Here is a 111,346-nt window from a genome sequence, read left to right on the forward strand (position 1 = left end):
AACACCATCAATGTGAGGGACGACCGCCCGCCTTCCAGGCAGGTCGCGCGAAGCGCGCCACCCAACACCGCCGTAGCAAGCGCGGCTTGCCTGGAGGGTGGACCGGGGCCCGTTACCCCATCTACGAAACTTAGGTGCTCACGCGACGACGCGGGGGTCTACGTCCTGCGAGTAGTCGACGCTGTCGATGCCAAATCCGAACAGGCGAAGGAATTGGCTCCTGTATTCTTCAAGGTCCGCCAACTCGCCGAGCGTTTCCGTGGAGAGCAGCGGCCATCGGCGTGACACCTCCGTCTGAACTTCGGGCGAAAGCTCCCAGTCGTCGATCCGAAGGCGCTGCGCCTCGTCGACTGCGGCATCCGGGCCAAGACGGGTCCGGAACAGGCGATCGATCTGTTCGATACAGCCTTCATGATTGCCGAGCTGCTTCATGACCTTGAACAGCACCGTGCCATAGAGCGGCACCACCGGAATTGCCGAACTCGCCTGGGTGACCACGGCCTTCAGCGCCACCACGCGGGCCGCGCCCTGGCCGAGGCGGCTCCGGATCGCTTCCGCCTTGTTGTCGAGATCGACCTTGGCGCGCCCCAGCGTGCCCTTCCAGTAAATCGGCCAGGTCAGTTCGCTACCGATATAGGTGTAGTTCAGCGTCCGGAAGCCCGGCGCCAACACACCGGCGTCCGCGAGTTGATCGATCCAGCGCTTCCAGTCATCGCCGCCCATCACCGCGACCGTGGCGGTCGCTTCATCCTCACTCGCCGGCGCAATGGTGGTCTCGTAGACCTCGCCGGTTTCCGTGTTGAGGGTCTTGATCTCGACGGGGTCGCCGAGCGGCTTGATCGCCGAACGATAGGTCTTGCCCGTGACCGGATCGGTACGGACTGGCGCGGCCATGCTGTAGACCAGCATGTCGAGCTGGCCGAACTTTTCGCGCACGCGCTCGATGAAGGTCTTCTTCAGCTCGTCGGAGAAAGCATCGCCCTCAAGCGTGAGTGGAGACCGTCCGATCTTTTGCGCCTCGATCTCGAAGGCGCGGTTGTTGTACCAGCCGGCGCTGCCTGTTCTGGTTGCGGTGGGCTCGCGCTCCAGCGACACGCCGATGGTCTCTGCTCCGCCTGCGAAGGTCGCAACGATGCGGCTCGCGAGGCCGTACCCCGTTGAACATCCCAGCACGGCGACGCGCTTGGGGCATTCCGGAACAGCCCCCTGGCGGAGAACATAGGCGATCTGCTCGCGGACATTTTTGGCGCAGCCGACAGGATGTGCCGTCGTGCAGATGAAGCCTCGCACGCGCGGTTCGATAATCATGCCTACCCCGTTTCGGATTGTAGCAAAGTCCCCCTCCGCTGCTTGCCTACCTCTTGCCGCAAGCGAGGAGAGATAAAAGCGAAATCAAGCATCCATCCGCTTGAATACCAGCGTGGCGTTGGTGCCGCCAAAGCCGAAGGAATTCGACAGCACGGTGCCTAGCTTGGCGTTGTCGATGCGCTTGCGCACGATCGGCATGTCGGCGAAGACAGGATCGAGTTCGGTGATATGGGCGCTCTCGCAGATAAAGCCGTTGTTCATCATCAGAAGCGAATAGATCGCTTCCTGCACGCCGGTGGCGCCGAGCGAATGGCCAGTCAGCGCCTTGGTCGCCGAGATCGGCGGGCACTTGTCGCCGGTGCCGAACACCTTTCGGATCGCCTCGATTTCCGGGGGATCGCCGGCCGGCGTCGAGGTCGCGTGCGGATTGATGTAATCGATCGGAGTCTTCACGGTAGACATCGCCATGCGCATGCACCGCTCGGCGCCTTCGCCCGACGGCGCCACCATGTCGTAGCCATCGGATGTCGCGCCATAACCGACCACTTCGGCATAGATGCGCGCACCGCGCGCCTTGGCGTGCTCGAGTTCTTCCAGCACAACGACGCCGGCGCCGCCGGCGATGACGAAGCCGTCGCGGCCGATGTCGTAGGGGCGCGAGGCGGTGGCGGGCGTATCGTTGTACTTCGAGGACATCGCACCCATCGCGTCGAACAAGACCGACAGCGACCAGTCGAGCTCCTCGCAGCCGCCGGCGAAGATCACATCCTGCTTGCCGATCTGAATCGTCTCATAGGCATTGCCGATGCAATGATTCGAGGTCGCGCAGGCCGACGAGATCGAATAGTTGACGCCCTTGATCTTGAACCAGGTCGCAAGCGTCGCAGACGCCGTCGATGACATTGCCTTCGGTACCGCGAACGGCCCGACACGCTTCGGACCCTTGGTGCGGGTGATGTCGGCCGATTCGACGATGGTGCGCGCGGACGGTCCGCCCGAACCCATGATGATGCCGGTGCGGACGTCGGACACTTCCGCCGGCGTCAGGCCGGAATCCTGGATCGCCTGCTCCATGGCGATGTGATTCCACGCCGCGCCCTCGCCGAGGAAGCGCATCGCGCGCCGATCGATGACGTCAGCCGCATTGATGGTCGGCGCGCCCTGCACCTGCGAACGAAAACCCATCTCGGCGTATTTCTCCGCGCGCTTGATGCCGGATTTCGCGTCGTGAAGGCTCGCAAGCACTTCCTGGGTGTTGTTTCCGATGGACGAGACAATGCCCATCCCCGTAATGACAACCCGCTTCATGATCGCCTCGCCCTACCGTTTCGTTCGCCTGTGAAGATATGTTCGTTGCGCAATCGCGCCGCTCAGCCTGGCGCGGTGCCCTGCTTGAACAGCCCGACTTTCAGATCCTTGGCGCGATAGATAATCTCGCCATCCATGGAAAGCCAGCCGTCGCCGACTCCAAGCACCAGCTTTGAACGCATCACGCGCTTCATGTCGATGTTGTACACAACCTTGCGGGCGTTCGGCAGCACCTGGCCGGAGAACTTCAATTCTCCGAGCCCCAGCGCCCGGCCGCGTCCTTCGCCGCCGATCCAGCCGAGGTAGAATCCGACCATCTGCCACATTGCGTCCAGGCCGAGACAGCCCGGCATCACCGGATCATTCTTGAAATGGCAACCGAAAAACCAGAGGTCCGGCTTCACATCGAGTTCGGCGCGGATCAGGCCCTTGCCGAATTCGCCGCCCTTGTCGGTAATCTCGGTGATGCGGTCGAACATCAGCATCGGCGGCAGCGGCAATTGAGCATTGCCCGGGCCGAACATCTCGCCGCGGCCACAGGCCAGCAAGTCCTCGTATTCATAACCGCTGCGCCGATCCAGCATCGTAATCCCCGCCTCTACCTTAGATGTCCCGATGGAGCGCTTTCTGAGCGAACCGGACCCGTTTCCCGACGGAAACGCATGTTCCCGCAATTTGGCGCTACTTAGGGTGCTATCGGCATTAGCCTCTGCCGAAATCGCATATGTGGTCCGCGCGCTCTGTAACATAGGCATTAGGGCCCGGGAAAGCACCGGAACGGGCTAAAACGCAGCGTTGGGCGCGCTTGTTCCGCCTCTACATTGGGCCAGTTCTAGTTGCGAAAAACTTGCATCTACCTGATTTCCTTTTATATTGGGCAAGACTATTGCCCAAGTTAGCGCGTGTGGTACCCGAAGTGGAAATGAACGACCAAGCCTCGCCCCTGAATGACGACGGTATCGATCCGGCCGCCCGTGCCGCCGGACATCAGCCGGCGTTGACCGGTTGTCCCTGGCACGACGTCAACGAAATGTTGCAGGCTGCGGGTCTCAGGCCTACCCGCCAGCGCATGGCTTTGGGCTGGCTGCTGTTCGGCAAGGGCGCACGCCATCTGACTGCGGAAATGCTGTACGAGGAAGCGACGCTGGCCAAGGTCCCGGTCTCGCTCGCCACCGTCTACAACACGCTCAACCAACTCACCGATGCGGGGTTGCTGCGTCAGGTCTCGGTCGACGGCACCAAGACCTATTTCGACACCAACGTCACCGCGCATCACCACTTCTATCTCGAGAACAACCACGAACTGGTCGACATTCCCGACCCGCATCTGGTGCTGTCGAAGATGCCCGACGTGCCCGAGGGCTACGAGATCGCCCGCGTCGACATGGTCGTGCGGCTGCGCAAGAAGCGCTGAGCTTCGCAGAGACTTCGTGAATTCGTAGGGTGGGCAAAGGCGCGCAGGCGCCGTGCCCACCATTTATCCAAAATCGCTATCGTGAATGGTGGGCACGCTTCGCTTTGCCCACCCTACGCTTCTGCGCAAAGACCCGCTAGCGCGCCTCAATCCACCTTCTCGTCCGCATACACGCCCCACAGGCGCTGCTGCTCGATCCAGCCGTCAAAACCGTTGCCGATCACGCGGCACCAGCCATTGGAGCATTTCTTGACCTGGGCGACGACGCCGGCCTGCAGGCGGGCGGCGATTGCGCTGGTCCGATCGGGACGGTCATAGAGCGAGGCCAGCTCGTCCTTGGTCTTCATGGTCACGACCGCGGTGCGGCGGCCGGACAAGAGCGAATGATAGACCCATCCCTCGGATCCCTCGGAATCGCGCACGCGGCGCCAGTTCTCGAACTCGGCTGTGATTTCGACCGGCAGGCCCGAGCGGGTATAGACCCAGGCGACGTCATTGTCCTTGGTCGGACCGGCCCGCACATTCACATGATCGGACTTGAGACTGACATATCGCGGCACCGGCAGGCCGCTCGTGGTGGTGGCCGAATCCTTGGCCGAAAATCCTGTGCTGACGGAAGCGACAAGCCAGCACCCCACCAGCATCGCCACCGAACAGAAACGCCTCAACACCATCAACCCGTCTCCTGCCGAGCCAACCGCAACTCGAATTCTTCGAGTTGAAACCGCCCGCTAACGCCCGAAATAACCCCAGACCCCTGTGCCCCCGCTTTGACCGCACCCGGCTTGCGACATCCGAGGGGTTCTTGTCTTGGCCCGGCCTTCTGATAGAGAGGACGGAACGCCTAGAACCAGAACGCCTGGATTTTCCGCCGAGAATCCGAGGAAGTATTGGGAACCCAAGGGACTTGCCTCAGCAAACAGCCGGATACCGGGACCGCGTGGCCATCGCAGTGTCGAACAACCGGGTTAATGAGGCCTGAACGGCGCGCTGCAGCGCCCCCCTCATGAGAGCAGGACATGTCGGTTAAGAAAAAACCTCTCGTCGTCGTCACCCGCAAACTGCCGGACTCGATCGAGACGAGGATGCGCGAGCTGTTCGACGCGACGTTGAATCTCGACGACACGCCGATGACGCCGCAACAGATTGCCGAAGCCAGCCGCTCGGCCGACGTGCTGGTGCCGACCGTCACCGACACGATCAGCGAGGAGATGCTCAAGCACCCCGACTGCAAGCTGCGCATGATCGCCAATTTCGGCAACGGCGTCGACAATATCGACGTCACGGCAGCGCATGCGCGCGGCATCACGGTGACCAACACGCCGAAAGTGCTGACCGAAGACACCGCCGATATGACCATGGCGCTGATTCTCGCGGTGCCACGGCGGCTGATCGAAGGCGCAACCATCCTCCCCGACGGCAAGAGCTGGCCGGGCTGGTCGCCGACCTGGATGCTCGGCCATCGCATCGGCGGCAAGCGCCTCGGCATCATCGGCATGGGCCGCATCGGCCAGGCGGTCGCCCGCCGGGCGCGCGCCTTCGGCCTGCAGATCCACTATCACAACCGCCGCCCCGTGCCGCCGCGCATCGCCGAGGAGCTCGGCGCGACCTACTGGGAAAGCCTCGACCAGATGCTGGCGCGGATGGACATCATCTCGGTGAACTGTCCGCATACGCCGGCGACCTATCACCTGTTGTCGGCGCGGCGGCTGAAGTTGATCCGCAAAGACGCCTATATCGTCAACACCGCGCGCGGCGGGGTAATCGACGAGGACACGCTGATCAAGCTGTTAGAGGCTGGCGACGTCGGCGGCGCCGGCCTCGACGTCTACGAGCACGAGCCTGCAGTCAATCCGAAGCTGGTGCGGCTCGCCAAGGCCGGCAAGGTAACGTTGCTGCCGCATATGGGCTCGGCCACCATCGAGGGCCGCGTCGAGATGGGCGAGAAGGTGATCATCAACATCCGCACCTTCCTGGACAATCACAAGCCGCCGGACCGCGTGCTGCCCAGCATGCTGTGAGCGGGGAGCACACGTAGCCCGGGTGGAGCGCAGCGAAATCCGGGACAACTCAATCCGCGAGTCCCCACTGTCCCCGGATTGCGCTTCGCTCCATCCGGGCTACGCTTCATTTGCTCTTGCGCTTTTCCCGCTTGCGCCATTCCGCAATGAACGCGACGAATGCGGCAAGTGCCGGCGGCGGCTGACGCCGGCTCGGATAATACAAAAACGGTCCCGGAAACGGCGCACACCAATCGTCGAGCACGCTGACCAGCGCGCCGGACTTGATGCCGTAGCGCACGTAACCCTCAAACGTCATCCAGAACCCTGTGCCGTCATGGACGGCACGCAGCGCCAGCCCCAGATGCGCCGCGACCAGCTTTGCCGGCGGTGAGATTTTGACGACACGCCCGGCCTTCTCGAATTCCCAATCCAGCATCGCGCCGCTGCCGAAACGGGTGCGGATACAGGCGTGATCGAGCAGATCCTTCGGCGCTTCCGGCCGGCCGTGTCGCGCCACATATTCCTTCGACGCCACCACCGCGTAACGCTGCGGCGAACCCAGCGACACCGCGATCATGTCCTGTGCCAGATGTTCGCCATAGCGCACGCCGGCGTCGAAGCCGGCGGCGACGATATCGACAAACGAACTTTCACCGACGATCTCCAGATCGATTTTCGGATGTTTCTGAAGAAACGGCGCCACCATCGGTGCCAGCACCAGGTCGATCGCCGGCGGCGGGGCGTTGATGCGCAGGCGTCCCGACGGCACGCCGCGCAAGCCGCGCACCTGATCGATCGCTTCGCCGACATCCTGCATCGCAGGCGCAACGCGGGCCAGCAGCAGCTCGCCAGCTTCGGTGAGCGCAACGCTGCGCGTGGTGCGGTTCATCAGGCGAACGCCGAGCCGCTCTTCCATGTCGCGCAGCCGCTGGCTGAGGCTCGAGACGGAAACGCCCTGCTCGGTCGCGGCCCGGCGGAAATTCTGGGTGCGCGCGATGGCGACGAAAGCACTGAGGTCGCGGAGGTCGAAATCCTTCATTGTTCGATATACTGAACAAGCTGTTGCGAATTGTCCAGCTTATCGGTTCAGCCGCGAGGGTTCATATCAGCCTCGTCACGACGGCGCGAAACGGCCGCCGGCACATCGAGGAGAACTATCATGGAAAATCGCAAACTCGGCACGACAGGTCCAACCGTCTCGGCCATCGGACTGGGCTGCATGGGCATGTCGGACTTCTACGGCCCCGCCGACCGCAACGAGAGCATCGCCACCATCCACGCCGCGCTCGATGCCGGCATCACTCTGCTCGACACCGGCGATTTCTACGGCATGGGCCATAACGAGATGCTGATCCGCGAAGCGCTCACGGGGCGCAACCGCGACAATCTGCAGATCAGCGTGAAATTCGGCGCGCTGCGCGATCCCAACAAGGGTTTTCTCGGCTATGACAGCCGCCCGGCCGCGATCAGGAATTTTGTCGCTTATTCGCTGCAGCGGCTGGGTGTCGACAGCATCGACATCTACCGGCCCGCGCGGCTCGATCCTGATGTGCCGATCGAAGAAACCGTCGGCGCGATGGCAGACATGATCAAGGCCGGCTGGATCAGGCATATCGGCCTCTCCGAAGTCGGCTCTGACACCATTCGTCGGGCACACGCCGTGCATCCGATCGTCGACCTGCAGATCGAATATTCGCTGCTTGCGCGCGGCATCGAGAACGACATTCTGAAAACCTGCCGCGAACTCGGCATCGGCATCACTGCCTATGGTGTATTGGCGCGCGGCCTGATCAGCGGCCACTGGACCAAGGATCGTTCCAGCGCGCAGGATTTTCGCAGCCTTAGCCCGCGCTTTCAGGGCAGCAATCTCGACGCCAACCTGACGCTGGTGGACTCCTTGCGGCGCGTTGCCGACGACGTCGGCGCTTCGCCGGCGCAGGTCGCCATCGCCTGGGTCGCAGCGCAGGGCAACGATATCGTGCCTCTGGTCGGCGCCCGCCGCCGCGATCGTCTTGCCGAAGCGCTGGGTGCCCTCAAGGTGAAGCTGACGCCGGCGCATCAGGCCGCGCTTGCCGAAGCATTCCCGCCGGGCGTGGCCGCAGGCGCGCGCTATCCCGAAGCGCAGCTTGCGCATATGGACAGCGAGAAGCGGTGAGTACTACGCCGCGTGCCCGCTCAGGTCGACGATGATAGGCGTATCGCCGTTGAGCGGGTTTTGCGGATCGCGCGCGTAGCGCAGGGTTTCAAAGCGCATCGCGCGCGCGTCCACCATCACCAGTCGTCCGACCAGGCTTTCGCCGAAGCCGACGATTTCGCGGATCGCCTCCAGCGCCATCATCGAGCCCAGCATGCCCGCCAGCGCACCCATCACGCCGGCCTCGGCGCAGGCCGGTACGGTGCCGGGCGGCGGCGGCTCCGGAAACAGGCAGCGATAGGTCGGGTTGAAACGGCCGTCGGCGTCCCGTTCGTGCGCCCGGATGGTGGTCAGCGATCCGTCGAACATCCCCAGCGCCGCCGTGATCAGCGGCTTGCCGGCGAAGAAACAGGCATCGGAAATCAGATAGCGGGTTTCGAAATTGTCGGAGCCGTCGAGCACGAGATCGTAATCGTCGATCAGCGCCATCACATTCCCCGCATTGAGACGCACCGCATGCGGCTCGAACTGGACATGGGGATTGAGCGCGCGAACCGTCTCCGCGGCACTGTCGACCTTGAGCCGGCCGATATCCGGCGTGGTGTGGATGATCTGCCGCTGCAGATTGGACAGCGAGACGATGTCGTCATCGACCGCGCCGAGCCTGCCGACACCGGCCGCCGCCAGATACATCAGGACGGGCGCGCCGAGGCCGCCGGCGCCGATCACCAGCACCGAGGCCTCCTTCAGCGCGGCCTGCCCGGGGCCGCCGACTTCGCGCAGCACGATGTGGCGGGCGTAGCGTTCGAGTTCGTCGGCCGTCAGCATAATCGCACTATTTCCTTCTCCCGCATCCCGACTGTCAAACCAGAACGAGGGAAACCGAGAATCCCTGAACCGGGGCGCGGTTGTTGCCGACTAAGCAGATGTGCTTAATTGGCCGGACGTCAATGATCGCACTCCCTCTTCCGCCGGGATTTGTCATGAGATTGGTGCCTTCAGCAACATTGATGATCGCGGCGTCGGCCTTTGTGATCGCCGCGGCCCCCGCGCAGGCACAAATGACGCCGCCCTCCACAGCGGGTGCCCAGCCGAAACAAGTCACGACGGTGCCGGTACGCCCCGCGCTGCAGAAGCCGGAGGACACCGCCAAGGCGCTGGGACAGGCCGAGCGGCTGGCGCTGCAGTCGGATCTGGCCTGGGTCGGGCAATATAACGGCGCCATCACCGGCGACGTCAGCGAGCGCATGGTCAATGCGATCAAGGAATTCCAGAAATCGCGCGGGGGCAAGCAGACCGGCGTGCTCAATCCGCAGGAGCGCGGTGCCCTCGCCGATACCGCCAGGAAAAAGCAGGAAAGCGTCGGCTGGAAGATCGCCACCGATCCCGGCACCGGCGCGCGGCTGGGAATCCCCACCAAACTGGTGCCGCAGCAGGCCAGTGACGCCAACGGCACCAAATGGACCTCGCCGACCGGCACGATCCAGATTCAACTGGCGCGACGCAAGGAAGCAAATCCAACGACGGCCAAGCTTGCCGAGCGCGAGAAGAAGGAGCCGGGCCGCAATATCGATTACACGGTCGTCAAGCCGGATTTCTTCGTGCTGTCCGGCCTGCAGGGCCTGAAAAAATTTTACATGCGCGGCACCTTCAAGGGCGACGAGGTCCGCATTCTCACCATCATGTACGACCAGGCGACCGAGAACACGGTGGAGCCGGTCGTGATCGCGATGTCTAGCGCGTTCAACGCATTTCCTGCGGCCGCGCAAACGGCGGGGCCGCCGCCGCGCAAGACCGTGGAATACGGCACTGGTGTCGTCGTCGGTGACGATGGCGCGATCATCGCCGACCGCCAGATCACCGACGGCTGCCTCACGGTGGCGATCGCGGGCTTCGGCAATGCCGATCGAATCGCCGAGAACAAGGAGTACGATCTCGCGCTGCTGCGCATCTATGGCGCACGCGGGCTAAAGGCGTTGAATCTTGCCAATCCCGCTATGAAAACGGCGCTCGATCTCACCGGCATTGCCGATCCGCAGAACCAGGGCGGCGGCGCTGCGGTAACCAGCACCAAGGCTTCAGTGGCCCAGCTTGGCGGCACCAACGATATCGCGCTGACGCCCGCGCCCGCACTCGGCTTTTCCGGCGCCCCCGCGCAGGATGACGACGGCAGATTTGCCGGCATCGCACTGTTGAAGCCGGTTCAGGTAGCGGGGCTGGCGAATGGCGCGCCGGCGGCACAGGCCGTTTTGGTGACGGCCGACACGGTACGAAACTTCCTCAAGGCCAATGGCGTCAGCGCAGCCGGTGGATCGCCGGATGCTAGAGCATCGGTGGTTCGCGTGATCTGCGTAAGGAAGTAAGCCGTCGTCACCCGCGAAAGCGAAAGCGGGTGACCCAGTATTCCAGCGATGGCCCATCTGGAGCCAATGAGTCGGCGCGAGTTCTCAGCTCAACCCAAACCTTACCCCGGCGCGCGCCAGGCCGCCGGCGATGCCGACTGGCGTGCCATCCGCGCGCCAGCACGCCGCGCCCGACATCGTGCCATCCTCGTGGAACTGGATCGCATTCATGCCGCCGGCGACTGTCGGCATCGGCTGCACCTTATGACCCATCGCGGCAAGTTTGGCGCGAACATTGTCAGGCACCGCCAGTTCGACTTCGAGCGCATTGCCCTCGGTCCAGACCCGCGGCGCTTCAACCGCCTCCTGCAAGCTCATGCCGTGGTCGATCAGGTTGATCAGTGCCTGCATTGCGCTCGGAAAGATTCGCTTTCCGCCGGGCAGGCCGAGCGCGTAAACGAGCTTGCCGTCGCGCAATGCCATCATCGGCGACATCGAGGTCGTTACGCGCTTGCCCGGCGCCAGCGATAGCGCATGGCCGGGACGAGGATCGTAGAGGTTCATGTAATTGTTCGGGATGGCGCCGAGCCCGGGTATCAGGATTTTCGCGCCGAACAGGTTGTTGATGGTCTGCGTGGTCGCGACCACGTTGCCGAACGCGTCCGCCGCGGTCATGTGCGTGGTATCAGCGCTTTCGAGCTGCGCGATGCCGGCGCCCCAGACTTGCGCGCGATCAGGATCGATCGCCCGGCGACGTTCGTCGGCATAGGCCTTCGAGATCAGGCGCTCGACCGGCACGTTGATGAATTCAGGGTCGCCACTGGCGGCGGCGCGATCGGCAAAGGCGATCTTGAGCACCTCGGCGAGATAATGGATGGTCTCCGCCGAGCCGAAGCCAAGCTTTGCGATATCATAGCCTTCGAGAATGTTGAGCATCTGCGCGATGTGCACGCCGGAGGCCGCGGGCGGCGGCGGCCCCAGAATTTGCCAGCCGCGATAATCGGCGCGAATCGGCTGGCGCTCGACGGTCTTGTAACCCGTGAGGTCCTCGCGGGCGATGAAGCCGCCGTTTTTCTTCATGTAATCGACGATGATATCGCCGAGCGGTCCGTGATACAGCGCCGCCTCGCCATGCTGCGAAATATAGCGCAGCGTCTCTGCATATTCCGACTGCACCACGCGCTCGCCGGCTTTCAGCGGGGTCCCCTTGGGCAAATAGATCGCCGAGATCGCCTTGTCCTTCAACATCTCTGCGGCGCTATCGGTGATGCATTCGTGCAAGTAAGGCGTCGCCGCATAGCCGCGCGCGGCATATTTGATGGCGGGCTGCATGACGTCGGCGAGGCTCATGGTGCCGAACCGCTGCAGCGTCTCGCACCAGGCTTTCAGCGAGCCCGGCACCGCGACGGCCTTCGGGCCGTTCAGATTTTCATCGCCGACGGTATCGAACACGTCATGCGCCGAGCCGGGCTTCGAGGTGTAGGTATCGGGCCTGACCGCCAGCGGCACCGTGCTCTGGCCGTCGATGAAGCGGTGGCTGCCGTCGGAAGTGCGGACATGGGCCATGCCGCCGCCGATAATGCCGACCATCATCGGTTCGACTACCGTCAGCGCAAACAGGGTCGCGATCGCAGCATCAACGGCGTTGCCGCCGGCCGCGAGCATTTCCGCGCCCGCGCTCGATGCCAGCGGGTGATTGCTGACCACCATGCCGCGGCTGCCGGCCGCGGGCTGCTTCTGGCACTGAAAAGTGGTGGCTGCGCGATCCCGCCAATGACCCGTCATGCTGTTTTCCCGTTTCTTGTTGTGGTTTCACCCGGCACAAAATGCACCACACGGCAGTATTTGCCCGGATGACCACCTTTCCAGAATCGGGCATCATTGCAAGCTGACTGATTCGGACAACCGCGATCCCCTGACCTTTGGATCGGGCTGGGCACGTCTGAGCGAGCGCGTAATTCGACGTCGCAGAATGCGGCGGGGCTCGTGGCGTAATCCAAATGCCTGAAAGCTATCCAGAGGATCCAGAATGCAGACGATCGTATTGGCCACCCAGAAGGGTGGCGCGGGGAAAAGCACGCTCGCCATCAGCCTTGCACTTGCGGCCATCCGGGCCGGGCACAATGTCCGCCTGATCGAGACGGACCAGCAGGGCACCATTTCGAACTGGAAGCGCCGCCGCCCGTATGCCGCGCCGATCGTCGAGCCGATCTACGCCGCCAGGGAGGTCGAACAGCGCCTGCAATCGCTCGGGCGCGAGGGCGTGACGGTAGCGATCGTCGATACCGCGGGCGGGATCAGCGCCGCGACCAATTCAGCCATTCGTTATGCCGACTTCTGCCTGATTCCGACGCGTCCAAGCATCGCCGACATCGAGGCGACGGCCGCGACGCTCAGCGTCGTCAGGGCCTGGCACAAGCCGTTCGCCTACGTCCTGAATCAGACGCCGATCCGGGCCGCGGCGCGCCTCGCCGGCGCGGAGAACCTGCTGAGCTGCGAGGCAGCGCTCGACATCGGCGACATCCTTGCCAAGCCTCTCGTCGTGATGCGCAACGATCACCAGGACGCACTGAGCGCCGGCCTTGCGGTCTGCGAGCATGCACCAGGCGGCAAATCCGCCGAGGAAATCCGGGCCCTCTGGCAGTGGCTCGACGCGCGGTTGGGGAACGCAGCGACAGCCAGCGACGCGCCGATCATCGAGGCGTTGGTGGGAACGCCCGCGATTCTTCCCGCGATGGCGGCGCTTCCGTCCATCGCGAACGACAGCGCTCGCTTCCTGAGAATCCCAGCTCGAACCTGATACCCCTCTCCCGCGACGCCAATGCGGGGAGCGAGCGACGACTTAGCCGCCGAAGCTCGGCGACCGAAGGCGAAGCAATCCAGCGAGGCTGGTGGCTGGATTGCTTCGCTTCGCTATCGATTCCGGCGCAACCAGTTTTCCCGCGTCACGCGCCATTTTTCCGCAAGCGTCTGACCGTCATGATGGGCAAGCTCGACATAGCCGAGGAACTCGGCGCCGGTCTTCTGCTTGACTCGGCGTGACGCCACGTTGGTGGCCGCATTGCAGGCGTAGAAGCTCTCGATCCCGAGCGTGCGGAAGGCAAAATCATTCACCGCCGAAACGGCTTCGCTCATCAAACCTTGATTCCAATAACGCTCCGCGAGCCAGAAGCCCCGGTTGCCCTTCACATTGTCCGACCTCGGGCGAAAGCGAATATTCCCGATCGCCTCGCCATCGCCGCCGCGCAGCACCAGCATCCAATTATAGATCTCCTCGCCTGCGGCGACCCTTTCCAGTTCCTGCGTAATGAAGGTCACCGCGCCGTCTTCCGGATACGGCCAGGGAACCACCTGCGCGAGATGCTGGATGATGTTCCAGTTGTTGAAATGGCGCTGGATCGCTGGCGCATCCGACATCGCGAGCGGCCGCAGGATCAGTCGCTTCGTCTCGAGCGTCGGAGTGACGGTTATTTCTGACATTTCGGGCACCAGAAAGTGGAGCGGCCATTCTGCACGAAGCGCCGCACAATGCCGCCGCAGTTCGAGGTCTGGCACTTCTCGCCCTCGCGGTCATAGACCTGGAACGAGTGCTGGAAGTAGCCGAGTTCGCCCGAGGTCAGGCGATGGTCGTTGATCGAGGAGCCGCCGGCCTTGATCGCCTGATTCAGCACCGAATGAATGGCATTCACCAGCCGCCCGGCATGATCGGTCGGCTCGCCCTTCTTGGTCGCCAGCGTTGCCGCCAGTCGGCGCGGTGACAGATGCGACCGGTACAGCGCCTCGCAGACATAGATATTGCCGAGGCCGGCGACCACGCGCTGGTCGAGCAGCGCGGCTTTCAGGCTGGTCTTCTTGTTGGCGCAGGATGTCGCCAGCATCGCGGCGTCGAATTCGTTGCCGAGCGGCTCCGGTCCGAGATCCTTCAACAGCGGTTCGTCCTCCAGCGCGTTGCGGGCGATGATCTTCATATAGCCGAAGCGGCGCGGATCGTTGAACACGATCGCCGTACCCGATGACATGTGAAACACCACGTGGTCATGCGCTCGGTCCTCGCTACGCGGATGGTGGAATTGACCGGGCGTATCGTTCCGGTCGCCGTCCAGCACCCGGAACGAGCCGGACATGCCCAGATGCATCAGCAGCACGTCGCCGGAGCCGAGATCGGCCATCAGGTATTTGGCGCGGCGGCCGAGGCCGGTCACGGTCTGGCCCTCCAGCCGCGCGATAAAATCTTTTTGAAAGGGAAAGCGCAGATCCTTGCGGCGGGCTTCCGCTTTGAGGATTTTCGACCCCTCCATGGCGGGCTGCAGGCCGCGGCGGACGGTCTCAACTTCAGGCAATTCAGGCATACAGGCATTCACCTTATGGAGGTGACGTGATAGCGCCATTGCGGCCGGCGCGCTATGGTTGGCCTAGGGAGTAAAGTTGATGGACCGGCCGGATCAAACCACCCATTTTGGCTTCAGGGACGTGCCCTTGGGCGACAAGCAGACGCTGGTGAACGACGTTTTTCACAGCGTGGCTCGGCGTTACGACCTGATGAACGATCTGATGTCGGCGGGCCTGCACCGGGTCTGGAAAGACATCATGATTATGGCACTCAACCCGCCGAAAAACGACGCGCCGTTTGCGCTGCTCGACGTCGCCGGCGGCACCGGCGATATCGCCTTCCGCGCGGCGGAAGCGGCAGGCCTGGGTTTCCATGCCACCGTCTGCGACATCAACACCGACATGCTCGAGGTCGGCCGCAACCGCGCGCTGGCGCGCCATCTCGACCATCAGGTCGCCTTTGTCGAGGGCAATGCCGAGAAACTGGCGTTTCCCGATCGCTCCTTCGACGCCTACACCATCGCCTTCGGCATCCGTAACGTGCCGCGGATCGACGCCGCCTTGCGCGAGGCCTATCGCGTGCTGCGGCCGGGCAGCCGATTCCTGTGCCTGGAATTCTCCACCGTTGACGTTCCCGGGCTCGACTGGCTGTACGATCAGTTCTCGTTCAAGGTGATCCCGCCGCTCGGCCGCGCCGTGACGGGCGATGCGGAATCCTACCGGTATCTCGTCGAATCGATCCGGAAATTCCCCCGGCCCAATCAATTTGCCGAGATGATCCGCGCCGCCGGCTTTGCGCGGGTGAAGTGGGAAAGCCTCTCCGGCGGCATCGTGGCTTTGCATTCGGGCTGGCGTTTGTGATTTCTGCGGCGCCCCACATCGCGCGGCTCGTCCGCGCCGCTTACGTGTTCGCACGCGAAGGCGTGTTCGGCGTAGTCGACCCGAGCCTGGTGCCGCCGCCCGGGCAACTCGCGCTGCGCCTGGCGCGGCTGATCGAGCGGCCCGGCACCAAGGTCGGTCCGCGGCTGTCGCGCGCGCTGACGCGGCTGGGCCCCGCCTATCTCAAGCTCGGACAGTTTCTGGCGACCCGCCCCGACGTGGTCGGCGTCGCGATGGCGCGCGATCTGGAAAGCCTGCAGGACCGGCTGCCGCCGTTTGCGCAAGTTGAAGCCGAGGCCGTGATCGCCGCATCGCTGGAACGCCCTGTGGCGCAGGCTTTTGTCAGCCTGGGACCGTCGGTCGCTGCCGCCTCGATCGCACAGGTGCATCGCGGCGAGGTGGAGCGCAATGGCGTACGCCGGCCGGTCGCCGTCAAAGTCCTCCGGCCCAATGTCGCCTCGCGTTTCCATCGCGACCTCGCTGATTTCTTCTTCGTCGCGCGAAATGCGGAAGCGCACTCGGCTGAAGCACGGCGGCTGCGGCTGATCGAAGTCATCAATACGATGTCGCGCTCGGTCGCGATGGAGATGGATTTGCGACTTGAGGCAGCCGCGCTATCCGAGATGGCGGAGAACACGCGCGACGATCCGGATTTCCGCGTGCCGACCGTCGACTGGGACCGCACCACCCACAACGTGCTGACAATGGAGTGGATCGACGGCATCGCGCTGAATGATCACGCGCGCCTCGAAGCATCGCAGGTCGATTTGCCCGATCTCGGCCGCAAGGTGATCCAGAGTTTTCTGCGTCACGCGCTGCGCGACGGCTTCTTTCATGCCGACATGCATCCCGGCAATCTGTTTCTCGACGATGCCGGCCGGCTGGTCGCGGTCGATTTCGGCATCATGGGCCGGCTCGGGCTGAAGGAGCGGCGCTTCCTCGCCGAGATCCTGCTCGGCTTCATCACGCGCGACTATCGCCGCGTCGCGGAAGTGCATTTCGAGGCCGGCTACGTGCCGGGCCATCACTCGGTGGAGAATTTCGCGCAGGCGATCCGCGCCATCGGCGAGCCGATCCACAATCGCACCGCCGAAGAAATCTCGATGGCGAAGCTGTTGACGCTTCTCCTCGAAGTCACCGGCCTGTTCGACATGCAGACCCGGCCCGAGCTGATCCTGTTGCAAAAGACCATGGTGGTGGTCGAAGGGGTCGCGCGCGGCTTCGATCCCAAACTGGATATCTGGAAGGTCGCCGATCCCGTGGTGCGCGAATGGATCGAGCGCAATCTCGGTCCGCTGGGCCGGGTTCAAGGCGCGATGTCCGGCGCGGGCGAGCTTGGCCGCGTGGCGGCGAGCCTGCCTGCGATCGCCTCGCGGGCGGTTGCCGTGATCGAGAACATGGAGAAGATGACCCGCGAGGGCCTGACGCTGTCGCCAGAGACGATCGCCGCTCTGGGCCGCGCCGAGGGCCGCAAGAGCCGCTGGCGGACGGTGGCGCTCTGGATCATCGCAGCAACCTTTATCGGGATTCTGATCGCCGTCCGGCAGTTGTGATTGCAATGATAGCATCATGTGCTAGCATTGCCTGCATATCTCCGCCGGAGGCCCCCGATGGCCAGCCTGACCATCCGAAAACTCGACGAAGCCGTCAAAGCCTATCTGCGACTCCGATCGGCCGGGAATGGCCGCTCTGTCGAAGAGGAGGTTCGGGTCATCCTGGGAGAACTCATCCAGGGACGTCCCGAATTGCCAGGCGCCCCCAGCTCCGCCGCCGAAGCCCCCGCACAGGCCCCGCGCTCGGTCGACGCCTCCAACGCGCGGAACGTCACCCTGATTATTGGCGGCGGCATCGCTGCCTTCAAATCGCTGGAACTGATCCGGCGGCTGAAGGAGCGGCACATTGACGTCCGTTGCGTGCTGACGAAAGCCGCGCAGCAATTCGTCACGCCGCTTTCCGCCAGCGCGCTCTCGCATGAGCGCGTCTATACGGATCTGTTCGATCCCGGCAGCGAATTCGACGCCGGTCACATCCGCCTGGCACGCGAATGCGATTTGATCATTGTGGCGCCCGCGACCGCCGACCTGATGGCGAAGATGGCGCAGGGCCATGCCGACGATCTCGCCAGCGCAATCCTGCTCGCGGCCGACCGGCCGATCCTGCTGGCGCCCGCGATGAATCCGCTGATGTGGAATAACGCCGCCACCCGCCGCAACGTGCTGCAGCTCCGCCGCGACGGCGTCCAGATGATCGGCCCCAATGCCGGCGAGATGGCTGAGTCCAATGAAGCCGGCGTCGGACGGATGTCGGAGGCCGTCGAGATCGCCGCCGCCGCCGTCGACATCCTGCGTCCGCCGCAGCCGCGCCCGCTCGCGGGCAAGCGCGTGCTGATCACGGCGGGGCCGACGCATGAGCCGATCGATCCCGTGCGCTATATCGCCAACCGCTCGTCCGGCAAGCAAGGGTTTGCCATCGCCGCCGCAGCACGGGCCGCGGGCGCCGACGTCACGCTGGTCTCCGGCCCGGTCGAATTACACGATCCCGCCGGCGTTACGGTGATCCGGGTGGAATCGGCCCGCGACATGCTGCACCGGGTGCAGGCCGCATTGCCGGCGGACATTGCGATTTTCGCCGCCGCCGTCGCCGACTGGCGCGTTGCCAATGAAGGCGAGCAGAAACTGAAGAAGACCTCTGCCGGCATGCCGCCACTGCAACTGGTCGAAAACCCCGACATTCTCGCGACGATCTCGAATCTGACGGACAAGCGTCCGCCGCTAGTGATCGGTTTCGCCGCCGAGACCGAGCACCTGATCGACAACGCCAAGGCCAAGATTGCGCGCAAGGGCTGCGACTGGATCGTCGCCAACGACGTTTCGCCCGCAACCGGCGTGATGGGCGGCGATCGCAACACCGTCCATCTGCTGACGCGCGATGGCAACGAGATCAATGCCGACAACATCAAGGTCGAGTCCTGGCCGGTCATGACCAAGGAACAGGTCGCCGCCGAACTGGTGGCGAAGATTGCGAAAAGCGTGGAGAAGAATTCGTGAGCGCGACGGTGAAGGTCGACATCCGCCAATTGCCGCACGGCGAAGGCCTGGCCCTGCCGGCCTATCAGAGCGCCGATGCCGCGGGGCTCGACCTGCTCGCGGCGGTGCCGGCGGACGCGCCGCTGATTCTTTCGCCCGGAAAATTCGCGATGGTACCGACGGCGCTGACGATCGCGCTGCCGTCAGGCTATGAGGCGCAGGTCCGGCCACGTTCCGGGCTTGCCGCCAAGCACGGCATCACGGTGCTGAATTCGCCGGGCACGGTGGATGCGGACTACCGCGGCGAGATCAACGTGCTTCTGATCAACCATGGCGGCGCACCGTTTCCGATCAAGCGCGGCGAACGGATCGCTCAGCTGGTGATCGCGCCGGTGGTGCAGGCGGAACTGGTTCCCGTTGCGTCGCTCTCGACAACCGGTCGCGGCAGTGGCGGTTTCGGGTCGACCGGGCGTTGAATTGCGTCGCTGAACACGTCTGAAATTGCTGATCCGCCGATTTCTTCACAGCCAGATTCACGTTCACGGTCTGGACTCTTACCCCTTGAGTCGCGTTTGAGGGATACTCTCACTTGATTCGTGCACGGCGGGGGTAGCGCCGGGCCTGCAGTCGTGCGTTTTTGGGGCAAATAATGTCGGGCGTAGTCGCGGCGATGCGTCGAACCCTGCTGTCGTGCACCTCACTGGCGCGCCACGGCACGATCGCGCTTGCCATCGCTCTCCCCGCGTTGTCTAAACCCGCGTTCGCCGCCGATTTGACTATCACACAGGCAATTTCCGCCTTGTTAGACCTCAATCACCAGGAATTCGCGGCGCTGACGACGGCGCTGTCGTTGCTCGGTTTCACCGTGGTGGCGGCGATCCTCTTGATGCGTACACGCATTCGGGCCACCCGCACCGAACTCAGCCTGCGCTCCGACATCGCCGACCTGCAGGTGCAGGCCGACCGGCTGCGTGCGCTTCTGTTTGCCGAGCCCCAGGTTCTCATCTCCTGGGCGGCGGGCGACAACCGGCCGCAGATCAGCGGCGATATCTCGCTTCTGATCTCGCAGGACGCGCTCTCGAACTCGCCGCAACGCATCCTCGCCTTCGGAACCTGGCTGCCGCCGGAACCGGCGCTGCAGATGGACCATGCGGTCGACGCACTGTGCGCGACCGGCGAAGGCTTTCTGCTCAACCTCTCCACCTCGAACGGCCGCGCCATCGAAGCGATGGGCCGCGCCATCGGCGGACAGGCCATTGTGCGGATTCGCGAACTAGGCGGGCTGCGCCGTGACCTCGCCGAGGCTAATCTGCGCTACAGAACGCTGCTGGAGGAGACGGATCTGTTGCGCGACTTCGCCGCCGCCGCGCCCTGGCCGATCTGGGCCAAGAGCACCGAGGGCAATCTGCGTTACGCCAATACGGCCTATGTGCGCGCCACCGAGGGCGCAAACCTCGCAGACACGCTCCACCGCAATCTCGAACTGCTGGAGAACGACCAGCGCGTCGAGATGGGCAAGGTGCTGAACGACAATTCCAGCTTCAGCGCGCGGCTGCCGATCGTGGTCGGCGGCGAGCGGCGCATCTATGACGTTCAGGCACTCAGGCTCGGCGGAGGCAGCGCCGGCATCGCCATCGACGCCAGCGAAGCGACCGCGTTGCGCGACGCCATGGAGCGGATGGCGGAAGCCCATCGCCGAACCCTCGATCAGTTGTCGTCAGGGGTTGCCGTGTTCGACGGCCAACGGCGGCTGGCCTTCTACAACGAATCCTACCGGCGGCTGTGGAGCCTGGATCAGGCCTTCCTCGATTCCAACCCCGACGATTCCAGCGTGCTCGACCGCCTGCGCGCGACGCGCAAACTGCCCGAACAGCCCGACTTCCGCGCCTGGAAAGCCAAGCTGCACGAGGCCTACCGCGCCGTTGAGCCGGCGACCTACAGCTGGTTCCTGCCAGACGGCCGGGCGCTGAGCGTCGTCACCACGCCAAACCTCGAAGGCGGCGTCACCTATCTGTTCGACAATGTCACCGAAAGCCTCGATCTCGCACGCCGCTACGACCGGCTGACGCGGGTCCAGCATGAAACGCTAGACAATCTTGCCGAGGCGGTTGCGGTGTTCGGCAGCAATGGCCGCGTCGAGCTGTTCAATCCCGCATTCGTCAGAATGTGGAAGCTGTCGGCGGAATCGCTGAAAGAGCAGCCTCACATCGAGACCGTGGAAGCGTGGTGCAAGCCGCTGTTCGACGACGCGCTGACCTGGCGGGCGCTCCGTGAAGCGATCACGGGAATCGAGAACCGGGCGCAGCTGGCGCTGAAACTGGAGCGCAAGGACGGCAGCGTGCTGGATTGCATGACCATGCCGCTGCCGGATGGCGCGACGCTACTGACTTTGCAGGACATCACCGACACCGAAAATGTCGAGCGCGCGCTGCGCGAACGCAACGAGGCGCTGGAAGCCGCCGACCAGATGAAGGTCGATTTCGTCCACCACGTGTCCTATGAGCTGCGCGCGCCGCTGACCACCATCATCGGCTTCGCCCATTTCCTCAGCGATCCCTCGACCGGCCCGCTGACGCCGAAGCAGGCCGAATATCTCGACTACGTCACCAAGTCGACCAACGCGCTGCTCGCGCTGACCAACAACATCCTCGATCTCGCCACCATCGATGCCGGCGCCATGAAGCTCGAGCTCGGCCCCGTCAACATCGAAAAAGCCATTCAGGCCGCCGCCGAGGGCATTCAGGACCGGCTGGCGACCGACCGCATCGAACTCAAGGTCGATATCGATCCCAATATCGGCAACTTCACCGGTGACGAGCGGCGCGTGGTGCAGGTACTCTATAACCTGCTCGCCAACGCCGTCGGATTCTCGCCGCACGATGCCGCGGTCATTATCAGCGCGCGGCGAACCGAGCATCGCGTGATCTTCACGGTCAGCGACTCCGGCCCCGGCATTCCGGCCGATGTGAAGGACAAGGTGTTCGACTGGTTCGAAAGCCACTCGCACGGGTCGCGCCACCGCGGCGCCGGCCTCGGACTGTCGCTGGTGCGTTCCTTCGTCGAACTGCATGGCGGCCGGGTGCGCGTCGATTCGGTGGTCGGCAAGGGCACGACGGTCACCTGCGACTTCCCGGTCGATCAGAACGCGCACCGCAACGCCGCCGAATGACCGCCCCGACAACATTCACGGCGGCGCTGGCAAATGAGGCAGCGACGGCGCATCTGATGGCCGACCTCGCGCTGCTGGTCGGCCCGGGTGACGTCATTACGCTCTCCGGCGATCTCGGTGCGGGGAAAACGGCCGCCGCGCGCGCCATGATCCGCTATCTCGCCGATGATCCCGCGCTGGAAGTGCCAAGCCCAACATTCACGCTGGCGCAGAACTACGACCAGCCGTTTCCGCTTCTGCACGCCGATCTCTACCGCATCAACGATGCGAGCGAGCTGGAGGAAATCGGGTTATCGCCGTTGCCCGAGGGCACGCTGGCGCTGATCGAATGGCCGGAGCGCGCCCCCGATGCGCTGCCCGAAGACCGCATCGATATCGCCTTCAGCCATCGCCCGGCACTCGGCTCCGCCGCCCGCGCCGCCGAGATCACCGGCTACGGCAAGGCGGCGGCGCAGGTGGCGCGGCTGAAGGCTTTGCGAAAATTTCTCGAGGACGCCGGCTTTCTGAATGCCGCGCGTGAGCGCATGCCCGGCGACGCCTCGACGCGCTCCTATGCACGCTTGATCGACAAGGACGGCACGTCGATCCTGATGAATTCGCCGCGCCGTCCGGACGGCCCTGCGATCTATGGCGGAAAGTCCTATAGCGCGGCCGTTCATCTCGCCGAGGACGTCAAGCCGTTCGTCGCGATCGACAATGGCCTGCGCGCGCACGGCTTCTCGGCGCCTGCGATCCGCCATGCCGATCTCGAATCCGGATTCCTGATCACCGAGGATTTCGGCAGCGCCGGCATCATCGAAGGCGACCCGCCGCGGCCGATCGCCGAGCGCTATGAGGCGGCGACCGACATGCTCGCGGCGTTGCACCGCGAAGCCCTGCCGGAAACGGCCCCGCTGGCGCCGCGGGCTTCCTACGATATTCCGCGCTACGATATCGATGCGTGGCTGGTCGAGATCGGGCTGATGCTCGAATGGTATCTGCCAGATCGCGGCGCTGAGGTGAGCCAGGAACAACGCGACCAGTTCGTTGCGATGTGGCGAACGCTGCTGGAAAAGCCGGCAGCCGCGCCGCGAACCTGGGTGATGCGGGATTTTCATTCGCCCAACATCATCTGGCTCGGCGAGCGCACCGGGATTTTGCGCATCGGCATCATCGACTTTCAGGATGCCGTGCTGGGGCCCGCTGCCTACGATCTGGTGTCGCTATTGCAGGACGCGCGGCTCGACGTTCCCGAACAGCTCGAGCTGTCGCTCTTGACCCGCTACATCAAGGCGCGGCGCGCGACGGACAGTCAGTTCGACCCGGCCAGCTTCGCCGAACTTTATGCCATCATGTCGGCGCAGCGGAATACGCGCCTGCTCGGCACCTTCGCCCGGCTCAACCGGCGCGACGGCAAGCCGCAATATCTGCGCCATCAGCCGCGGATCTGGACCTATTTGAACCGCTCGCTGGCGCATCCGGCATTGGCGGCGTTTCGCGAATGGTATGCCGCCAACGTGCCGCCGCCGCTGCCCTGATTTACCTCCTGTTAGCCAACCCGCATCTAATCTGGAACCCGCCATGCTGTGCAGCCATGGCGTAAGCCGGTTTTTGAAACAGGAAGACAGCCATGGCGGGGGCGGAACGGCGCCGGGGAGATCGAGTCGTGTTCGAGCGCGGCTTTGCGGCGCACATGATGGGAATCGACGGCACCTGGCGGCGTGATTGCGTGATGGAAGACGTCTCCGAGACCGGCGCCAAGCTAACGGTCGAAGGATCGGTCGAGGGTCTGCATCTGAAGGAATTCTTCCTGCTGCTGTCGTCCACCGGGCTGGCCTATCGGCGCTGCGAACTGGCCTGGGTCAATGGCGACCAGATCGGCGTCAATTTCCTGAAACAGGGCGACAAGAAAAAGAAGGCGGCCAAGCGCGGGGCCGAGGACGCCGAAGCCTGAGTTTGGATAGCGCCCGCGGCCGTCGTACGGTCGTCATGTGCGGCCACTAAGGCCTCATGGTTGCTGGTTCAAGCGAATCGCCGTGGTATGCTCCGCGGCGTGATTTGATGGTTCGAGAAGCTCCGAAAATGTCCGTTACGCCCACCAAAGCCATGGTCCTTGCCGCCGGTCTCGGCTTGCGCATGCGCCCGCTCACCGACAACATGCCGAAGCCGCTGGTGAGCGTGGCCGGCCAGCCACTGCTCGATCACGTGCTCGACAAGCTCGCCGGCGCCGGTATCGCCGAAGCCGTGGTCAACGTGCACTATCTGCCCGACCAGATCATCCGGCACACCGCGAGCCGCAAACGCCCCCGTATCATCATTTCCGACGAGCGCGACGAGGTGCTCGGCACCGGCGGCGCGGTGGTTAAGGCGCTGCCCCTGCTCGGCACGGAGCCGTTCTTCCACCTCAACGCCGACACGATGTGGATCGACGGCGTGCGGCCCAATCTGGAGCGGCTCGCCGAAACCTTCGACCCCGCACGGATGGATATCCTGCTCTTGATGGCGCCGACCACGAGCAGCATCGGCTACACCGGCCGCGGCGACTACGCCATGCTGCCGGACGGCGCGCTGCGCAAGCGGCGCGAACATCAGGTGGTACCGTTCGTCTATGCGGGCGCCGCGATCATGTCGCCCGCGCTGTTCGCCGATGCTCCGGCCGGCGAGTTCTCGCTGACCAGGATGTTCGACCGCGCCAACGAGCAGGAGCGGCTGTTCGGGCTGCGGCTCGATGGCGTCTGGATGCACGTCGGAACCCCCGACGCGGTGCAGGCCGCGGAAGAGGCGTTTCTGGAGAGCGTGGCCTGATCCTGCGCTGGACCGGGGTCGAATCGATCCGCCGTCGGCGGGACGCATCCGCGATGCTCGCCCCTGGAACGCAGTGCAGATGGTCATCGGCGGTCCGCCGCAAGGCTCAGACAAAAATCTCGAAAACAACCCCATGCAAAGTAGAATGGGCCCGGATGGCAGTGAGTAGCGGGGACGCCGCCCTTACCCGCATGACCTCTCCCCCATCGCTGCCTATATTGGCGCCTGACCTCGAATCAGGAAGCTCATGCGCATTTTCAGCGTTCCCCTCTCCGCGCCGTTCCTGCGCACTGTCATCGCGGCGCTGGTCGACGGCCGGCTGGTCGAGGGATTCGAGGCGCGCAAGGATCCGCTCAATCTCGCGCGCGCAACGCTTTATCTGCCGACCCGGCGCGCCGGGCGGCTGGCGCGGGAGATCTTTCTCGATGAGCTGAAGACCGATGCCGCGATCCTGCCGCGCATCGTGGCGCTCGGCGACATCGACGAGGACGAGCTGGCGTTTGCGGAAGGCTCCGAACAATTCAGCGGCGTGGCGCCGCTCGACATTCCGCCACGGCTCGGTGAGTTGGAGCGCCGACTGACGCTGGCGCATCTGGTGGCGGCCTGGGCCAAGAGCCCGGTGTCGGCGCCGCTCGTGGTCGGCGGCCCGGCCTCGACGCTGGCGCTGGCCGGCGATCTGGCGCGGCTGATGGACGACATGGTGACGCGCGGCGTCGCCTGGGAAGCGCTCGACAAACTGGTGCCCGACCAGTTCGACAAATACTGGCAGCATTCGCTGGAGTTCCTGCGAATCGCGCGCAAGGCATGGCCGGAGCATTTGAAGGAAATCGGCAGGATCGAACCCGCCGAACGCCGCGACCGCCTGATCGAGGCGGAAGCTGCGCGCCTGACCGCGTATCATGAAGGACCCATAGTTGCCGCAGGTTCGACGGGTTCGATGCCCGCGACCGCGAAATTCCTCACAGCCGTGGCGGGCCTCAAACATGGCGCGGTGGTGCTGCCCGGGCTCGACACCGATCTCGACGAGGAGGCCTGGCAGACGATCGGCGGCATCCGGGACGCGCAGGGCAAGTTCACCACCCAGCCCTCCTCGAACCATCCGCAATTCGCGATGCAGGGATTGCTGGATCGTTTTGGCATCAAGCGGAGCGACGTCGAAATACTGGGCACGCCGGCACAACAGGGCCGCGAGGTGCTGATGTCGGAGACGATGCGGCCGTCGACGGCGACCGAGCAATGGCATGATCGGCTGGCGCAGCCGGATGTATCGCAACGGATCGCCGCCGGCATGACGAAGCTTGCCGTCGTCGAAGCGCCCAGCTCGGAGATGGAAGCGCTGGCGATTGCGGTAGCAATGCGCGAGGCGCGGCACCTCAACAAGTCGACGGCGCTAGTGACGCCGGATCGCGCGCTGGCGCGGCGGGTGATGGCGGCGCTGAGGCGCTGGAATCTTGAATTCGACGATTCCGGCGGTGACGCGCTGATGGACACGCCGAGCGGCATTTTTGCCCGCCTCGCCGCGGAAGCCGTCGCCAAGGGACTGGAGCCGCCGACGCTGCTGGCGCTATTGAAGCATCCGCTGTTCCGGCTAGGCGGCGCATCCGGCGCGTTCAGGCACGCCATCGAGACTCTCGAACTGGCGCTGCTGCGCGGCACCCGTCCGCAAGCGGGAACGAGTGGCCTTGCGCGCGACTTCGACCGTTTCCGCGTTGAGCTCGGAAAGCTCCGGCGCAAGGAGACTTCTTCGCTTCACGCTTCCGAGCCGCGCGCAAAATTGAAGGATGACGAACTCGATCAGGCCCAAGCGTTGATCGCATCGCTGCAGAAGGCACTGTCGCCGCTGGAAGTCATGGGCTCGTCAAAGCCGTACGATTTCGCCGAGCTCGCGGTACGCCATCGCGAGATCCTGATTGCATTGTCGTCAGATCAAAACGGTGTGGCCGTTGCCTTCGAGGAGGCCCAGGGATCGGCGCTGTCAGCGGCGTTCGACGACCTGCTCGCCGAGCAGAAGCCGAGCGGCCTGATGGTTCAGCTCGGCGATTACCCCGAGGTGTTTCAGACCGCCTATGCCGATCGCATGGTGCGACGGCCGGAGCAGGCGAACGCGCAGCTGCAGATCTACGGCCAGCTCGAAGCACGGCTCACCGAATCCGACCGCGTCATCCTCGGCGGGCTGGTCGAGGGCGTATGGCCGCCGGCGCCGCGGGTCGATCCCTGGCTCAGCCGGCCGATGCGCCACGAGCTCGGCCTCGACCTGCCGGAGCGGCGCATCGGCCTCTCCGCGCACGACTTCGCGCAATTATTGGGAATGGACGACGTGATCCTGACCCATTCGGCCAAGGTCGGCGGCGCGCCGGCGGTCGCCTCGCGCTTCCTGCACCGGCTGGAGGCGGTGGCGAGCGAAGCGCGCTGGGACGAGGCCAGAAGGGCCGGCGATAATTACGTCCGCTTCGCCGCCGAACTCGATCAGCCCGACGCGGTCGAACCGGTCGCGCAGCCCGCACCGAAGCCGCCGGTCGCGACGCGGCCGCTCAAACTGTCGGTCACCGCGATCGAGGATTGGCTGCGCGACCCTTATACGATCTACGCGAAATATATTCTGCGGCTCGATCCGCTCGATCCCGTCGACATGCCGCTGTCGGCGGCCGATCGCGGCTCGGCCATCCACGATGCACTCGGCGAATTCACGCAGAAATTTGCCGACACCCTGCCCCCGCAGCCCGCGCTGGTGCTGCGCGGCATCGGCGAGAAATTCTTTGCACCACTGATGGAACGGCCCGAGGCGCGGGCGCTGTGGTGGCCGCGGTTTCAGCGCATCGCCACCTGGTTTGCGGATTGGGAAGAGGCGCGGCGCGAGGACATCGAAAAAATTGCCGCCGAGATCAAAGGCGAGATCAAGATCCCGCTCGACAACGAGCGGATCTTCACCCTGTCGGCGCGCGCCGACCGGATCGAGCAGCGCCATGACGGCAGCTTTGCGATCCTCGATTACAAGACCGGCCAGCCGCCTACGGGTAAGCAGGTGCGCATGGGCCTGTCGCCGCAACTGACGCTGGAGGCCGCGATCCTGCGCGAAGGCGGCTTTGAGAACATCGACGCCGGCTCCTCCGTCGGCGAGCTCGTCTATGTCCGCCTCAGCGGCAACAATCCGCCCGGCGAGCACCGCTCGCTGGAGCTGAAGATCAGGAACAACGATACGCCGCAGCGGCCGGACGAGGCGGCCGACTACGCCCGCGAGCAGCTTGAAGCGCTGATCCGCAAATTCGAGAACGAGGAGACCGCCTACACCTCGCTGAACCTGTCGATGTGGTCGAACCGCTACGGCGCCTATGACGATCTCGCCCGGATCAAGGAATGGTCGGCGGCCGGCGGCCTGGGGATCGAGGAATGGTGAAGGCTCGGCGCATCATCCCCGACGCGGTTCGCGCAACGCAGGCGCGCGCGTCCGATCCGGCGGCGTCTGCTTTCGTTTCGGCGAATGCGGGCTCGGGCAAGACCCATGTGCTGGTGCAGCGGGTGATCCGGCTGCTGCTCGACGGCGTGGCGCCGGAAAAGATCCTCTGCATCACCTTCACCAAAGCAGCCGCCGCCAACATGGCCGAGCGCGTGTTCACCACGCTGGGCCATTGGGTGACGCTCGACGACGACGCACTGGACGCGGCGATCCGCGAGGCCGGCATTCCCCATCCCAGTGTGCGTTTGCGCAAGTCGGCGCGCAAACTGTTCGCCTGCGCGCTGGAGACGCCGGGCGGATTGAAGGTGCAGACCATCCACGCGCTGTGCACGCGGCTGCTGCAGCAATTCCCGTTCGAGGCCAACGTGCCGGCGCGCTTCGCCGTGCTCGACGACCGCGACCAGAACGAGATGATGGAGCGCGCCAATCTCGCCGTTTTCCTCGAGGCGTCACGCAATCCCGACAGCGCCACCGGGCGCGCGCTGATGACGGCGATGGCAAGCGCCGCCGACGTCACCTTCAAGGACGTGGTGCGCGAGGCCTGTCTCAGCCGCGACCATTTCATGGCCTGGACGGATGCCGCCGGCAGCGCGCAGGCGGCAGCAGTGCAGATTTCGGCGGCGCTCGGCGTCGCTCCCGATGATCGCATCGAGGATGTCGAGCGTGACATCGTCGACGGACCAAATCTTCCGCGAACTCGATGGCAGGAAATCGCATCGGTTCTAGATACAAGCAGCAAGGCCGATCAAAAACAGGCCGACCGACTTCGTGGGGCGTTGGCGTTTGCTGGATCTGCGCAGGTCGACGAGTATCTCGGGGTGTTTCTCACGGATGAGCGAACGCCACGCGCGACGGTCGTTACCAGCGCCTTCGTCAAGAAGAATCCCGCAGTTGGTCGCTTGTTCGATTCGGAAATTGACCGCCTCGCGCGCCTGATCGAACGCCGCCGCGCCGTGGTGGCGCGCGACCGCACCGAGGCCCTGCTCTATATCGCGACCGCGGCTGCGGCGAACTATCGCCGCGAGAAGCAGGAACGGGGCCTGCTCGACTATGACGATCTGATCGACAAGACGCTTGCCATGCTCGACCGCGTCTCCTCGGGCTGGGTACACTACAAGCTCGACCGCGGCGTCGACCATGTACTGATCGACGAGGCGCAGGATACCAGCCCCCGGCAATGGGACATCGTCGCGCATATCATCTCTGAATTCACCTCGGGCGCCGGCGCGCGCGACGGCGTGGTCCGAACGGTATTTGCGGTCGGCGACGAGAAACAGTCGATCTTTTCATTCCAGGGCGCGGCCCCTCGCGAATTCGACCTGCGCCGCCGGGCACTTCAGCGGAAGTTCGAGGGTGCCGGGCTGAAGTTCGATCCGGTATCGTTTACCTATTCGTTCCGCTCGGGACCGGCGATCCTGCATGCGGTCGACCAGGTGTTTCGCGAGCAGGATATCTTTCGCAGCATTCATGCGGTCGATATCGGCAATCCGATCCATCACGCGCTGGCCGACGCCGGTCCGAGCCAGATCGACCTTTGGGAGCTGGCCGAGGCCGACGACCGGCAGGATATCGAAGGCTGGCGCGCGCCGTTCGACGGCGTCGCCGCGACCAGTCCCGAGGTGAAGCTGGCCCGGCGCATTCAGGCCGAGATCAAGGCGCTGGTGGCTAGTCGCGCCATGACCGGCAGCAAGGGCGACCGCCGGCCGCTGCGCTATGGCGACATGCTGGTGCTGGTGCGCCGGCGCGGCAACGCGTTCGACGCCGTGATCCAGGCGCTGAAGCATGCCGGCATCCCGGTCGCCGGCGCCGACCGCCTCAAGCTGACCGAGCACATCGCGATCATCGACCTGATGAATCTCGCCGACGCGTTGCTGCTGCCGCAGGACGATCTGGCGCTGGCGGTGGCGCTGAAGAGCCCGCTGTTCGGACTCGACGACGACGACCTGTTCAAGATCGCCTGGCAGCGCAAGGGATCGCTCCGCGCCGCATTGACTGCGCGCGCGCCGACCGACGGCCGCTTACGCGACGCACTGTGGCGGCTTGAGCAGTGCGAACGCCGCTTTGCCAGCGAAACGCCGTTTGCGTTCTATGCCTGGCTGCTCGGCGGCGACGGCGGCCGCGCGCGAATCCTGCGGCGGCTCGGACACGAGGCCAACGACGCGCTCGATGAGTTTCTGGAACTGGCGCTGAACTACGAGCGCAAGGCGCCGGCCTCGCTGCAGGGCTTTATGGCGTGGCTCCGCACGGCGGACCTCGAGGTGAAGCGCGACATGGAGATTTCGCGCGATGAGGTCCGCGTCATGACCGTGCACGGCGCCAAGGGGCTGGAGGCTTCCGTCGTGTTCCTGGTTGATACCACGACCTCGCCTTCGGATACGCAGCGGCTGAAGCTGATCAACCTGCCGGTCGGCAATGCCGATCCGCATGCGCCAGGGGTCGTGGTCTGGGCCGGCCGCAAGGCCGAGGATCCGCCGGCCGTCGCCACGGCCCGCGCGGCGATGATCGACGATACCGAGGATGAATACCGCCGCCTGCTCTATGTCGCGATGACGCGCGCGGCGGACCGCCTTGTCGTCGGCGGCTGCATGCCCGGCAACATGAAGAGCGTCCGGCCGCTGTCCTGGTACGACCTGATCACCAAGGGGCTCGCCGGTTCCGGATTGCAGCTTCAGGAGATCGAAACGACCGCCGGCCGCGTGAAGCGCTATGCGCGCCCCGAGGAGACCGCGCCATCGGCCGCTCCGGCTGCCACGCCGTCCTCGGCGGCGCCGATCGTTCTGCCAAGCTGGCTGCTGACCCCGGCACAGCCTGAAATTTCGCCGGGAAGCCTGCTGCGCCCTTCCGACCCCGCGGACAGCGGGCACCAGCCGGTACGGACGGCCGAATCGCTCATGCAGCGCGCCCGCGCCCTGCAGCGCGGCACGCTGGTCCACCGGCTGCTGCAATCCCTGCCCGACGTCGCCGCCGAACGCCGCCGCGAGGCCGCGCTGGCCTATCTGGCCCGCAATGCCGATGGCTGGACCGCGGAGGAGCGGCAGCAGCTCGCCGAAAGCACGCTGGCCCTGATCGCGGAGGCGCGCTTTGCGCCCGTGTTTGCCCCGGGCAGCCGCGCCGAGGTCTCGATCGTCGGGCGGCTGGAGCGGCCGGGCGGGCGTCCGGCGCTGGTGTCCGGGCAGATCGACCGCCTCGTGGTCACGGACAGCGAGGTCCTGATCGTCGATTTCAAGACCAACCATACCCCGCCGAGCCGGCCCGAGGAGGCGCCGCGGGGCTATGTCCGCCAGCTCGCGCTGTACCGGGCGGTGCTCGGCAAGCTTTATCCCCAGCTCCCGGTCCGCACCGCGCTGCTGTGGACCGAAACCTCTGAATTAATGGAGATTCCGGCCCCCGCGCTGGAGGCCGAGCTGGCATCCATCATCTCGGCGTGACCGCGCTTGACCCGGCAGGATCGCGTTCATAGGTTTGCCACATCATCCCAGGGCGCGATTCTTGACCGCGCCCCTTAATTTCTAACCGAAGAGGTAATTCCGATGGCCGTTGGCAAGGTTTCTGACGCCGATTTCGAAGCCGAAGTGCTCAAGGCCACCGGCCCGGTGGTCGTCGATTTCTGGGCCGAATGGTGCGGCCCCTGTCGCATGATCGCGCCTGCGCTCGACGAGATTTCCGGCGCGATGGGCGACAAGGTCAAGATCGTCAAGCTGAACGTCGACGAGAGCCCGAAGACGGCCTCGAAATACGGCGTGATGTCGATCCCGACCCTGATGATCTTCAAGGGCGGCGAGATGGCGTCCCGTCAGGTCGGCGCCGCGCCGAAGGCCAAGCTGCAGCAGTGGATCACCGCGGCGGTCTGATCGTCTCTTTATAGAATTTTTCCGACAACGGCCGGCGAATAGCCGGCCGTTTGCGTTGAGACGGCATGTCTCGCGTAGAAGAATCCCTGAGCCTGCCGTCTGGAAAGGCTCGCCGGAATTCCGCCCCGCTCGCGGCAATGGAAGCGCGCTCGGTCGATGTCATCCCGCGCGGCGCGGAATGGCAGTACGAGCCCAAATGGGACGGCTTTCGCTGCCTGCTATCCCGCCAGGGCGACAAGGTCGACCTCCGGTCCAAGTCGGGGGAGGACCTCGCCCGCTATTTTCCCGAACTGGTTCGCGCCGCGCTGACGTTGAAAGCCAGCGCCTTTGTGCTCGACGGTGAAATCGTCGTGCCACGCGGCAAAGCGTTTTCGTTCGACGATCTGCTGCAGCGAATTCATCCCGCCGAAAGCCGCGTCAAAAAGCTGTCCCAGGAAACGCCGGCGCTGTTTCTCGCATTCGACCTGCTGGCCTCAGCGACGGGCAAGAAACTCGCCGCCTCGCCGCTGCGCGAGCGCCGCCCCGCGCTGGAGGCTTTTGCAAAGGCCCAGTTCAAATCCAGTCCGACATTTCGCCTGTCGCCCGTCACCACGAGCTATGCCACCGCGCAAAAATGGCTGAAGCAATCCGGCGGCGGGTCGGACGGCGTGATCGCCAAGCGCATCGACCTGCCCTATCAGGCCGGCAACCGCGACGGCATGCAGAAGATCAAGAAATTCCGCAGCGCCGATTGCGTGGTCGGCGGCTTCCGTTACGCCACCAACAGACTAGCGAACCGCAGGGTTGTCGGCTCCCTGCTGCTCGGTCTCTACGACGACGAGGGACTCCTGCATCATGTCGGCTTCACCTCTGCCATCAAGCAGGCGGACAAGCCGGCACTGACGGCAAGGTTGGAGCCGCTGATCGCAGCACCCGGCTTCACCGGCAACGCGCCGGGCGGCCCGAGCCGATGGTCGACCGAGCGTTCGGCGCAGTGGTGTCCCCTGAAGCCGAAACTCGTGATCGAGGTCTGCTACGATCATTTCAGCGGCGAGCGATTCCGCCACGGCACCTCCATCCAGCGCTGGCGGCCCGACAAGGCGCCGCGGCAATGCACCTTCGATCAGCTCAAGCAGAAGGCCGCCGACCCGATGAAGCTGCTGAAGTGAGCGGCCCTATGTCGTGAAGCGGGCGTTGCGCATGGTTGTGCGACGCACTGTCCCGCGCCCTTTGCGCCACCGCGCAGGAACTCGCCTCCTGATAGGTAGTTCAATGCCTATTGCCCATTGAGGAGGCATTCATGACAAACCCTAGATCGACCGCGCAAATCGCCGGTCACCCAATCCATCCCATGCTCATTCCATTTCCGGTCGCCTGCTTCGTTCTGGCCTTTGTTTCGGATATCGCGTTCTGGCGAACCTCGAACGAGTTCTGGGCCACCGCCTCGCTCTGGCTGCTCGGCATCGGCCTGATCATGGCCGCGCTCGCGGCCGTCGTCGGCGTGATCGACCTGATGGGAGACGATCGCATCCGCAATCTCAACGATGCCTGGCTGCACGCCGGCGGCAATGTCGTTGCGGTCCTGATCGAGCTTTACAACTGGTATTCGCGCTACACCGAGGGCACGTCAGCCATCATCCCGACCGGACTGGTGCTGTCGTTCGTCGTCGTGCTGATCCTGCTCTTCACCGGCTGGAAAGGCTGGGAGATGGTCTATCGCGACCATGTCGGCGTGTCCGACATCGCCGATCAGCCGCGCTGATCGAACCACGTAGCCCGGGTGAAGCCAACGGGTCGCGCGAATGCGCGCCCGATGACAGGCTCCGCGTAACCCGGGATTTTCGCTCATTGAAGGAGTTGCCCCGGATTGCGCTTCGCTCCATCCGGGCTACAGGGCTACGGGCGTCGGCTATCCGATCCATCCCGTCGCCAGCGCTGACGCGAGTTCGGCCTGACCATTCCGCCGCGCCAGTGCCGCCATCGCCTCGTGATCATACGGCACATGCCGAAACGTCACGCGCCAGACGCCATCGGTGAGTTCGAGGATCGCGTAGCGCGCATCCGGTGTGCCGGCTTCGATGACATGCAGAAAAGGATGGACGTCGCGATAGCCGGGTGAGCCGACGCTGCCGGGATTGACGATCCATCGACCATCGCGAAGCCTGACCGCGCGCGCAATGTGGGTGTGCGCGCAGAGGATGAGGGATTGCGGGATGCCCTGCGCATGCTGCTCGATCTCATCCAGCGATGACATCCGCACCGTGCCGTCGGGCAACACCTTTTCCAGCCAATAGATCTCATCGTGCTGGGGCGTGGCGTGACACAGAAAGACCTGATCGCGAAACACTGATGTCTTCGGCACGGCGCGAAACCAATCGAGATGGCGCTTATCGAGTTGCGCATGGGCCGGGCGGTCCCATGATCCCATCTTCTCCGGCGGCCGGTCGATCAGATAGCGATCATGATTGCCGAGCACGTGAACGGCATCGAGCGCCATCAACGCGTCCATGGTGCGCCGCGCGTCGAGCGGGCCGCTCGCCATGTCGCCGAGATTGACGATTTCCTCGATGCCCTGCGCGCGGATGTCGGCCAGCACGGCCGCCAGCGCGAGATAGTTTCCGTGCACATCGGCGATGGCGGCAAAACGCATATCGATTACAGCTCCGCTGTTCTGTCTCACAATGCGACAACGATGCTACGGCAACCTACCTCATTTGGGTGAAACCAGCCTGCAACATTATCCTTGTTTCCTATTGCGGAACTCAGGTTCCTACTCGCGGCTTTCAGACACGTTGGTTAGTCTTTGCAAACACCGGGGCTGGCGAATTCCATAAACAATCAATTATTTCTTCCCGGGCGGCCGCTGGAAGCAATTCCAGCGGTCATTTAATTTCTAGCCTGGTGGCGTGCCGTTGATCGCGAGTACATGGCCGGCAAGATAGAGCGAGCCGGTAATCAGAATCCGCGGCGGCACTTCATAGGCGAGACGCGAGAGTGCGTGCAGCGCGGCTTCGACGCTTGCAGCATTTTCCACGCGCATGCCGAGCGCGCGGGCCGCATCCGCCACCCGGTCCGGCGGCATCGCGTTGTCGCGGCCCGGAATCGGCACCGCCATGATGTGGCGCGTGAGACCTGCGAAATTGGCGAGGAACGCGCCGACATCCTTGTTCGCCATCATGCCCGCGATCACCACCAGCGGCCGCGACACCCGCTCTTCGAGATCGCCGAGCGCCGCCGCAGCAACACGGCCGCCTTCGGCATTGTGTCCGCCGTCGAGCCAGATCTCGCAGCCCTTCGGCCCCTGATCGACCAGCGCGCCTGCGACCAGCCGCTGCATCCGCGCCGGCCACTCGGCGCCAACGATGCCGGCCTCGAATGCCGGCATCCCGATCCTGAACGCCTCGATTGCCCGCAGCGTCGCAATCGCAAGCCCGGCATTGTCGAACTGATGCCGGCCGAACAGTTTTGGCGCCGCAAGGTCCATCAGGCCGCGCTCGTCCTGATAGACCAGCCGTCCGCGCTCGACGCCGACATGCCATTGCTGGCCTGCCGTATGCAGCGGTGCGCGCATGCGATTGGCCTGTGCTTCGATCACCGACATCGCCTCCACCGCCTGCTCCGCGCAAATCACCGGCGCGCTGCGCTTGATGATGGCGGCCTTTTCGCCCGCAATCGCAGTCAGGGATTTACCGAGAAACTCGGTATGGTCCATGCTGACCGGCGTGATGACAGTGGCGACCGGCCGGTCGATGACGTTGGTGGCGTCCAATCTTCCGCCGAGACCGGTTTCCAGCAAGACGACATCGGCGTCATGCTCCGCGAACAGGCAAAACGCCGCCGCGGTTTCCATCTCGAAAATCGTGACCGGCTCGCCTGCGTTGACCTGTTCGCAATGCTCCAGCACCCGGCGCAACTCGGCATCATCGGCCAGCCGTCCGCCTCCGCTCTCGCCGATGCGATAGCATTCGTTGATCCGCACGAGATAAGGTGAAGTGAAGACGTGGACGCGCAGCCCTGCGGCTTCGAGGATCGCGCGCAAGTAGGCGATCGTGGAGCCCTTGCCATTGGTGCCGGCGATATGGATCACCGGCGGCAGCGTCCGCTCGGGATGATCAAGCCGCGCCAGCAGGCGGTGCATGCGATCGAGGCTGAGATCGATGCGCTTTGGATGCAGCGCAGACAGCCGCGCGATCAACTCACCGAGCGGCTGAGGATTGGCGGCCGGTAGGTTCACGCGTGGGGCGCGGCCGGCACGGCTTCCGGCGTCGAGACGATCTGGGCGGGGTCCGTGACCTGCGGCGAAGGCTTGGAGGCTGTTTCAAGCGGCGGCGATTTGGTCAGGATCCGGCACAGCCGCGCCAGCGTCGGACGCATCTCGTGACGATGCACCACCATGTCGATCATGCCGTGGTCGAGCAGATATTCGGCGCGCTGGAATCCTTCCGGCAGCTTCTCGCGGATGGTCTGCTCGATCACGCGCGCGCCGGCGAAGCCGATCAGCGCACCCGGCTCGGCAATATGAACGTCTCCCAACATCGCATAGGACGCGGTAACGCCGCCGGTGGTCGGATTGGTCAGCACCACGATGTAGGGCAGCTTCGCTTCGCGCAGCATCTGCACGCCGACAGTCGTACGCGGCATCTGCATCAGCGACAGGATGCCTTCCTGCATGCGCGCGCCGCCGGAGGCGGCGAACATGATGAAGGGCGATTTCTTTTCGAGCGCGAGTTCGAGCCCGCGCACGATCGCTTCGCCCGCGGCCATGCCGAGGGAGCCGCCCATGAAATCGAAATCCTGCACCGCGATGACGACGCCGGCGCCTTCCAGCTTCCCGTAGCCGACCTTGATGGCGTCGTTCAGCCCGGTCTTGGCGCGGGCATCCTTGATGCGGTCGACATATTTGCGCTCATCGCGAAACTTGAGCGGATCGGCCGTCACTTCGGGCAGCGCGATGTCGTACCAGGTCTCGTTGTCGAAGATCGACTTCAGCCGCGCCACCGCGCCCATGCGCATGTGGTAGTTCGAGCCGGGGATGACGAACTGGTTGGCCTCGACGTCCTTGTAGAACACGAGCTGTCCGGAATCCGGGCACTTGATCCACAAATTCTCCGGCGTCTCGCGCCGCAGGATGTTGCGGATCTTCGGCCGGACGACGTTGGTGAGCCAATTCATGTTTCGCTCCGAATGCGGTTAACGCATTGACTGGAATATATGGCGGCCTGGCCTGGACCCGGCAAGCCGCTGCCTCCTAGTTTGGCATGATCTTTTCGGAAAACCGGTCTCCACTTCCGGATCATGCCCCGCCTATTTCCACGCAAATTGTGGCTTATTCCGCAGCCTGCTTCGCGCCCCGGACGCCCTGCGCCAGCGACGCCACCAGATCGGCCACCGCGGCCACCGTCTTGGAGGTCGCCTGCCCCTGGGTGTCGAGGCTGTCGCGCAACGCGTCGACCAGGGCGGTGCCGACCACGGCGCCATTGGCCTTCTCGGCAATCGCGCGCGCCGCCTGCGGGGTGCGGATGCCGAAGCCGACGCAGACCGGAAGCTTGGTGTGGCGCTTGATGCGGGCGACTGCATCGCCGACGGTCTTCGAATCGGCCGCGGCAGCGCCGGTGATCCCGGTGATCGAGACGTAGTAGACAAAGCCGGAGGTGTTCGCGAGCACGGCGGGCAGACGCTTGTCGTCGGTGGTAGGCGTTGCGAGGCGGATGAAGTTGAGCCCGGCCTTCAGCGCGGGAATGCAGAGCTCATCGTCCTCCTCCGGCGGCAGGTCGACGATGATGAGGCCATCGACGCCGGCGGTCTTGGCATCGGCGAGGAACTTGTCGACCCCGTAAATGTAGATCGGATTGTAGTAGCCCATCAGCACCAGCGGCGTGGTGCTGTCTTCCTTGCGGAAGCCGCGCACCATCTCGAGCGTCTTCCGTAGGGTCATGCCGCCCTTGAGCGCGCGCAGGCCCGCAGCCTGGATCGACGGACCGTCCGCCATCGGATCGGTGAAGGGCATGCCGATCTCGATGATGTCAGCGCCGGCCTTGGGCAGCGCCTTGATGATGTCGAGCGAAGTCGCGGGATCGGGATCGCCGGCCATCAGGAAGGTGACGAAAGCCGAGCGGCCTTCTTTTGCGAGCTCGGCAAAGCGTGCGTCGATACGGGTAGTCACTGCTTCCTGCCTTTCAATATCTCCGTGATCTGCGGAATGTCCTTGTCGCCGCGGCCGGAAAGATTGACCACCATCAGGTGGTCCTTCGGCCGCTTCGGCGCGAGCTCGGTAACCTTGGCGATTGCGTGCGCAGACTCCAGCGCGGGCGGAATGCCTTCCAGCCGCGACAGCAGCATGAAGGCGGCAAGCGCTTCGTCGTCGGTCGCGGAAAGATAGGTGACGCGGCCGGTCTCGTGCAGCCAGGAATGCTCCGGGCCGATGCCGGGATAGTCAAGCCCTGCCGAGATCGAATGCGCATCCTGGATCTGGCCGTCATCGTCCATCAGCAGATAGGTGCGGTTGCCGTGCAGCACGCCGGCCCGGCCGCCGGCGATCGAAGCGGCATGGAGTTGTGTCAGCCCATGCCCCGCCGCTTCGACGCCAAAAATTTCGACCGAGGGATCGTCGAGGAAGGGATGAAACAGGCCCATCGCGTTGGAGCCGCCGCCGATGCAGGCGACCAGCGAATCCGGCAACCGGCCTTCGGCCTCCTGCATCTGCTTGCGCGTTTCGTCGCCGATCACCGACTGGAAGTCGCGCACCATCATCGGATAGGGATGCGGCCCCGCCACCGTGCCGATACAGTAGAAGGTGTTGTGCACGTTGGTGACCCAATCGCGCAGCGCCTCGTTCATGGCGTCCTTCAGCGTGCGCGTGCCTGACTGCACCGGCACGACCTTGGCACCCAACATCTCCATGCGAAACACGTTCGGCGCCTGACGGGCGACGTCCACCGCGCCCATATAGACCACGCATTCCAGACCAAAGCGCGCGCACAGCGTTGCGGTGGCCACGCCATGCTGGCCGGCGCCGGTCTCGGCGATGATGCGCTTCTTGCCCATGCGCCGCGCGACCATGATCTGGCCGAGCACGTTGTTCACCTTGTGCGAGCCGGTATGGTTCAGCTCTTCGCGCTTCAGATAGATCTTGGCGCCGCCGAGATGCTCGGTGAGCCGCTCGGCGAAATAAAGCGGAGACGGCCGGCCGACATAATCCTTGAGATAGCCATTCATCTCGGTCTGGAATGACGGATCGGCCTTGGCCGCCGCATAGGCCTTTTCCAGATCGAGGATCAGCGGCATCAGCGTTTCCGCGACAAAGCGGCCGCCGAAATTACCGAAATGCCCGCGCTCGTCGGGGCCGGTGCGGAATGAATTGGGCAGGCTTGGATTCATCGGACCATCAGTTCTTCGCTGGCGCGCGCGGCGCGAATGAAATTGCGGATCAGCTCGGGATCCTTGACGCCGGGCGAGCTTTCGACGCCGGAGGACACATCGACGCCGCCGGCGCGGGTGACGCGAACCGCCTCTGCCACGTTGGCGGCGGAAAGCCCGCCCGAGACCATGAACGGCAGTTGGAGGTCGAGCTTTTCCAGCACGTGCCAATCGAACACCGCGCCCAGCCCACCGGGCCGCGTGGCGTCCTTCGGCGCGCGGGCGTCGAACAGGATGCGATCGGCCACGTCGGCATAGCCCGGCAGCGCGGCGAGATCGGCCGACGTTTCGACCGCGATTACTTTCATCACCGGAAGCGAAAACTTCGCCTTGATGTCGCGCACCCGCGCGATGGTTTCCTTGCCGTGCAGTTGCAGGAGATCCGGCCGCAGCGTCTCGACGATGTTTTCCAGCGTCGCATCGTCGGCATCGACCGACAGCGCCACTTTGGCGGCGCGGCCTTTGGCCAGCCTGCCGAGTTCCCGCGCGGTCTCGAGGCTGAGATGGCGCGGCGACGGCGGAAAGAACACGAACCCCACCATGTCGGCGCCCGCTTCAAGCGCCACCTCGAGCGTCTCGCGCGTGGACAGGCCGCAAATTTTGACGAGCAGGGACATGGTTTCTCGGGCGCATAGTTCGAGCCCCGTAACCGGCTGGAACCGGGGCTGACGGGGCGGGTTCTACAACGTCGCGCCCTGCTTGTCTCGCCCGGCGGCCCCATAGAGTCCGTAACTAGAGGGCGCCGGAAGCCGCTGCTGATCGCCCCGGGACACCGCCGCCGCAGCCCGCAAATCGGCCGTTTCCGCCCTGGCACGACGGGCATCCGCCTCATGGTGGCGCGCCGCCCGGCGCCAGTGCCGCTGGCGGAACCAGGTCGCCATGCCGCCGGCCACGACCCCCAGAATGGCCACCGTAATGATCACGGCAAACAGCGGCATGCTCACCGCGATCGCCGGATCGGCGGCATTGAAAGGGTCGAACGACACGGTCACGAAATGGCGGTTGGCGACCGCAAAGACGATGAAGATCAGCCCCAGGGGAATGACGACCAGCGCCGTGAAGAACTTTCGCATGACCATCTCTCGGTGTGATGGAGAAAGGCGGGTACGAGCCCCGCAACACGGCTACATCCAGTCAAAGCCCGGAAAAGCTTTACGCGCCGGCCTCGGGCGAGCTGTCGTCGCGGTTCAGCCGCTCGCGCATTTCCTTCCCCGTTTTGAAGAAGGGGACGCTCTTCTGGTCGACCGGCACATGCGCGCCGGTGCGTGGATTGCGGCCTGCGCGCGCCGGGCGATGCTTGACTGAAAAAGCGCCGAAGCCGCGCAGCTCGACACGGTCGCCGCGTGCTAGAGCCGCGACGATCTCATCGAGGATCGCGTTCACAATGTTTTCCACATCCCGCTGGTAGAGGTGCGGGTTGTGCTCGGCGATGCGCTGAACAAGTTCGGATTTGATCATCGAAGTTGGGATCCGGGATCGTGCGGATATCCATTTCCGTGAAAATACCTTGAACTGTCAAGACGCTAAATCACTTTTGGGCAACGCGATATGGCATGCCCAGCCGCCCGGAAGGGGTTTGTGACAACACCCGCGGTGCGGGAGAACGTGGCGAAGAGCAGCCGCTGCGGTTCAATTGGCGGCTGCAGGGCGCCACAACGCCAGCATGCCGTCGAGACTGAGCTGATCCACCGCTTGTGCAACGCCGGCCTGCTCGATCTGGCGCGCGATGGAACTCAATCCGAGCGCATCGAATGCGATGGAAGCTGCCGCGCGCAGGAAAGTCAGGTCGCCGAACTGCGGGGTGAGCTTGAAGTCGCGCACCGGCAGGTCGCTTTTGATCTTCTTTTCGGCCACCAGCCACGCAACGGCTGATTTTTCGTCGCCGAGTTGATCGACCAGCTTCAATTCGACCGCCTGGCGGCCGGTGAAGACGCGGCCATCCGCGACCTTTTCGAGCAGCGCCTCATCCATGCCGCGCCGATCCTTCACCAGGCCACGGAACCAGGCATAGGAATCCTTCACCAGCGCATCGAGCGCGGCGCGGGCCTCCGGGCTGGTCGGCTCGAAACCGTTGGGCGCAGCCTTTAACGGCGAGGATTTCACTTCCTCGACCTTGACGCCCACGGTCTTCATCAGCTCGGTGAAATTCGGAAATTGAAACAGCACGCCGATCGAACCGACCAGCGAGCTCTGGCGAGCAACGATATGATCGGCGGCGAGCGCCGTGATGTAACCGCCCGACGCGGCCAGCCCTTCGACCACCACGACCAGCGGCTTCTTGGCCTTCAGCCGCACCAGGGAATCATAGAGCTGTTCGGAGCCGGCCGTGGTGCCGCCCGGCGAATTGATATGCACGATAACGGCCACGTGGCTCGATTTCTCCAGCCGCTCCAGCGCCTCGACGCGCTGCTGGTCGCTGCGGATCAGCCCCTCGATATTGACACGCGCGATCGATCCCGACGCCGTCAGCGCAGCCGGACCGCTCCTGGTCGCGAGCACGCCGACGGTGACGATCGCGGCGATTGCAACCAGGCTGGCCACGACGCGCCAGAATGTCAGCTTCCGGCGGATCCTGCGGCGATCGACGATCACGTCCGAATCGAGCGACATCGAATTTCTCCTGAAATATCCCGGTCGTTTTGCATCCGCAGCGCTAGCGAAGCTTTACCTGATTACATCAATTGCGGTGCAATATGAAGAAAACAAGACCCCTGCCGTCCACGTCGTAGCCCGGATGGAGCGAAGCGCAATCCGGGGCAAGTTCATCCGCGGCAAGGACCCCGGATTTCGCTACGCTACATCCGGGCTGCGGGAAGAGGGAAACAAAAAGGCCCCGGTTGAAACCGGGGCCTGATGTCGCAGACAGATAAGCGAACGCTTACTTCTCGCGGTTCTTCAGCGCGGTGCCGAGAATGTCGCCCAGCGTCGCCCCCGAATCGGAGGAGCCGTACTGCGCGATGGCTTCCTTCTCCTCGGCCACTTCCAGCGCCTTGATCGAGACCTGCACCTTGCGGGCCTTCTTGTCGAACTGGATGACGCGGGCATCGACCTTCTCGCCGACGGCAAACCGTTCGGCGCGCTGATCGTTGCGGTCACGGGCGAGTTCGGAGCGCTTGATGAAGGTGGTGAAGTCGGTGCCGGAGATCTTCACCTCGATGCCGGCTTCCTTCACTTCGAGCACTTCGCAAGTCACGACTGCGCCCTTCTTGACGTCGCCAGGTTCTGCGAAGGGGTCGCCTTCGAGCTGCTTGACGCCGAGCGAGATGCGCTCCTTTTCGACATCGACGTCGAGCACCACGGCCTTGACCATGTCGCCCTTCTTGAAGTTGTCGATGACCTGCTCGCCCGGAAGTTTCCAGTCGAGGTCGGACAGATGGACCATGCCGTCGACGTCGCCGTCGAGACCCAGGAACAGACCGAACTCGGTCTTGTTCTTGACCTCGCCTTCGACGGTCGAGCCGACCGGGAACTTCTCGACGAAGACTTCCCAGGGGTTGCGCATGGTCTGCTTGAGACCGAGCGAGATGCGGCGCTTGACCGAATCGACTTCCAGAACCTGCACTTCGACTTCCTGCGAGGTCGAGACGATCTTGCCGGGGTGCATGTTCTTCTTGGTCCACGACATTTCCGAGACGTGGATCAGGCCTTCGATGCCCGGCTCCAGTTCGACGAACGCGCCGTAGTCGGTGATGTTGGTGACGCGGCCGGTGAAGCGCGCGTTCAGCGGGTACTTGGCCTCGATGCCCTGCCACGGATCGTCCAGCAACTGCTTCATGCCGAGCGAAATGCGGTGGGTCTCGTGGTTGATCTTGATGATCTTGACCTTCACGGTCTGGCCGATGGTGAGCACCTCGGTCGGGTGATTGACCCGGCGCCAGGCGATATCGGTGACGTGGAGCAGGCCGTCGATGCCGCCGAGATCAACGAACGCACCGTAATCGGTGATGTTCTTGACCACGCCGTCGATCACCTGACCTTCCTCGAGGTTCTGCACCAGCTCCTGGCGCTGCTCGGCGCGGGTCTCTTCGAGAACCGTGCGGCGCGACACCACGATGTTGCCGCGGCGGCGATCCATCTTGAGGATCTGGAACGGCTGCGAGTTGTTCATCAGCGGAGCGACGTCGCGGATCGGACGGATGTCGACCTGCGAGCGCGGCAGGAAGGCAACAGCACCGTCGAGGTCGACCGTGAAGCCACCCTTGACCTGGTTGAAGATAACGCCGTGAACCTTCTCGTTGTTGTTGAAGGCCTTCTCGAGCTTGCCCCAGCTTTCCTCGCGGCGCGCCTTGTCGCGCGACAGCACGGCTTCGCCGAGCGCATTCTCGATCCGGTCGAGGAACACCTCGACTTCGTCGCCAACCTTGAGATCGCTTTCGCGGCCGGGGCCGGCGAATTCACGCAACGCGACGCGGCCCTCGGTCTTCAGGCCGACGTCGATGACGGCCATGTCCTTTTCAATTGCAACTACCTTGCCCTTGATGACGGAGCTTTCCTGCAGATTGCCGCCGGCGAAGGACTCGTCCAGCATTGCAGCGAAATCGTCGCGGGTAGGATTATAAGAAGCAGCAGTCGAAGCCATATGTTCTCCAGATGCGGTATTGCCGGCCATTCGGGTTAAGGGACGCGTCGCGCGTGAAGTGTCAGGGGTCCGCAAACCCTAACGACCGCATTTTGCGGGAGTAGCGCAAAAGCGGGCCGGCAGCATGCCTGCACGTTCGATACGTTTGATTTATCCGGGCCTGAAAACCAGCGTGTCGACTTCAGGAGCCTGGAGCGGACTTTCCTCCAATGACGGCAGGGGCTGAAACCTCCTGCCGGCCCGCTCGGACAGCCCTGATCTTATCGACGGTAGCCCGGATGGCCGTGGATATAGCCCCAAGGGCCATTTTCGGCAAGCCGGAAATGGCCCGATTTACGGGCCCTTAAGGCTGACGGACGCTAACCATGGGCCGTGCTTTGGGACCGCGCATTCAACCCCTTGTTGACCGCATGACGCGAAAGGTCCGCAAGCCCAAGCAAGATGGAACCCGCCCTTAAGCGCCCGCCCCACACGATGGCACGGGTCCAAAAACAGGGAGAGCTCCACCCATGAAGAGCCTGATCGCTCTGACCGCCTTCGCCGTCTTTACCGTCGCCGTGGCCGTTGCCGGCAAGCCGGCCGCTTTTGCGACCGACAAAGCGATTGCCGCTGCCAAGTCGAAGCCCGTCATGATGGCCGAGCAGCAATTGCCGTTCGACCGCGCGCGCTCGAAGAACTGACAAAATCCAGCTCAATTGCGAGGGCTTGAAGCCGGGGATGCCCTGCGCCTCCTGCCGCACAGCCTGACCCGATACCGAAGCTTCACCGCCTGGCGCGGACGGCCTCGACGATCGCAATGGCGGCGCTCACGCTGGCCTCGATATCGAGATTTGAGTTATCGAGGATATGGGCGTCGGCCGCGGCCTTCAGCGGTGCGGCCGCGCGGTTCTTGTCCCGTTCGTCGCGCTTCAGGATGTCCGCCAGTACCATCGCCTCGTCGGCGGCTTCGCCGCGCGCCAGCGCTTCCAGCGTCCGGCGCTGGGCCCGCACCTGCGGATCGGCAACGACAAAGATCTTCACGTCGGCATTCGGGCAGATCACCGTACCGATGTCGCGCCCGTCGAGCACGGCGCCCGGCGGGTCGGCCGCGAACTGGCGCTGAAAATTGACCAGCGCCTCGCGTACCCTGGGGATGGCCGACACGACTGAAGCTGCGTCGCCGATGCGCTGCGTTTTCAGCTCGGGATGGCCGAAATTTTCGGGATCGAGTTCCATCGCCACCGTGACGGCGCGCGCCTCATCGGTGAGATCAAAACCCTGATCCAGCAGCGCCTTCGCCACCGCGCGATAGATGACGCCGGTGTCGAGATGGCGATAGCCGTAATGGTGAGCGAGCCGCTTGCCGAGCGTACCCTTGCCGGATGCCGCCGGCCCGTCGATAGCGATGATCATGAGTGCCATGTGCACAGAGCGGCGATGATGGTCAAGACCGCGCGCCAAAGGTTATTGACGGCCGCGTGGAGGCGTCCGCGCCGGGACGGTCGCGTCTCCCGCCGGGAATATGAATTCCGCAGAGCGAACGGATGCGCCCCAGATGCGTCCAAATGTTTCCTCGCCCAGGCCGTTGCCCCCCTTTAATCTGAAACCTGCCCGGGAATTCCATTCAAGGATCTGCAGAAATAGCACCGGCGGGAGGGACACAATGAGCGCCATTTCACGACGTCGTTTTATCGGCAGCGCAGCCGCCGCCTCGGCGATCCCGCTGATCGGGTCCTCGGCCCATGCGCAGACCGACTGGCCAACCAAGCCAATCAAGATCATCGCCGGCTATCCCGCCGGCGGGCAGACCGATTTGTTCGCGCGTACCTATGGCGAATATATCCGGACCGAGACCGGCCAGAACGTGACGGTGGAAAACAAGGCTGGCGCCTCGGGATCGGTCGCAGCGGTTGAAGCCAAGCGCGCCGCGCCCGACGGCTACACGCTGATGTTCACGATCTCGACGACCATGATCATGAACCGCGTTCTGATCAAGGACATCGCTTACGACGCCGAAAAGGATTTTATCCTCGTCTCGATCATGCCGGCGGGCAGTCTGCCGTTCGTCGCCAGCGAAAAGACCGGCGCCAAGACCCTCGATGAATTCATCGCCTATGCGAAGAAAGCCGAGAAGGTCAACATCGGCACCTATGGCGCCGGGTCATACGCGCACATGGCGGTCGCCGAGATGAACAAGCAGTACGGCCTCAAGATGGAAGCGGTTCATTATCGCGGCGAGGCACCGATGTGGACCGATCTTGCCGGCGGATTTATCGACGGCGCCCACGGCAGCTATTCCGCGGCACTTTCGGTCCTGCAAAGCGGCCGCGGCCATGCGGTCGCGGTTTCGCGCAAGCGGATGTCGACATTGCCGGATGTCCCCTCGTTCAAGGAGCAGGGCGCGACATCGCGCATCTTCCAATTGACCGGCTTCCAGTGCTGCGCCGCTCCCGCCGGCACGCCGACGGACGTCATTCAAAAACTCTCAAAACTCCTCGTCGCCGCCGGCAAGACCGAAAAGGTGCTGAAGGTCATGAAATCGTTCGGCGTCGATGACACCGCGATGACCTTCGAGGAGACGCAGAAATTGTACAGGGAAGAATCGCCGGTCTGGCTTGAGGCGGTGACGAGCCTTGGGCTTGCGCCGTCCTGAACCCAGCAAGCCCGCCTCTCACGAAAACTCCGCGCCCAGCGCGCGCATCATCGGAATGAAATCCGGGAAGCTGGTGGCGATGAAGGCGGTGTCGTCGACCTTGACCGGCTTGTTGGCGGCCAGTCCCATCACCAGCGCCGACATCGCGATACGATGATCCATGTGGGTGGCGACGAGACCGCCGCCCGGCACGTGGCCGCGGCCCTCGACGATCAGGTCATCGCCGGCAATCTCGACCCTGACTCCGTTGACGCGCAGCATGTCGGCAGTCGCCTCCAGCCGGTCGGATTCCTTGACGCGCAATTCCTGCAGGCCGCGCATGATCGTCGTGCCTTCCGCGAACGAAGCCGCAACCGCCAGCACCAAATATTCATCGATCATCGAGGGCGCGCGCTCCGGCGGCACCTCGACTCCGCGCAGTTTGGAGGCACGCACGCGCAAGGTGGCCATCGGCTCGCCGGCGTCGCCGCGAACATCGTGCTCTTCAATGGACGCGCCCATCTCGCGCAGCGTCGTGAACAGGCCGGTGCGCAGTGGATTGGTCATGACGTCGGAGAAGGTTACGTCGGAGCCCTCGACGACCAGCGCCGCCACGACCGGAAATGCCGCCGACGACGGATCGGCCGGCACCACGACTTCGGCGCCATGCAGTTCGGGCTGGCCGGTGAGCGCGATCTTGCGGCCGTGGCTGCCTTCCCTGGCCGAGACGATCTCGGCGCCGAAATGTTTCAGCATCAGTTCGGTGTGGTCGCGGCTGGCTTCCTGCTCGATGACGGTGGTGACGCCGGGCGCGGCAAGCCCCGCCAGCAGCACTGCCGACTTGATCTGGGCCGAGGCCACCGGAGTCCGATAGAGGATCGGCACCGGATCGCGCGCGCCATGCAGCGTCAGCGGCAGGCGGCCGCCTTCCCTGGTCTCGCCGGCCTTGGCGCCCATCAATTCGAGCGGATCGAGGATCCGGCGCATCGGCCGGGAGCGCAGCGAGGCATCGCCGTCGAACACGGCCGAGATCGGGCAGCCCGCCACCGCCCCCATCACCAGCCGGCACCCGGTACCGGAATTGCCGAAATCGAGCGGGGAGGCTGGCTGGGCGAAGCCGGCCACGCCGACGCCTGCGACCTTCCAGGCAAACGGTCCGGTCCGCTCGACCTTGGCGCCCAGTGCCTGCATGGATTTGGCCGTGTTGAGGACGTCTTCGCCCTCGAGCAGGCCTGAAATGCGGGTTTCGCCGACCGAAAGTGCCCCCAGAATGAGGGCGCGATGCGAAATCGACTTGTCGCCGGGAACGCGGACTTTCCCGGTCAGGGGGCCGCCGGCGCGGGATTCCAGCGGTGTTTGGGCGGTTGAGTGGGTCAAGATTGTGGTCCTCTGCGGGGGCCGCAGTATCACATGGGCCCCAGCACGTCACGCTGCCGTCAAATGCGACAAACTGCTATTGACACCAGCCCCTCAACTAGCCAAGTGAAGCACCGTTTTTCAGAATTTCCCAGGATCCACACGTGGCTAAATCCGATCTCGGAACCAAACGTATTTGCCCGACGACGGGTAAGAAATTCTACGACCTGAACAAGAACCCGGTGATTTCGCCCTACACTGGCGAGGTCGTGCCGATTGCGCCGATTGCGCCGCCCCGGGCCGCCCGTGGCGATGCCGCACGCGCCGCTGCCGCCGCGACCACCGCTGCCGACATGCCGGAGCCCGCCGAGGCCGAAGAGTTGGTCTCGCTCGAGGAGGCCGATGCCGAGGAGAACACCGGCAAGGTCAAGGCCGTGGTTCCCGAATCGGAAGACGACATCGAGATCGACGAGACCATCGAGGACGATGACGACGACGATTCCACCTTCATTCCGGACGAGGAAGAAGGCGATGAAGACGTTACCGACATCATCGGCGACGTCGGAGGTGATGAAGAGACTTGAGATCGTCCCTGAACTGTGGTTCAGGGACATGCCCGCACGCCGAATTTGAGGCGCGCGATTCTTAAGGGGCCATAGCTCAGCTGGGAGAGCGCTTGCATGGCATGCAAGAGGTCGGCGGTTCGATCCCGCCTGGCTCCACCAGCCTTCGCTTGCTTCGCAAGCTACGGCTCGGCAAGCCAGCCGAGCTCCATCGTAGCGAAGCAAGCGAAGGCTGCCGCGGCGTAGCCCGAAGGGCGAAGCCGGGCCTCGGCAAGCCTATCGGTCGAGTGTAGGCTGGACGGCGGGGGCGATCCGCCATGAAGTACGTCTACATTCTCGAAAGTCTCGACTCGCTACATTTCTACGTTGGAATTACCGATGACCTACGTGCGCGACTGGCCAAGCACAATGCTGGTGAAGTCCCGCACACATCGAAGCATGGACCGTGGAGGATCAAGACTTACGTGGCCTTCAGCAATGCGGCGCAGGCGTTCGCCTTCGAAAGGTATCTGAAGTCGGCGTCCGGCCGCGCCTTCGCCAAGAAGCGCCTCTAACCGCCCCCCTACTCCCCAAGCACCGCATTCAGCCGGTCGCGCAGCGCGACGATCTCGTTCTTCATCGAGACGAGTTCGCCAACCGAGCAGGCTGACGCCGCCAGAATCGATTGCGGCACGGCTCTCGCTTTTTCCCTGAGCGACTCGCCCTTGATCGTCAACGCGATCAGCACCTGCCGCTCGTCCTCGGTGCTGCGGGTTCGCTTGATTAGGTCGGCGGCCTCCAGCCGTTTGAGCAGCGGCGTCAGCGTGCCGGAATCCAGGAACAGCCGTTCGCCGATATCCTTCACCGGCACGCCGTCGCGCTCCCACAGCACCAGCATGACGAGATATTGCGGATAGGTCAGGCCGAGCTTGTCGAGCAGCGGCTTGTAGACGCGATTGAACGCGTGCGCGGTGGAATACACCGCGAAGCAGATTTGATTATGGAGCCGGAGCGGAAGGTCCGCCGAAGATTTCCTGGCCATCACGACCTCGTTAACGGGCAGCGCCCGGGCGCTGATTTGGGAACCTAAACGCTTGATTTCAATTGCATACAATCAAATTGTGCCGCCCGCAATATTTTATATTGCGCACAATCTAATTGTGTGCAATACATAGGCCATCGAAACGGCAGACCCAAGGGAGATCACCATGTCCGTGAACGTGCTCTACAAGACCAGCGCCAAAGCCACCGGCGGCCGTGACGGCACTGCCGCCACCCTCGACGGCGCGCTCGACGTCAAGCTCGCGACCCCGAAGGAGCTCGGCGGCGGCGGTGGCGCCGGCAACAATCCCGAGCAGTTGTTCGCGGCCGGCTATGCCGCCTGCTTCATCGGTGCGATGAAGTTCGTCGCTTCCCAGGGCGGTCCGAAGGTGCCCGCGGACGCGACCGTGACCTCCACCGTCGGCATCGGCCCGCGTTCGGAAGGCGGCTTTGGCCTCGACATCGATCTCGCCGTCTCGCTCCCCGGCGTTCCCAAGGCGGAAGCGGAAGCGCTGGTGGCGAAGGCGCACCAGGTGTGCCCCTACTCCAACGCCACCCGCGGCAATGTGGATGTCCGCCTGGCGGTCGTATAACGACCGGCCGTCGTCTGACAACACGATCCGGACGGCCCGCCGCTGCTATCGACGGGCCGTTCGCCCCGCGGAATTTTTGCGAGGTTGCTACCGCGTCATGCGGCTGTGCGCGCGACGCCATTGCCGCCGCGCCTGAAGACCGCTAGCTCAGGACCTCCATTCTCATCCTGAGCGAAGGTTTTCTCCATGAGTTCTACCGGCGCAATGACCGGCCTGCGCGTGATCGACCTGACGCGCGTGCTCGGCGGCCCCTATTGCACGCAAATCCTCGCCGACCACGGCGCCGACGTGATCAAGGTTGAACCGCCGGCCGGCGACGAGGTGCGCGACTGGGGCCCTCCTTTCCATGATGAGGACGCGGCCTATTTCGTCGGCATCAACCGCAACAAGCGCTCGATCGGGCTCGACCTCGCTTCCGAAGGCGGGCGCGCCGTGCTGATGAAGTTGCTGGAGACCGCCGACGTCCTGATCGAGAATTTCAAGCCGGGCACGCTCGACAAATGGGGCATCGGCAACGACGTGCTGCGCGCGAAATTTCCAAAGCTGGTGCATTGCCGGATTTCCGGCTTCGGCGCCGACGGCCCGCGCGGCGGCAATCCCGGCTATGACGCGATCATCCAGGCCATGACCGGCATGATCGCGGCGACCGGCTCGCCCGAAAGCGGCCCGATGCGAATCGGCGTTCCGCTGGTCGACATCACCACCGGGCTTTATGCGGCGATCGGCATCCTGATGGCGCTGTCGGAGCGGCAGCGTTCCGGTTTGGGACAGTTTCTAGAAACCACGCTGTATGAAACCGGCCTCGCGATCATGCATCCACATACCGCGAATTATTTCATGCATGGTAAGCCACCGGGCCTGACCGGCAACGAGCACCCGAACCTAGTGCCGTATGCGATCTTCCCGACCAAAACCGACAACATCTTCATCGGCGTCGGTAATGACGGCACCTTCCGCAAGCTCGCCAAGGAAATCGGCAAGCCCGAGCTCGGTACCGATCCGCGCTTTGCTCGCAACAAGGACCGGATTGCCAACCGCGACGCATTGCGCGCCGAGCTTGCTGCCGTGTTCAGCCAGCACGAGGCCGAGCCGCTCTGCAATCGCCTGCTGGCCGCCGGCCTGCCGGCCGGTCCGGTGCAAAAGATCGACCAGGCGCTGACCAATCCTCATACGCTGCATCGCGGCGATATCATCGAAAAGGACTGGTACAAGGGCGTCGCCTCCCCGATCCGGCTGGAGCGGACCAAGCCGAGCCTGCGCCGTACGCCGCCGAAATTCAGCCAGCACACATCAGAGGTGCTCGGCGAGTTCGGCTATTCCAAAGACGAGATCGCGGCGCTGGTCGCCAAGGGCGCGGTCTGCGGCTCGGACCGCAAGCGCTGACGCTCTCGTGTCCCGGGCGCGGCAGCGTGCAACGCTGCTCCGCAGCGCCCGGGGCACGTCATCGCTATTCGCCGCAGGCGTAAACGTCCCCTTCGCCTATTTTCCGGCTTCCCTCCGCGCCCGCTTTCCCCCTACCATCCTTTCGCTTATAGGGTCATTTGCACGTCATCCAGCGCTGTTATCGCGCGAAACGAAGGTGACGACCCCAACCCGGAGGAATTCCATGGCACTTCGACAATTCAGCGCAGCGGCGGCAGTGACTGTTGCGCTGGCGCTCGCAACGCCTGCCCACGCTGTGACCGAGATCCAGTGGTGGCACGCCATGACCGGCGCCAACAATGACGTCGTCAACAGGCTTGCCGAGGAATTCAATGCCAGCCAGGCCGACTACAAGGTCGTGCCTTCCTACAAGGGCAATTACCCCGACACGATGAACGCCGGCATCGCCGCGTTCCGCGCCGGCAACGCGCCGCACATCATCCAGGTGTTCGAGGTCGGCACCGCCACCATGATGGGCGCGACCGGCGCCATCAAGCCGGTCTACCAGCTGATGAAGGACGCCGGCGAGCCGTTCGACCCCAAGGCGTACCTGCCCACCATCACCGGCTATTACTCGACCTCGAAGGGCGACATGCTGTCGTTTCCTTTCAACTCGTCCTCCATGGTGATGTGGATCAACAAGGATGAACTGAAGAAGGCCGGCGTCGCCGATATCCCGAAGACCTGGCCGGAGGTGTTCGACGCCGCCAAGAAGCTCAAGGCCGCCGGCCACGACACCTGCGGCTTCTCCAACGCATGGGCAAGCTGGGCGCATATCGAGCAGTTCTCGGCCTGGCACAACGTGCCGATCGGCACCAAGGCCAACGGCCTCGACGGCTTCGACACCGAGCTGAAGTTCAACTCGCCGCTGCACGTCAAGCATCTGCAAAACCTCGTCGACCTGCAGAAGGACAAGACCTACAGCTATGGCGGTCGCACCAGCGCCAATGAGGCGCGCTTCTCTTCCGGCGAATGCGCAATCTTCCTGACCTCGTCGGGCTACTATGGCACCGTGAAGGCCACCGCTAAGTTCGACTTCACCTCCGCGCCGATGCCGTACTATCCGGACGTCGCCGGCGCGCCGCAGAACTCGATCATCGGCGGCGCTTCGCTGTGGGTGATGGGCGGCAAGAAGCCGGAAGATTACAAGGGCGTCGCCAAGTTCTTCACCTTCCTGTCGGACACCGGCCGCCAGGCCAAGCTGCACCAGGAGTCCGGCTACCTGCCGATCACCAAGGCGGCCTACGAGAAGTCGATCAAGGAAGGCTTCTATGAGAAGAACCCGGTCCTGCAGACCCCGTTGAAGGAGCTCACCAACAAGGAGCCGACCGAGAATTCCCGCGGCCTGCGCTTCGGCAACATGGTGCAGATGCGCGACCTCTGGGCCGAGGAGATCGAGGCAGCCCTCGACGGCAAGAAGACCGCCAAGGAAGCGCTCGACGCGGCCGTCTCTCGCGGCAACGCAATGTTGCGTACCTTCGAGAAGACTGCAAAGTAAGCGATCTGAAGGCTCACTACCGGCGCTCCCTCCCGTGACCCGGGAGGGGCGCTTGCATCACCCGGCAGACCGCGACGCCTGAATGGAAAAGTCCACCGTCTTCAACAACCGCCTGCTGCCTTATCTGCTGCTGCTACCGCAGCTCGTCATCACGGTTGTCTTCTTCTATTGGCCCGCAAGCCAGGCGATCTGGCAATCCTTCCTGCGCGAGGACGCGTTCGGCCTCGTCTCCGAGTTCGTCGGGCTGGAAAACTATCAGGCGCTGTTCGCTCAGCCGGAATACTACAAGGCGATGCTGACGACGGTGATCTTCTCGACGCTGGTCGCCGGACTCTCGTTGTCCATCGCGCTGCTGTTCGCGACGCAAGCCGACAAGAATCTCAAGGCGGGCGGCCCTTACAAGACGCTGATGATCTGGCCCTATGCGGTGGCGCCGGCGGTGGCCGGCGTGCTCTGGTTCTTCATGTTCCAGCCCTCGCTCGGCATGCTCTCCCGCCCGCTGCGCGGCATGGGGATTGACTGGAATCCGCTGCTCAACGGCAACCACGCCATGACCCTGGTGGTGATGGCGTCGGTGTGGAAGCAGATCTCCTACAATTTTCTGTTCTTCCTGGCCGGCCTGCAGGCGATCCCGAGGAGCGTGATCGAGGCCGGCGCCATCGACGGCGCCCGTCCGATGCGCCGCTTCTGGACCATCGTCTTCCCGCTGCTGTCGCCGACGACGTTCTTCCTGCTTGTGGTTAACATCGTCTACGTCTTCTTCGACACGTTCGGCATCATCGACGCCGTCACCGGCGGCGGACCTGCCGGCGCCACCACCACCATGGTCTACAAGGTCTACGCCGATGGCCGTCTCGGCGGCGACCTCGGCGGCTCGGCCGCGCAATCGGTCGTGCTGATGGTCATCGTGATCGCGCTGACCGCGGTCCAGTTCCGCTATGTCGAACGCAAGGTGCAGTACTGATGGTCGAGCACCGTCCGCTGAGTGACTTCATCGCCTACGCCATCCTGACGCTGGGCGTGCTCATCGTCGCCTTTCCGGTCTATCTCGCGCTGATCGCCTCGACCCACGACGCCGCGACCGTGGTCGGTGGCCATATGCCGGCAACGCCCGGCAGCCAAACGCTGGAAAACTACTACCGAGCCATCTTTGTCGGCGGCTCGCGAACCAGCCGCGAGCCGGTCGCCAACATGCTGATCAATTCCTTTGTCTCGGCGATCGGCATTGCGGTGGGAAAAATTTTCATCTCGATCCTGTCCGCTTACGCAGTCGTGTATTTCCGCTTTCCGTTTCGCAAGACCGCGTTCTGGATCATCTTCATCACGCTGATGCTGCCGGTCGAAGTGCGCATCTACCCGACCTACAAGGTGGTCGCCGACTTGCGCATGCTCGACACCTATGCCGGGCTGATCCTGCCGCTGATCGCGTCCGCCACCGGCACGCTCCTGTTCCGGCAATTCTTCATGACCGTGCCCGATGAACTGCTGGAAGCTTCGCGGATCGACGGAGCCGGCCCGTTCCGCTTCTTCTGGGATACGCTGCTGCCGCTGTCGGTCACGACCATGGCGGCACTGTTCGTGATCCAGTTCATCTATGGCTGGAATCAATATCTCTGGCCGCTTCTGATCACCACGCAGGATTCGATGCAGACCATCGTGATCGGCATCAAGAAGATGCTTGTGACCACCGATGAGCTTGCCGAATGGCAGCTCGCGATGGCGACGACGGTCCTTGCGATGCTGCCGCCCGTTGCGGTGGTCATCTTCATGCAGCGGCTGTTCGTGCGCGGCCTGGTCCAGACGGAAAAGTGAATGGCGAATAGCGAATGGCCAGTAGCGAATAGGGGTCATTCCCCTCGCCGGCGCGCTCTCTTCCCTATTCGCTACTCACTATTCGCTATTCGCTGAGAAAACTCGATGGCTAATGTAACCCTCCGCAACGTCCGCAAAACCTACCTTGGTGGCTTCGAGGCCATCAAGGGCATCGATTTCGAGGTCGGCGATGGCCAGTTCTGCGTGCTGGTCGGCCCGTCCGGCTGCGGCAAGTCCACGCTCTTGCGCATGGTGGCGGGGCTGGAGACCATCACCGGCGGCGAGATCGATATCGGCGGGCGCGTCGTCAACCAGATCGAACCCGCCGACCGCGACATCGCGATGGTGTTCCAGAACTACGCGCTCTATCCGCATATGAGCGTCTACAACAACATGGCCTACGGCCTGCGCAACCGCCGCATGCCCGAGCCCGAGATCAAGACGCGCGTCACGGAAGCCGCCCGCATCCTCGAACTTTCGGCAATGCTCGACCGCAAGCCGCGGCAATTGTCCGGCGGCCAGCGCCAGCGCGTGGCGATGGGCCGCGCCATCGTGCGGCAGCCGAAAGTGTTTCTGTTCGACGAGCCGCTGTCTAACCTCGACGCCAAGCTGCGTATCGCGATGCGGGTCGAAATCCGCAAATTGCAGCGCCGCCTTTCGACGACCTCGATCTACGTCACCCACGACCAGCTCGAGGCGATGACGCTGGCCGATATCCTCGTGGTCATGAATGGCGGCCAGGTCGAGCAGATCGGCAATCCGCTGGAGATCTACCAGAAGCCGGCGACCACCTTCGTCGCCTCCTTCATCGGCGCCCCGCCGATGAATCTGATGCCGCTGCGCTCGGACGAACTGAAATCGCAACTGGTCAATGATGCCCGCATTGGCGAAGCCGGCATCTTGGGCATCCGGCCCGAGGATTTCGTCATCACGAACGAGACGGTAACCGGCGGCGTCGCGCTCGGCCTCACCGTGGAAGCGATCGAGCGCGTCGGCGCCGAAACCTTCGTCTACGGCACAAGGCAGAAGGAGGAGCAGGGCGTCGCCGCCACCCCGGGCGAGCTGCCGCCGGGCGAAATCATCGTGCGGATTCCCGGCGCCGTCGGCCCCGCCATCGGCGAGCGAATCAGGGTGGTGGCGGCTAGCGACAAGCTGCATCTCTTTACCGCCGATGGACGGAAGCGGGTGGGTTGAGGTTGTCACCCCGGGGCGCGAAAGTACCCGCCGCGGCCGATTTACGCAGCTTTCAGAGGTGCTTGAACACTCCCCAAATCACCCCCATATTGTTCCTTGACCGGACGGCAAGTCGGCCGGCCGGTTGAATGGGGTGCCGCAAGGGCCCCTCAAAGTCGCTTCGAGAGGACTTTGTGATGTCTCGTGTTCCTTCGTTATCCAGTCCGTTCCTGCTTGGGTTCGACGAAATCGAGCGTGCGCTCGATCGCGTCGTCAAAGGCGCCGACGGTTATCCTCCCTACAACATCGAGCGGTGCGACCGTGCCAACGGCCAGCCCGAACGGTTGCGCATCACGCTGGCGGTGGCGGGTTTTACCCGCGACCAACTCGATGTGACCACTGAGGAAAACCAGCTCGTGATCCGGGGCCGCCAGCAGGACGACAAGGCCCGGCAATACATCCATCGCGGCATCGCCGCGCGCCACTTCCAGCGTACCTTCGTGCTGGCGGAGGGGATGCTGGTGCTGGGCGCGGATCTGAAGAACGGGCTGCTGTCGATCGATCTTGCCAGGCCGGAGCCTGAAAGGGTCGTTAAGACAATAGCTATCAATGAGCACGAATAATGGAACAAGTAGCGGACTCGACCGCTTAGACCCAGAAGGAGTCGAGACCATGAGTGACGTGAGTGTGACGTTCGAATCCGAAAAGGTTTCCGTTGAAGCGCTGGCCCATCTAGGTGAAGGCCACATCGCTTACGTGAAACAAGTCCGTTCCGAGGATGTGCCGGGACTGTTTCCGCAGGCGCCGAAAATCGCGCCAGGGCTGAAACTGTTCGCGCTGCATGCCGCCGACGGCACCCCGATCATGCTGACCGACAGCCGGGAAGCTGCGATCGCCAACGCATGGAGCAACGAGCTTCAGGCCGTCAGCGTGCATTGACGCGGCGTTTGCCGCTGTCGCTGAAGCAGCACGTGCTGCTTCAGTCGCGCGGCGGCCGCCAAGAAGCGCTGCCGTGATGGCCGATTGAGGCCGCAACGAAAGTTCATCATACGCGGGCGCGTCCTCCAGGACCGGCCCGCGTATTTTTTTGGTATTTTTGCGTCTCTTACGCCGCGCGAACGGTGGAGAGGAATTTCTCCACCTCGCCCTTGAGATGATTGCTCTGTCCGAGCAGCGAGCGGGCCAGCCCGTGCACATGCGTCGAGGCCGCGCCGGTGTCGGTCGCGCCGCGGTTGACGTCGGTGATGCTGCCCGCGACCTGGGTGGCGCCCTGCGCCGCCTGCTGCACGTTGCGCGAGATTTCCTGCGTCGTGGCGCCCTGCTCTTCCACGGCTGCTGCGATCGCCTGCGAGATTTCCGCGATGCGGCCGATCGTGCCGCCGATTTCCTGGATCGCCGACACCGACTGATTGGTCGCCGACTGCATCTGGCCGATCTGCTCGCTGATCTCCTCGGTCGCTTTTGCCGTCTGCGCGGCCAGCGCCTTGACCTCGGAGGCGACAACCGCAAATCCGCGTCCCGCCTCGCCGGCCCGCGCCGCCTCGATCGTGGCGTTCAGCGCCAACAGATTGGTCTGCTCCGCGACCGCGCTGATCATCTTGACCACTTCGCCGATCCGGCTGGCGGATTGGGCGAGGTCGGCGATGCGCGCATTGGTCTGCTCGACCTGGCTGACCGCCTCGCACGATATCTTGTGCGAGTCCTGCACCCGGCGGCTGATCTCCGACACCGATGACGCCATCTCTTCCGCGGCGGCTGCGGCGGATTGCGCGTTGGCCGAGGATTGCTCCGATGCGGAGGCAACGGTTGCCGAAAGCACCTGGGTCACTTCGGCGGTCTTGGTCAATTGTCCGGCCGACGATTCGAGTTCGGACGAGGCGGTCGACACGTTCTGGATGATTTTTCCGATCGCGGCATCGAATCCGTCAGCCATCTGCTGCATCGCGGCCTTGCGGTCGCCTTCCGCCTTCTGTTTCAGGTTCGCCTGCTCCGATTCCATCGACTGAACGCGCAGCGCGTTGTCCTTGAACACCTGAACCGCGCGTGCCATCGCGCCCACTTCGTCATCGCGGCTGAGCGCCGGGACCGAGACAGCGAGATCGCCGCCGGCAAGCCCTTTCATGACGGAAGTCATTTGCGCGATCGGACGAATGACACCGAAGGCCACGCCGAAAATGCCGGCGCCGATGATAAGGAACACCACGGCAGAGACGCCCCACAGCACCCACGTGAAGGTGCTGACGCGCTCCGTCGCCGCGACTTCGGTCGCCGCATTCTGGTCGTTGGTCTGCTTGACGATATCGTCGATGATGGCGCGGTGCGCGGTGTAACGCGCCGTGATCTCGGCATAGGATTTCGCAGCTGCAGCGCTGTCGCCTTTGGCGAGCGCGGGCAACAGGCCCTCCTGGATCGCGGTCCAGAAGCGTTTCACTTCGCCGTCGGATTTGTCGACCAGCTTCGTCTTCAACACGGGGTCAAGATCGGATTTGACCCAGAAATCGCGCCGCTCGTCATATTCCTTCTTGAGCTGCGCAATACGGTCGCGATGGCCCGCAAGCTTCGCCGGATCGTGCAGCACGAGGGTCGCCTCGAGATAGGCTTCGATGACATATTCCGGCGGCGGCAGGATGTCGGCAATGAGATCGTTGCCGAGCTTGATCTGGTTATAGAGCGGGCCGCCGACCTTGAGCTGTGACAGTCCGTAAACACTGGTGGCAATTACGGCACCGAGCCCCAAGGCGGTAACCAATCCGAAAATCAATATCGCGCGCGAAATCGTCAGCCGCAGCGTCATGGCAATGTTCTCCGGGCAAAATGGAAAATCCCAGCACCCGAAATAACCGCTATTTAGCTTAAAATTGCGTTTAACCCGTTCTCTACCAAAAGGAGAATCGTCATTCCCAGGAGGGAACTAGGCCGCGCTCGCCGGCGGCAGCGCCAGCACCGAATAGATCGCCTGGGCGTCGCGCGAGGCGCGCAGCTTCTTGGCGACGTCAACGTCACGCAGCAGGCGGGCGATTCGCGCCAGCGCCTTCAGATGATCGGCGCCCGCGCCTTCCGGGGCCAGCAGCAGGAAGATCAGGTCGACCGGCTGGCCGTCCATCGCCTCAAAATCGATCGGGCGCTCGAGCCGGGCGAACAGCCCGAACAGCTTTTCCAGTTTCGGCAGTTTGCCGTGCGGAATGGCGACGCCGTAGCCGACGGCGGTGGTGCCGAGCTTCTCCCGCTGCAACAGCACCTCGAACACCGAGCGTTCGTTCTGGCCGGTCAGGGCGGAAGCGCGCGCCGCGAGTTCCTGCAGCGCCTGCTTCTTGCTGATGACCTTCAACGCGGGGAGAATCGCCTCGGGTGCGACCAGATCGGTAATCGTCATGGGGCGTTCCGAGGTGAATTAACCGTCAGGTTGCGAGATAGGTTCTAGAACCGGGGCGTCAAGAAGATGAGACGGGAGGCGGGGTTAGTCCGGGTCCCGATTTGCTGGGCTTCTACTCCAACGCTTGGCCGGTGCCAACTCCCGGATGCGGGTTCCTGCACTGCCATCGTTAGGGGCGGCGGACCATAGGGAGGGTGGCCCGGGGCGTCAATGCGGCTCGCCATATATGTCATGGGGTAACCGCCGGGGGGTCGACCCAGCCGACATTGCCGTCCGTGCGACGGTAAATGATGTTCACCCGGCCGCTGGACCCGTGCTGGAATACGATGCAGGAGGCCCCGGTCAGGTCGAGTTCCATGACCGCCTCGCTGACCGAAAGCCGTTTCAGCGACGTGGTCGCCTCGGCAATGATGACGGGGCTGTAGGAGGTGACCTCCTCGTCGCCTTCGGCCGGCGCCTCGATCACATAGCTTGGCGCGTCCAGCGACGGGGTGTCGATCTCCGCCAGCGCCGCGGAGGCCGCATAGGCCTTGCGGGCCGAGCGGTCCTTGAGCCGGCTCTTGTAGCGGCGCAGGCGCTTCTCGATCATCAACAGCGCCTGGTCGGCGCTGGCATAGGCGTCGGTGGCGTTGGAATCGGCCTCCAGCGTAATCCCCGAATCAAGGTGCAGCGCGCAATCGGTGCGGAAGCCGAAGCCATCCTTGCTCAGCGTGATGTGGCCGGAATAGTTGCCGTCGAAATATTTCCTCAAAACCTCATCGGTGCGCTCGCTGACGCGCGAACGAAGCGCCTCGCCGACGCTGATGCTTTTGCCGGAGATTCGAAGGGTCATTTGATGCCTCGCTTGATGGCTCGACTATTCTGGTCTTCCCGGGCCGGCTTGGGGGAACTGAGACTATCGCGATCTGACGCGAACGCAATCAGGCTGGGGCCGTGTCGCGGGACCGGTCGGAGGAGGTGGCGGGAGCGGAAAGGGCGTTACCGAGCATGCTCTGTTTGTCACGGCGGCGCTGGACCGAGGAAGGAATACGCATGGCCTCGCGGTATTTCGCGACCGTGCGGCGGGCAATATCAATGCCGGATTCGCGCAATCGTTCCACGATCGTGTCATCGGAGAGGATCGCGCTCGGGGCTTCCGCGTCGATCAATTGCTTGATGTGGTGACGGACCGCCTCCGCCGAATGCGCCTCGCCGCCATCGGCCGACGCGATCGAGGCAGTGAAGAAATATTTCAGTTCGAAGCTGCCGCGATTGGTCGCCATATATTTGTTGGCGGTCACTCGCGAGACCGTCGATTCGTGCATCTGGATCGCGTCCGCCACCGCTTTCAGATTCAGCGGCCGCAAATGCGCGACGCCATGGGTGAAGAAGCCATCCTGCTGGCGGACGATTTCGGCGGCGACCTTCAGAATGGTGCGGGCGCGCTGATCGAGCGCGCGGACCAGCCAGGTCGCGTTCTGCAGGCAGTCGCTGAAGTAGGATTTGTCGCCGTCCTTGCGGATCGTCTTCGACAGCTCGGTGTAATAGACCTGATTGACCAGCACGCGCGGCAAGGTGTCGCTGTTGAGCTCGACATGCCATCCGCCGTCCGGGCCCGGCCGCACATAGACGTCGGGCACCATGGTCTGCGTCCGTGCCGAGCCGAATTTGAGGCCGGGCTTCGGATCGAGACGCCGGATCTCGCCGATCATGTCGGTGATGTCTTCATCGTCGACGCCGCACAATTTGCGTAAAGCGGCAATGTCGCGCCGCGCGAGCAGGTCGAGATTTTCCACCAGCGCCTGCATCGCAGGGTCGTAGCGGTTGAGTTCGCGGAGCTGGATCGCAAGACACTCGCTCAAATTCCGCGCGCAGACGCCGGGCGGATCGAACTTCTGCAGTACGGAGAGCACGGCATCGACGTCGGCCTGCGAGGCGCCGAGGCGTTCGGTCGCCTGCCCAAGATCCGGCGGCAGGTAGCCCGCATCGTCGACAAGGTCGATCAGATATTGTCCGATCATGCGCTGCGCCGGCGCAGAGAACGCAACCGCGAGCTGTTCGGCGAGGTGGCTGCCGAGTGTCACCTCGGCGGCAACGAAGGCTTCCAGATTGTAGTCGTCGTCGTTGGAGGCGCCGCCGCCCCATTCGGTGTAGGCGGTGGGTGCTGCATCCTGCGCGGCGCGCGCGGCGGCTTCCGCGGGCTCCTCGGGAAAGACATTGTCGAGGGGGGTGTCGAGGGTCTGCTCGATCTCGGTGCGGCTGCCGAGGTCGCTGTTCAACCAGTCCTCCTGGCCGGGCTCGAAGGCCTCGCTCCCCGGGCTGGTGCCCATATCGGAGGCATCGCCGCCGCCATCCTCGCCATAGCTGCCGGAATCGGAGAACTCGGCCCCCTCGGCGGCCGGTTCGCCTGCAACCGGGGGTTCGGGGCCGTCGCTGGCGCGATCCAGGAGCGGATTACGCTCCAGCTCCTCCTCGACGAAGGCCGACAGGTCGAGATTCGACAATTGCAGCAGCTTGATCGCCTGCATCAATTGCGGCGTCATCACCAGCGACTGCGACTGGCGGAACTCTAATCTCTGCGTCAGCGCCATGAGGTCAAGAACCGATCCACTGAAAGTTGGTCCGATTCTTGCTTATATTAGTCCAAAGCCCTTGTACACGTCTTGACGGATGCAAAAAACGGGCTATGGCGCGATCGGCAACGGCGAAAGCCGATTTCGGGCCGGGATACTCCGCGGTTTTCTGAATAAGCGCAATATCTTAACGCCAAACCGTCCGCGCATTCACAAGGCGCACGCACTACAGCCGGAATTCCTCGCCAAGGTAAAGGCGGCGTACATCCGGATCGTTGACGATCTCTTCCGGACTGCCCTCGGTCAGGATCTGCCCGGCATAGACGATATAGGCGCGGTCGGTCAGGCCGAGTGTTTCGCGCACATTGTGGTCGGTGATCAGGACGCCGATGCCGCGGTTGGTGAGGTGGCGGACCAGGTCCTGAATGTCGCCGACCGCGATGGGATCGATGCCGGCAAAGGGCTCGTCGAGCAGCATGTAGTTCGGACGCGTCGCCAGTGCGCGTGCAATTTCGACGCGGCGCCGCTCGCCGCCCGACAGCGCGATCGACGGCGATTTGCGCAAGCGGGTGATGTTGAACTCATCGAGCAGCGAGTTGAGTTCGGCCTCACGCTTCTTGCGGTTGGGCTCGACGACCTCGAGCACGGCGCGGATATTCTGTTCGACGGTCAGGCCGCGGAAGATCGAGGCTTCCTGCGGCAGGTAACCGATGCCGAGCCGCGCGCGCTGATACATCGGCAGTTTCGTCACGTCGTGGCCGTCGAGTTCGATGGCGCCGCGGTCCGCCTTGATCAGGCCGGTGATCATGTAGAACACCGTGGTCTTGCCGGCGCCGTTCGGACCGAGCAGGCCGACCGCCTCGCCGCGGCGGACATAGATGCTGACGCCGCGCACGACCTGGCGCGTGCCGAAACTCTTTTCCACGCTATGCACCGCAAGAAAGCCGGGCCGCTTGATCAGGCGTGGCGCTTCGCCGCCATTGGCCTTGACGTTGGACTTGGGCCGCGGCGCCTGAGCCCGCGAACGTGGCCGCTCTTCGCGCGGCGGTTCGACGTCGGGCTCGGACTGCGGCAAGTCCAGCCCGGGCAGTGAGGCGGCACGCGCCATCGGCGGCGCATCGCGCACCGGGCTCGTCATCATGTCACCGAAGGAATCGCCGAGCGCCGTGATGTCCTCGCGCGAGCGCGCAAAGCCAGGTGCGCCGCGTTTCGCGGGGCGTCGACGGAACATGCCGAGTAAATCCACCATTCCGCTTCGCTTAAGCCTTTCACGGTGATACCGCGACGCGCCCGCCGGCGAATCGCTACGCCCGCGAACCATGAATGAATGGATGTCCCCTGCCCAGCGAAACACCCCGCCGTGCGCCCTGCCAGTAGATACAGGCTCGCACCTCAAGCTTCAACCATCCGCGCCCATAAGAATCTTTAAAGCACTGATCTATCTTATTTTTTGCCGGGGATCAGCGACGGTATGGCAACCGGCGCCTGCTTCGCCCCACCTGAGCCGGACCCGCAATTCTCACCCTGGATGAACATGCCCTGCACTTTGCCGCTGTCGGATTCGACCCGCGACACGCCGGTGGTCATGTCGACCTTGAGGCGGTCGCCGCGGAGCACGTTCTTGCACTGGGTCAACACCACGCCACCCACCATGGTGATGAGGTTGGCCCGGGTGTCGAAGATCGCGGTCTCGCCGGTCACGACCTGATCCTTCTGCGTCACCACGACGGAGCCCTTGGCTTCCAGCCGGCGGATCGACGAGCTGCCGCCGGGTCCGGGAGTCGCAGACTGCATCGATCCGGATTTCGATCCCTTCGGTGCGGCGGGTTGCGGCGCGGCCTGATCCGAGCCGGAATCGTAAAACACCACCAGCGACTTCGAGGTCATGGTGGTGTCGCCCTGCACGACCTTCACGTTGCCGGCGAAGGTCGCCTCCTTTTTCTTGTCGCGCATCTCGAGCGAGGCCGCCTCGATCTGAATCGGCTGATCGCGGTTTTGCGAAAAGCCCTGCATCGCATTCGGCACGCCTGACATCGCGCCTTGCGCGAAGACGTTACCGGAGGCGGTCAAGGCGAGCGCAAGCGCGGCTGCCGCAAAACTGCGCGAGAACAACTGCATCATAAATTTCATTTCGTGTTGGCCGACTTGCCGGTAACGGACCGCGTCTTGGGCGGCGGCGCAGGCTCCGGTTCGGGCTCAGGCGCCGGAGGGCTTTCCATGATCAGGTTCATCACGACATTGCCTTCGAAACGCACGACCTCGCCGCTGTTGATGATCCTCAGCCGGTCGGCGGTCAGCGTCCCGTTCAGCAATTTGACGTCGACATGCTCGTCCGACGTCACCGAACCCTTGTTGATATCGACATAGGCCTGCGACAGCTTCGCCTCATAGCCGGTGGAGGATTGCAGGAAGATATCCTTGCGCAGGTCCAGCATCTGCTGCTTGCTGTCGAAAAATCCGGTGCGGGCGTCCATCGTCACCGTGCTCTTGTCCTCCATCATGACCTTGGCCCGCAACGTCCTGAGCTCGACGTGGTCGGGGTTGGCCAGATCCTGGACCGCCGCCTTGGCCCACAATTCGTAAGGGCGCTGATCGGTGGAGAAGCCGGCGAGGTGCGGCGTTTCCATCGTGATCTTGGTGCCTGACACCACGAGATTGCTGATGTCGACGGGCAGCTTCGCCAGCTCCGTAATCTTGAACGGGTTGAAGATGGCGATGTAGATGACGACGGCCATTGCCAGCGCCACGGCCGTGGGAACCGCAACCCGCAGCATCCGCACCATCCGGCTATGGCGGGCGGCCGCCGCAAAGCGGGCCTCCATTCCGGTGGCATAGGCTGGATTCTGTATCGAGTTCACCGCGGCTCCAAGGGACGCTAAGACGCCCAAGAAAGCGTCATTCTACCCGCAATCGCGGGATTATGCAGCCCGGACACTCGCGATCAGTGTGACCGAAACGGGGCGGAAGCGGGCTCCGCGGCGCTTCAAATGGTCTCGGTCACGAATGCGCGAAGATGTCCTCGGCCTCCCAGCCGCCGAGATCGAGCTTGGCCCGGGTCGGCAGGAAGTCGAAACAGGCCTGCGCCAGTTCATTGCGCCCCTCGCGCGCCAGCACGGCATCGAGCCGCTCGCGCAAGGCGTGCAGGTGCAGCACGTCGGAGGCGGCATAAGCGAGCTGCGCCTCGCTGAGGCTCGCCGATCCCCAGTCGCTCGACTGTTGCTGCTTCGACAGATCGATGTTGAGCAGTTCGCGCACCAGATCCTTCAGGCCATGTCGGTCGGTATAGGTGCGAGTCAGCCGCGAGGCGATCTTGGTGCAGTAGACCGGCTGCGGCATCACGCCAAAGGTGTTGTAGAGCACGGCGAGATCGAAGCGGGCGAAGTGAAAGATTTTCGTGATGGCCGGATTGGCCAGCAGCGCCTTCAGGTTCGGCGCATCGGTGTGGCCCTTCGGGATCTGGATGACATCGGCGCTGCCGTCGCCGTTCGACATCTGCACCACGCAGAGCCGGTCGCGATGCGGGTTGAGCCCCATGGTCTCGGTATCGATCGCCACCGAATCCTTGTAGCGGGACAGATCGGGCAGATCGCCGCGATGCAGGCGAATGGTCATGAAGGAAAGCCTCGTGTCTCTGGTCGATTCGACGGAACACTAGCGCTCCGAGCCGCGGGAGGCGAGCGGCTGGGCGTGGCTTATAGGGCGGGAATTTGCGGCCTCGCCGGGATTTTTGCACGCGGGACGTGCATTCCCCGGCCTTGGCGCGACGCGGTCGCGACGGCGTGGCAGGCCTTATTTAGGGGCATTCGGAGGAGCGGCCTTCTTGTCGGACAATGTCGGCGGCTGCAGCTCCGGACTATTGGCCCAGCGGTCAAGATTCTCGATGACCTTGGCGTGGCTCGGTCGTCGCGGCGGCGGACATTCCTGCTCTTCGGACAGCTTACGCGGCAGCTTGATGCGCTCTGTCATGGCCGTACTCCAGGGGCCAGATCATGCGCCTGGGCTAACCGTAAATCAATCGCTAAAATACTGTTTTTACTGATGTATTTAGCTAATTTGAAGTCGGAACGGGGTTTGATGGAACCGGCTGCAACGACGCGCGTTGAGTAAGCGGCTCAATTGGACAACCCTGCTCAATTTCCTCAATCAGCACCTCTTGCCATGGCTGATACCCGCGGTGAACGGCTCCAGGTGATGCTCTCCCCCGAGGAACTGACCGTGATCGATGATTTCCGCTTCAGGCACCGCATGCCGACCCGCGCCGCTGCGGTGCGCGAGCTGTTGAAGCTGGGGCTGACGGTTGCGACGGCAAACGGCAACGGGATGAAATCCAGCGACTATGGCGTGTTCAGCCGCGGTCGGGACGGACATACGTCGGAGCACGATCCGGATCCGGCGGCATAGCCCGCAGATCTATCGCGTCACTGCGGTCGCGGGCTGGCTCACGCTTCAGAAAAAATCCGCCCGCGGACACAGCGGCCCGGCGACCTCGAACCCGGCGCGCCTGCGTAGCGACCAAATCCTCGCCGAATTGGCATCGAGGTGAGGCTGTGGTTCGCGACGTCATATTGCTGCTCGGGCTTGCCCTCGGCCTCGCCGCCTGCTCGCCATCCGACGACTTCGCGGCCTGCACGGCCGGTGACGGCGGCCCTGAAGCCGTCAGCGCCTGCTCGCGCGTCGTCCTGATTACAAAAATCCTGCCGCTCGGCCGGCAATTCAAGACCCACGACCTCGCCAAGGTTTACATGGCGCGCGGACGCCATCTCGCCGCCATGGGCGAACTCGATTCAGCGATCGTCGATTTTGGCGAGGTGATCCGGCTCGAACCGCGTGAGACACAGGCTTTGCTCGAACGGGCCGCGGCCTGCCAGAAGCTCGGCAACCACGATCGCGCCATCGCCGACCTGAGCGAACTGATCCGCCGCGACGCGCGGCGTGCAAGCCATTACGCCGCGCGCGGCAAGGCCTATCAGGCGAAGGGCGACGACGAGGGCGCGCTCAGGGATCTCAACCAGGCGATCGCGATGGATCCAGGCGATCCGTTCTACAAGATTGCGCGGGCGGCGAGCCACCGCCGCAAGCGCGATCACGACCGCGCCATCGCCGACGCCGCCGCGGCGATCGCGATCCAGCCCTACTTCGCCGTGTTCTATGTCCAGCGGGCCGACAGCCTGCTGCACAAAGGCGGCAACGCCGAGCGCGCGCTCGCCGACCTCGATCAGGCGATCAAGCTCGAGCCCGGCCTCGCCATCGCGCACAGCCGCCGTGCCGTCGTCCTCGCCTTGATGAAAGCGCCCGGCGATCCGCTCGCCGAAGCCGAGGAAGGCGTGCGGCTCGATCCGAAGTCGGCCGAGGCGCGGGTCACGCGCGGCACGATTGCGCTCGCCGCCGGCCAGCGCGAACGCGCGGCGGCCGACTTCGACGAGGCGATCCGCCTCGATCCCAGACATGCCGAGGCCTACGAGGCCCGCGGCATCCTGCGGCGCGCCGGCGGCAATCTCGATGGCGCCACCAGGGATTTCAGCGAGGCGATCCGCCTCGACCCGCGCATGGTCGGCCCCTATGTGCAGCGCGGCGGCATGTTTCGCGAGCGTGGCGCGCACGACAAGGCACTCGACGACTTCACGCTCGCGATCCGCAACGCGCCCATGCAGGCCGGCCTCTATGTCGAGCGCGCGCAAAGCCACGAGAAGCTCGGCCGGCTGCCGGAAGCACTCGACGATTTCCGAATCGCGCGCGGGCTCGACCCGCGGATGCCTGCCGCGAGCGACGGCTATGCACGCATCGAGGCGGCGTTCGCGGCGAGCGGCCGGCCGAAGCCGTCGGGAAATCCCTGAGGTCGGTGCGCACGAGGGCCCGGTGGTATTGCGGACCCGGTCAGCGGATCAAAGAGACCGCATTTCAGCGAATCATGGGCAAGGGCACTTGGTGCCCAGGGCTTTCTTTTGGGTCGATGGGATCAACGGCACTTGAGCGGTGTCCTTAAGTAGTCCGTAACGGCGACTCGCCTAAAAGTTGTTAGCGATAAAGCCAAGCGGATTGCTGCGAAAAGCAGAGAGGGAGCAAGGAATGCATATTGCGCGTGGGCTATTCTTGCTGGTCGGCGCTCTTGTCATCGCATGGACCCTCTCGATCCCTACGCCGGGCCAAGCCCAAGACTTTGGCCGTGCAAATGGCACGTGGGAGGGCAGTCTTGGTCCTGTCAGCGGTCCCGGGTTGTTCGCGTCTGATAAGCCTCTCCCAATCCGTATGATCATTCGAGACGAGGGGCCTCAAGTGTTCACTGGTGAAGACTTCACCGTTGAAGCCAAGCCAGGGAAATTCAAGATCGACCGAGTCGCGACCAATATGATCGTTTCTGCGATTGACTCAGGCGAGGACAATGACGGGGTTTGGGTCGAAACATGGGCGTTCGTAATTACACAGAAGGACCGAAATACCTTGATCACGAACTTTTATCGCGTGGTCAACAACACTGACCTGCCTCTGAGCAATGATGATAGCAAATTTTCCTCGGCAAAAGCTGGCGAGCTCAAGCGAGTTTCACCGGAATAGCGTCACAACGGCCCACAGCCTGATGAAAAATGGTCAATCGGCAGCCACTTGCAATCGTGATCCGAATACCAGACGTCACCTTGTCGCGGCCTGACTTGGAGACGGCGTTGGGACGGCCTCTGGACCGCTACGAGCAGGCAAGGGACAGCGCCTCCGCATATGCTCAGATCGACGGGCGGAACGGCGTGCATAGTCATTCAGTTTCTCGGCGACGGATAAAAGAATGAAGTTCTTGGCCCGAGACGAAGCGACTTTGTTGGAGAAGAAGCTTCGTCGTGAGATCTCAGAACAGGCTGATCCGAGATCAGTTCTCTATTACGAGAGTGGCAACCGTGATTATGCGGCCGCCGCGAATACAATCGCGCTATCGATCGGGAAATTTTCCGAGGCTACGCTGGTTTTTTTGTGGTGCCTTAGCGGCGACGGGTGGGACGAGCCTTCGGCGTCGACAGAAAGCTGGAGGCGGTACAGAAAATGGCGAGCTGCGAATAATGAGGAGCGTCGACTGTACCAAGCCCCTGGCCATCGGTTCGAAGCGAACGAGGTCGAACGGTTGTCCAAGACGGTGAAGTTTGCCCTTGAACTGGGCTGGGACGCTTTGGTCGAGGCGAAGCCGGGACGACAGCTTCTGTTCCTCTCGCACGACGATCGTTTGGAAATCTACCGAGGCTTCAGTGGCGGGTTGCTGGTCAGGCAGTTGACCGGGCTCGGATATTGGCGTCGCGCTGATCGGTAACGAAGTGACGGAATGAAAAATGGTCAATCGGCAGCCCCTTGGAATCGTGATCCGAATACCAGACGTCACCTTGTCGCGGCCTGACTTGGAGGCGGCGTTGGGACGGCCCCTGGATCGCTACGAGCAGCCAACGGATCGCGTCTGCGCGTATGCCCAGATCCACATTCCAGGTGATCAGGACCAATGGGCTGCTGCTCTCGATTGCGTTCAATCGATCGGTGCCCGCATGCAGCGGCTGGTCTCAGAAAACCTCATTGGATCCTCGCAGATGGACATTGCGGTGGCATTTCCCGATTCGGCCGTCATGAAGTCCCTGGAAATTCCTGCACGACTAGCTGCCGTTGCGGGTGAGACAGGGATGGATATCGGCATCTCCATCTATCTAACTGACGCTTGAGGCTCGGAAAATGGGCGAACGATCAGGAGCACCAGAGACTGAGGCAGATGCAGCGAAGCTGAGCTTACAGGAGCTGAACGGCTGGATCGCCCGCGCCGAATTTATGGCGTCGCATTTGAAACGCGCTGCCTCACTCAAGAAGTCGGCGATGAAACGCCTGGTCTGGCTCGAGCCCAGCGCGAGAGGCTTCATGGCGTGCCTGCCCCGGATCGTGGCCGGTTCTGATTGCATCCTAATGAGCAAGAAACGCCATAGGCCGCCTGAGGCACGCCCTCGCATCGTCGACAGAATTCAACTCGCGAGGTCCACCGGCCGGCACCTTGATGGAATCTGGATCGGATGTTGGCGCGGCAGGCCTGAAGACTTGATGCGCGTCGAAGGCGCGTTGCTGCTCATTAAGCAGCATAGTCCCCTGGACTACGCACGCATCACCCGCGAGCTTGAACGAGTTTGGGTGCGCCTGCTGCCGCACAGCCTTGGCGAATACATGCATTCACTCAGGGCCTGCATTCTCGACGAGCGATATGTGGCCGACCCGGCCACGACCGTCGAGCAGATCGCATCAACGATCGTGCATGAAGCCACGCACGCAAGGCTCGAACGATGCGGGATCGAATACGAGGAACAGCGGCGCGCAAGAATCGAGGCAATTTGCTTCCGCCGAGAGCTAGCCTTTGCAGCTCGCTTGCCCGACAGCGCCGAACTGCAGGAGGGTATTGCACGATGTTTGGAGTGGTATCAGGCCAATCCCGAGCAGTTCAGCGATGCTCACTTTCAAGAGGCTCACGCGGCGGGTGCAGTTGGAGCGCTGCGCTACCTGGGGAGTCCTGAATGGTTCGTCAAAGCCTTCTCGCTGACCCTACCAATCGTCAGCCGGGCGAGGAGCCTGTTCCGTTTCCAATCGCGATGAGTCGGCTGCCCGCTGTGCCCGCTCTTGTGCACCCGTCAGCGGACCAAGCAGCCCGCATTTTCGCGAATCATGGGCAAGGGCAATGGTGCCCAGGAAAGGACTCGAACCTTCACGGCCGTGAAGCCACTGGCACCTGAAGCCAGCGCGTCTACCAATTCCGCCACCTGGGCCCGGGCGGGTTAGTAAGGAACGGTCACGCGCTTGTCAAATCGCTTCATCGCGGTCCGAATACGCTGTACAGCGGGGTCGCGTTGGCGTATCGCGAATCCGCTAAATCCCACCGTTATCGTTCGAATTTGACCGGCAGGAATTGACCCGATGACATCGAACCTGGAAACGCTCGTTACGGTCTTTGGCGGATCGGGGTTTCTCGGGCGAAACGTGGTGCGGGCGCTGGCCAAGCGAGAATACCGGATCAGGGTGGCGGTGCGGCGGCCGGAACTGGCCGGGCACCTGCAGCCGCTCGGCCGGGTCGGCCAGATCCACGCCGTGCAGACCAATCTGCGCTATCCGGCCTCCGTCGAGGCGGCGATGCGCGATTCGGCGGTCGCCATCAACCTGGTCGGAGTCCTGGCCGAGAGCGGCGCGCAGACCTTTGACGCCGTACAGGCCAAGGGGGCCGAAACCATCGCCAGGACGGCAAGCGCCACCGGCGCGCGGATGGTGCATGTCTCCGCGATCGGCGCCGACGAGAACTCCCCCTCGGCCTACAGCCGCGCCAAGGCGGCCGGCGAGAAGGCCGTGCTGGCCGCCGTCCCCTCGGCCACCATCCTGCGGCCCTCGCTATTGTTCGGGCCCGAGGATCAATTCACTAACCGCTTTGCTTCGCTGGCCCGGATATCGCCCTTCCTGCCGCTGATCGGCGGCGGCGAAACCCGGGTGCAGCCGGCCTATGTCGCCGACGTCGCGGCCGCGGTGGCCAATGCGGTCGACGGCAAGACTAAGGCCGGCGCGGTGTACGAGCTCGGCGGACCGGAAGTGCTGACCATGCGCGAGATCATGGAAACCATTCTCGCGATCACCGAGCGCAAGCGCATGCTGCTGTCGCTGCCGTGGGGACTGGCGCGGTTTCAGGCACATTTCCTGCAATTCGCGCCGGGAGCGTTCAAGCTGACGCCGGACCAGGTGGCGATGCTGCAGTCGGACAATGTGGTGTCTGACGCCGCCAAGGCCGCAGGGCTCACGTTGGAAGGGCTGGGCATCACGCCTGATTCGATGCAGGCGGTCGCCCCGCAATATCTCTGGCGCTTCCGCGCCGCCGGGCAGTTTCAGCGCAAGAGCGCGTAGTTTCGTAGGGTGGGCAAAGCGAAGCGTGCCCACCATTCGCGCCGCCGAGATAAATGGTGGGCACGGCGCAAGAGCGCCTTTGCCCACCCTACAATTTTCGGATCTTACTTCCCCAGCGCCAGCGCGATCAGGCCAATCGTGCCGATGACGACGCGCCACCACGCAAAGAACGTGAAGCCGTGGCGGGTGACGTAGGTCAGGAACGTCTTCACCACGATCGCCGCCGTGATGAAGGAGACCACGAAGCCGATCGCGAGGATGCCGACGTGATCGAGTGTCATCTCGGCGCGGTTCTTGTAGAAGTCATAGGCGAACGCGCCGACCATGGTCGGAATCGCCAGAAAGAACGAGAACTCCGCGGCCGATCGCTTGTCACCACCGAGCAGCATTGCCGCCACGATGCTGGCGCCGGAGCGCGATACGCCGGGAATCATCGCCACGCATTGCGCGATGCCGATCCAAAGATACATCAACAGCGGATAGCGCGTGGCGTCATCCTCGGTCGGCTTCAATTCGAGCTGATCGACCCAGAGCAGGATCGCACCGCCGACAATCAGCGTAAAGTTCACCACCCATGGATTGAACAGCAGCTCCTTGATGTATTTTCCCGCAATCAGGCCGATGACGACCGCAGGCAGGAACGCCAACAGCACACCGATGACGAAGCGGCGGTCGTCGGGATTTGTGAACATGCCGAGCGCCACGCGCGACAGCTTGACGAAATACAGCATGACGATGGCAAGGATCGCGCCGAGCTGAATCAGGATCACAAAACTCTGCCAGAAGGCGCCCTCGCCGAGGCCAAAGAAGCGTTGCGCGAGCAGCATATGGCCCGTGGAGGAAACCGGGAGAAATTCCGTGATACCCTCGATGATGCCGAGAATCACCGCCTTCACTGCATCCGACATCATGGTGTGGTCCATTCTGGCTGGAAAAAGCGCGTTCTTCTCGCCTATTCCTCCCCATGCCGCAATCGCAAAAAAACGCCAAACATAGGTTGCCTCATGCGCCTGCTTGGCTAGTGTCCCGATTCGCATGACGCGGTTTGAGGGTTCCTTCAGGCGCGATTTTACCCCAAGGATTTCATGTACACGCTTTATCACCACCCGTTCTGCCCGCATTCGCGCTTCATTCGCCTGGTGCTCGGCGAACACGGCCTAGACCTGCGCCTGGTGGAAGAGCGGGCGTGGGAGCGGCGTGAGGGGTTTCTCGTGCTCAATCCGGCCGGCACGACGCCGGTGTTGATGGCCGACGGCTTTCCGCCGATCCCGGGCGCCGGCGTCATCGCCGAATATCTCGACGAGACTCACGGCCTCGAAGCGGGCGACCGGCGGCTGTTGCCGGCCTCGATGGGCGAGCGTGTCGAGGTGCGCCGGCTGATGGCGTGGTTCAACGAAAAATTCTTCGAGGAGGCCTCGAACCCGCTGGTGACCGAGCGCATCTACAAGCGGTTCATGAGCGAGGAGAATGGCGGCGGGGCGCCGGCGGCGGACGTAATCCGCGCAGCCAAGGCCAATGTGCGCTATCATCTGGCCTATATCGGCTGGCTGGCGCAGACGCGGAATTTCCTCGCCGGCGACCGCCTGAGCTACGCGGACCTCGCCGCCGCGGCGCATCTTTCGGCGATCGATTATCTGGGCGACGTGCCATGGAGCGAGGACGACGCGGCAAAGGCGTGGTACGCGCGGGTGAAATCCCGCCCGTCGTTCCGCCCGCTGCTGAGCGAATGGCTGGCGGGCGTGCCGGCCTCGCGCACCTACGTGGACCTCGACTTCTGAACAAGGCCGTCAAACTCTCCGCCGCCGACTTGAAGACCGCGCTCATGCGCGAGGCGGAGACACTCGGCTTCGACTGCATCGGCGTCACCGACCCCGAAGGAATCAGCGGCGCGGCAAGATATTTCCGCGAATTCCTCGCTGCCGGCGCGCATGGCGACATGGACTGGCTCGCGGCGCAGCCCGAGCGGCGGATGGACCCGCGCGTGCTGTGGCCCGGCGTCCGCTCGATCATCATGCTCGGCGTCAACTACGGCCCCACTGAAGATCCGCTTGCACTTCTTGCCAAGCGCACAAGCGGGGCGATATCGGCCTACGCACAGGGCGACGATTATCATGACGTCATCAAGAAACGTCTGAAGACGCTGGCAAGGTGGCTGGTCGCGGCCTCAGGCGACGAGGTGAAGGTGTTCATCGATACCGCGGCCGTGATGGAAAAGCCGTTGGCGCAGGCGGCGGGAGTTGGCTGGCAGGGCAAGCACACCAACCTGGTCTCGCGCGAATTCGGCTCATGGCTGTTTCTCGGCGCGATTTTCACCGCATCCGATCTTCCGCGCGATGCCGCCGACACCGATCATTGCGGCTCCTGCAACGCCTGCCAGGAGATCTGCCCGACCGCGGCGTTTCCGGCTCCCTACAAGCTCGATGCGCGGCGCTGCATTTCCTATCTCACGATCGAGAACAAGGGCCCGATCCCGCGCGAATTTCGCAAAGCCATCGGCAACCGCATCTATGGCTGCGACGATTGTCTTGCGGTGTGCCCGTGGAACAAGTTTGCAAGGGAAAGCAGTGAAGCCAAACTCGCCGCGCGCGCCGAATTGCGAGCACCACAGCTTTCCGATCTCGCGCGGCTCGACGACACCGCGTTTCGCGCGCTGTTTTCGAAATCCCCGGTCAAACGCATCGGCCGCGACCGTTTCATCCGGAACGTACTGATCGCGATCGGCAACGCGGAGGATCCGTCGCTGACGGCGGAGGCCGAGCGCTTGCTGGATGACGCAAGCCCGCTGGTCCGCGGCGCGGCGGTATGGGCGTTGTCGCAGTTGGTGGATCGCGAGAGATTTAACGCACTGGCGGCGAAGGCGATCGGCACCGAGACGAATGAAGACGTTCGGACAGAGTGGCGCCTCGCCACCGCTGCCTGACCCTTCACGCTGAGGAGCGCACAGCGCGTCTCGAAGGGAGAGGCCACCGGCCGGGCCTCTTGATTTCACGCAACAGAATCCGCCATGGTCGGCGTGCATGACAAAAAATCAGCCCTTTTTCACGCACGACCGCGCCAACGACATCTTCATGCCCACGCCCGTCTCTAACGGCCCGTGGGACCCCAACTCGCTACACGGCCGCGTCGTCATCGGCCTGCTTGCGCACGTGATCGAGCAGCGCCACGGCTCCGATGATTTCGTGCCGGCGCGGCTCACCGTCGACATGTTTCGCCTGCCGAACATCACGACGCCGATCGAGGTCAGGAGCAGGCAGATCCGTGACGGGCTGCGCATCAGGGTGGTCGAGGCCGAGTTCTTCAGTGGCGGCACCAGCATGGCGCGCGCTTCCTGCCAGTTATTGCGCAAGACGGAAAACGCGCCGGGCAATGTCTGGTCGCCCCCGAACTGGGACGCGCCGAAGCCGGCGGACATTCCGAAGCCCACCGATGTCAGGCTCGGCATGAACGGCAAATGGACCACGCGGCCGATCGTGGGTCACATGGGTTCGCTTGGGCCGCGGCGGCTCTGGATGAGCGAGGTGCGCGAACTGGTCGAGGGCATCCCGATGTCGCCCTTCGTGCATGTTGCCACGGGCGCCGACTTCGCCAGCCCCTTCGCCAATGCCGGCGACCAGGGCCTCGGCTACATCAACAGCGACGTCACGCTCTATCTGCACCGGCTTCCCGTGACGCCCTGGGTTGGCTTCGAGGTGGTGAACCACCACGCCACCGACGGCGTCGCGATCGGCGAATGCTGGCTCTATGACGAGCAGGGCCCGATCGGCACATCGACGGTCGCAGCGCTGGCGCAACGCAAGCCGATGGCGAAGCCGCCGCCGCCGTAGTCGCATTCGTTATTGCACACGCTCTCTCATCCGTCACTGCGAGGAGCGAAGCGACGAAGCAATCCATGCTTCCGCAAGCGGAGAGATGGATTGCTTCGCTACGCTCGCAATGACGGTGAAGAGGCAATCACTCCACCAAATGCCGCTTCATCTCCGGCCGCGCCTTCAGCGCCGCGCCCTGTTTGGCAACGATCTTCGCAATCCGCTCCGGCGCAAATTTGAGATCGACGAAGGCCGGTGCGGTGTTGGCGACCTCGTGATATTCCGCGATCTTGCCGTCGCGCAGCCGCATGATCGCGACGCCCTCGAACATCGCCCGCGCGCCCTCCGCTTCCGACAGCGTAGAGCGATAGCTGAATGTGTAGCGCGCATAGAGCGTCTCACCGTCGCTGACGGGATCGTGCATGTCCCAGCGAAAATCGGTGGCCGTGCGATAGAACCAGTCGTCGATCATCCCTGCGATTTTCGCGCGGCCGGCGAATGCGCCATAGAACACGTCATGATAGACGCCGTCCTCGGTGAACAGTTCCGAGAAAGCCTTGCCGTTGCGTTGCTCGACGGCGTCGCAGAAGGCGCGGAGCATGGTGGATGGGTTCATCGGCCTTCTCCCGCATCGTTGCTTCTTTCCCTCTTCCCTTGTGGGAGAGGGTGGATCGAATGAGCGTAAGCTCATTCGAGCCCGAGTTGGGTATCTTAATATTTGTCGAAGTCGGATAAATCCGACTTCGATGGGAGAAGGAGGATCAGCATCACCCCATCTCCGCCACCGCGGCCATGATGCGCGCGATGTCCTGCGGGCGCGACAGGCGGTGGTCGCCGTCCTGGATCATGGTCAGCACCACGTCCTCGGCCGGCAGCCGGTGCGCCAGCGCAAACGCGTGTTGCCAGGGCACATCAGGATCCTTCGCGCCCTGCAGGATGCGGACGGGGCAGCCGACCTCGATGGCGCCGCCGAGCAAGAGGTGATTGCGTCCCTCCTCGATCAGCGCGCGGGTGATCGGATAGGGCGTGCCGTCGCCATACTCCGACGGCCGCATCCAGACGCCCTTGGTCCTGATCTCCTCGCGGATCTCGTCCGAAAAATTGTTCCACATCAATTGCTCGGTGAAATCAGGCGCCGGCGCGATCAGCACGAGACCTGCGAGGCTCGCCTGTTTCGCATCGCGGCTCGCAATGGCGCGCGCCAGCAAGAGCGCCATCCAGCCGCCCATCGAGGAGCCGATCACGACCTGCGGACCCCGGCAGAACTGCTCGAATACCGCGACGGCTTCTTCCAGCCAGCGCCCGATGGTGCCGTCGATGAAGGCGCCACCCGATTCACCGTGGCCGGAATAATCGAATCTAATACAGGCGCGGCCGTGTTCCGCGGCCCAGGCGTCGAGCGCCAGCGCCTTGGTGCCCCTCATGTCGGAATTGAAACCGCCGAGCCAGAACAGTCCCGGCCCGCTGCCGGCGCGGGCGCGCACGGCGATGCGGCGGCCGCCGTCACCCTCTCCCACCTCGATAAAGGCCGGTTCCTGGTCGATTGCTGCTGAATTGGTCATGAATCGGTCTCTCGCCCTGCCGCTTTGTCCGCGAGCGCGCTTCACGGGTCAAGCGCGACCCTCTGGCGCTTGCGGATCAGGTGGCCGGCCTATATTTGGCTGAAGTGACCGAATTGCCTCGCATTTGACGGTTTTCGGGCGCAGTGAGCGAGTTCGCTTGCTGTCTTCAGCATATTGCTTCAAACTACGGCCCTTCCTTTCACAACTTTGGAGAGTTACCCATTCGCCGTCCCAACAGAGCCCCGCCCGCTGCAACCAAAGACGGGCCGCGCACCAATGATGATATCCGCAACGCGCAGATCCAGCTGATCGATCAGAACGGCACCAACCACGGGACCATCGAGACCGTGGTGGCCATCAAGATGGCCCTCGAGGCGGGCATGGATCTTGTCGAGATTTCGCCGAACAACAATCCTCCCGTCTGCAAGATTATGGACTACGGGAAGTTCAAGTATTCGGCACAGAAGAAAGCGGCCGAAGCCCGCAAGAAGCAGAAGATCGTCGAGATCAAGGAGATCAAGCTGCGGCCGATGATCGACGATCACGACTACGACGTGAAGATGCGCGCGATGCAGCGGTTCTTCGAGGAAGGCGACAAGGTCAAGATCACCTTGCGCTACCGTGGCCGCGAAATGGCGCACCAGGAGATCGGCACCAAGCTGTTGGACAAGGTGAAGGCCGACGTCGCCGAGTTCGCCAAGGTCGAGCAGGACGCCAGGTTCGAGGGCCGCCAGGTCGTGATGGTGCTGGCGCCGCGCTGAGTTTAGTCGGTTGTAAGATATGAAGCGGCCCGTCAGACGATCCGGCGGGCCGTTTTCATTTCTCGTAGCCCGGATGGAGCGAAGCGCAATCCGGGGCAGGTCGATCCGCATACGCAGCACCCCGGATTTCGCTTCGCTACATCCGGGCTACGGCTCTTAAAAGTCAGCCCCGCGTGGCCTGCCAGGTACCGCTACAGTAATCGCCGGTGATGATGCCGCGCCACGAGCCCGCCCCGTAGCTGCCCACAAGCCGACCGCCGCCGCTGGCGCGGGATGCGCCGACCGAAACCCGGACCGCAACCACACCGGCGCGACTGACCGATCCCGAAACCCGGCCGCCGCCGGCCGATAAAACCCGGCTGCCGATGACGGTGAAGGGAACGCTGTAGCCTGAACTGCAATTGCCCCGCGTCGTGGCAAAGACCACGTTCCAGATGCCGTCATAGGCTCGGATTGCCCTGGCTCCCCTCGGCGCGGATTCAGCGGTGACCGGGGCCGCCAGGACGGCCAGCGCGGCGAAAACGGGAAGCCAGCGCGAGGCCCGAAGGCCGGGAGAAGTGCCAAAACGGGCGATCGATCTCTGAAAATGGGTCATTGTTCCTGCTCCGGACGGGGTATGACGTCAGCGATAGGTAGCGGCGTCGGGCGCCGCGGTTCATCGTTGCCAATTGCCGTTTCCTCTGTCATAAGCCCGACCTTCATCGCCCGGCTGATAAGGGCTGCCGTGTCGATGTCCGTGCGGGTTATTCCGTTTTCTGGAAAAATCTGAGCACTTTCAACGCTCTAACGAGCATTTTAGCCGGCACAACGCCTTCACGGGCGTTTTCGTGTTGCGGCCACAGGAGAGCCAAATGCCCAAGCTGAAGACCAAGTCAGGCGCTAAAAAGCGCTTCAAGGTGACTGCCACCGGCAAAGTGATGCACGCCCAGCGCGGCAAGCGCCACGGCATGATCAAGCGGACGAAGAAGCAGATTCGTCAGCTCCGCGGCACCCGCGTGCTGTTCAAGACCGACGGCGACAACGTCAAGAAGTACTTCTTGCCGAACGCCTGATCGCGTTCACGCCGATAGCAGCCGAGCCGCGCCTGCGCGCGGCGATCCCGTCACCTCATTTCTGATCAAGGATTCCAGTCATGTCTCGCGTCAAACGCGGTGTGACCTCTCACGCCAAGCACAAGAAAGTCTACAAGGCCGCCAAGGGTTTTTACGGCCGCCGCAAGAACACCATTCGCGCCGCCAAGGCCGCCGTCGAGAAGGCCGGCCAGTATGCGTTCCGCGATCGCAAGCGCAAGAAGCGCACCTTCCGCGCGCTCTGGATCCAGCGCCTGAACGCGGCCGTGCGCCCGTTCGGCATGACCTACAGCGTCTTCATCAACGGCCTGTCGAAGTCGGGCATCACGGTCGACCGCAAGGTGCTGTCGGATCTCGCCATCAACGAGCCGGCGGCGTTCCAGGCGATCGCCGAGAAGGCCAAGGCCGCGCTGGCGGCCTGAGGCCGGCCTATTTGGCCGCCTTGAGTGCGCGCTGCGAATAGCGCTGGGCGACCTTCGCCCGGCAGAACGCCGCGAACGAAATGTACATAGTGCCTTCCTCGTGGCTGAACTTTCGGTCGCAGGCATCCTTCTCGCGCTGATAGGTCCGCTTCTGCTGCGCGCTGAGGCGGGCCAGGAAGTCACCCTCGCATCTCGCCTCGACGGCGTCGGTAAGCCCAACGTCGCCGGTGGCCCTGCCCGAGCAGGCCGAGGCTATCTGCATGGCGCGCTTGCAACTCGGAGCAGCCTTCATCGCCGCCGTGACCTCGTCCCTCGACTTCGCCGGACAATCTTCGGCGGCGGCCGGTGCGGCAAACGATAGAACGAGGGCCAGAACAGCCATCCCGGGTCCAAAACGTATCTCGAGCTCCATTGATCGAACTCATCTTGGTGCGGCTCCGCGTGAATTGGTTCAAGGGTGCCGGGCCGCCGGTCCGACATTTGACGGGCTTTTTGCTTGACGTTTTGGCCCCCGAGCGGCGACAACCCGGCGGCCTTTTGCGAAAGAGATTTGACCGTGTCCGACCTCGCCACACTCGAAAAGTCCGTTCTCGACGATATCGCCGCCGCCGGCGATGAAGCTGCCCTCGAAGCCGTCCGCGTCGCAGCGCTCGGCAAGAAAGGCTCGATCTCCGCCTTGCTCGCCACCCTCGGCAAGATGTCGCCGGACGAGCGCAAGACGCAGGGCGCGGCGATCAACCTCGCCAAGGACAAGGTCACCCAGGCGCTCACCGCGCGCCGCGATGTCCTGAAATCGGCCGCGCTCGACGCCCGGCTTGCCTCCGAGACCATCGACGTCACGCTGCCGCTGCGGGAGGCGCCCGCGGAAGCGGGCCGCATCCATCCGCTGAGCCAGGTCTGGGACGAGCTGACGACCATCTTCGCCGACATGGGATTTTCCGTCGCCGAAGGTCCCGATATCGAGACCGACGATTACAACTTCACCAAACTGAATTTCCCGGAAGGGCATCCGGCGCGGGAAATGCACGACACCTTCTTCTTCAACCCTGGGGAAGACGGTTCGCGCATGCTGTTGCGCACCCACACCTCCCCGGTGCAGGTGCGGACGATGTTGTCGCAGAAGCCGCCGATCCGCGTGATCTGCCCGGGCCGCACCTATCGCATCGATTCCGACGCGACCCACACGCCGCAATTCCACCAGGTCGAGGGCCTCGTCATCGACAAGGGCTCGCATCTCGGCCACCTCAAATGGATCCTGCACGAGTTCTGCAAGGCGTTCTTCGAGGTCGACCACATCAACATGCGCTTCCGGCCGTCGTTCTTCCCATTCACCGAGCCCTCGCTCGAGGTCGACATCCAGTGCCGGCGCGACAAGGGCGAGATTCGTTTCGGCGAAGGCGAGGATTGGCTCGAAATTCTCGGCTGCGGCATGGTGCATCCGAATGTGCTGCGCGCCTGCGGCATCGATCCCGATGTCTATCAGGGCTTTGCCTGGGGCATGGGCATCGACCGCATCGCCATGCTCAAATACGGCATCGCCGATCTGCGCCAGTTGTTCGAGAGCGACGTGCGCTGGCTCTCGCATTACGGTTTCAAGCCGCTCGACGTCCCGACGCTCGCGGGAGGCTTGAGCACGTGAATTCGGTCCCTGAAAAATATCGGGGTTTGCGCTCGTTCGCGTTCGGCGACGGACCGGAGCTGGCCGACGAGTTGCTCGACCTCGTGATCAAGGGCGTGAAAACCGCGACCTGTTCGACCGAGGACGAGCCGAACACGTCGACGCCAGGCGAACAATGGGTCGTGCTCGACGGGCGTGGCGCGCCACGTTGCGTGATCGAAACGATCGAAGTCACCTATCGCCGCTTCCCCGAGGTGAACGCCGCCTTTGCCTATGATGAAGGCGAAGGCGATCGCAGCCTCGACTACTGGCGACAGGCACACCGCATCTATTTCGGCCGGCAAGGCAAGTTTCGCGAAGACATGATGCTGATGTGCGAACGCTTCCGGCTGGTTGAGGTTTTTGCGCAGGCGAAGCAGTCATGAGCGGAGTTGAGCTGACATCAGGCTCCGCCGTGCCGTCCCTCGCCATCATCGTCGCGGAGAGAGCCCCCACCCTAACCCTCCCCCGCAAGCGGGAGAGGGAATGGACCGCCGTTTGGGCGACTAGCTTTCTTCACATGGATACGGACCCTCCATCCAGGCAAGCGGTCAAGCTCCCTCTCCCGCTTGCGGGGGAGGGTTGGGGTGGGGGTATCTCCGCATCGGAGGTGTCAATGGTCGATCCGGAACATCCCAACTGGAAGGTCTCCGACAGGCTGCGCACAAACGCACGGGCGCTTCGCAAGAACTCGACAGACGCCGAACGAATCCTCTGGTCGGAACTCCGTAATCATCGCCTGAACGGCGCTAGCTTCCGCCGTCAGGTGCCCATCAAGAACTTCATCGCCGATTTCGTCTGTCATGCGGCCAAGCTCGTGATCGAACTCGACGGGGGCCAGCATTTTTCCGATCAGGCAGAGCAAAAAGACGCCGTCCGATCCGCCGCTATTGAAGCGCAAGGCTTCAAGGTCCTCCGTTTCAGCAATCACGACGTCATGACAAACCGCACCGGCATTCTCGAAACAATTGCCGCTGCTGTTGCGGAGAGAGCCCCCACCCTGCCCCTCCCCCGCAAGCGGGAGAGGGGACAAGAGAAGCAAACATCATGAAATTCACGCTCTCCTGGCTGAAGGAACATCTCGACACCGACGAGCCCTTGGAAAAGCTCGCCGAGAAACTCACCATGATCGGGCTCGAGGTCGAGAGCATCGAGGACAAGGCGAAGGCGCTTGCGCCGTTTTCGATCGCGCGGGTGATCTCGGCCGAGCAGCATCCGAACGCGGAACGCCTGCGTGTCTGCATGGTCGATACCGGCGACGGCGGCGCGCCGGTGCAGGTCGTCTGCGGCGCGCCGAACGCGCGCGCGGGCCTGGTCAGCGTGTTTTCGCCGCCCGGCACGTTCATCCCAGGCAAGAACATTACGCTTGGCGTCGGCACCATCAGGGGCGTCGAGAGCCGCGGCATGCTGTGCTCGGCAGCCGAGCTCGAGATTTCCGAGGACCATGACGGCATCATGGAGTTGCCGGCCGATGCGCCCATCGGCAAGGGCTATGCCGAATGGGCGGGCCTCGGCGACCCCGTGCTCGAAATCAACCTGACGCCGAACCGCCAGGACTGCACCGGCGTGCACGGCATCGCGCGCGACCTCTCCGCCGCCGACATGGGCAAGTTCATCGATCCCGGCATCAGGCCGGTCAAAGGCGAATTTCCCTGCCCGGTGAAGGTGACGGTGGAAGATACCACGCTGTGCCCGGGCTTTGCGCTGCGGCTGGTGCGCGGCGTCAAGAACGGTCCCTCGCCGGAATGGCTGCAGAAGCGCCTGATCTCGATCGGATTGCGGCCGATCAATGCGCTGGTCGACATCACCAACTTCATGACCTACGACCGCGCCCGTCCCCTGCATGTGTTCGATGCGAAGAAGGTGACGGGCAATCTCAGGGTTCGTCGGGCGAAGGAAGGCGAGAGCCTGCTGGCGCTCGACGGCCGCACCTACACGCTCGATCCCACGATCTGCGTGATAGCGGATGAGCACGGCGTCGAATCGCTCGCCGGCATCATGGGCGGCGAGACCTCCGGCTGCGACGAGAACACATCAGACGTGCTGATCGAATCGGCGCTGTGGAACGAGATCAACATCGCCCAGACCGGGCGCAAGCTCGGCATCAATTCGGACGCACGCTACCGCTTTGAGCGCGGCGTCGATCCGGCGTTCATGGTGCCGGGGCTCGAGCTTGCGACCAAGCTGGTGATGGAGCTCTGCGGCGGCACGCCGTCGGAAACCGTGGTCGTCGGCAATGCCTTCGGCGACGACCGCATCATCGATTTCCCGCTCGCCGAGGTGAAACGCCTCGCGGGGATCGAGGTGCCGCTGGTCGAGATGCGGCGCATCCTCGGTCACCTCGGCTTCATGGTCGCCGGCAACGGCCCCGTGGTGAAGATCGCTGTCCCCTCCTGGCGCACCGACGTGCACGGCAAGGCCGATATCGTCGAGGAAATTGTCCGCATCGTGGGCGTCGAGAAGGTGCCGATGACGCCGTTCGAACGCGGCGACGATGCACGCAAGCCGGTGCTGACCACGATCCAGTCCCGCACCCGCCGCGCCAAGCGCGCGCTGGCCGCACGCGGCATGGTGGAAGCCGTGACCTGGTCGTTCATCTCCAAACCGCACGCCGAATTGTTCGGCGGCGGCCAGGCGGAGCTTGTGCTCGCCAACCCGATCGCGTCCGACCTCTCCGACATGCGGCCGAGCCTGCTGCCGGGCCTCGTCGCCGCGGCGCAGGCCAACACCAACCGCGGCTACCCGGATGTCGCGCTGTTCGAAGTCGGACAGGTCTTCAAGGGCGACAAACCCGAAAACCAGTTTGTCGCAGCCTCCGGCGTGCGCCACGGTTTTGCTTCGGCGAAGGGCATGGGGCGGCACTGGTCCGGCTCGGCCCAGACCGACGCGCTCGACGCCAAGGCCGACGCCTTCGCTGTGCTCGCTGCCGCCGGCGCGCCGATGCAGGCGCTGCAGATCGTGCCGGGTGGCGCGAGCTGGCTGCATCCGGGACGCTCCGGGACGATCCAGATCGGACCGCAGAACGTGCTCGGCTATTTCGGCGAGTTGCATCCGCGCACGCTTGAAGCGCTCGGCGCCGACGGCCCGCTGATGGCGTTCGAGGTGATCCTCGACCGCATTCCCGAAGCCAAGAAGAAGCCAAGCCGCGCCAAGCCGCTGCTCGAACTCTCCGCGTTCCAGCCGGTGTCGCGCGATTTTGCCTTCATCGTCGATCAAGGCGTCAAGGCCGGCGACATCGTTCGTGCCGCGCAAGGCGTCGACAAGAAGCTGATCACGGACGTATCGGTATTCGACGTCTATGAGGGCAAGGGCATCGATCCCGCCAAGAAATCGATCGCGATCGCCGTGACGATCCAGCCGCGCGAGAAAACGCTGACCGATCAGGAGATCGACGCGGTAGCGGCAAAGATCGTGGCCGAGGTGACGAAGAAGACCGGCGGCACCTTGCGGGGATGATGCCGCATGAGTCCCGCGGCGCTCATTCCGGCTGACGTTAGCCTCAACGCGGCGATGGCGATCTGCGCGGTCGCCTTCGTCTCAGGCACGGCGCGGGGGTTTTCCGGGTTCGGCTCGGCGCTGATCTTCATGCCGCTGGCGAGCTCGATCGCCGACCCGCGGCTGGTGGCGGCGCTGCTCCTGATCATCGACTTCGTTGCGGCCGCGCCACTGCTGCCGAATGCGTGGGAGAAGGCCGACCGCAAGGCGACCGCGGTCATAGTTACAGGCGCCTTGATCGGCGTGCCGATCGGCACCTATTTCCTTAGCCGGCTGGAGCCGGTGACGACGCGCTGGATCATTTCCATCTTCGTATTCGCGCTGCTGATGCTATTGCTCTCGGGCTGGCGCTACCGCGGCAAGGACCACGCGGCGATTGCGATCGGCATCGGAGGACTATCAGGCTTTTGCAGCGGGCTTGCGCAGACCGGCGGCCCGCCGATCGTCGGCTACTGGCTCGGCCGCCCGATTCCTTCGGTCATCGCGCGCGCCAACATCGTGCTGTTCTTCGGCGCGTCGGATCTCTTCTCGGCCGTCAGCTACACCGCGACCGGGCTGATCACATTGGATGCGATCAAGTTCGCTTTCGTGGTCGGCCCCGTCTACGCCTGCGGCGTCTGGTTCGGCGCCTCACTGTTCGGCAAGGCTAGCGAAACCGTATTCCGCGCGATCTGCTACGCGCTGATCGCGGCGGCGGTGATTTTTGGATTGCCGGCGCTGGATGGCGTGCTGCGCTGACATGCGAGATGCGTAGAGTGGGCAAGGCGCAGCGTGCCACCACAACACGCACCGTCAGCGGAATGGTGGGCACGCTTCGCTTTGCCTACCCTACGGCCCTGCCATCAGTTGGTCGGGGACCCGCGCCGCCGCTGCTTCGACGGCCGCGCTTCCGGCTCGGGATCCCTTAACGCGCCGATCCGCCGCAACGCAGATTCGGCGGCGCGCTCGCCGCTCTCCCAGGCGCCGTCGATCGTTCCCCACAGCGTTTCATGGGTGGCTTCGCCGGCCAGATACATGCAGCCGATCGGCTCGGTCAGAACCTTGCGCGAGGACTGCCCGCCGGGCCCGGCTGCCGACATTGCGCCGAGCGCGAACGGCGCGGCGTTCCAGCGCGTCGCGCTCGATTTCTTCACCGCGGCCGCCGCCTCGCTGCCATACAGCTTGGTCAGCCATTCCACCGCAAACGCCACCATGGCCTTCTCGCCCTGCGCCGAGAGATCGCGACCGAACGAGCCGGCGACATCGAGGATGCAGAGGGACGAGCCGCCGATGTTGGCGTACATCAGCGCTGTCCTGGTCGAATTGCTCTGCTCGATGATGACGTCGTCACGGGCAAGGCCCAGCGGATTGCCCGACATCTGCAGCGCGATCCGGTCGTAGCTGCCGAGACTGAGTTTCGACGCCGCGTCAAGCATGCGCTTCGGAATGTCGGGCGCGAATTTGATATTGCCCGCGGCCAGCACGTTGGTCGACACCGTGACGACAGCGGCGCGCGCGACGATCTTTCCGGCTGACGTTTCCACCATGACGTCGCGGTTGCTCCAGGACATCCGGTTGGCCGGCGTCGACAGCGCCACCGGCACCTGCTCGCCGAGTTTTGCGATCAGCGTACCCAATCCCTGCCGGCAGCCGATCGCGGTGTTGCGGTCCTGCGCGCGAGATTTGTCACCGACAGAGACGTCCTTCAGATCCTTGCCGGAGAAACTGGCCCCCAACACGAATTCCGTTGCGCCGGCCCAGTCGCCGAGATCCTTCGGCAATACCGATGCACAGGAGACGTCGAACCGCCGCGCGGCGTCGTCGATAGCGCGGTTGGCGCGCACCAGAGCGGCGAGAAACTCCTCGGTCTCGCCTGGCCGGGCGTTACGGCGCCCGATGCGAATCCTCTGGCCCGAGGGCGCGGTCGTGATCTCGAGGCCCGCTGATCGCGCCAGCTTGATCATCGGATTGGTCTCGGGATTGTGCATCCAGCGCGCGCCGCGATCGAACGGCACGTCGAAGGTGGAAGTGTCGGTCTGGCAGCGGCCGCCGATCTGGTTGGCCGCCTCCACCACAATCACCTTGCGATTCGCCGCCATGATCCGCCGCGCCGCAGCAATGCCGGCCGCGCCCGCGCCGATCACGACGATGTCAGCGTCGCGTGGCAGGGGTGCCGCTCCCGCCCGTCCTCCGGAAAAAACCGGAATCGCCGCCAAGCCGGCGGACGCCGACAGAAAGGTGCGGCGGGTCAATGTCATGTCATGGTTTCCACGGCCTGAAGGAAGCGAGAACAGCTAGCGAACTGTGCCGCATCTCACGTGACGCAGCAACACTCATGGTAAATCAATCATGATTGATCCGTCCTGCGCATGAACTAAATTGAAACGGCTTGCGACCATGATAAGGAAACAAAAAAAGCGGGAGAAAAGCCGCTCTGGGGGAGTTTCATGGGCGTAATGCTCGACACTATCGGCCAGGTGATTGCGGGCTACCTGCAGAAGGAAGTCCCGGGCTATGAGCCGTTCACACCCAGCGACCCCGAGCATCTGCGCGGCGTCATCGAGCCCGGCGATGTGCTGCTGGTCGAAGGCAACAACCGCATTTCCGGCATCATCAAATACCTCACGCAATCCACCTGGTCGCACGCCGCGCTCTATGTCGGCCCGGTCGACGGCGCGACCGAGCCCGACGGCGAGCCGCATGTGCTGATCGAGGCCAATATCGGCGAGGGCGTGACCTCGGCACCGCTATCGAAATATTATCCCTATCACACCCGCCTCTGCCGCCCGATCGGCCTGTCCTACGAGGACCGCACCACGGTGTGCCGCTACGCCATCAATCGCATCGGCTTTGGCTACGACACCAAGAACATCGTCGACCTCATGCGCTACCTGATTCCGCTGCCGATACCGCAGCGCTGGCGGCGCCGCATGATCGCATTCGGCTCCGGCGATCCCACAAAAATCATCTGCTCGGCTCTGATCGCGCAGGCGTTCGACGCCGTGCGCTACCCGATCCTGCCCAAGATCACCCGCGCCGCCTCGCGAAAAGCCCGGCGCGAGATCCTGCATATCCGCGATTCCTCGCTCTATATGCCGCGCGATTTCGACATCTCGCCCTATTTCGAAGTCGTCAAACCCACTATCGTGCACGGCTTCGACTACACCGCCCTGCACTGGGCCGACAAGCAGAAGCCGCTCGCGGAGGTAGCGGGCGAATTCGGTGTGTTTCCAGAGGTCAAGTCGCCGCCGCTTGTTCCTGAAGAGGTTGACGAAGAGGCGCCGCTTCCGGTTGCGGTTGAAGAAGTGATCGTCGAGGAAATCACCGTCGAAGCGACGATGGTCGAACGCGTCACCGTGTCGGAACATTATCTCGCCGTTGAATACATCCCGGTCCGCCCGCCGGAGCGCCGGATGAAGCGGCGCGAGATGGTGACGTAAGCACGGATTGTAGGGTGGGCAAAGCGAAGCGTGCCCACCATTGCAAGCCAACAATTCGGAAAGATGGTGGGCACGTCGCTGCGCTCCTTTGCGCACCCTACAAGCTAAAACCTCCCCGCCAGCGTCAATCTCACTGCCAATGGCTCCGCCGGATGCACATGCCGATCGGCCACGCCACCAATCGGCTCGCCGGGCAATCGCGACAGATAATAATATTCGATCTGGTTGGTCTTTGCGTTGAAGAGATTGAGCACGTCGAGTTGCAGCCGCAGACCATTGTCGAATTTGTAGCCGGCCCGCGCGTTGAAGATCAGCGACGCTTGCGAACGAACGCTGTCGTCCTCGATCAGGGGACGCGGGCCAAAATAACGCCCGCGCAGCGCGCCGAACCAGCCGGTCTCCCCGCCGAACGTCACGCCGCCGGCCGCGATCCACGCCGGCGCGCCCGGAATGAAATTGCCTGCGGGATCGAAATCGGTGAAGCGGGCGCGGGTGTAGGCGACATCCAGGTCGAGCCTCATCCACGGCAGCACTTGATATTGATTGGTCCACTCGACGCCGACCCGCCGGCTCGGCCGGCTGGCTTCGGTAGTCCCGGCATCGCCGACGAACAGCAGTTCGGAATCGAAATCCAGCACGAACACCGCGAGCGAACTCGTGAGCCCTTCGACCGCCTTGGTGCGGATGCCGACCTCCGCGCCCTTCGAGCGGACCAATAGCGGCACGCGATCCTGCGGCGTCACCTTGTCGATGGGATCGACGGTAATGGTCGCGCCCCTGATATCGTTGGAGTGCAGGCCGTAACCAGCATTGCCGTAGAATTCGGTCCTGTACCAGGGCCCCAGCACGAAGCCGGCCTTGGGGCTCGTCATCGACGCCTGCGCATTGCCGGAATTCTGCGGCGAGTCGCTCAGCACCCTCCCCGCAAAATAATCCTCGCGGATGCCGATCGTGGTGCGCAGCCAGTCGGTCCAGCGCGCCGTCGTGTCGGCCCACAGGCCGACATTGCCCTCGCGCACGCTGTCTTCGCGAACAATCGAAAGCGTCTCGCGCTGCAACGTCTTGAACAGGCCGACGCGGATATCGTCGCCGCGCGTCTGCAACCCGACACGAGCCTGCGTTTCGATACCGCCCACGCGCATGTCGAAGGCGTGACTGGCGTTGAGGCCATAGACCGTGCGCCGATCCATCTGGCTGAACTGATCGCCATTGACGGGGTCGTCGAGAAAGTAGGTGAAATTGTTGTAGAGCCGCAGCGACGAGTTGATCACATAGGCGTTGATCTTGCTCTGTCCGTACGCACTCGATTGCGCCCAATTGCTCGACAGCGAGAACCGGCTCGCGACGCCGCCATCGGTCGGATCGAGCGAACCGAACCGGCCGATGATGCCCTGATCGATGGCGCGTTGCGCGACCTGGTCGGTCGAGTTCCAGGCGTTGGAGTAGGCCATCGCAGACAGCGTAAAGCCGTCGGTAACAGTGCCTTGGCTGTAGCGCAGTACGCCGTTGAGCTTGCGCACATTGTCAGGCACGTCCCACGGGCCGTTGTATTTGACGCCTTCGACAGCCGCGAGCAGCGTGCCTGCACCGACCGCAGTCGACCCTGCCGCTAAGCCACGGTGATAGCCAAAACTGGCATTGGTCGTCTCCAAAATGTTCTTGGGCAGCCTGTTGATGTAGTCGATTGAAACGGCGCCGGCAGAGCCGAAGTCGCCGACATCAGCGAAGTATGGACCCTTGCGGACATTCACCGACTGGATCAACTCGGGAATCATGAAATTGATGTCGGCATACCCCTGACCGTGACCATGGGTCGACATGTTGACGGGCATGCCGTCGACGCTGATGGCAAGGTCGGTGCCGTGGTCGAGATTGAAGCCGCGCAAGAAATACTGGCTGGCTTTGCCCTCGCCGGAATGCTGGGTGACGATCAGCCCGGGAACCGCCTCCAGCGCCTCGCCGACGCGCGAGAACGGCCGGGCATTCACCTCCGCGCCGCTAATGCTGATAGCACTGGCGGCGGTGGGTTGGAGATATGCCGGACCAGATGTCGCGGAGCCGGCCGTCACGCCGCTACTGACCTGGGGCGGAATTTCAGCGCTTGGTTGGATGGCGGATGAATTTCGCGCACTTCTCTCGCGGCGGGGCGGCTTGGTCCGGTTACGTGGCCATGCTTGGGGCGGAGTAACCGTCACCGCGGGAAGCTGGCCGGACCCTGCCGCAGCGCTACTCTGCGCATCTGCGGGAGATGCCATGACGAACAGGGATGCGGCAGCGGAGAATGCTCCCCAGGCAGTTCTACGCAACGCTCATGCCCCCGCATGATAACTGCTACAGTCGGCATGCGACCGCATCAATTCGACTTAACCGGCGCCTCACGCTAGCAAGCGCAGTATGACGATACAATAGAAATATCATACTCCGGCATCAGGACAGAATTTTCCATGCAACGGATCACCATCACGATCGAAGACGATCTGCTCGCCGAGATCGACGCGGCGGCGGAAGCGCGCGGCTATCAGAACCGCTCCGAGATCATCCGCGATCTCGCCCGCGCCGGCCTGCAGCAGAACGCCGAGGACGCAGCGCCGTCAGGCCAATGCGTTGCGGCGCTGGTCTATGTCTACGATCACGCCGCGCGCGATCTATCAAAACGGCTGGTGCAGAGCTTCCACGGCCACCACGATCTGTCGCTAGCAACGCTGCATGTCCATCTCGACGACGACTCTTGCATGGAGGTGACGGCGTTGAAGGGCGCCAGCGGCGAGGTCCGGCACTTTGCCGATCACATTATCGCCGAACGCGGCGTACGCTACGGCCGCGTGGTGATGATCCCGACGGCATCCGACAAGAAACCGAAAGCGCGCAAGCACGGCCATCACCACGACTAAGGCGCGTTGCTGCCTTACCTGTCGGAGCGGCCGATCACGGCCATCAACTCCGCGATCTTCTCCCGCTGGTCGGACTTGTTGCCGCTGGTGATCGCGTGCTCGACGCAATGCGAGACGTGATCCCGCAGCACTTCCTCCTCGACGCGGCGCAGCGCAGCCCGCACAGCGGAGATCTGCGTGACGATGTCGATGCAGTAGCGGTCCTCGTCGACCATCTTTGACAGGCCGCGGACCTGGCCCTCGATCCGGCTGAGGCGCTTTTGACAGGATGCCTTGATGTCTTTTCGCATGGAGCCTATATACCCCTACAGGGTATAGGTTTCAAGCGCCGGAGCGGATGATGAACAAGAATGAGAACGCCGATCGAGACGGCGCGTCCAACAGCGCCTGCTGCGGCGGCCATGGCCATGCTCACCATCATCACAGTGACGCGGCCGCGGCCGTGCGCGACCCCGTTTGCGGCATGACGGTGAATCCCGGGACCAGCAAGCACCGTTTCGACTACAAGGGCGAGACCTTTCATTTCTGCTCGGCCGGTTGCCGGACCAAATTCGCCGCCGATCCCCTCGCCTATCTCGAAAAAGACAAGCGACCGAAGGCCGCAGTGCCGGAGGGCACGATCTACACCTGCCCGATGCACCCCGAGATTCGCCAGGTCGGCCCCGGAAGCTGCCCGATCTGCGGCATGGCGCTGGAGCCGGAGGTCGCTAGTCTGGATACGCCGCCTAATCCAGAACTGGCCGACATGACGCGCCGCTTCTGGATCGGCCTCGTGCTCGCGCTGCCCGCGGTCGTCCTCGAAATGGGCGGTCACCTCGTCGGCGGCCATGGCTTCGTCGATCCGACGCTATCGAACTGGATCCAGTTCGCGTCCGCCACTCCCGTCGTGCTCTGGGCCGGCTGGCCGTTCTTCGTGCGCGGCTGGCAATCGCTGGTGACGCGCAATCTCAACATGTTCACGCTGATCGCGATGGGCACCGGCGTCGCCTATGTCTACAGCGCCATCGGCACGGTCGCGCCCGGCATCTTCCCCGCCACCTTCCGCGGCCATGGTGGCGCCGTCGCGGTCTACTTCGAAGCGGCTGCCGTCATCACCGTGCTCGTGCTGCTCGGCCAGGTGCTCGAACTGCGCGCGCGTGAAGCGACGTCAGGAGCGATCAAGGCGCTGCTGCAGCTTGCACCGAAGACGGCCCGCCGCATCGGCGACGATGACGCGGACCATGAAGTCGAGATCGACACGCTCGCCGTCGGCGACAGATTGCGCGTGCGGCCGGGCGAGAAGGTGCCGGTCGACGGCGTCATTCTCGAAGGCCGCTCCTCGCTCGATGAGTCGCTGGTGACGGGCGAATCGATGCCGGTCACCAAGGAGGCCGGCAGCAAGGTCATCGCGGGCACGCTCAATCAATCCGGTGGCTTCATCATGCGCGCCGAAAAAGTCGGACGCGATACGCTGCTGTCGCAGATCGTGAAGATGGTGGCAGACGCGCAGCGCTCGCGTGCGCCGATCCAGCGGCTGGCAGATCAGGTCGCTGGCTGGTTTGTGCCGACGGTGATCGCCGTGGCGCTGCTTGCGTTCGGCGCTTGGGCCTGGTTCGGCCCCGAACCGCGCCTGGCATTCGGCCTGGTCGCGGCCGTCAGCGTGCTCATCATCGCTTGTCCCTGCGCGCTGGGCCTTGCCACGCCGATGTCGATCATGGTCGGCGTCGGGCATGGCGCGCAGGCCGGCGTGCTGATCAAGAATGCCGAAGCGCTGGAGCGCATGGAGAAGGTCGATACGCTGGTGGTCGACAAGACGGGCACGCTAACCGAAGGCAGGCCGAAGGTCGTCGCCGTCGTTCCGGCAGACGGATTTAACGAGACCGATATTCTACGGCTGGCTGCCACCGTCGAGCGGGCGAGCGAACACCCGCTGGCCGATGCGATCGTGCGATCAGCCAAGGAGCGCAATCTCGATCTCGGTAAAGTCGAGGATTTCGACTCGCCGACCGGCATGGGCGCCACCGGCAAGGTCGACGGCAGGACCATTGTGCTCGGCAATGCGAACTTCCTGCAGTCGCTCGGCATCGACGCGAACGTATTGAGCGAGGAGGGCGAACGTCTCCGCGGCGAGGGCGCGACCGTCATCAGCATGGCCATTGACGGCAAGCTCGCGGGCCTTTTCGCCATCGCCGACCCGGTGAAAACGTCTACGCCCGATGCGCTGAAGGCGCTGGCGGGCGAGGGCATCAAGGTCATCATGCTGACCGGCGACAACAGGACCACGGCGAACGCCGTCGCAAAGAGCCTCGGCATATCAGACGTCGAAGCGGAGGTGCTGCCCGATCAGAAGAGCGCGGTGGTGGCAAAACTGCAGAAGGCCGGAAGGATCGTCGCGATGGCGGGCGACGGCGTCAACGACGCCCCGGCGCTCGCCGCCGCCGAGGTCGGCATTGCCATGGGCACCGGCACCGATGTCGCGATGGAAAGCGCAGGGGTCACGCTGTTGAGGGGCGATCTTGTCGGCATCGTCCGCGCTCGCCGCCTGTCGCAGGCGACCATGCGCAATATCAGGCAAAACCTGTTCTTCGCCTTCGTCTACAACGCCGCCGGCATCCCGATCGCCGCCGGCATTCTCTATCCGGCGTTCGGCTTGTTGCTATCGCCAATCATCGCCGCTGCGGCGATGGCGCTATCTTCGGTGAGCGTCGTCGGCAACGCGCTGCGGCTGCGGATGACGCGGCTGTAGTTGGGAAGGCGAGCCGTTGCGGTCGTCGGCAAGGAAGGCATGGATGGCCGGGTCAAGCCCGGCCATGACGAAAGGCGTTCAGGCCGCCCTCGCCGCTCTCCCGCGCGGCAAGCCGGCCCGCGCCAATCCGCCATACAGCGCCTCACCGGGCATTTCGGATTTCAGAATTCCGCGCACCGCAATCAGCTTCTCGATATCGATGCCGGTGGCAAATCCCTTGCTCTCGCACAGGAACGCGAGGTCCTCAAACACGACATTGCCGGTGGCGCCCGGCGCGAACGGGCAACCGCCGAGACCACCGAGCGATCCGTCGAGCACACGCGCCCCGGCATCGAGCGCGGCGGAAGCGTTGGCGATGCCCATGCCTCTGGTGTCATGCAGGTGAATGCAGATCGGCCTGGCTCCCGCGATCTTCACCGCCCCTGCGACGAGTTCACCGACCTGCTTCGGCCCGGCATAACCGACCGTGTCGGCGATCGCGACCATGTCGACGCCAGCTTCGAACAGCTTTTCCGTCAACCGCAACACTTCCTTTGGGTCTACCGGCCCCACGATCGAGCAACCCAGCGCCATCGAGATCGCGGAATTTACCACCGGCTTGTGCGCGCTGGCGTCGCGCAACTCGCAGAGCCGCCTGACGTTGGCGATCGCAGATTCGCGCGAACGGTTGGCGTTGGCCTGGCTGTGCTCCTCGGTCGCCGAAACCACCGTCGCCACTTCCGCAACGCCCGACGCCAGCGCCTCGTTGACACCGCGCTCGTTCAGCGTCAGCGCGATGCCGTAAGCGCCGGGCAGCGATGCCACGGTCGCGATGATGTCCTGCACATCGGCGAATTGCGGAAACGTCTTCGCCGGCAGGAATGAGCCGACCTCGAAGTGCCGCACGCCGGCGGCATATTCGTCGCGGATCCAGCGCTGCTTGGCGGCGGTGGACGGAAACGTCTTCACGAGCTGCAGGCCGTCGCGCAGGCCTACCTCGCGCAGCACGATCTTGTTGTCTGGATAGAGTTCCTGAACACGGGTCATAGCAGCCTCTAGCGGCGTTGTTTTTTGACGGCGGTTCGCCTCCCGGGAGCCGGCAGGCTCTTGCCGAAACCCCTGGGGCTATCTACCTCTCGCGAGGGTTTTTTCACAAGAGGCCAGACCGCCATGTTGGACGCCGCCGTCAAGGCGCTTTCGCAGATCCTGTCGCCGCCGATGCGTACCATTTTGTGGCGCTCGATCGGGCTGGCGCTGGTGCTGATCACGGTGCTGGCCATCGGCTTGCAGCGCGCGTTGAGCTGGTTCGCCGAATACGGCGAAGGCTGGGCCGAGGCAATGCTGGGGCCGGGCTTCCACACGACGCTCAACATCCTTTCCTGGATCATCTCGATCGCGGCCGGGCTCGGTGTCGTCCTCGGCGGCATTTTCCTGATGCCGGCAGTCACCTCGCTGATCGCCAGCGTGTTCGTCGACGACGTCGCCGAGCATGTCGAGCGCGAACATTATCCGGCCGAGCGCCCCGGCGCCGCGCTGCCGCTTGGCATCTCGATCCCCGAGGGCATCAAAACGGCGCTGCTGACCATCCTGGTCTACCTGATCGCGCTGCCCTTTGTGCTGTTCGCGGGTGCGGGTTTTCTGATTTTCTTCATCGCCACCGCATGGCTCTTGGGCCGCGAATATTTCGAACTCGCCGCCATGCGCTTCCGCTCGCCGGCGGAAGCCAAGGCGATGCGCAGGGACAATGCGGCGACCGTGTTCACCGCCGGCCTCTTCATCGCCGCCTTCGTCTCGATCCCGATCGTCAATCTGGCGACACCCGTGTTCGGCATGGCCTTCATGGTCCACATGCACAAGCGGCTGTCGGGCCCCCGGCCGGAGCTGATCGAGCCGGCGAGGAAAACGGGAATGCCGGTGGCTTAGTTCTCCCTCTCCCCGCTCTTCGCGGGGAGAGGGTTGGGGTGAGGGGCTCTCTCCGCGTGCTCCGTCAATTGATGGACCTGTACCCCCTCACCCGCCGCGCAAGAGCGCGTCGACCTCTCCCCGCAAGCGGGGCGAGGTTGAGAAGAAACTCACACCGTCTTTTCCGGCCAGTGGCAGAGGTCGTTGATCAGACACACCTCGCAGCGTGGCTTGCGGGCCAGACAGGTGTAGCGCCCGTGCAGGATCAGCCAGTGATGGGCGTGCAGCATGAATTCGGACGGGATCACCTTCTCCAATCCCAACTCGACTTCCAGCGGCGTATTGCCGGGTGCAAGCCCTGTGCGGTTGCCGACGCGGAATACATGCGTATCAACCGCCATCGTATGTTCGCCATAGGCCATGTTGAGCACGACATTGGCGGTCTTGCGCCCGGCCCCCGGCAGCGACTCGATTTCGGCCCGGGTGCGCGGCACCTCGCCGCCGAACTCGGCGATCAGCTTTTCCGACAGCGCGATGACGTTCCTGGCCTTGTTGCGATAGAGCCCGATGGTCTTGATGTACTCGCGCACTTTCTCTTCGCCGAGCTCAAGCATCCTCTCGGGCGTGTCGGCGACCGCAAACAGCGCGCGCGTCGCCTTGTTGACGCCGGCATCGGTCGCCTGCGCCGACAGCACGACCGCCACCAGCAGCGTGTAGGGATTGAGGTGTTCGAGCTCGCCCTTCGGCTCCGGATTGGCCTTGCGAAAACGGCTGAAGGCCTCATGGATCTCGGCCGGCGTCCAGGGCTTTGGTTTCAGAGATTTTGGCTTGGCTGATTTCTTCGCCGGTTTGGGCGGCGCCTTGGCGGCCTTCTTGGCCGGTTTTTTCGGCGCGGATGGAACGCCGGGTTTTTTGGCGCTGAGAGAGCGGATGATTTTGGCCATGATCGGGATATACTGATACGCGATGACAGCAAGCAACGACTTTGATCCGGCGCTCGACCAGCCGACGCTTTTTTCGGCGCGGGTGACGCCGCATCGGTCGCTCAACCGCACTGGCTTTCTGGTGCTGATGGCATTCATCGGCGCGGTGAGTTTTGTTGCCGGCATCGCATTTTGCCTGATGGGTGCCTGGCCGGTGCTCGGCTTTTTCGGCCTCGATGTGCTGGTGATCTACTGGGCGTTCCGGATCAATTTTCGCAGCGCTGACGCCACCGAGGACATCGTGGTGACGCCGTCCGAATTGCGGGTGCGGCGGGTCAGTCATCGCGGTCATCTGATCGAATGGTCGTTCAATCCGCTCTGGGTGCAACTCGAACAGACCGGCGATCCCGAATTCGGCATCGAGCACCTTTATCTGGTATCCCGCGGCCGCCGGGTTACGATCGGCCATTTTTTGGGTCCCGACGAAAAGGCGAGTTTTGCCAAAGCCTTACTGGCTGCGCTGCAGACCGCCAAGCGCGGCATTACTTACAACCCCGTCACCTGAGGCTTTCTTTTTTACGCGTTTTCTTCGCGCGAACCGGTTCCCACTTCGCTCGAAAACGCTACGTTGGGCTTGTCGGAAATCGGGTGGTTTGAGCCGCGCATGAGCCCTAAATCAGACCCCATGATGATATCAGCCATACATGACCAGCGCCTGGCCAAGCCGGGCCTCCAGAGCGCCGCGCAGCGCGACTATGATTCCGTGCGCCGCGCCATCGCCTTCATCTCGGAGCACTGGCGCGCGCAACCGACCATCGAGGCGATGGCGGACGCCGCCGCCTTGACGCCCGATGAACTGCACCATCTATTCCGCCGCTGGGCCGGGCTGACGCCGAAGGCTTTTATGCAGGCGCTGACGCTCGACCACGCCAAGGGCCTGTTGCGCGATTCCGCCAGCATCCTCGATGCCGCGCTCGACTCCGGGCTGTCGGGCCCGGGCCGGCTGCATGATCTGTTCGTGACCCATGAAGCGATGTCGCCCGGCGAATGGAAGAACGGCGGCGCCGGCATGATCCTGCGTTACGGTTTCCATGCCTCGCCGTTCGGCACCGCCATCGTGATCGCCAGCGACCGTGGGTTGGCGGGGCTTGCCTTCGCTGACCCCGGCCAGGAACAGGTCTCCTTCGCCGACATGAAGCGGCGTTGGCCGAACGCGACCCATGTCGAGGACCACGACGGCACCGTTGGCCTTGCGCAGCGCATCTTCGATACCAGGCTGTGGCGGCCGGACCAGCCGCTGCGCGTGGTCCTGATCGGCACCGATTTCGAGGTGCGGGTGTGGGAGACGCTGTTGAAGATCCCGATGGGCCGCGCGGTCTGCTATTCCGACATCGCCACCAAGATCAAAAGCCCGAAGGCCTCACGCGCCGTCGGCGCCGCCGTCGGCCGCAACCCGGTGTCGTTCGTCGTGCCTTGCCACCGCGCACTCGGCAAAGGCGGCGCCCTGACCGGCTACCACTGGGGCATCACCCGCAAACAGGCGATGCTCGGCTGGGAAGCGGGACAGGTGGGGCTGCATTGAGAACTTGTAGGGTGGGCAAAGCGAAGCGTTCCCACCATTTCAGACCGATGATGCCAATAGATGGTGGGCACGGCGCTTGCGCGCCTTTGCCCACCCTACGCGCCCTAATTCACGCCGCCAGGTCAACCTTCGTCGCCACCGTCGAGTCCGCATTCAGCCGATAGATCACCGGTGCGCCGGTGGCGAGTTCGCGCTTGAGGATCTGTTCGGGCGTCAGTTTCTCCAGCACCATGATCAGTGCACGCAACGAGTTGCCGTGGGCGGCGACCAGCGTACGCTGTCCGCGCAGCACGCCGGGCAGAATCTCCTGCACGTAATAAGGCAGCGCACGCGCCAGCGTATCCTTCAGGCTCTCGCCGCCGGGCGGCGGCACGTCGTAGGAGCGGCGCCAGATCAGCACCTGGTCCTCGCCCCATTTCTTGCGGGCGTCATCCTTGTTGAGCCCGGAGAGATCGCCGTAGTCGCGTTCGTTGAGCGCGAGGTCCTTCGTCGTCGGCAGTCCGGTCTGGCCGATCTCGGCGAGCATCAGTTTCAGCGTATGCTGGGCGCGGGTCAGGTCGGAGGTGAAGGCAACATCGAACGTCAGCCCTTGCGCCTTCAATTTGCGGCCCGCTTCCTTGGCCTCGGCAATGCCCTGCTCGGTGAGGTCAGGATCTTTCCACCCGGTGAACAGGTTCTTCAAATTCCAGTCGCTCTGGCCATGCCGCACGAGCACGAGAAGACGATCGCTCATTACAAATTCCGTTGTTCGATGGTTAGAAGTCGGTCAGGCCGAGCACGTCGGTCATCGTGTAGAAGCCGGGCGCCTTGCCCCGAGCCCACAGTGCGGCCTTGACGGCACCCATCGCGAACATGGTGCGGTCCTCGGCGCGGTGGGTCAGCTCGATCCGCTCCATGGCGCCTGCGAAGATCACAGAGTGATCGCCGGTGACGGTGCCGCCGCGCAGCGAGGCAAAGCCGATGTCGCCCGGCCGTCGCGCGCCGGTCTCGCCGTCGCGGCCGCGCGCGGAGCGGGCATGCAGGTCAACGCCGCGGCCGGCAGCGGCGGCTTCGCCGAGCAGGAATGCCGTACCCGACGGCGCATCGATCTTGGCCTTGTGGTGCATCTCGACGATTTCGATGTCGAAACTTTCGTCCAGCGACTGTGCGACGCGCTTGACCAGCGCTGCGAGCAGATTGACGCCGAGGCTCATATTGCCTGATTGCACCACCACCGCGCGCTGGGTAACGCTCTTGATCACGGCCATGTCGGACACCGACAGCCCGGTGGTTCCGACAATGTGCACGAGGCCGCGTTCGGCGGCGATCGCGACATTGGCGATGGTGGCGGCAGGCACGGTGAAGTCGAGAATGCCGTCGGCATTGGCCGACAGCGCCCACAGGTCGGCGGAGAGTTTGACGCCATTTTCCGGCAACCCTGCGAGCACGCCGGAATCCTTGCCCAGCAGTTCCGAGCCGGGCGCTTCCAGCGCGCCGGTCAAAACCGCGCCCGGCGTCTCCGAAATGACGCGCACCAGCGCGCGGCCCATCCGGCCGCCGGCCCCCGCTACGATCAATCGCATATCGGCCATGGCTCTTACCTCTGCACGGGGTATAGCCGGGGCGGGCGATTACGGCAACTTCCCGTCAGGTAGCGGATCAGGCCTCTTCGGACAGCCCGGGAACATCGTAGCCTTCGATGACTATGAGCTCGGCAGTCGAGTGCGGCTGCCGCACCTTGATATTGGCCTGGTATTCCGGCGAGTTGTAGCAGGCCAGCGCGGCCTCGTAGCTGTCGAACTCGATCACGACGTTGCGCGAGCGGCTTTGGCCTTCGACAGCGGTGAACTTGCCGCCGCGCACGATGAAGCGCCCGCCGAATTTCTGGAAGATGGCCGGGTTGGCCGCCATGTAAGGCTTGTAGCCTTCCTCATTGTGAACGTCGACGCGACCGATCCAGTATCCCTTCGCCATCTCACTCTCCCGTTTCTTGTCTCACTGGTTTGACTATGCCAACGCTTGCATGATTTCCGCTTGGACGGCATCCGCCGCAGCCTTCGGGTCGGCAGCTTCCGTGATCGGGCGTCCGACCACCAGATAGTCCGCGCCGGCGGCAATCGCACGCGCCGGCGTCATGATGCGCTTCTGGTCGCCGGTCGCAGCACCTGCCGGGCGGATGCCTGGCGTCACCAGGTTCATCTGGTGGCCGACAATCTTGCGCAACGCCGCCGCCTCTTCCGGCGAGCTGACGAGGCCATCGACGCCGAGCACCTGCGCCTGCTGCGCGCGCGCTTCCACCAGATCGGAGACGTTGAGGCGATAGCCCGCGGCATGCAGATCGCCGTCGTCATAGGAGGTAAGCACGGTGACCGCGAGAATCTTCAAACCCGATCCGGCGCGGGCCTCGACCGCGGCCTTCATGGTCTGCGGATAGGCATGCACCGTGAGGAAAGTCGCGCCGAGCTTTGCGACGCTCTCGACGCCGCGCGCCACCGTGTTGCCGATGTCGTGCAGCTTGAGATCGACGAATACCTTCTTGCCCGACTTCGCCAGTTGCTGCACCAGCGGCAATCCGCCGGCATAAGCGAGCTGGTAGCCGATCTTGTAAAAACTCACGCTGTCGCCGAGCCGCGCGATCATCGCTTCTGCCTCAGTCACCCCGGGCAAATCGAGTGCGACGATCAGGCGGTCCCTTGCTGCGATATCGGCTGGCTGCATGTCACCTCACATCATGCGTTGGGAAATGTCGATCAACTGCCGCACCATTGCTTTCAGCCCGTCGCTGTCGGCGGCATTCTTCAGGCGGTCCGTCTCGTCATAGGCGTCATCGGCGAAGGCAAGCGCGAACTGGTTCGGGATCACTTGGGCATGGCAGGCCGAAAGGATCAGCCGCAGCGCGGCCAGCGCGCGGGCGCCGCCGAGCCGGTTACCGGAAGCCGACGCAATCGCAAACACCCGGTCGCGAAACACCTGGCCGCGGGTCTCGTGCGCATCCTGCACCCGGCTCACCCAGTCGATGGTGTTTTTCACCAGCGCCGGCACCGAGGAGTTATATTCCGGCGTCACGATCAGCACGCCGTGATGGGCTGCCATCATGCGCTTCAGGTTGACCGCGTGCTTCGGCACGCCGGATTTGGCCTGCAGGTCGCCATCATAGATCGGCAGCGGAAAATCGGACAGCGAGATGCGGGTGACTTCGGCGCCTTGCTGCGCCAGTGCATGGGCCGCAACGGCGGCCAGCTTCGCATTCAGCGAGCCTGATCGTAGCGATCCCGGGATCACGAGGATTTTCAGCGCGGACATATTTTAATTCGTATTCGGGGCAGATCTGCCACGCGAATACGTGGCGTCAGCCCTTGCGATACACCCAGACCCGCGCGGGCGGAAGGTTCATCCAGATCCGCTCCGAGGCTTCTGTGGACACGCCCGGCAACGATTTCGGGATCGGCGGCGCGACCGAATAGGTGAACTGCACGAAGGGTGCGCCGGGGGCGAGCGCCGCGAAGGCGTCGCGGATCAGTTTCAGGCGCGTCAGCATCGGTTTTGTCACAAGCGGCAGGCCGGAGACCACGGCGGAAGCCGGCGCATCCAGTATCTCGCCAAGCGAGGCGCGCAGCGCATAGGCATCGCCCTGCACCACCTTGGCCTGCGGATAGCGATCGCGCAGCAGCGCGCAGAAGCCCGGATTGTACTCGACCAGCACGAGCCGCCGCTGATCGACGCCATGTTCGATCAGCGCATTGGTGATCGCGCCGGTCCCGGGCCCAAGTTCGATGACCGGCCCTTCGGATTCGACGTCGACATATTGCGCCATGGTCCGGGCGAGCAGCTTGCTCGACGGCATCACCGCGCCCATGTGCAGCGGCTTTTCGATCCATGAACGGAGGAAGCGAACCTCATCGTCGAGACGGAGAGGCTTCTTCAACGCACGCACGGACGATTGCAAAGGCATGTCGCTACCAGGCGGGACCCCGCTGACGAGCGGGATGTCAGAAAACAGTCATAAACACGTATAGGTCGACGGGGATATGGTCAAGCCAAACGGTAATGCGTCAGCCGCGCCAAAGTGCCCGCGAGCCCGCGATAAGACACTGTGCAAGCTGAATGAATCATGACTGCGCGATGCCGCGCCGTCCGGCTATCTCCGCGCGTGCGGCCTACGTGCCCGCGCGGTTGCCGAAGAAGTCCTTGACCTTGGTGAAGAAGCCCGCCGCTTCCGGCTGGGTGGCCCCCGACGACAGTTTTTCGAACTCGGCGAGCAGTTCCTGCTGCTTCTTGGTCAGATTCTGCGGCGTTTCGACCATTACCTGGACATACATGTCGCCGGTCTGGCGCGAGCGCAGCACCGGCATGCCTTTTGATGCAATGCGGAAACGGCGGCCTGACTGTGTTCCGGCCGGCACTTTCACCTTGGTCTTGCCCTTGTCGATGGTCGGGACCTCGAATTCGCCGCCGAGCGCGGCTGACACCATCGAGATTGGAACCCGGCAGTGCAGATCGGCGCCGTCGCGCTGGAAGAATTCGTGGGTCGCCAGCGACAGGAAGATATAGAGGTCGCCCGGCGGGCCGCCGCGGACGCCGGCCTCGCCTTCACCGGCGAGCCGGATGCGCGTGCCGTCCTCGACGCCTTGGGGGATGTTGACCGACAGCGTGCGGTCGCGCGTCACCCGTCCCGAGCCCGAGCAGTTCGGGCAAGCATCCTCGATCATCTGGCCGCGGCCCTGACAGCCGGGACAGGTCCGCTCCAGCGTGAAGAAGCCCTGGGCCTGGCGGACGCGGCCGGCGCCGCCGCAGGTCGAGCAGGTCTTCGGCTTGGTGCCGGCCTTGGCGCCGGTGCCCGAACAGGGTTCGCAGGTGACGGAAACCGGAATCTCGATCTGGGCGGTCTTGCCCTGAAAAGCTTCTTCGAGCGTGATTTCCATGTTGTAGCGCAGGTCGGCGCCGCGCTCGCGGCCGCCGCCGCGCCCACGCTGGCCGGCCATGCCGAACAGGTCTTCGAAAATATCGGAGAATGAGGAGGCGAAGCCGGCGCCGAAGCCGGGGCCGCCGCCGCCCATGCCCTGCTCGAACGCGGCATGGCCGTAGCGGTCATAGGCGGCGCGCTTCTCGCCGTCCTTCAGCACTTCGTAGGCTTCGTTGATTTCCTTGAATTTCACTTCGCTGGTGGCATCGCCCGGATTCCGGTCCGGATGCCATTTCATCGCCAGCTTGCGGAAGGCCGCTTTGAGCTTGCCCTCGTCCGCGCCTCGTTCGACTTCCAGCGTTTCGTAATAGCAGCGCTTGGTGGACATTAGTCAAACCCGCCCGAATTTCGTCTTCGTACCGAAAACACCCTCAATCGAAGATGCCGCCATCGGCTTAAAGAAAAATGACCCCCACCCACCGAACGCAAGCCGCGCGCTCTGTTGGATGAGGGTCATGATCGAAAGCCCGCTTTAAGCCGACTTCTTGTTGTTCTTGTCGTCGTCGACCTCGGTGAACTCCGCGTCGACCACGTCATCCTTGGCAGCATCCCGCTTGGCATCCGCCTCGGCCTGCTGCTTGTACATGGCCTCGCCGAGCTTCATCGAAGCCTGCGCCAGCGTGTTGGTCTTGGCCTTGATCGCCTCGGCATCCTCGCCCTTCAGCGCTTCCTTCAGGTCGCTGACGGCGTCCTCGATGGCGCGGCGCTCGCTTTCCTCGACCTTCGAACCGTGCTCGGCCAGCGCCTTCTCGGTGGAATGCACCAGCGCGTCGGCATGGTTCTTGGCGTCGACCGCCTCGCGGCGCTTCTTGTCCTCGGCCGCGTTGGCCTCGGCGTCCTTGACCATCTTCTGGATGTCGGATTCCGACAGGCCGCCGGAGGCCTGGATCCGGATCTGCTGCTCCTTGCCGGTCGCCTTGTCCTTGGCCGAGACGTTGACGATGCCGTTGGCGTCGATGTCGAAGGTGACCTCGATCTGCGGCATGCCGCGCGGCGCCGGCGGAATGCCCATCAGGTCGAACTGGCCGAGCACCTTGTTGTCGGCCGCCATTTCGCGCTCGCCCTGGAAGACGCGGATGGTGACCGCGTTCTGGTTATCCTCGGCGGTCGAGAACACCTGGCTCTTCTTGGTCGGGATCGTGGTGTTGCGGTCGATGATGCGGGTGAACACGCCGCCCAGTGTCTCGATGCCGAGCGAAAGGGGCGTCACGTCGAGCAGCAGCACGTCCTTGACGTCGCCCTGCAGCACGCCGGCCTGGATCGCCGCACCGATGGCGACGACTTCGTCCGGGTTGACGCCCTTGTGCGGCTCCTTGCCGAACAACTGCTTCACCACTTCCTGAACCTTGGGCATGCGGGTCATGCCGCCGACCAGCACCACTTCGCCGATTTCGGCGGCGGTGAGGCCCGCATCCTTCAGCGCCTTGCGGCAGGGCTCGATGGTCTTCTGGACGAGATCGTCGACCAGCGCCTCGAACTTAGCGCGCGTCAGCTTCATCGTCAGATGCTTCGGCCCGGTTTGGTCGGCCGTGATGAACGGCAGGTTGATTTCGGTCTGCGTGGTCGACGACAGTTCGATCTTGGCCTTTTCAGCCGCCTCTTTCAGGCGCTGCAGGGCCAGCTTGTCGTTGCGCAGGTTGATGCCCTGCTCCTTCTGGAACTCATCGGCGAGATAACCGACCAGACGCATGTCGAAGTCTTCACCGCCGAGGAAGGTGTCGCCGTTGGTCGACTTCACCTCGAACACGCCGTCGCCGATCTCGAGGATCGAGACGTCGAAGGTGCCGCCGCCGAGATCGTAGACCGCGATCGTGCCGGATTTCGATTTGTCGAGGCCGTAGGCGAGCGCTGCCGCCGTCGGCTCGTTGATGATGCGCAGCACTTCGAGACCGGCGATCTTGCCGGCGTCCTTGGTGGCCTGGCGCTGCGCGTCGTTGAAGTAGGCGGGCACGGTGATGACGGCCTGCTCGACCTTCTGGCCGAGATGGGCTTCCGCGGTCTCCTTCATCTTCTGCAGGATGAAGGCCGAGACCTGCGAGGGCGAATAGGTCTTGCCGTCGGCTTCGACCCAGGCGTCGCCATTCGATGCCTTGACGATCTTGTAGGGAACGAGCTTCTTGTCCTTCTCGACCATCGGGTCGTCGTAGCGGCGGCCGATCAGGCGCTTCACTGCGAAGAACGTACGCTCGGGATTGGTCACCGCCTGGCGCTTGGCGGGCTGGCCGACGAGACGCTCGCCGTCATCGGTAACGGCAACGATCGACGGCGTCGTGCGCATGCCCTCGGCGTTCTCGATGACTTTGGCAGTCTTGCCGTCCATTACGGCGACGCACGAATTCGTGGTGCCGAGATCGATCCCAATGACCTTTCCCATGGTCCTCATATCCTTCTTTTTGCGGCAGGTTGGCTGGGCCCTGGACGGCGCACCTAACCGAACCCCCAACGTTCAAATACTCGCGATATTGCGACGGTGAGCCTCATATAGGAGGGTGGGTTATGCCTGCAAGGACCGAACGCAAGCTTAGGGCCTGAAAAGCCTGACGTTTGAAAGAATGTGTCAGCCCGGGGCGGGCCCGGGGTCCGCGCCTGGAGCGGCGTTAAGAAATCGGCAAGGCCGCTTATCGCCCGCGCCACGGAGGCGTTGCGCATTGGCCCGCCGCCGCCTGGGAGGGGGGAGCGGTATTTGGCCGCTGGAAGCGCCTCAAAAACAGCCCGGAGAGCGGGCAGAAACCCGCAAAAAAGCCGAGATATCGGAGGAACGGACGCCTGCCCTGCCCTGTTGCAGGGACGTCAAAACCGCTAAAAGCGGGCCGACCGGAACGACCCTGTCGTTCCCGCAAGGCCCGAAAGATTCCACTCGAGATTCCACGCGCCGCATCGTCGGGCCGCTGAACGGCCTCCATGCAAACCCGGTAGATACTCCATGAAGCCCCTTCCATATTTTGCTGCGGTTGCCCTGATCGTTGCCGCCCATTCCGCCGTCTTCTCTTCCGCGTTTGCCGCCGACCCGGTCTTCCCGCCGGGCGCCAGGGTCGGCATGACGCCGCTGGTCGGCCTCAACAAGGCGAGAGCGTTCATCGGATTCGAGACCGAGGATCAGGGCGTCAAGGTCCTGGTCGCGGACCTGCCGGCCGAGGCCTATGGCGAGGTCGCCAATGCCTTCAAGGCCAACCCGGGCGGCACCGGCGGCATCAAGCCGGAGAGCATCGAGACATCAGCAGGACTTGGTTACTACACGGTCGAAAACGGCAAGGATGGCTCAACCAATGTGCGCCGCTATTCGATGATCCTGCCCGGCCCTACCTTCTCCGGCTATGTCGCCGTTCAGGTGCCGGAGAACGCCTCGAAGATCTATACCGACGATGCCGTGCGGCAGATGTTCGCTTCCGCCAAGATCCGCAACGAGGTGCCGGTCGAGGAGCAGCTCGGGCTGATGCCGTTCAAGATGAGCGAGCTCTCGAGCTTCAAGAACATCCGCACGCTGGCGCCGGGCGCCGCCCTCATTCTCTCCGATAGCGACGAAAAGAAGGGTTTTGAGATCGCGCCCTTCATGATCATCGGCCTGATCGGCTCGACCGCGGCGTCGCCCGACGATCGCGGCCGCTTCGCCCAGCAGATCGCGACCACCATTCCCGGCGTGCGCGACGGGCGGATCACGATGTCCGAGCCGGTCCGCATCGACGGCCAACCCGGCTACGAGACGCGGATCGACGCCATCAGCGGCAAGGACAATACGCCTGTCACGATCGTGCAATGGCTGCGGTTCGGCTCCCAGACCTCGATGCGCATCATCGGCTCGTCGCCGCGCGACGACTGGAGCAAGGCCTTTCCGCGCTTCCGCGCCGTGCGCGACGGAATTCATCCGCGGGGCTGAATGCGAAATTTGCGGCCCGCGCCGCAATTTCGAGCTTTCGTTCGTACACACATGGAACTAGCCTTGCCTCCTGTCGGGTTCGCAACAGGGGAGACGCGCTATGCTTTCTCGCAGGCTGGTTCTGACAGGTATCGGCGCGACATCGGTCGCTGCCCTCGCACCAGGAGCACTCATGGCCGCACCGATCAAGCCGGATAACGCTTCCGCGCTCATCGTCATCGACGTGCAAAATTGCTTCCTTCCCGGCGGCAGTCTCGCGGTCAAGGACGGCGATCAGGTCGTTCCCGTCATCAACCGCATCGCCAAAGGCTTTGCCAATGTGGTGATGACGCAGGACTGGCACACGCCGGGCCATGTCTCCTTCGCAACATCCCACTCCGGCAAGAAGCCGTTCGAGACGGTCGATCTTCCCTACGGCAAGCAGGTGCTGTGGCCGGATCATTGCGTCCAGGGTACCGAGGGCGCGTCGCTGTCGAAGGATCTCGCAATCCCGCATGCCGGGCTCGTGATCCGCAAGGGTTTCAACAAGAACGTCGACAGCTATTCGGCCTTCACCGAGGCCGACGGCAAGACCTCGACGGGGCTCGCCGCCTATCTGAAGGCGCGCAAGGTGAAGCGGGTGTTCCTCGCCGGCCTAGCCACCGACTACTGCGTGGCATGGAGCGCACTCGACGCGCGCAAGGCCGGCTTCGAAACCTATGTGATCGAGGACGCCTGCCGCGGCATCGACCTCCAGGGCTCGCTCGCCAAGGCCTGGGCCGACATGACCAAGGCCGGCGTCAAGCGCATCCAGTCGGGCGATATCGCGGCGTAAGGCGCGTCAGCTTCAGAGGCCTGGAATGTCCGATCCGGCGGCTCCGTTCGCGTTCGAGATGATCCGTCGTGCGCCGTCACAGCGCATGGCCGGCCTGATCTCGGGATTGACGGGCTATCGCGAAACGGCGCGTGGCCGGTTTTTTCAGCGCGAAATCGCGGGCCTGGTGGTGCCGCTGATCATCAGCTTCGGCACGCCGTTCCTGATCGCGCTCGGGCGCGATCCTGACGCTGATGACCGGCAGCCGAGTTTCGCCGCCGGACTTTATGCCGGCCCGGTTCACATCGAATCCGATGGCGGCGCCGAATGCGTGCAGGTGGATTTCACGCCGCTCGGCGCCTATCGCTTCTTCGGCGGCGCCGTCGTCGATCTCGCCGCGCGCATGGTCGACATCGGCGACGTGCTGGGCCACGAAGGCTGGCGACTGCGCGAACGGCTTGGCGCGACATGCAGCTGGCAGGATCGCTTCGATTTGGTCGAGGATTTTGTAGCTAGCCGTGCCAGCCATCTGCCTTCGCCCGAGATCGCATTCGCCTATGGACGGCTCGCACGCAGCGCGGGCGGCGTACGCATTACTACGCTTGCAAGGGAGATCGGCTGGAGCCGCAAGCATCTGGTCGATGGCTTCCGGGCGGAAATTGGTTTGTCGCCGAAGCCGGTCGCCCGCATAATGCGCTTTCATGAAGCGTGCCGGCTTGCGCGGACGGAAACCGCAAGCGGCTGGGCCTCTATTGCGGCCGAAAGCGGTTATTCCGACCAGGCGCATCTGGCCCGCGAATTTGTCGATCTTGCCGGCGAGACGCCGACGGCCTGGGCCCGGCGGCTGACGCTGATCGACAGCCGCCTGACGCGGCCGCTCGAGGCGCTAGCTGCGTAGCCTGTCGGGTAACAAATCTTCAAGCCGGAACTGGAGCACTAGGGCATAGTTGGCGCAGTAGAGCAGCCAGCAAGGAGTTGCCCGTGACCAGTCCAGGCCAAAGCGAAGCGCCCCGCCTCTATCCAACGATGCGCTGCCGGGATGCCGAGGCCATGATCGGGTGGCTGAAGGACGTGGTTGGTTTCACCGAACGCGTCGTCTACCGCAACGGCGGCATGATCCATCATGCCGAACTTGCCTATGGGCCCTCGATCCTGATGCTCGGCCAGAGCAGGGACGATGAATATGGCAAGCTTGTCGGCGATATCGGTGGTCGCCGCACGGATGCGATTTACGTCGCCGTCGACGATCCCGACACGCTGCACGCCAAGGTGAAGGCGGCCGGCGGGCGGATCGAAATGGAGCTGCGGGACACCGACTACGGCAGCCGCGACTTCGCCTGCCGGGATCCGGAAGGCAATCTCTGGAGTTTTGGGACGTATCGTCCGAAAGCGGACGAGAAGCCGCTGTAGGTTTTCGGCTTAGCTCGCCACGTCCGCCGCCGGCGCGGCCTTGGCGCCGCCCTTGGAGACGCCGACCAGCGCCGGGCGCAGCACGCGTTCGCCGATCATGAAGCCGGCCTGGACGACCTGAACCACCGTGCCCTGCGGCACCGACGGATCGGGCACTTCGTACATCGCCTGCTGGAAATTCGGATCGAACTTCTCGCCGGACGGATCGAACTTCTTGACGCCGTTCTTCTCCAGCGTGTTGAGCAGCGAGCGCTCGGTCAGCTCGACGCCTTCGATGAAGGCCTTGATGCCGGGATCGGCGGTCTCTTTCACGTCGGCCGGGATCGCATCGAGCGCGCGCTGCAGATTGTCGGCGATCTCGAGAATGTCGCGGGCGAAGCCGGTGATGCCATAGGCGCGCGCGTCGGCGACCTCCTTGGCGGTGCGCTTGCGCAGGTTTTCCATCTCGGCCAGCGTGCGCAGCATCTTGTCGCGCGCTTCGGTCGCTTCCTTGACCAGCAGCTCCACCGATCCTTCCTCGGGATCGTCGGGCATGATGTAGGGCTTTGAGACCACGGGCTCGCCCGTCTCTGCCGGGTTTGCCGTGTTGTCATTCGGCCGCTTGGGATCGGTCATAAGGCTGCCTTCTCAAAAAACGCGTCTGGCTCAATGGGGATTTGCTGCGGGGGATATCGTGCTTTAGAGGCGGAAAATCAAGCACAACCGCGCCGGATATAAGGCCAATTCGCCCCCGGGATCAGCCACCCAGCATCCGGCTGACGATCCGGGCGGCATAATCCACCGTCGGAATCACCCGTGCATAATTGAGCCGGGTCGGCCCGATCACGCCGAGAACGCCGACGATGCGGCCCGACGCGTCGCCATAGGGCGCGATGATGGTGGAGGAACCGGATAGCGAAAACAACTTGTTCTCCGATCCGATGAAAATCCGCACGCCCTCGGCGCGCTCGGCGCGGCCCAACAGATCGATAACGCCGCGCTTGGTCTCGAGATCGTCGAACAGCGATTTGACGCGTTCGAGATCCTCCAGTGCGTGCAGATCTTCCAGGAGATTGGCGTGCCCGCGCACGATCAATTGGCGCTCCTCGTGTTCGCCGCCGGACCAGCTCGCAATGCCCGCCTCGATCACCTTCTGCGTTAGTTGATCGAGCTCGACGCGGCTCTGCGCCATCGCGTTTTCCAGCTCAAGCCGCGCTTCGGCCAGCGTACGGCCGCGAATCCGCGCGTTGAGGAAGTTGCTCGCCTCGGTCAACGCCGACGAGGGAACGCCGGGCGGCAGCGCCAGCACGCGGTTTTCGACCTGGCCGTCTTCGCCGACCAGCACGACCAGCGCGCGCTCCGGCTCCAGCCGCACGAATTCGATGTGCTTCAGCCGCGAATTGGATTTGGCAGTGAGCACCACGGCGGCCGCCCGCGTCAGGCCGGACAGCCGCGTCAGCGCTTCGCCGAGCGCGGCCTCGACCGATTGCGCGCGGCCGACGGATGCAAGCTGGCTCTGGATCGATTCCCGTTCCGGTTCGGTAAGGTCCCCGATCTGCATCAGGGCGTCGACGAAGAACCTCAGGCCGAGTTCGGTCGGCAGCCGCCCGGCCGAGGTATGTGGCGCATAGATCAGCCCGAGGTGCTCGAGGTCCGACATCACGTTGCGGACCGAAGCCGGTGACAACGGCACCGCGATCAGGCGCGAAATGTTGCGCGAGCCGACCGGCTCGCCGGTGGCGAGATAACTCTCGACGATTTGCCGAAAAATGTCGCGCGACCGCTCGTTGAGCTGAGCCAGCCCGGCATGCGGCGCGATCAGTCCAATCGGATCGTGGTGGGCCACTAACTCTTCCTCCCAGCACCCCTAATTTGTCCATCCGGGGCGCCGATGACAAGCGCGCTCTGTTCATGGCGTTTTCCGGCAGAATGGCCGCAATTCTCGTGAAGAAAGCGCGTCAAAACATCATGAAATTGCAGGCAAAAGCCCTTGCCGCTGCCCGTTCCCCCTCCTACAAGCACCGCGAACGAATTTTCGCCTCGTTTTCGAAAGGATTTCCCATGCGGCCAAGCCGCCGTGCGCCCGATCAGTTGCGCCCCGTGTCGCTGGAACGCGGCGTGGTCAAATACGCCGAAGGTTCCTGCATGGTGAAGTTCGGCGACACCCATGTGCTGGTCACGGCCACACTGGAAGAGCGGCTGCCGCCCTGGCTGAAGGGTCAGGGCCGCGGCTGGGTCACGGCCGAATACGGCATGCTGCCGCGCGCTACCCTTGAGCGCACCCGCCGCGAGGCCGCCGCCGGCAAGCAGGGCGGCCGCACGGT

Annotated in this window: 110 protein-coding genes and 2 tRNA genes (1 of these 112 cut by a window edge); 60 read left to right on the forward strand and 52 right to left on the reverse strand. The window is 63.8% G+C overall.

The window, feature by feature from the left end; genetic code table 11:
- Nucleotides 1-138: 138 nt before the first annotated feature.
- The 3 genes from fabV to fabA form a co-directional block, all read right to left on the reverse strand.
- Nucleotides 139-1,308, reverse strand: a complete 1,170-nt coding sequence (fabV, locus tag AC0QUY_RS22775) for an enoyl-ACP reductase FabV (RefSeq protein ID WP_475388479.1) — start codon at nt 1,306-1,308, stop codon at nt 139-141.
- Between the two features lie 84 nt (nt 1,309-1,392).
- Nucleotides 1,393-2,616, reverse strand: coding sequence for a beta-ketoacyl-ACP synthase I (gene fabB / locus AC0QUY_RS22780; RefSeq protein ID WP_475388481.1), 1,224 nt, complete (start codon nt 2,614-2,616; stop codon nt 1,393-1,395).
- Between the two features lie 62 nt (nt 2,617-2,678).
- Nucleotides 2,679-3,200: a 3-hydroxyacyl-[acyl-carrier-protein] dehydratase FabA gene (gene fabA / locus AC0QUY_RS22785; protein WP_161851103.1), complete on the reverse strand. Its 522-nt coding sequence runs from the start codon at nt 3,198-3,200 to the stop codon at nt 2,679-2,681.
- A 338-nt stretch (nt 3,201-3,538) separates the two neighbouring features.
- Between fabA and irrA the strand changes: the two genes are divergently transcribed.
- On the forward strand, nt 3,539-4,030 hold the full coding sequence (irrA, locus tag AC0QUY_RS22790) for an iron response transcriptional regulator IrrA (RefSeq protein WP_057844747.1): 492 nt from the start codon (nt 3,539-3,541) through the stop codon (nt 4,028-4,030).
- A gap of 146 nt (nt 4,031-4,176) precedes the next feature.
- Here the strand turns inward: irrA and AC0QUY_RS22795 are convergent, their stop codons facing one another.
- Nucleotides 4,177-4,704, reverse strand: a complete 528-nt coding sequence (locus tag AC0QUY_RS22795; protein WP_161851102.1) for an SH3 domain-containing protein — start codon at nt 4,702-4,704, stop codon at nt 4,177-4,179.
- Between the two features lie 345 nt (nt 4,705-5,049).
- Here AC0QUY_RS22795 and AC0QUY_RS22800 point away from each other — a divergent pair, with 345 nt between their 5' ends.
- The gene (locus AC0QUY_RS22800; protein WP_161851101.1) at nt 5,050-6,051 is read left to right on the forward strand and encodes a 2-hydroxyacid dehydrogenase; all 1,002 of its coding nucleotides are present in this window, start codon (nt 5,050-5,052) and stop codon (nt 6,049-6,051) included.
- A 106-nt stretch (nt 6,052-6,157) separates the two neighbouring features.
- Here the strand turns inward: AC0QUY_RS22800 and AC0QUY_RS22805 are convergent, their stop codons facing one another.
- On the reverse strand, nt 6,158-7,072 hold the full coding sequence (locus AC0QUY_RS22805; RefSeq protein ID WP_161851100.1) for a LysR family transcriptional regulator: 915 nt from the start codon (nt 7,070-7,072) through the stop codon (nt 6,158-6,160).
- Between the two features lie 120 nt (nt 7,073-7,192).
- Here AC0QUY_RS22805 and AC0QUY_RS22810 point away from each other — a divergent pair, with 120 nt between their 5' ends.
- Nucleotides 7,193-8,188 carry an aldo/keto reductase gene (locus tag AC0QUY_RS22810; RefSeq protein ID WP_475388483.1) on the forward strand — a complete coding sequence of 332 codons (996 nt, stop codon included), beginning with the start codon at nt 7,193-7,195 and terminating at the stop codon, nt 8,186-8,188.
- A gap of 3 nt (nt 8,189-8,191) precedes the next feature.
- Here the strand turns inward: AC0QUY_RS22810 and AC0QUY_RS22815 are convergent, their stop codons facing one another.
- Complete coding sequence (locus AC0QUY_RS22815; protein ID WP_475388484.1) at nt 8,192-8,995, reverse strand: HesA/MoeB/ThiF family protein; 804 nt, start codon at nt 8,993-8,995, stop codon at nt 8,192-8,194.
- Nucleotides 8,996-9,150: 155 nt separating this feature from the next.
- On the opposite strand from AC0QUY_RS22815, the gene AC0QUY_RS22820 reads away from it, so the two are divergent.
- Nucleotides 9,151-10,530, forward strand: coding sequence for a serine protease (locus AC0QUY_RS22820; RefSeq protein WP_475388485.1), 1,380 nt, complete (start codon nt 9,151-9,153; stop codon nt 10,528-10,530).
- Between the two features lie 84 nt (nt 10,531-10,614).
- Here the strand turns inward: AC0QUY_RS22820 and ggt are convergent, their stop codons facing one another.
- Nucleotides 10,615-12,294: a gamma-glutamyltransferase gene (gene ggt / locus AC0QUY_RS22825; RefSeq protein WP_475388486.1), complete on the reverse strand. Its 1,680-nt coding sequence runs from the start codon at nt 12,292-12,294 to the stop codon at nt 10,615-10,617.
- Between the two features lie 244 nt (nt 12,295-12,538).
- Here ggt and AC0QUY_RS22830 point away from each other — a divergent pair, with 244 nt between their 5' ends.
- Nucleotides 12,539-13,309, forward strand: a complete 771-nt coding sequence (locus AC0QUY_RS22830) for a nucleotide-binding protein (protein WP_475388487.1) — start codon at nt 12,539-12,541, stop codon at nt 13,307-13,309.
- A gap of 113 nt (nt 13,310-13,422) precedes the next feature.
- On the opposite strand, the gene AC0QUY_RS22835 is transcribed toward AC0QUY_RS22830, so the two are convergent.
- Complete coding sequence (locus tag AC0QUY_RS22835; protein ID WP_161851094.1) at nt 13,423-13,989, reverse strand: GNAT family N-acetyltransferase; 567 nt, start codon at nt 13,987-13,989, stop codon at nt 13,423-13,425.
- Entirely contained in the window at nt 13,977-14,858 is an 882-nt protein-coding gene (mutM, locus tag AC0QUY_RS22840) for a bifunctional DNA-formamidopyrimidine glycosylase/DNA-(apurinic or apyrimidinic site) lyase (protein WP_475388488.1), read from the reverse strand. The genes AC0QUY_RS22835 and mutM overlap by 13 nt, the downstream gene beginning before the upstream one ends.
- Before the next feature lie 79 nt (nt 14,859-14,937).
- On the opposite strand from mutM, the gene ubiE reads away from it, so the two are divergent.
- From ubiE to AC0QUY_RS22905, 13 genes are all read left to right on the forward strand, one after another.
- On the forward strand, nt 14,938-15,699 hold the full coding sequence (ubiE, locus tag AC0QUY_RS22845; RefSeq protein WP_161851092.1) for a bifunctional demethylmenaquinone methyltransferase/2-methoxy-6-polyprenyl-1,4-benzoquinol methylase UbiE: 762 nt from the start codon (nt 14,938-14,940) through the stop codon (nt 15,697-15,699).
- Nucleotides 15,696-17,270, forward strand: a complete 1,575-nt coding sequence (gene ubiB / locus AC0QUY_RS22850; protein ID WP_475388612.1) for a 2-polyprenylphenol 6-hydroxylase — start codon at nt 15,696-15,698, stop codon at nt 17,268-17,270. Before ubiE ends, ubiB begins: the two co-directional genes overlap by 4 nt.
- 57 nt (nt 17,271-17,327) lie before the next feature.
- On the forward strand, nt 17,328-18,764 hold the full coding sequence (coaBC, locus tag AC0QUY_RS22855) for a bifunctional phosphopantothenoylcysteine decarboxylase/phosphopantothenate--cysteine ligase CoaBC (protein ID WP_475388489.1): 1,437 nt from the start codon (nt 17,328-17,330) through the stop codon (nt 18,762-18,764).
- The gene (gene dut / locus AC0QUY_RS22860) at nt 18,761-19,219 is read left to right on the forward strand and encodes a dUTP diphosphatase (protein WP_475388490.1); all 459 of its coding nucleotides are present in this window, start codon (nt 18,761-18,763) and stop codon (nt 19,217-19,219) included. Before coaBC ends, dut begins: the two co-directional genes overlap by 4 nt.
- Nucleotides 19,220-19,392: 173 nt before the next feature.
- The gene (locus AC0QUY_RS22865) at nt 19,393-21,912 is read left to right on the forward strand and encodes a sensor histidine kinase (RefSeq protein WP_475388491.1); all 2,520 of its coding nucleotides are present in this window, start codon (nt 19,393-19,395) and stop codon (nt 21,910-21,912) included.
- The gene (gene tsaE, locus AC0QUY_RS22870; RefSeq protein WP_475388493.1) at nt 21,909-23,429 is read left to right on the forward strand and encodes a tRNA (adenosine(37)-N6)-threonylcarbamoyltransferase complex ATPase subunit type 1 TsaE; all 1,521 of its coding nucleotides are present in this window, start codon (nt 21,909-21,911) and stop codon (nt 23,427-23,429) included. The genes AC0QUY_RS22865 and tsaE overlap by 4 nt, the downstream gene beginning before the upstream one ends.
- Nucleotides 23,430-23,521: 92 nt before the next feature.
- Nucleotides 23,522-23,845 carry a PilZ domain-containing protein gene (locus tag AC0QUY_RS22875; RefSeq protein ID WP_161851087.1) on the forward strand — a complete coding sequence of 108 codons (324 nt, stop codon included), beginning with the start codon at nt 23,522-23,524 and terminating at the stop codon, nt 23,843-23,845.
- Between the two features lie 128 nt (nt 23,846-23,973).
- The gene (locus tag AC0QUY_RS22880; RefSeq protein WP_475388494.1) at nt 23,974-24,696 is read left to right on the forward strand and encodes a nucleotidyltransferase family protein; all 723 of its coding nucleotides are present in this window, start codon (nt 23,974-23,976) and stop codon (nt 24,694-24,696) included.
- A gap of 247 nt (nt 24,697-24,943) precedes the next feature.
- A complete protein-coding gene (addB, locus tag AC0QUY_RS22885; RefSeq protein ID WP_475388495.1) occupies nt 24,944-28,090 on the forward strand; it encodes a double-strand break repair protein AddB in 3,147 nt (1,048 codons plus the stop codon).
- The gene (addA, locus tag AC0QUY_RS22890) at nt 28,084-31,578 is read left to right on the forward strand and encodes a double-strand break repair helicase AddA (protein ID WP_475388497.1); all 3,495 of its coding nucleotides are present in this window, start codon (nt 28,084-28,086) and stop codon (nt 31,576-31,578) included. The genes addB and addA overlap by 7 nt, the downstream gene beginning before the upstream one ends.
- A 102-nt stretch (nt 31,579-31,680) precedes the next feature.
- Nucleotides 31,681-32,001, forward strand: a complete 321-nt coding sequence (trxA, locus tag AC0QUY_RS22895) for a thioredoxin (protein WP_016847387.1) — start codon at nt 31,681-31,683, stop codon at nt 31,999-32,001.
- A 65-nt stretch (nt 32,002-32,066) separates the two neighbouring features.
- Nucleotides 32,067-33,149 carry an ATP-dependent DNA ligase gene (locus tag AC0QUY_RS22900; protein WP_475388498.1) on the forward strand — a complete coding sequence of 361 codons (1,083 nt, stop codon included), beginning with the start codon at nt 32,067-32,069 and terminating at the stop codon, nt 33,147-33,149.
- A gap of 131 nt (nt 33,150-33,280) precedes the next feature.
- Entirely contained in the window at nt 33,281-33,742 is a 462-nt protein-coding gene (locus AC0QUY_RS22905) for a DUF2231 domain-containing protein (protein ID WP_475388500.1), read from the forward strand.
- 147 nt (nt 33,743-33,889) lie between these two features.
- On the opposite strand, the gene AC0QUY_RS22910 is transcribed toward AC0QUY_RS22905, so the two are convergent.
- From AC0QUY_RS22910 to rpsA, 10 genes are all read right to left on the reverse strand, one after another.
- The gene (locus AC0QUY_RS22910; protein ID WP_475388502.1) at nt 33,890-34,630 is read right to left on the reverse strand and encodes a metallophosphoesterase family protein; all 741 of its coding nucleotides are present in this window, start codon (nt 34,628-34,630) and stop codon (nt 33,890-33,892) included.
- A gap of 243 nt (nt 34,631-34,873) precedes the next feature.
- On the reverse strand, nt 34,874-36,214 hold the full coding sequence (locus AC0QUY_RS22915; protein WP_475388504.1) for a bifunctional folylpolyglutamate synthase/dihydrofolate synthase: 1,341 nt from the start codon (nt 36,212-36,214) through the stop codon (nt 34,874-34,876).
- On the reverse strand, nt 36,211-37,152 hold the full coding sequence (gene accD, locus AC0QUY_RS22920; protein ID WP_161851081.1) for an acetyl-CoA carboxylase, carboxyltransferase subunit beta: 942 nt from the start codon (nt 37,150-37,152) through the stop codon (nt 36,211-36,213). The genes AC0QUY_RS22915 and accD overlap by 4 nt, the downstream gene beginning before the upstream one ends.
- Before the next feature lie 154 nt (nt 37,153-37,306).
- On the reverse strand, nt 37,307-38,143 hold the full coding sequence (gene trpA, locus AC0QUY_RS22925) for a tryptophan synthase subunit alpha (RefSeq protein ID WP_475388505.1): 837 nt from the start codon (nt 38,141-38,143) through the stop codon (nt 37,307-37,309).
- Nucleotides 38,140-39,357, reverse strand: coding sequence for a tryptophan synthase subunit beta (gene trpB / locus AC0QUY_RS22930; protein WP_475388506.1), 1,218 nt, complete (start codon nt 39,355-39,357; stop codon nt 38,140-38,142). Before trpB ends, trpA begins: the two co-directional genes overlap by 4 nt.
- Nucleotides 39,354-40,013, reverse strand: coding sequence for a phosphoribosylanthranilate isomerase (locus AC0QUY_RS22935; protein ID WP_475388507.1), 660 nt, complete (start codon nt 40,011-40,013; stop codon nt 39,354-39,356). Before AC0QUY_RS22935 ends, trpB begins: the two co-directional genes overlap by 4 nt.
- Before the next feature lie 63 nt (nt 40,014-40,076).
- Nucleotides 40,077-40,469 carry a LapA family protein gene (locus tag AC0QUY_RS22940; protein ID WP_475388509.1) on the reverse strand — a complete coding sequence of 131 codons (393 nt, stop codon included), beginning with the start codon at nt 40,467-40,469 and terminating at the stop codon, nt 40,077-40,079.
- Nucleotides 40,470-40,548: 79 nt separating this feature from the next.
- The gene (locus AC0QUY_RS22945) at nt 40,549-40,854 is read right to left on the reverse strand and encodes an integration host factor subunit beta (RefSeq protein ID WP_057837498.1); all 306 of its coding nucleotides are present in this window, start codon (nt 40,852-40,854) and stop codon (nt 40,549-40,551) included.
- Nucleotides 40,855-41,025: 171 nt separating this feature from the next.
- The gene (gene sppA / locus AC0QUY_RS22950) at nt 41,026-42,006 is read right to left on the reverse strand and encodes a signal peptide peptidase SppA (protein ID WP_161851076.1); all 981 of its coding nucleotides are present in this window, start codon (nt 42,004-42,006) and stop codon (nt 41,026-41,028) included.
- A gap of 268 nt (nt 42,007-42,274) precedes the next feature.
- Entirely contained in the window at nt 42,275-44,005 is a 1,731-nt protein-coding gene (gene rpsA, locus AC0QUY_RS22955) for a 30S ribosomal protein S1 (protein WP_161851075.1), read from the reverse strand.
- Between the two features lie 479 nt (nt 44,006-44,484).
- Between rpsA and AC0QUY_RS22960 the strand changes: the two genes are divergently transcribed.
- Nucleotides 44,485-44,655, forward strand: coding sequence for a hypothetical protein (locus tag AC0QUY_RS22960; RefSeq protein WP_161851074.1), 171 nt, complete (start codon nt 44,485-44,487; stop codon nt 44,653-44,655).
- An 82-nt stretch (nt 44,656-44,737) separates the two neighbouring features.
- Here the strand turns inward: AC0QUY_RS22960 and cmk are convergent, their stop codons facing one another.
- Nucleotides 44,738-45,367 (reverse strand): (d)CMP kinase, encoded by a 630-nt coding sequence (gene cmk, locus AC0QUY_RS22965; RefSeq protein ID WP_161856314.1) that lies wholly within the window; start codon nt 45,365-45,367, stop codon nt 44,738-44,740.
- A gap of 250 nt (nt 45,368-45,617) precedes the next feature.
- Between cmk and AC0QUY_RS22970 the strand changes: the two genes are divergently transcribed.
- Nucleotides 45,618-46,607, forward strand: coding sequence for a Bug family tripartite tricarboxylate transporter substrate binding protein (locus tag AC0QUY_RS22970; RefSeq protein ID WP_475388510.1), 990 nt, complete (start codon nt 45,618-45,620; stop codon nt 46,605-46,607).
- A gap of 18 nt (nt 46,608-46,625) precedes the next feature.
- On the opposite strand, the gene aroA is transcribed toward AC0QUY_RS22970, so the two are convergent.
- Complete coding sequence (gene aroA, locus AC0QUY_RS22975) at nt 46,626-47,963, reverse strand: 3-phosphoshikimate 1-carboxyvinyltransferase (protein WP_475388511.1); 1,338 nt, start codon at nt 47,961-47,963, stop codon at nt 46,626-46,628.
- A gap of 143 nt (nt 47,964-48,106) precedes the next feature.
- Between aroA and AC0QUY_RS22980 the strand changes: the two genes are divergently transcribed.
- The 3 genes from AC0QUY_RS22980 to AC0QUY_RS22990 all read left to right on the forward strand — a co-directional run bounded on the left by AC0QUY_RS22980 (nt 48,107) and on the right by AC0QUY_RS22990 (nt 49,059).
- Nucleotides 48,107-48,526 (forward strand): TIGR02300 family protein, encoded by a 420-nt coding sequence (locus tag AC0QUY_RS22980; protein ID WP_161851071.1) that lies wholly within the window; start codon nt 48,107-48,109, stop codon nt 48,524-48,526.
- Between the two features lie 65 nt (nt 48,527-48,591).
- Nucleotides 48,592-48,667: transfer RNA gene (locus AC0QUY_RS22985), tRNA-Ala, on the forward strand.
- 155 nt (nt 48,668-48,822) lie between these two features.
- Nucleotides 48,823-49,059 carry a GIY-YIG nuclease family protein gene (locus AC0QUY_RS22990; protein WP_475388512.1) on the forward strand — a complete coding sequence of 79 codons (237 nt, stop codon included), beginning with the start codon at nt 48,823-48,825 and terminating at the stop codon, nt 49,057-49,059.
- A gap of 8 nt (nt 49,060-49,067) precedes the next feature.
- On the opposite strand, the gene AC0QUY_RS22995 is transcribed toward AC0QUY_RS22990, so the two are convergent.
- Nucleotides 49,068-49,526, reverse strand: coding sequence for a MarR family winged helix-turn-helix transcriptional regulator (locus AC0QUY_RS22995; protein ID WP_475388514.1), 459 nt, complete (start codon nt 49,524-49,526; stop codon nt 49,068-49,070).
- A 166-nt stretch (nt 49,527-49,692) separates the two neighbouring features.
- Between AC0QUY_RS22995 and AC0QUY_RS23000 the strand changes: the two genes are divergently transcribed.
- The 8 genes from AC0QUY_RS23000 (at nt 49,693) to AC0QUY_RS23035 (ending at nt 56,962) form a co-directional block, all read left to right on the forward strand.
- Nucleotides 49,693-50,118: an organic hydroperoxide resistance protein gene (locus AC0QUY_RS23000; protein ID WP_161851068.1), complete on the forward strand. Its 426-nt coding sequence runs from the start codon at nt 49,693-49,695 to the stop codon at nt 50,116-50,118.
- 186 nt (nt 50,119-50,304) lie between these two features.
- Nucleotides 50,305-51,501, forward strand: coding sequence for a CaiB/BaiF CoA transferase family protein (locus AC0QUY_RS23005; RefSeq protein ID WP_161851067.1), 1,197 nt, complete (start codon nt 50,305-50,307; stop codon nt 51,499-51,501).
- Between the two features lie 223 nt (nt 51,502-51,724).
- Nucleotides 51,725-53,038 carry a sn-glycerol-3-phosphate ABC transporter substrate-binding protein UgpB gene (ugpB, locus tag AC0QUY_RS23010; RefSeq protein ID WP_161851066.1) on the forward strand — a complete coding sequence of 438 codons (1,314 nt, stop codon included), beginning with the start codon at nt 51,725-51,727 and terminating at the stop codon, nt 53,036-53,038.
- 82 nt (nt 53,039-53,120) lie between these two features.
- Nucleotides 53,121-54,002: a sn-glycerol-3-phosphate ABC transporter permease UgpA gene (gene ugpA, locus AC0QUY_RS23015; protein ID WP_475388515.1), complete on the forward strand. Its 882-nt coding sequence runs from the start codon at nt 53,121-53,123 to the stop codon at nt 54,000-54,002.
- Nucleotides 54,002-54,850 carry a sn-glycerol-3-phosphate ABC transporter permease UgpE gene (ugpE, locus tag AC0QUY_RS23020; RefSeq protein ID WP_161851064.1) on the forward strand — a complete coding sequence of 283 codons (849 nt, stop codon included), beginning with the start codon at nt 54,002-54,004 and terminating at the stop codon, nt 54,848-54,850. The genes ugpA and ugpE overlap by 1 nt, the downstream gene beginning before the upstream one ends.
- A gap of 105 nt (nt 54,851-54,955) precedes the next feature.
- Nucleotides 54,956-56,044: a sn-glycerol-3-phosphate import ATP-binding protein UgpC gene (locus AC0QUY_RS23025; protein ID WP_475388516.1), complete on the forward strand. Its 1,089-nt coding sequence runs from the start codon at nt 54,956-54,958 to the stop codon at nt 56,042-56,044.
- 176 nt (nt 56,045-56,220) lie between these two features.
- Nucleotides 56,221-56,646 carry an Hsp20 family protein gene (locus AC0QUY_RS23030; protein ID WP_057839164.1) on the forward strand — a complete coding sequence of 142 codons (426 nt, stop codon included), beginning with the start codon at nt 56,221-56,223 and terminating at the stop codon, nt 56,644-56,646.
- A gap of 49 nt (nt 56,647-56,695) precedes the next feature.
- Nucleotides 56,696-56,962, forward strand: coding sequence for a BQ00720 family protein (locus AC0QUY_RS23035; RefSeq protein WP_028347912.1), 267 nt, complete (start codon nt 56,696-56,698; stop codon nt 56,960-56,962).
- A 166-nt stretch (nt 56,963-57,128) separates the two neighbouring features.
- On the opposite strand, the gene AC0QUY_RS23040 is transcribed toward AC0QUY_RS23035, so the two are convergent.
- The 9 genes from AC0QUY_RS23040 to AC0QUY_RS23080 all read right to left on the reverse strand — a co-directional run bounded on the left by AC0QUY_RS23040 (nt 57,129) and on the right by AC0QUY_RS23080 (nt 65,914).
- Complete coding sequence (locus AC0QUY_RS23040; RefSeq protein WP_475388517.1) at nt 57,129-58,817, reverse strand: methyl-accepting chemotaxis protein; 1,689 nt, start codon at nt 58,815-58,817, stop codon at nt 57,129-57,131.
- A gap of 117 nt (nt 58,818-58,934) precedes the next feature.
- Complete coding sequence (gene ptsN / locus AC0QUY_RS23045) at nt 58,935-59,396, reverse strand: PTS IIA-like nitrogen regulatory protein PtsN (RefSeq protein ID WP_057839165.1); 462 nt, start codon at nt 59,394-59,396, stop codon at nt 58,935-58,937.
- Nucleotides 59,397-59,625: 229 nt separating this feature from the next.
- Nucleotides 59,626-60,228 carry a ribosome hibernation-promoting factor, HPF/YfiA family gene (hpf, locus tag AC0QUY_RS23050; protein ID WP_161851062.1) on the reverse strand — a complete coding sequence of 201 codons (603 nt, stop codon included), beginning with the start codon at nt 60,226-60,228 and terminating at the stop codon, nt 59,626-59,628.
- An 88-nt stretch (nt 60,229-60,316) separates the two neighbouring features.
- On the reverse strand, nt 60,317-61,966 hold the full coding sequence (rpoN, locus tag AC0QUY_RS23055) for an RNA polymerase factor sigma-54 (RefSeq protein WP_475388518.1): 1,650 nt from the start codon (nt 61,964-61,966) through the stop codon (nt 60,317-60,319).
- A gap of 208 nt (nt 61,967-62,174) precedes the next feature.
- A complete protein-coding gene (gene lptB / locus AC0QUY_RS23060; protein ID WP_161851060.1) occupies nt 62,175-63,197 on the reverse strand; it encodes an LPS export ABC transporter ATP-binding protein in 1,023 nt (340 codons plus the stop codon).
- A gap of 194 nt (nt 63,198-63,391) precedes the next feature.
- The gene (locus tag AC0QUY_RS23065; protein ID WP_246738661.1) at nt 63,392-64,069 is read right to left on the reverse strand and encodes an LptA/OstA family protein; all 678 of its coding nucleotides are present in this window, start codon (nt 64,067-64,069) and stop codon (nt 63,392-63,394) included.
- Between the two features lie 5 nt (nt 64,070-64,074).
- Nucleotides 64,075-64,806, reverse strand: coding sequence for an LPS export ABC transporter periplasmic protein LptC (gene lptC, locus AC0QUY_RS23070; protein ID WP_202639217.1), 732 nt, complete (start codon nt 64,804-64,806; stop codon nt 64,075-64,077).
- 139 nt (nt 64,807-64,945) lie between these two features.
- On the reverse strand, nt 64,946-65,560 hold the full coding sequence (locus AC0QUY_RS23075) for a ribonuclease D (RefSeq protein WP_161851058.1): 615 nt from the start codon (nt 65,558-65,560) through the stop codon (nt 64,946-64,948).
- A 177-nt stretch (nt 65,561-65,737) separates the two neighbouring features.
- On the reverse strand, nt 65,738-65,914 hold the full coding sequence (locus tag AC0QUY_RS23080) for a hypothetical protein (protein ID WP_475388519.1): 177 nt from the start codon (nt 65,912-65,914) through the stop codon (nt 65,738-65,740).
- Between the two features lie 192 nt (nt 65,915-66,106).
- On the opposite strand from AC0QUY_RS23080, the gene AC0QUY_RS23085 reads away from it, so the two are divergent.
- From AC0QUY_RS23085 to AC0QUY_RS23110, 6 genes are all read left to right on the forward strand, one after another.
- Nucleotides 66,107-66,349: a hypothetical protein gene (locus tag AC0QUY_RS23085; RefSeq protein WP_161851057.1), complete on the forward strand. Its 243-nt coding sequence runs from the start codon at nt 66,107-66,109 to the stop codon at nt 66,347-66,349.
- Nucleotides 66,350-66,495: 146 nt separating this feature from the next.
- Nucleotides 66,496-67,782, forward strand: coding sequence for a tetratricopeptide repeat protein (locus AC0QUY_RS23090; protein WP_475388520.1), 1,287 nt, complete (start codon nt 66,496-66,498; stop codon nt 67,780-67,782).
- 232 nt (nt 67,783-68,014) lie between these two features.
- Nucleotides 68,015-68,500, forward strand: a complete 486-nt coding sequence (locus tag AC0QUY_RS23095; RefSeq protein WP_475388521.1) for a hypothetical protein — start codon at nt 68,015-68,017, stop codon at nt 68,498-68,500.
- A gap of 223 nt (nt 68,501-68,723) precedes the next feature.
- The gene (locus tag AC0QUY_RS23100; RefSeq protein ID WP_161851054.1) at nt 68,724-69,236 is read left to right on the forward strand and encodes a hypothetical protein; all 513 of its coding nucleotides are present in this window, start codon (nt 68,724-68,726) and stop codon (nt 69,234-69,236) included.
- A 19-nt stretch (nt 69,237-69,255) separates the two neighbouring features.
- Nucleotides 69,256-69,633: a hypothetical protein gene (locus AC0QUY_RS23105; RefSeq protein WP_161851053.1), complete on the forward strand. Its 378-nt coding sequence runs from the start codon at nt 69,256-69,258 to the stop codon at nt 69,631-69,633.
- 10 nt (nt 69,634-69,643) lie between these two features.
- Nucleotides 69,644-70,543 carry a hypothetical protein gene (locus tag AC0QUY_RS23110; RefSeq protein ID WP_475388523.1) on the forward strand — a complete coding sequence of 300 codons (900 nt, stop codon included), beginning with the start codon at nt 69,644-69,646 and terminating at the stop codon, nt 70,541-70,543.
- An 83-nt stretch (nt 70,544-70,626) separates the two neighbouring features.
- Here AC0QUY_RS23110 and AC0QUY_RS23115 read toward each other — a convergent pair.
- Nucleotides 70,627-70,713, reverse strand: a tRNA-Leu gene (locus AC0QUY_RS23115).
- A gap of 148 nt (nt 70,714-70,861) precedes the next feature.
- On the opposite strand from AC0QUY_RS23115, the gene AC0QUY_RS23120 reads away from it, so the two are divergent.
- Nucleotides 70,862-71,830 (forward strand): complex I NDUFA9 subunit family protein, encoded by a 969-nt coding sequence (locus AC0QUY_RS23120; RefSeq protein ID WP_475388524.1) that lies wholly within the window; start codon nt 70,862-70,864, stop codon nt 71,828-71,830.
- 104 nt (nt 71,831-71,934) lie between these two features.
- Here AC0QUY_RS23120 and AC0QUY_RS23125 read toward each other — a convergent pair whose 3' ends face one another.
- Nucleotides 71,935-72,741, reverse strand: coding sequence for an undecaprenyl-diphosphate phosphatase (locus tag AC0QUY_RS23125; protein ID WP_161851050.1), 807 nt, complete (start codon nt 72,739-72,741; stop codon nt 71,935-71,937).
- 174 nt (nt 72,742-72,915) lie between these two features.
- Here AC0QUY_RS23125 and AC0QUY_RS23130 point away from each other — a divergent pair, with 174 nt between their 5' ends.
- The 3 genes from AC0QUY_RS23130 (at nt 72,916) to AC0QUY_RS23140 (ending at nt 75,654) form a co-directional block, all read left to right on the forward strand.
- The gene (locus AC0QUY_RS23130) at nt 72,916-73,608 is read left to right on the forward strand and encodes a glutathione S-transferase family protein (protein ID WP_161851049.1); all 693 of its coding nucleotides are present in this window, start codon (nt 72,916-72,918) and stop codon (nt 73,606-73,608) included.
- Nucleotides 73,557-74,750, forward strand: a complete 1,194-nt coding sequence (queG, locus tag AC0QUY_RS23135) for a tRNA epoxyqueuosine(34) reductase QueG (protein WP_475388526.1) — start codon at nt 73,557-73,559, stop codon at nt 74,748-74,750. Before AC0QUY_RS23130 ends, queG begins: the two co-directional genes overlap by 52 nt.
- Before the next feature lie 97 nt (nt 74,751-74,847).
- Nucleotides 74,848-75,654: an acyl-CoA thioesterase domain-containing protein gene (locus AC0QUY_RS23140; RefSeq protein WP_475388528.1), complete on the forward strand. Its 807-nt coding sequence runs from the start codon at nt 74,848-74,850 to the stop codon at nt 75,652-75,654.
- Nucleotides 75,655-75,781: 127 nt separating this feature from the next.
- Here the strand turns inward: AC0QUY_RS23140 and AC0QUY_RS23145 are convergent, their stop codons facing one another.
- Both AC0QUY_RS23145 and AC0QUY_RS23150 read right to left on the reverse strand, forming a co-directional pair.
- Entirely contained in the window at nt 75,782-76,252 is a 471-nt protein-coding gene (locus tag AC0QUY_RS23145) for a nuclear transport factor 2 family protein (protein ID WP_475388529.1), read from the reverse strand.
- A gap of 151 nt (nt 76,253-76,403) precedes the next feature.
- Nucleotides 76,404-77,198: an alpha/beta hydrolase gene (locus tag AC0QUY_RS23150; protein ID WP_475388530.1), complete on the reverse strand. Its 795-nt coding sequence runs from the start codon at nt 77,196-77,198 to the stop codon at nt 76,404-76,406.
- A 221-nt stretch (nt 77,199-77,419) separates the two neighbouring features.
- On the opposite strand from AC0QUY_RS23150, the gene infC reads away from it, so the two are divergent.
- Nucleotides 77,420-77,959: a translation initiation factor IF-3 gene (gene infC / locus AC0QUY_RS23155; RefSeq protein WP_057834032.1), complete on the forward strand. Its 540-nt coding sequence runs from the start codon at nt 77,420-77,422 to the stop codon at nt 77,957-77,959.
- 163 nt (nt 77,960-78,122) lie between these two features.
- On the opposite strand, the gene AC0QUY_RS23160 is transcribed toward infC, so the two are convergent.
- The gene (locus AC0QUY_RS23160; protein ID WP_475388531.1) at nt 78,123-78,554 is read right to left on the reverse strand and encodes a hypothetical protein; all 432 of its coding nucleotides are present in this window, start codon (nt 78,552-78,554) and stop codon (nt 78,123-78,125) included.
- A gap of 256 nt (nt 78,555-78,810) precedes the next feature.
- Here AC0QUY_RS23160 and rpmI point away from each other — a divergent pair, with 256 nt between their 5' ends.
- Both rpmI and rplT read left to right on the forward strand, forming a co-directional pair.
- Entirely contained in the window at nt 78,811-79,011 is a 201-nt protein-coding gene (rpmI, locus tag AC0QUY_RS23165; RefSeq protein ID WP_008539890.1) for a 50S ribosomal protein L35, read from the forward strand.
- Nucleotides 79,012-79,091: 80 nt separating this feature from the next.
- Entirely contained in the window at nt 79,092-79,451 is a 360-nt protein-coding gene (rplT, locus tag AC0QUY_RS23170) for a 50S ribosomal protein L20 (RefSeq protein ID WP_029585523.1), read from the forward strand.
- Nucleotides 79,452-79,458: 7 nt separating this feature from the next.
- Here rplT and AC0QUY_RS23175 read toward each other — a convergent pair whose 3' ends face one another.
- Nucleotides 79,459-79,833: a hypothetical protein gene (locus tag AC0QUY_RS23175; protein ID WP_475388532.1), complete on the reverse strand. Its 375-nt coding sequence runs from the start codon at nt 79,831-79,833 to the stop codon at nt 79,459-79,461.
- A 174-nt stretch (nt 79,834-80,007) separates the two neighbouring features.
- On the opposite strand from AC0QUY_RS23175, the gene pheS reads away from it, so the two are divergent.
- The 5 genes from pheS to AC0QUY_RS23200 all read left to right on the forward strand — a co-directional run bounded on the left by pheS (nt 80,008) and on the right by AC0QUY_RS23200 (nt 85,341).
- A complete protein-coding gene (gene pheS / locus AC0QUY_RS23180; protein WP_475388533.1) occupies nt 80,008-81,090 on the forward strand; it encodes a phenylalanine--tRNA ligase subunit alpha in 1,083 nt (360 codons plus the stop codon).
- On the forward strand, nt 81,087-81,494 hold the full coding sequence (locus tag AC0QUY_RS23185; protein WP_475388534.1) for an ASCH domain-containing protein: 408 nt from the start codon (nt 81,087-81,089) through the stop codon (nt 81,492-81,494). The genes pheS and AC0QUY_RS23185 overlap by 4 nt, the downstream gene beginning before the upstream one ends.
- Before the next feature lie 230 nt (nt 81,495-81,724).
- Nucleotides 81,725-82,159: an endonuclease domain-containing protein gene (locus AC0QUY_RS23190; RefSeq protein WP_475388536.1), complete on the forward strand. Its 435-nt coding sequence runs from the start codon at nt 81,725-81,727 to the stop codon at nt 82,157-82,159.
- Nucleotides 82,156-84,564 (forward strand): phenylalanine--tRNA ligase subunit beta, encoded by a 2,409-nt coding sequence (gene pheT, locus AC0QUY_RS23195; RefSeq protein ID WP_475388538.1) that lies wholly within the window; start codon nt 82,156-82,158, stop codon nt 84,562-84,564. Before AC0QUY_RS23190 ends, pheT begins: the two co-directional genes overlap by 4 nt.
- A gap of 6 nt (nt 84,565-84,570) precedes the next feature.
- Nucleotides 84,571-85,341, forward strand: a complete 771-nt coding sequence (locus AC0QUY_RS23200) for a sulfite exporter TauE/SafE family protein (RefSeq protein ID WP_475388540.1) — start codon at nt 84,571-84,573, stop codon at nt 85,339-85,341.
- A 104-nt stretch (nt 85,342-85,445) separates the two neighbouring features.
- Here AC0QUY_RS23200 and AC0QUY_RS23205 read toward each other — a convergent pair whose 3' ends face one another.
- Nucleotides 85,446-86,840, reverse strand: coding sequence for a flavin monoamine oxidase family protein (locus AC0QUY_RS23205; RefSeq protein ID WP_475388542.1), 1,395 nt, complete (start codon nt 86,838-86,840; stop codon nt 85,446-85,448).
- Between the two features lie 189 nt (nt 86,841-87,029).
- On the opposite strand from AC0QUY_RS23205, the gene AC0QUY_RS23210 reads away from it, so the two are divergent.
- Complete coding sequence (locus tag AC0QUY_RS23210) at nt 87,030-88,022, forward strand: YiiX/YebB-like N1pC/P60 family cysteine hydrolase (protein WP_475388543.1); 993 nt, start codon at nt 87,030-87,032, stop codon at nt 88,020-88,022.
- 104 nt (nt 88,023-88,126) lie between these two features.
- On the opposite strand, the gene AC0QUY_RS23215 is transcribed toward AC0QUY_RS23210, so the two are convergent.
- Nucleotides 88,127-90,277: a TonB-dependent receptor gene (locus AC0QUY_RS23215; protein WP_475388614.1), complete on the reverse strand. Its 2,151-nt coding sequence runs from the start codon at nt 90,275-90,277 to the stop codon at nt 88,127-88,129.
- A gap of 189 nt (nt 90,278-90,466) precedes the next feature.
- Between AC0QUY_RS23215 and nikR the strand changes: the two genes are divergently transcribed.
- Complete coding sequence (nikR, locus tag AC0QUY_RS23220; RefSeq protein WP_475388545.1) at nt 90,467-90,913, forward strand: nickel-responsive transcriptional regulator NikR; 447 nt, start codon at nt 90,467-90,469, stop codon at nt 90,911-90,913.
- Nucleotides 90,914-90,927: 14 nt separating this feature from the next.
- On the opposite strand, the gene AC0QUY_RS23225 is transcribed toward nikR, so the two are convergent.
- Nucleotides 90,928-91,203, reverse strand: a complete 276-nt coding sequence (locus AC0QUY_RS23225; protein WP_475388546.1) for a metal-sensitive transcriptional regulator — start codon at nt 91,201-91,203, stop codon at nt 90,928-90,930.
- A gap of 50 nt (nt 91,204-91,253) precedes the next feature.
- On the opposite strand from AC0QUY_RS23225, the gene AC0QUY_RS23230 reads away from it, so the two are divergent.
- Nucleotides 91,254-93,638, forward strand: coding sequence for a heavy metal translocating P-type ATPase (locus AC0QUY_RS23230; protein WP_475388547.1), 2,385 nt, complete (start codon nt 91,254-91,256; stop codon nt 93,636-93,638).
- 78 nt (nt 93,639-93,716) lie between these two features.
- On the opposite strand, the gene AC0QUY_RS23235 is transcribed toward AC0QUY_RS23230, so the two are convergent.
- Nucleotides 93,717-94,664 carry a beta/alpha barrel domain-containing protein gene (locus AC0QUY_RS23235; protein WP_475388549.1) on the reverse strand — a complete coding sequence of 316 codons (948 nt, stop codon included), beginning with the start codon at nt 94,662-94,664 and terminating at the stop codon, nt 93,717-93,719.
- 123 nt (nt 94,665-94,787) lie between these two features.
- On the opposite strand from AC0QUY_RS23235, the gene AC0QUY_RS23240 reads away from it, so the two are divergent.
- The gene (locus AC0QUY_RS23240) at nt 94,788-95,540 is read left to right on the forward strand and encodes a sulfate transporter family protein (RefSeq protein WP_161851031.1); all 753 of its coding nucleotides are present in this window, start codon (nt 94,788-94,790) and stop codon (nt 95,538-95,540) included.
- A gap of 149 nt (nt 95,541-95,689) precedes the next feature.
- Here AC0QUY_RS23240 and nth read toward each other — a convergent pair whose 3' ends face one another.
- Nucleotides 95,690-96,463, reverse strand: coding sequence for an endonuclease III (nth, locus tag AC0QUY_RS23245; RefSeq protein ID WP_161856310.1), 774 nt, complete (start codon nt 96,461-96,463; stop codon nt 95,690-95,692).
- A gap of 22 nt (nt 96,464-96,485) precedes the next feature.
- On the opposite strand from nth, the gene AC0QUY_RS23250 reads away from it, so the two are divergent.
- Nucleotides 96,486-97,007, forward strand: a complete 522-nt coding sequence (locus AC0QUY_RS23250) for a DUF2244 domain-containing protein (RefSeq protein WP_161851030.1) — start codon at nt 96,486-96,488, stop codon at nt 97,005-97,007.
- A 120-nt stretch (nt 97,008-97,127) separates the two neighbouring features.
- On the forward strand, nt 97,128-98,024 hold the full coding sequence (locus AC0QUY_RS23255; RefSeq protein ID WP_161856309.1) for a methylated-DNA--[protein]-cysteine S-methyltransferase: 897 nt from the start codon (nt 97,128-97,130) through the stop codon (nt 98,022-98,024).
- A gap of 109 nt (nt 98,025-98,133) precedes the next feature.
- Here AC0QUY_RS23255 and AC0QUY_RS23260 read toward each other — a convergent pair whose 3' ends face one another.
- The 8 genes from AC0QUY_RS23260 to dnaK all read right to left on the reverse strand — a co-directional run bounded on the left by AC0QUY_RS23260 (nt 98,134) and on the right by dnaK (nt 105,340).
- Nucleotides 98,134-98,757 (reverse strand): 2,3-bisphosphoglycerate-dependent phosphoglycerate mutase, encoded by a 624-nt coding sequence (locus AC0QUY_RS23260; protein WP_161851029.1) that lies wholly within the window; start codon nt 98,755-98,757, stop codon nt 98,134-98,136.
- 22 nt (nt 98,758-98,779) lie between these two features.
- Nucleotides 98,780-99,595: a 4-hydroxy-tetrahydrodipicolinate reductase gene (gene dapB / locus AC0QUY_RS23265; protein ID WP_161851028.1), complete on the reverse strand. Its 816-nt coding sequence runs from the start codon at nt 99,593-99,595 to the stop codon at nt 98,780-98,782.
- Nucleotides 99,596-99,662: 67 nt separating this feature from the next.
- Nucleotides 99,663-99,977, reverse strand: coding sequence for a DUF1330 domain-containing protein (locus tag AC0QUY_RS23270; protein WP_161851027.1), 315 nt, complete (start codon nt 99,975-99,977; stop codon nt 99,663-99,665).
- Between the two features lie 33 nt (nt 99,978-100,010).
- On the reverse strand, nt 100,011-100,721 hold the full coding sequence (gene pyrF, locus AC0QUY_RS23275; protein ID WP_475388550.1) for an orotidine-5'-phosphate decarboxylase: 711 nt from the start codon (nt 100,719-100,721) through the stop codon (nt 100,011-100,013).
- Between the two features lie 6 nt (nt 100,722-100,727).
- The gene (locus AC0QUY_RS23280; protein WP_475388552.1) at nt 100,728-101,306 is read right to left on the reverse strand and encodes an NADPH-dependent FMN reductase; all 579 of its coding nucleotides are present in this window, start codon (nt 101,304-101,306) and stop codon (nt 100,728-100,730) included.
- A gap of 46 nt (nt 101,307-101,352) precedes the next feature.
- Nucleotides 101,353-101,955 carry a class I SAM-dependent methyltransferase gene (locus tag AC0QUY_RS23285; RefSeq protein WP_161851024.1) on the reverse strand — a complete coding sequence of 201 codons (603 nt, stop codon included), beginning with the start codon at nt 101,953-101,955 and terminating at the stop codon, nt 101,353-101,355.
- A 205-nt stretch (nt 101,956-102,160) separates the two neighbouring features.
- Nucleotides 102,161-103,294 carry a molecular chaperone DnaJ gene (gene dnaJ / locus AC0QUY_RS23290; protein WP_475388553.1) on the reverse strand — a complete coding sequence of 378 codons (1,134 nt, stop codon included), beginning with the start codon at nt 103,292-103,294 and terminating at the stop codon, nt 102,161-102,163.
- Nucleotides 103,295-103,438: 144 nt separating this feature from the next.
- Complete coding sequence (gene dnaK / locus AC0QUY_RS23295; protein ID WP_161851022.1) at nt 103,439-105,340, reverse strand: molecular chaperone DnaK; 1,902 nt, start codon at nt 105,338-105,340, stop codon at nt 103,439-103,441.
- A gap of 549 nt (nt 105,341-105,889) precedes the next feature.
- On the opposite strand from dnaK, the gene AC0QUY_RS23300 reads away from it, so the two are divergent.
- The 4 genes from AC0QUY_RS23300 (at nt 105,890) to AC0QUY_RS23315 (ending at nt 109,043) form a co-directional block, all read left to right on the forward strand.
- Nucleotides 105,890-106,840, forward strand: coding sequence for a hypothetical protein (locus AC0QUY_RS23300; RefSeq protein ID WP_161851021.1), 951 nt, complete (start codon nt 105,890-105,892; stop codon nt 106,838-106,840).
- Nucleotides 106,841-106,940: 100 nt separating this feature from the next.
- A complete protein-coding gene (gene pncA / locus AC0QUY_RS23305; protein ID WP_161851020.1) occupies nt 106,941-107,654 on the forward strand; it encodes a bifunctional nicotinamidase/pyrazinamidase in 714 nt (237 codons plus the stop codon).
- Nucleotides 107,655-107,679: 25 nt separating this feature from the next.
- Nucleotides 107,680-108,531: a helix-turn-helix domain-containing protein gene (locus tag AC0QUY_RS23310; RefSeq protein WP_475388554.1), complete on the forward strand. Its 852-nt coding sequence runs from the start codon at nt 107,680-107,682 to the stop codon at nt 108,529-108,531.
- Nucleotides 108,532-108,659: 128 nt separating this feature from the next.
- Nucleotides 108,660-109,043, forward strand: a complete 384-nt coding sequence (locus AC0QUY_RS23315; RefSeq protein WP_475388616.1) for a VOC family protein — start codon at nt 108,660-108,662, stop codon at nt 109,041-109,043.
- Nucleotides 109,044-109,052: 9 nt separating this feature from the next.
- On the opposite strand, the gene grpE is transcribed toward AC0QUY_RS23315, so the two are convergent.
- Nucleotides 109,053-109,658, reverse strand: coding sequence for a nucleotide exchange factor GrpE (grpE, locus tag AC0QUY_RS23320; RefSeq protein ID WP_161851018.1), 606 nt, complete (start codon nt 109,656-109,658; stop codon nt 109,053-109,055).
- 121 nt (nt 109,659-109,779) lie between these two features.
- Nucleotides 109,780-110,868: a heat-inducible transcriptional repressor HrcA gene (gene hrcA / locus AC0QUY_RS23325; protein WP_161851017.1), complete on the reverse strand. Its 1,089-nt coding sequence runs from the start codon at nt 110,866-110,868 to the stop codon at nt 109,780-109,782.
- 215 nt (nt 110,869-111,083) lie between these two features.
- Between hrcA and rph the strand changes: the two genes are divergently transcribed.
- A protein-coding gene (gene rph, locus AC0QUY_RS23330) for a ribonuclease PH (RefSeq protein ID WP_161851016.1) crosses the window boundary here: on the forward strand, nt 111,084-111,346 show its beginning. Its footprint extends 451 nt past the window's final position; only the first 263 of its 714 coding nucleotides appear in the window; its start codon is at nt 111,084-111,086; its stop codon lies off the right edge, out of view.

This window comes from Bradyrhizobium sp. WYCCWR15520 (assembly GCF_056174665.1).

Excerpts from the sequence above, each read along its gene's own strand:
- fabV (WP_475388479.1), bottom strand. The coding sequence starts at position 1,308 with ATGATTATCGAACCGCGCGTGCGAGGCTTCATCTGCACGACGGCACAT.
- fabB (WP_475388481.1), bottom strand. The coding sequence starts at position 2,616 with ATGAAGCGGGTTGTCATTACGGGGATGGGCATTGTCTCGTCCATCGGA.
- fabA (WP_161851103.1), bottom strand. The coding sequence starts at position 3,200 with ATGCTGGATCGGCGCAGCGGTTATGAATACGAGGACTTGCTGGCCTGT.
- irrA (WP_057844747.1), top strand. The coding sequence starts at position 3,539 with ATGAACGACCAAGCCTCGCCCCTGAATGACGACGGTATCGATCCGGCC.
- AC0QUY_RS22795 (WP_161851102.1), bottom strand. The coding sequence starts at position 4,704 with ATGGTGTTGAGGCGTTTCTGTTCGGTGGCGATGCTGGTGGGGTGCTGG.
- AC0QUY_RS22800 (WP_161851101.1), top strand. The coding sequence starts at position 5,050 with ATGTCGGTTAAGAAAAAACCTCTCGTCGTCGTCACCCGCAAACTGCCG.
- AC0QUY_RS22805 (WP_161851100.1), bottom strand. The coding sequence starts at position 7,072 with ATGAAGGATTTCGACCTCCGCGACCTCAGTGCTTTCGTCGCCATCGCG.
- AC0QUY_RS22810 (WP_475388483.1), top strand. The coding sequence starts at position 7,193 with ATGGAAAATCGCAAACTCGGCACGACAGGTCCAACCGTCTCGGCCATC.
- AC0QUY_RS22815 (WP_475388484.1), bottom strand. The coding sequence starts at position 8,995 with ATGCTGACGGCCGACGAACTCGAACGCTACGCCCGCCACATCGTGCTG.
- AC0QUY_RS22820 (WP_475388485.1), top strand. The coding sequence starts at position 9,151 with ATGAGATTGGTGCCTTCAGCAACATTGATGATCGCGGCGTCGGCCTTT.
- ggt (WP_475388486.1), bottom strand. The coding sequence starts at position 12,294 with ATGACGGGTCATTGGCGGGATCGCGCAGCCACCACTTTTCAGTGCCAG.
- AC0QUY_RS22830 (WP_475388487.1), top strand. The coding sequence starts at position 12,539 with ATGCAGACGATCGTATTGGCCACCCAGAAGGGTGGCGCGGGGAAAAGC.
- AC0QUY_RS22835 (WP_161851094.1), bottom strand. The coding sequence starts at position 13,989 with ATGTCAGAAATAACCGTCACTCCGACGCTCGAGACGAAGCGACTGATC.
- mutM (WP_475388488.1), bottom strand. The coding sequence starts at position 14,858 with ATGCCTGAATTGCCTGAAGTTGAGACCGTCCGCCGCGGCCTGCAGCCC.
- ubiE (WP_161851092.1), top strand. The coding sequence starts at position 14,938 with ATGGACCGGCCGGATCAAACCACCCATTTTGGCTTCAGGGACGTGCCC.
- coaBC (WP_475388489.1), top strand. The coding sequence starts at position 17,328 with ATGGCCAGCCTGACCATCCGAAAACTCGACGAAGCCGTCAAAGCCTAT.
- AC0QUY_RS22865 (WP_475388491.1), top strand. The coding sequence starts at position 19,393 with ATGTCGGGCGTAGTCGCGGCGATGCGTCGAACCCTGCTGTCGTGCACC.
- tsaE (WP_475388493.1), top strand. The coding sequence starts at position 21,909 with ATGACCGCCCCGACAACATTCACGGCGGCGCTGGCAAATGAGGCAGCG.
- AC0QUY_RS22875 (WP_161851087.1), top strand. The coding sequence starts at position 23,522 with ATGGCGGGGGCGGAACGGCGCCGGGGAGATCGAGTCGTGTTCGAGCGC.
- AC0QUY_RS22880 (WP_475388494.1), top strand. The coding sequence starts at position 23,974 with ATGTCCGTTACGCCCACCAAAGCCATGGTCCTTGCCGCCGGTCTCGGC.
- addB (WP_475388495.1), top strand. The coding sequence starts at position 24,944 with ATGCGCATTTTCAGCGTTCCCCTCTCCGCGCCGTTCCTGCGCACTGTC.
- addA (WP_475388497.1), top strand. The coding sequence starts at position 28,084 with ATGGTGAAGGCTCGGCGCATCATCCCCGACGCGGTTCGCGCAACGCAG.
- trxA (WP_016847387.1), top strand. The coding sequence starts at position 31,681 with ATGGCCGTTGGCAAGGTTTCTGACGCCGATTTCGAAGCCGAAGTGCTC.
- AC0QUY_RS22900 (WP_475388498.1), top strand. The coding sequence starts at position 32,067 with ATGTCTCGCGTAGAAGAATCCCTGAGCCTGCCGTCTGGAAAGGCTCGC.
- AC0QUY_RS22905 (WP_475388500.1), top strand. The coding sequence starts at position 33,281 with ATGACAAACCCTAGATCGACCGCGCAAATCGCCGGTCACCCAATCCAT.
- AC0QUY_RS22910 (WP_475388502.1), bottom strand. The coding sequence starts at position 34,630 with ATGCGTTTTGCCGCCATCGCCGATGTGCACGGAAACTATCTCGCGCTG.
- accD (WP_161851081.1), bottom strand. The coding sequence starts at position 37,152 with ATGAATTGGCTCACCAACGTCGTCCGGCCGAAGATCCGCAACATCCTG.
- trpB (WP_475388506.1), bottom strand. The coding sequence starts at position 39,357 with ATGAATCCAAGCCTGCCCAATTCATTCCGCACCGGCCCCGACGAGCGC.
- AC0QUY_RS22935 (WP_475388507.1), bottom strand. The coding sequence starts at position 40,013 with ATGTCCCTGCTCGTCAAAATTTGCGGCCTGTCCACGCGCGAGACGCTC.
- AC0QUY_RS22940 (WP_475388509.1), bottom strand. The coding sequence starts at position 40,469 with ATGCGAAAGTTCTTCACGGCGCTGGTCGTCATTCCCCTGGGGCTGATC.
- AC0QUY_RS22945 (WP_057837498.1), bottom strand. The coding sequence starts at position 40,854 with ATGATCAAATCCGAACTTGTTCAGCGCATCGCCGAGCACAACCCGCAC.
- sppA (WP_161851076.1), bottom strand. The coding sequence starts at position 42,006 with ATGTCGCTCGATTCGGACGTGATCGTCGATCGCCGCAGGATCCGCCGG.
- rpsA (WP_161851075.1), bottom strand. The coding sequence starts at position 44,005 with ATGGCCGGCAATACCGCATCTGGAGAACATATGGCTTCGACTGCTGCT.
- AC0QUY_RS22960 (WP_161851074.1), top strand. The coding sequence starts at position 44,485 with ATGAAGAGCCTGATCGCTCTGACCGCCTTCGCCGTCTTTACCGTCGCC.
- cmk (WP_161856314.1), bottom strand. The coding sequence starts at position 45,367 with ATGATCATCGCTATCGACGGGCCGGCGGCATCCGGCAAGGGTACGCTC.
- AC0QUY_RS22970 (WP_475388510.1), top strand. The coding sequence starts at position 45,618 with ATGAGCGCCATTTCACGACGTCGTTTTATCGGCAGCGCAGCCGCCGCC.
- AC0QUY_RS22990 (WP_475388512.1), top strand. The coding sequence starts at position 48,823 with ATGAAGTACGTCTACATTCTCGAAAGTCTCGACTCGCTACATTTCTAC.
- AC0QUY_RS22995 (WP_475388514.1), bottom strand. The coding sequence starts at position 49,526 with ATGGCCAGGAAATCTTCGGCGGACCTTCCGCTCCGGCTCCATAATCAA.
- AC0QUY_RS23000 (WP_161851068.1), top strand. The coding sequence starts at position 49,693 with ATGTCCGTGAACGTGCTCTACAAGACCAGCGCCAAAGCCACCGGCGGC.
- AC0QUY_RS23005 (WP_161851067.1), top strand. The coding sequence starts at position 50,305 with ATGAGTTCTACCGGCGCAATGACCGGCCTGCGCGTGATCGACCTGACG.
- ugpB (WP_161851066.1), top strand. The coding sequence starts at position 51,725 with ATGGCACTTCGACAATTCAGCGCAGCGGCGGCAGTGACTGTTGCGCTG.
- ugpA (WP_475388515.1), top strand. The coding sequence starts at position 53,121 with ATGGAAAAGTCCACCGTCTTCAACAACCGCCTGCTGCCTTATCTGCTG.
- ugpE (WP_161851064.1), top strand. The coding sequence starts at position 54,002 with ATGGTCGAGCACCGTCCGCTGAGTGACTTCATCGCCTACGCCATCCTG.
- AC0QUY_RS23025 (WP_475388516.1), top strand. The coding sequence starts at position 54,956 with ATGGCTAATGTAACCCTCCGCAACGTCCGCAAAACCTACCTTGGTGGC.
- AC0QUY_RS23030 (WP_057839164.1), top strand. The coding sequence starts at position 56,221 with ATGTCTCGTGTTCCTTCGTTATCCAGTCCGTTCCTGCTTGGGTTCGAC.
- AC0QUY_RS23035 (WP_028347912.1), top strand. The coding sequence starts at position 56,696 with ATGAGTGACGTGAGTGTGACGTTCGAATCCGAAAAGGTTTCCGTTGAA.
- AC0QUY_RS23040 (WP_475388517.1), bottom strand. The coding sequence starts at position 58,817 with ATGACGCTGCGGCTGACGATTTCGCGCGCGATATTGATTTTCGGATTG.
- ptsN (WP_057839165.1), bottom strand. The coding sequence starts at position 59,396 with ATGACGATTACCGATCTGGTCGCACCCGAGGCGATTCTCCCCGCGTTG.
- hpf (WP_161851062.1), bottom strand. The coding sequence starts at position 60,228 with ATGACCCTTCGAATCTCCGGCAAAAGCATCAGCGTCGGCGAGGCGCTT.
- rpoN (WP_475388518.1), bottom strand. The coding sequence starts at position 61,966 with ATGGCGCTGACGCAGAGATTAGAGTTCCGCCAGTCGCAGTCGCTGGTG.
- lptB (WP_161851060.1), bottom strand. The coding sequence starts at position 63,197 with ATGGTGGATTTACTCGGCATGTTCCGTCGACGCCCCGCGAAACGCGGC.
- AC0QUY_RS23065 (WP_246738661.1), bottom strand. The coding sequence starts at position 64,069 with ATGATGCAGTTGTTCTCGCGCAGTTTTGCGGCAGCCGCGCTTGCGCTC.
- AC0QUY_RS23075 (WP_161851058.1), bottom strand. The coding sequence starts at position 65,560 with ATGACCATTCGCCTGCATCGCGGCGATCTGCCCGATCTGTCCCGCTAC.
- AC0QUY_RS23080 (WP_475388519.1), bottom strand. The coding sequence starts at position 65,914 with ATGACAGAGCGCATCAAGCTGCCGCGTAAGCTGTCCGAAGAGCAGGAA.
- AC0QUY_RS23085 (WP_161851057.1), top strand. The coding sequence starts at position 66,107 with ATGGCTGATACCCGCGGTGAACGGCTCCAGGTGATGCTCTCCCCCGAG.
- AC0QUY_RS23095 (WP_475388521.1), top strand. The coding sequence starts at position 68,015 with ATGCATATTGCGCGTGGGCTATTCTTGCTGGTCGGCGCTCTTGTCATC.
- AC0QUY_RS23100 (WP_161851054.1), top strand. The coding sequence starts at position 68,724 with ATGAAGTTCTTGGCCCGAGACGAAGCGACTTTGTTGGAGAAGAAGCTT.
- AC0QUY_RS23105 (WP_161851053.1), top strand. The coding sequence starts at position 69,256 with ATGGTCAATCGGCAGCCCCTTGGAATCGTGATCCGAATACCAGACGTC.
- AC0QUY_RS23110 (WP_475388523.1), top strand. The coding sequence starts at position 69,644 with ATGGGCGAACGATCAGGAGCACCAGAGACTGAGGCAGATGCAGCGAAG.
- AC0QUY_RS23120 (WP_475388524.1), top strand. The coding sequence starts at position 70,862 with ATGACATCGAACCTGGAAACGCTCGTTACGGTCTTTGGCGGATCGGGG.
- AC0QUY_RS23125 (WP_161851050.1), bottom strand. The coding sequence starts at position 72,741 with ATGATGTCGGATGCAGTGAAGGCGGTGATTCTCGGCATCATCGAGGGT.
- AC0QUY_RS23130 (WP_161851049.1), top strand. The coding sequence starts at position 72,916 with ATGTACACGCTTTATCACCACCCGTTCTGCCCGCATTCGCGCTTCATT.
- queG (WP_475388526.1), top strand. The coding sequence starts at position 73,557 with ATGGCTGGCGGGCGTGCCGGCCTCGCGCACCTACGTGGACCTCGACTT.
- AC0QUY_RS23140 (WP_475388528.1), top strand. The coding sequence starts at position 74,848 with ATGACAAAAAATCAGCCCTTTTTCACGCACGACCGCGCCAACGACATC.
- AC0QUY_RS23145 (WP_475388529.1), bottom strand. The coding sequence starts at position 76,252 with ATGAACCCATCCACCATGCTCCGCGCCTTCTGCGACGCCGTCGAGCAA.
- AC0QUY_RS23150 (WP_475388530.1), bottom strand. The coding sequence starts at position 77,198 with ATGACCAATTCAGCAGCAATCGACCAGGAACCGGCCTTTATCGAGGTG.
- AC0QUY_RS23160 (WP_475388531.1), bottom strand. The coding sequence starts at position 78,554 with ATGACCCATTTTCAGAGATCGATCGCCCGTTTTGGCACTTCTCCCGGC.
- rpmI (WP_008539890.1), top strand. The coding sequence starts at position 78,811 with ATGCCCAAGCTGAAGACCAAGTCAGGCGCTAAAAAGCGCTTCAAGGTG.
- rplT (WP_029585523.1), top strand. The coding sequence starts at position 79,092 with ATGTCTCGCGTCAAACGCGGTGTGACCTCTCACGCCAAGCACAAGAAA.
- AC0QUY_RS23175 (WP_475388532.1), bottom strand. The coding sequence starts at position 79,833 with ATGGCTGTTCTGGCCCTCGTTCTATCGTTTGCCGCACCGGCCGCCGCC.
- AC0QUY_RS23190 (WP_475388536.1), top strand. The coding sequence starts at position 81,725 with ATGGTCGATCCGGAACATCCCAACTGGAAGGTCTCCGACAGGCTGCGC.
- pheT (WP_475388538.1), top strand. The coding sequence starts at position 82,156 with ATGAAATTCACGCTCTCCTGGCTGAAGGAACATCTCGACACCGACGAG.
- AC0QUY_RS23200 (WP_475388540.1), top strand. The coding sequence starts at position 84,571 with ATGAGTCCCGCGGCGCTCATTCCGGCTGACGTTAGCCTCAACGCGGCG.
- AC0QUY_RS23205 (WP_475388542.1), bottom strand. The coding sequence starts at position 86,840 with ATGACATTGACCCGCCGCACCTTTCTGTCGGCGTCCGCCGGCTTGGCG.
- AC0QUY_RS23210 (WP_475388543.1), top strand. The coding sequence starts at position 87,030 with ATGGGCGTAATGCTCGACACTATCGGCCAGGTGATTGCGGGCTACCTG.
- AC0QUY_RS23215 (WP_475388614.1), bottom strand. The coding sequence starts at position 90,277 with ATGGCATCTCCCGCAGATGCGCAGAGTAGCGCTGCGGCAGGGTCCGGC.
- nikR (WP_475388545.1), top strand. The coding sequence starts at position 90,467 with ATGCAACGGATCACCATCACGATCGAAGACGATCTGCTCGCCGAGATC.
- AC0QUY_RS23225 (WP_475388546.1), bottom strand. The coding sequence starts at position 91,203 with ATGCGAAAAGACATCAAGGCATCCTGTCAAAAGCGCCTCAGCCGGATC.
- AC0QUY_RS23230 (WP_475388547.1), top strand. The coding sequence starts at position 91,254 with ATGAACAAGAATGAGAACGCCGATCGAGACGGCGCGTCCAACAGCGCC.
- AC0QUY_RS23235 (WP_475388549.1), bottom strand. The coding sequence starts at position 94,664 with ATGACCCGTGTTCAGGAACTCTATCCAGACAACAAGATCGTGCTGCGC.
- AC0QUY_RS23240 (WP_161851031.1), top strand. The coding sequence starts at position 94,788 with ATGTTGGACGCCGCCGTCAAGGCGCTTTCGCAGATCCTGTCGCCGCCG.
- nth (WP_161856310.1), bottom strand. The coding sequence starts at position 96,463 with ATGGCCAAAATCATCCGCTCTCTCAGCGCCAAAAAACCCGGCGTTCCA.
- AC0QUY_RS23250 (WP_161851030.1), top strand. The coding sequence starts at position 96,486 with ATGACAGCAAGCAACGACTTTGATCCGGCGCTCGACCAGCCGACGCTT.
- AC0QUY_RS23255 (WP_161856309.1), top strand. The coding sequence starts at position 97,128 with ATGATGATATCAGCCATACATGACCAGCGCCTGGCCAAGCCGGGCCTC.
- AC0QUY_RS23260 (WP_161851029.1), bottom strand. The coding sequence starts at position 98,757 with ATGAGCGATCGTCTTCTCGTGCTCGTGCGGCATGGCCAGAGCGACTGG.
- dapB (WP_161851028.1), bottom strand. The coding sequence starts at position 99,595 with ATGGCCGATATGCGATTGATCGTAGCGGGGGCCGGCGGCCGGATGGGC.
- AC0QUY_RS23270 (WP_161851027.1), bottom strand. The coding sequence starts at position 99,977 with ATGGCGAAGGGATACTGGATCGGTCGCGTCGACGTTCACAATGAGGAA.
- pyrF (WP_475388550.1), bottom strand. The coding sequence starts at position 100,721 with ATGCAGCCAGCCGATATCGCAGCAAGGGACCGCCTGATCGTCGCACTC.
- AC0QUY_RS23280 (WP_475388552.1), bottom strand. The coding sequence starts at position 101,306 with ATGTCCGCGCTGAAAATCCTCGTGATCCCGGGATCGCTACGATCAGGC.
- AC0QUY_RS23285 (WP_161851024.1), bottom strand. The coding sequence starts at position 101,955 with ATGCCTTTGCAATCGTCCGTGCGTGCGTTGAAGAAGCCTCTCCGTCTC.
- dnaJ (WP_475388553.1), bottom strand. The coding sequence starts at position 103,294 with ATGTCCACCAAGCGCTGCTATTACGAAACGCTGGAAGTCGAACGAGGC.
- dnaK (WP_161851022.1), bottom strand. The coding sequence starts at position 105,340 with ATGGGAAAGGTCATTGGGATCGATCTCGGCACCACGAATTCGTGCGTC.
- AC0QUY_RS23300 (WP_161851021.1), top strand. The coding sequence starts at position 105,890 with ATGAAGCCCCTTCCATATTTTGCTGCGGTTGCCCTGATCGTTGCCGCC.
- pncA (WP_161851020.1), top strand. The coding sequence starts at position 106,941 with ATGCTTTCTCGCAGGCTGGTTCTGACAGGTATCGGCGCGACATCGGTC.
- AC0QUY_RS23310 (WP_475388554.1), top strand. The coding sequence starts at position 107,680 with ATGTCCGATCCGGCGGCTCCGTTCGCGTTCGAGATGATCCGTCGTGCG.
- AC0QUY_RS23315 (WP_475388616.1), top strand. The coding sequence starts at position 108,660 with ATGCGCTGCCGGGATGCCGAGGCCATGATCGGGTGGCTGAAGGACGTG.
- grpE (WP_161851018.1), bottom strand. The coding sequence starts at position 109,658 with ATGACCGATCCCAAGCGGCCGAATGACAACACGGCAAACCCGGCAGAG.